Below are 113,184 nucleotides of genomic sequence, written 5' to 3'. Positions count from 1 at the left end.
GTTCGCCATCGCCGACGGCGTTGGCCCAGAGCAAAGCGTGATCACCCTAGGCTACGCCGGTTGGGAAGCCGGGCAACTGGAGGCCGAACTGGCCAGCAATGCCTGGCTGACCTGCCCGTTCGACGCCGATATCCTGTTCAACACTGCCAGCGAACTGCGCCTGGAAGCGGCCGCCGCCAAGCTGCGGGTCAACCTCAACCTGTTGACCAGCCAGGCGGGACACGCCTGATGGCCTTGCGTCTGATCCTAGGTTTTGACTACGGCACCAAGCAGATCGGCGTAGCGGTCGGCCAGGTCATCACCGGCCAGGCTCGTGAACTGTGCACCCTCAAGGCCCAGAACGGCGTGCCGGACTGGAACCAGGTTGAAGCCCTTATTAAAGAGTGGAAGCCAGATGCGGTAGTGGTCGGCCTGCCCTTGAACATGGACGGCACCCCCAGCGACATGTGCCTGCGCGCCGAGAAGTTCGCCCGCCGCCTCAATGGCCGCTACAACCTGCCCTTCTATACCCACGACGAGCGCCTGACCACCTTTGAAGCCAAGGGTGAGCGTCGCGACCGTGGCGGCCAGAAGGGCAGCTACCGCGACAACCCCGTGGACGCCATCGCCGCCGCTTTGCTGTTGCAGGGGTGGCTGGATGAAAACACTGCTTTATTTGCATCCTGACCCGCCGCGATCCTGTGGGAGCGGGCTTGCCCGCGAAGAACGTTAACGATACCGCGTGAAGGCTGGATGAACGCGGTGCCCATGAGTTTTTCGCGAGCAAGCTCGCCCCTACACACTTAATAAGGAGCCCCCATGAGCCTGCCCAATCCCGCCGAACTGATCAGCCAGATGGCAATACGCCTCAAGGCGCACCTGAAACAACGCGCCATCAGCGAACCGCGCTTTATCGGTATCCGCACCGGTGGTGTGTGGGTGGCCCAGGCGTTGCTGGAAGAGCTGCGCAGCGACTCGCCCCTGGGCACCCTGGATGTGTCCTTCTACCGTGATGACTTCAGCCAGAATGGCCTGCACCCGCAAGTGCGTCCTTCGGCCCTGCCGTTCGAGATCGAAGGCCAGCACCTGGTATTGATCGACGACGTGCTGATGAGCGGTCGCACCATCCGCGCCGCCCTGAACGAGCTATTCGACTACGGCCGCCCGGCCAGCGTGACCCTGGTGTGCCTGCTGGACCTGGACGCCGGCGAGTTGCCGATCAGCCCGGACGTGGTCGGCGCGACCCTGTCACTTTCCGCCCAGCAACGGGTAAAATTGTCCGGTCCCACGCCGCTCGAACTCGAACTGCAAGACCTTGCCCTTTAAACCGCCTTGTACAGAGTCCCCGCGATGACGCCTCTAGATGCCAAGCGCCCGCTGCAGCTCAATGCTCAGGGCCAGTTGCAACATTTCTTGTCCCTCGACGGTTTGCCCCGCGAACTGCTCACCGAAATCCTCGATACCGCTGACTCGTTCCTCGAGGTCGGTGGCCGGGCGGTGAAGAAGGTACCGCTGCTGCGCGGCAAAACCATCTGCAACGTGTTCTTCGAGAACTCCACCCGTACCCGCACCACCTTTGAGCTGGCAGCCCAGCGGCTGTCGGCCGACGTGATCACGCTGAACGTGTCGACCTCGTCGGCGAGCAAGGGTGAGACCCTGCTCGACACCTTGCGCAACCTGGAAGCCATGGCCGCCGACATGTTCGTGGTACGCCATGGTGACTCCGGCGCCGCGCATTTCATTGCCGAGCACGTGTGCCCGAACGTCGCGATCATCAACGGCGGCGACGGCCGTCACGCCCACCCGACCCAGGGCATGCTCGACATGCTCACCATCCGTCGGCACAAGGGCAGCTTTGAAAACCTCTCGGTGGCCATCGTCGGCGACATCCTGCATTCGCGGGTGGCGCGCTCGAACATGCTGGCCCTGAAGGCCCTGGGTTGCCCGGATATCCGCGTGATCGCACCCAAGACCCTGTTGCCCATCGGTATCGAGCAATACGGCGTGACGGTCTACTCCGACATGACCACAGGCCTCAAGGATGTGGATGTGGTGATCATGCTGCGCCTGCAACGCGAGCGCATGGCCGGTGGCCTGTTGCCGAGCGAAGGCGAGTTCTACCGTCTGTTCGGCCTGACCACTGCACGCCTGGCGGGCGCCAAGCCGGACGCCATCGTGATGCACCCGGGGCCGATCAACCGCGGTGTGGAAATCGAGTCGGCGGTGGCCGACGGCCCGCAGTCGGTGATCTTGAACCAAGTGACCTACGGTATCGCCGTGCGCATGGCCGTGCTGTCCATGGCCATGAGCGGGCAAACCGCGCAACGTCAATTCGAGCAGGAGCAGGCCCAGTGAAGCTCAGCATTCTCGGTGCCCGAGTCATCGATCCAGCCAGCGGCCTGGATCAAGTTACCGATCTACATCTGGATGCCGGCAAGATCATCGCCATCGGCGCCGCGCCCGCTGGCTTCGGCGCCGTCGAGAGCATCGACGCCAAGGGCCTGGTAGCCGCACCAGGGCTGGTGGACCTGAACGTCGCCCTGCGCGAGCCGGGCTACAGCCGCAAAGGCAATATCAACAGCGAAACCCAGGCCGCCGCAGCCGGTGGCGTGACCAGCCTGTGCTGCCCGCCCAATACCAAGCCGGTGCTGGATACTTCGGCGGTGACCGAACTGATCCTCGACCGCGCCCGCGAAGCCGGCAATTGCAAGGTGTTCCCTATCGGCGCCCTGAGCAAAGGCCTGGATGGTGAACAACTGGCTGAACTGATCGCCCTGCGCGACGCCGGTTGCGTGGCTTTCAGCAATGGCCTGGACAATTTCCGCAGCACGCGCACCCTGTGCCGCGCCCTGGAATACGCGGCCACTTTCGACTTGACGGTGATCTTCCACTCCCAGGACCGCGACCTGGCCGAGGGCGGCCTGGCCCATGAAGGCGCAGTCGCCAGCTTCCTCGGCCTGCCGGGCATTCCGGAGACCGCCGAAACCGTGGCCCTGGCCCGTGACCTGCTGCTGGTGGAGCAAAGCGGCGTGCGTGCGCATTTCAGCCAACTGACCAGCGCCCGGGGCGCGGCCCTGATTGCCCAGGCCCAGGCCCGAGGTTTGCCGGTGACGGCAGATGTCGCCTTGTACCAGCTGATCCTGACGGATGAAGCGCTGATCGACTTTTCCAGCCTGTATCACGTGCAGCCGCCCTTGCGCACCAAGGCCGACCGTGATGGTTTGCGGGCGGCGGTGAAGTCGGGCGTGATATCGGCGATCTCCAGCCATCACCAGCCCCATGAGCGCGACGCCAAGCTGGCACCTTTTGGTGCGACCGAGCCGGGCATCAGCAGCGTGGAGTTATTGCTGCCGCTGGCGATGACGTTGGTGGAGGACGGCTTGCTCGACCTGCCAACGCTGCTGGCACGCTTGAGCGCTGGCCCGGCTCTGGCCCTGCGCCTGCCGGCGGGCAAGCTTGAAGTCGGTTCGCCAGCGGACCTGGTGCTGTTTGACCTGGGCAGCTCGACGGTGGCCGGGGAGCACTGGTTGTCGAAGGGCGAAAACTGCCCGTTCATCGGCCACAGCCTGCCGGCGACGGTGCGGTACACCTTCATGGATGGGCGTATCAGCTACCAGGCTTAAAACAAATATCAAGTAAGCACAGTAAATGTGGGAGGGGGCTTGCTCCCGATAGCGGTGGGTCAGCTAAAGATAAGCTGGCTGACCCACCGCTATCGGGAGCAAGCCCCCTCCCACATTTTGTTCTCTATGGGCCGAGAGATCAGCGGCCGTTATTGCGCTCAGCATTACGAATCGAAATCTGCGTATTCAACGTCCAGAAGTCATATAGCACCCCCAGCAGGAACAAACCGCCGGTCAGCAGGTAGATCAGGCCGGTGATCCATTTGCCTTGGTACATACGGTGCACACCGAACACACCCAGGAATGCCAACAGAATCCACGCGACGTTGTATTCAATCGGCCCGGCGGTAAAACGCAGGTCGGCTTCACGGTCCATGGCCGGGATCAGAAACAAGTCGATCAGCCAGCCAATGCCCAGCAGGCCGAAGGTGAAAAACCAGATCGTACCGGTCACGGGTTTGCCGTAATAAAAGCGATGCGCCCCGGTAAAACCGAAAATCCACAGTAGGTAACCGATCACCTTGCTGTGGGTATCTTGCTGCTGACCAACCTGTTGATAGGTGTTCATGAAGGACCTCTTTTGCTTCGATAGATAAATTTTTTCATTTTCTTTGTGACTTTTTTACGAGCGCCCGACGTACGGCAAATGGTATCTTCCTGCCCTCAAAGCCTTATGCCACCTGACTTGTGTAGGACAATTGCGGCAATTCGTCGCGTTTTTCCTGAATTTGACCCCAAGGTTCAGTCGACAAACGGCCTGAGAACGACACAAAAAGCTGTTATAAAGTTGCGCGCAAACCCATAAGAGCCACGCCTAATGCGACCATTTTTCAAGACATGGCTGACCATCTGCCTATTAATGCCACTGGCCGCCCACGCCACCAATCGTGAGCAACGACTTCCGAACGTCAATGGTTTCACCCCTAAAGTCCACAGCACAACCAGTACGGCCAAATCGGCAAAGCTGACCGTCAACCGCCCAACTCAACTGAGCAAGGCCCACGGTAAAGCAACTCCCGGCCTGATGGCGGTGAACACCAAGCAAAGCAGCAACGTGCTCAGCCGCGCCGTCAACGTGCTCGGTACTCCTTATCGTTGGGGCGGCAGCAGCCCAAGTAAAGGGTTCGACTGCAGCGGCTTGGTGAAATATGCCTTTAACGATGTAAAAGCGGTGGATTTGCCACGCACTTCCAACGCCATGGCGGCCGGTCACGGCTTGAAGGTTGATCGCAAAGACCTGAAGCCGGGCGATCTGTTGTTCTTCAAGTTGAAGAGCCGCCAGGTCAACCACGTTGCCATCTACCTGGGCAACGACCGCTTTATCCACGCGCCACGCCGTGGCAAGTCGGTAAGCATCGACACGCTGAAAAAGCCGTTCTGGGACAAGAACTACGTGATTGCCAAGCGGGTGCTGCCGAAAGAGCAGAACAGCAACCTGCGGATCGTGCAGCGCTGATCTTCAGCTGAAATACAGTAAACAATGTGTGAGGGGGCAAGCCCCCTCCCCACATGTGGTTTCATTGTTTGAAAAATTTCATATGTCTGCAGGCACCCTCGCCTTCTCTCGCGCATCGTCTCGACTGATCACGCCTCGCGCAACCAACGCCTTCAAACTCATATCCAGCGTCTTCATTCCCAACGCCCCACCGGTCTGAATCGCCGAAACCAACTGCGCCACCTTGTCTTCGCGGATCAGGTTCCGGATCGCTGGCGTGCCCAGCATGATTTCATGGGCAGCCACGCGCCCGCCGCCGACCTTCTTCACCAGCACCTGGGACACCACCGCCTGCAACGACTCCGACAGCATTGAGCGGACCATGGCCTTTTCCCCGGCCGGGAAGACGTCTATCAGCCTGTCCACGGTCTTTGCTGCCGATGAAGTGTGCAGGGTGCCAAATACCAGGTGCCCGGTCTCAGCGGCCGTCAGCGCCAGGCGAATGGTTTCCAGGTCGCGTAGCTCACCCACCAGTATCACATCCGGGTCTTCCCGCAGGGCTGAGCGCAGGGCGACCGAAAAGCTGTGGGTATCGCGGTGCACTTGGCGCTGGGTGATCAGGGATTTTTTCGGCCTGTGGATAAATTCAATAGGATCTTCCAGGGTGAGGATATGCTGGCGTCGATGCTGGTTAAGGTGGTCGATCATCGCGGCCAAGGTGGTGGACTTACCCGAGCCGGTGGGCCCAGTGACCAGTACCAGACCGCGTGGAAGCTGGGCGATACGCTGGAAAACCTCGCCCAGCCCCAGGTCTTCCAGGCTCTGGACCTCGGTCGGGATAGTGCGAAATACCGCACCCACGCCGCGATCCTGGCGGAACACGTTTGCCCGGAAACGCGCCACGCCAGGCAACTCGAAGGCAAAATCCGTTTCAAGAGATGTTTCGAAATCCTTTTGTTGGTGTTTATTCAGTAAAGGGCACACCAGGTCGACCATTTGCGATGCCTCAAGCCTCGGCCAATCCATGGGCCAGACCTCGCCATCGATGCGCAGCATCGGCGCCAGGCCGGCCGACAGATGCAGGTCGGAGGCGCCTCGGCTTACGCTGGCCGCCAGCAATTGCGTGATATCCATAGGGCTTTCCATTTCCAGTAGAATGCCGCGGACTCCATATCCACGGGTGCAACTTGAATGTCGACGATAGCAGACAACATCGGCCTGGTTAGCCAGCGCATTCGCGCCGCAGCCGAGGCCGCGCAACGTGACGCAAGCAGCATCCACCTGCTGGCCGTGAGCAAGACCAAACCTGCTCAGGCGGTGCGCGAAGCCTATGCCGCCGGTATGCACGACTTTGGCGAGAATTACCTGCAGGAAGCCTTGGGCAAACAGGCCGAATTGACCGATCTACCCTTGAGTTGGCACTTCATCGGCCCCATTCAATCGAACAAGACTCGCGCCATCGCCGAGAACTTCGCCTGGGTGCATTCCGTGGACCGCCTGAAAATCGCACAACGCCTGTCCGAACAACGCCCGGCCGACCTGCCGCCGCTGAATATCTGCATCCAGGTCAATGTCAGCGGCGAAGCCAGCAAGTCCGGCTGCACGCCTGCCGACCTGCCGGCCCTGGCCAATGCCATCAGTGCGTTACCGCGCCTGAAGCTGCGTGGCCTGATGGCGATCCCCGAGCCAACTGAAGACAGGGCCGCACAGGATGCAGCGTTCGCCAGGGTGCGCGACCTGCAAGCCAGCCTGGACCTGGCGCTCGACACACTTTCCATGGGCATGAGCCATGACCTTGAGTCGGCCATCGCCCAAGGCGCCACCTGGGTGCGCATCGGTACCGCCCTGTTTGGCGCCCGCGACTACGGCCAGGCGTGAAATGGCTGACTTCCCTCGAAAATAAGGACCTGTCATGAGCAACACGCGTATTGCCTTTATCGGCGCCGGTAACATGGCGGCCAGCCTGATCGGCGGCCTGCGGGCCAAGGGCCTGGACGCCGAGCAGATCCGCGCCAGCGACCCGGGCGCCGAAACCCGCGAGCGCGTCAGCGCCGAGCACGGTATCGAAACGTTTGCCGACAACGCCGAGGCCATCCATGGCGTCGACGTGATCGTACTGGCGGTCAAGCCCCAGGCCATGAAGGCCGTGTGCGAGAGCCTGCGCCCGAGCCTGCAACCCCATCAGCTGGTAGTGTCCATTGCCGCCGGTATCACCTGCGCCAGCATGAACAGCTGGCTCGGTGCCCAGCCCATCGTGCGTTGCATGCCTAACACCCCGGCGCTGCTGCGCCAGGGCGTCAGCGGCTTGTATGCCACCCACGAAGTCACAGCGCAGCAACGCGACCAGGCCGAGGAGTTGCTGTCTGCCGTGGGCATCGCCGTGTGGCTGGAGCAGGAACAGCAGCTGGATGCGGTTACCGCTGTTTCCGGCAGCGGCCCGGCCTACTTCTTCCTGTTGATCGAGGCCATGACCGCAGCCGGCGTCAAGCTGGGCCTGCCTCATGATGTCGCCGAGCAACTGGCCGAACAAACAGCCCTGGGCGCCGCGAAAATGGCCGTCGGCAGCGATGTGGATGCCGCCGAGCTGCGCCGTCGTGTAACGTCCCCGGGCGGCACTACGCAAGCCGCCATCGAATCGTTTCAAGCCGGGGGCTTTGAGGCCCTGGTGGAAACAGCACTGGGTGCCGCGGCACATCGTTCAGCCGAGATGGCTGAGCAACTGGGCAAATAGTCGTCCCTTACCAAGGTAATCAAACATGCTCGGAATCAATGACGCTGCCATTTTTATCATCCAGACCCTGGGCAGCCTGTACCTGCTGATCGTGCTGATGCGCTTTATCCTGCAACTGGTGCGGGCCAACTTCTACAACCCCCTGTGCCAGTTCGTGGTCAAGGCCACGCAGCCACTGCTCAAGCCGCTGCGCCGGGTGATCCCGAGCCTGTTCGGCCTGGACATGTCTTCGCTGGTGCTTGCGTTGCTGCTGCAAATCCTGCTGTTCGTGGTGATCCTGATGCTCAACGGCTACCAGGCGTTCACCGTGCTGCTGTTGCCATGGGGCCTGATCGGTATTTTCTCGCTGTTCCTGAAGATCATCTTCTGGTCGATGATCATCAGCGTGATCCTTTCGTGGGTCGCACCGGGCAGCCGTAGCCCGGGTGCCGAATTGGTGGCCCAGATCACCGAACCGGTGCTGGCGCCGTTCCGTCGCCTGATCCCGAACCTGGGTGGCCTGGATATCTCGCCGATCTTTGCGTTTATCGTGATCCAGCTGCTGCAAAGCTGGGTGATTCCACGCCTGGCGTACTTTGCATACATGCCCAAAGAGCTGTTCGGCCTGATCTGAAATATGCAAAAAATTGTGGGAGGGGGTTTGCCCCCTCCCACATTTGTATCTTTGTATTGAATTGAATCCGTGCAGGCCTTTGCTTGCCGCTGGGGGCCCCGCTCTTTAGACTTACGCCTCATTTAAACGAGAGCAGGGTCGATGCCAGCTGCCTTCCCCCCCGATTCCGTTGGACTGGTCGTGCCCCAAGTGGCGCACTTCAGCGAACCGCTGGCCCTGGCCTGCGGCCGTTCGTTGCCCGCCTACGACCTGATCTATGAAACCTACGGCGAACTGAACGCCACGGCGAGCAACGCCGTGCTGATCTGCCACGCCTTGTCCGGCCATCATCACGCTGCCGGCTTCCACTCTGTGGACGAGCGCAAACCCGGCTGGTGGGACAGCTGCATCGGCCCCGGCAAACCCATCGACACTAACAAGTTCTTCGTGGTCAGCCTCAACAACCTCGGCGGTTGCAACGGTTCCACCGGCCCCAGCAGCCTCAACCCGGAAACCGGCAAGCCGTTCGGCGCGGACTTCCCGGTGCTGACCGTGGAAGACTGGGTGCACAGCCAGGCACGCCTGGCCGACCTGCTGGGCATCGGCCAGTGGGCCGCAGTAATTGGCGGCAGCCTGGGCGGCATGCAGGCGCTGCAATGGACCATCAGCTACCCGGACCGCGTCCGCCATTGCCTGGCCATCGCCTCAGCGCCCAAGCTGTCGGCGCAGAACATCGCCTTCAACGAAGTGGCGCGCCAGGCCATCCTCACCGACCCCGAGTTCCATGGCGGTTCGTTCCAGGAAGCCGGCGTGATCCCCAAGCGTGGCCTGATGCTGGCGCGGATGGTGGGGCATATCACCTACCTGTCCGACGATTCCATGGGCGAGAAATTCGGCCGTGGTCTCAAGAGCGAGAAGCTCAACTACGACTTCCACAGCGTCGAGTTCCAGGTGGAAAGCTACCTGCGTTATCAGGGCGAAGAATTCTCCGGGCGTTTCGACGCCAACACCTACCTGCTGATGACCAAGGCCTTGGACTATTTCGACCCGGCCGCCAACCACGGCGACGACCTGGCGAAAACCTTCGAGAACGTCACGGCCAAGTTCTGCGTCATGTCATTCACCACTGACTGGCGTTTCTCGCCGGCCCGCTCCCGTGAGCTGGTGGACGCCCTGATGGCCGCCAAGAAAGACGTTTGCTACCTGGAAATCGATGCTCCACAAGGCCACGATGCCTTCCTGATCCCGATCCCACGTTACCTGCAGGCGTTTCGCAACTACATGAACCGAATCACGCTTATATGAATTGCTTACGCTTTGGGAAAACGCCATGAGAGCCGACCTGGAAATCATCCAAGACTGGATCCCCGCCGGCAGCCGCGTGCTCGACTTGGGCTGCGGCGATGGCGAACTGCTGAGCTGGCTGCGCGACAACAAGCAAGTTACCGGCTACGGCCTGGAAAACGACCCGGACAACATCGCCCAGTGCGTGGCCAAGGGCATCAATGTGATCGAGCAGGACCTGGACAAGGGCCTGGGCAACTTTGCCAGCAACAGCTTCGACATCGTGGTGATGACCCAGGCCCTGCAAGCGGTGCACTACCCGGACCGCATTCTTGACGAAATGCTGCGCGTTGGCCGCCAATGCATCATCACCTTCCCCAATTTCGGTCACTGGCGCTGCCGCTGGTACCTGGCCACCAAGGGCCGCATGCCGGTCTCGGATTTCCTCCCATATACCTGGTACAACACGCCGAACATCCACTTCTGCACCTTCGAAGACTTCGAAGCCCTGTGTGGCGAGCGTGAAGCCAAGGTGATCAACCGCCTTGCCGTCGATCAACAGCACCGCCACGGCTGGGCGAGTAAGCTATGGCCCAATCTATTGGGCGAAATCGGTATTTACCGGGTCAGCAGCCCTGGCCTGACCGACCACAAAGTTGCCGTCTAATCATTTTCAAGAGGGACGTTCATGAGTCGTTTGGCTGTTTTTCTATTGACTGCATGCCTGGGCGCCAGCGCCATGGCCGCCGATACTATCGATGCTAATCGCAAGAAAGACTTTGGCGATATCACCGTCCACTACAACACCTTCACCTCCAGCTTCCTGCCACCCGAGACCGCCCAGAAAGTCGGCGTGGTGCGCAGCAAGGAGAAGGGTTTGATCAATGTGACTGTGATCAAGGGCGTGGCCCCGGTCGCGGCCCAGGTGACCGGCACCATCAAGGATCTGGGCGGCAAGAGCGAGATCCTGACGTTCAAACAAATCGAAGAGAAAGGCGGGATCAGCTATCTCGCGCCCTATTCGGTGACCCAGCGCGAATACAAGACGTTTACCATCAACGTTGAAACCGGCGGCAAAGCCCATAGCTTCCAATTCAACCAAGAACTGTTCCCGGCCGAATAATGAATCTTACCCAACTCGTACTGGCCAGCCATAACGCCGGCAAACTCAAGGAACTGCAGGCCATGCTCGGTGAGTCCGTGCAACTGCGCTCGATTGGCGAGTTCAGCCAGATCGAGCCAGAAGAGACCGGCCTGTCGTTCGTTGAAAACGCCATCCTCAAGGCACGCAATGCCGCGCGTATTTCCGGCCTGCCGGCGCTGGCGGATGACTCGGGCCTGGCGGTGGACTTTCTCGGCGGCGCCCCGGGTATCTATTCGGCCCGTTATGCCGATGGCAAGGGTGACGCAGCCAACAATGCCAAACTGCTCGACGCCCTCAAAGATGTGCCGGACGCCGAACGCGGCGCGCAGTTCGTCTGCGTACTGGCCCTGGTGCGGCATGCCGATGACCCGTTGCCGATCCTGTGCGAAGGCTTGTGGCAGGGGCGCATCCTGCACGCCGCCAGCGGCGAACATGGCTTTGGCTACGACCCATTGTTCTGGGTGCCGGACCGCAATGTTTCCAGCGCCGAACTGAGCCCGGCCGACAAGAACCAGATCAGCCACCGCGCCCGCGCCATGGCCTTGCTGCGTCAGCGCCTGGGCCTGAAATGACCCAGAACACCTCTGCGCAGCCGCTGATCCACGGTGGCGCGCAAACACCACGGGCGGCTCTGCCCCACCTGCCGCCCCTGGCGCTGTACATCCACATCCCCTGGTGCGTGCGCAAATGCCCGTATTGCGACTTCAACTCCCACACCGCCAGCAAGGTGCTGCCGGAGGAGGAGTATGTAGATGCATTGCTGGCGGATCTGGAGCAAGACCTGCACGCTGTTTATGGCCGGGAGCTGAGTTCGATTTTCTTCGGTGGCGGCACACCCAGCCTGTTCAGCGCCGCCGCGTTGGGCCGCTTGTTAAAGGGCGTGGAAGCCCGTATTCCGTTCGCCGCTGATATCGAGATCACCCTGGAAGCCAACCCCGGGACCTTCGAGCAAGAGAAGTTCGTGGCCTACCGCAAGCTGGGGATCAATCGTCTGTCCATCGGCATCCAGAGCTTCCAGCAGGAAAAACTTGAAGCCCTGGGTCGCATCCACAATGGCGATGAAGCCGTGCGCGCTGCCGGTATGGCCCGCCAGGCAGGGTTCGATAACTTCAACCTGGACTTGATGCACGGCCTGCCCAACCAGTCCCTGGACGACGCCCTCGGCGACCTGCGCCAGGCCATTGCGTTGAAGCCAACCCACCTGTCCTGGTACCAACTGACCCTGGAACCCAACACTGTCTTCTGGAACCAGCCGCCCGCGCTGCCGGAGGACGACACGTTGTGGGATATTCAGGAAGCCGGCCAGGCCCTGCTCGCCGAGCACGGTTACGCGCAATACGAGGTGTCGGCCTACGCCCAACCGGGGCGGCCGGCGCGACATAACCTGAATTACTGGAGCTTTGGCGACTTTATCGGCATTGGCGCTGGCGCCCACGGCAAGCTCAGCCACCCGGACGGGCGTATTGTGCGCACCTGGAAAACCCGTGCGCCCAAGGACTACCTCAACCCTGCCAAAAGCTTCCAGGCCGGGGCGAAAGAACTGACCAACGAGGAGTTGCCGTTCGAGTTCCTGATGAACGCTTTGCGCCTGACCGAGGGCGTCGATGCCAGGCTCTACGCCGAACGCACCGGGCTCGAGCTGGCCAGCCTCGACGAAGGCCGCCGCGAGGCAGAACAAAGTGGCTTGATGCAGGTCGAACCGTCACGCCTGGCGGCAACCGACCGCGGGCAACTCTTTCTCAATGACCTGTTGCAGAAGTTTTTGAGCTGATAGCTCTTTTAAGGAAATCGAATGGATCTGGTACTCGACCTGCTCGCCACCGTATCCCGCTGGAGCCGTAGCAACCTGTCGGAAATCTCCCTGGCCCTCGTGGGCTGCTTGCTGGTGCTGTTCGGCGCCGATATCAAGGGCTGGGTCGAAGCGCGCCTGGGCAGCATCGCTGGCGCCTTGCGCGTGCCCTTGATGGCCCTGCTGTGCATGATCGGCAGCGGTGCAGCGTTGATCTACGCTACGCCGTGGATTGTGCGGGGGTTGAGCCAGTTCAATAATTACAGCCTGGCGCCGGTGCTGGTGGTGGTGCTGGTGTTGATTGGGGTGGTGGCAGACCGCCGCTAACCTAAAGCCAACACAGATACAAATGTGGGAGGGGGCTTGCTCCCGATAGCAGTGGGTCAGCTACAGATTAGCTGACTGATCCACCGCTATCGGGAGCAAGCCCCCTCCCACATTTGGTTGCATTTCAAGTCAGGGGGCGAGTTATGCCAACTTCTCAAACTTCAAATCCCACACCCCATGCCCCAACCGTTCACCACGGCGTTCGAACTTGGTGATCGGCCGCTCGGCCGGGCGCGGCACGCACTTGCCGTCTTCCGCCAGGTTGCGGTAGCCAGGGGCGACGTTCATCACCTCCAGCATGTATTCCGCGTACGGTTCCCAGTCGGTGGCCATGTGCAGGATACCGCCCACTTTCAGCTTGCTGCGCACCAACTCCGCAAAGGACGCCTGGACGATACGACGCTTGTGGTGACGGGCTTTGTGCCACGGGTCGGGGAAGAACAGCATCAGGCGGTCGAGGCTGTTGTCGGCGATGCAGCGGTTGAGCACTTCAATCGCGTCGCAGTCGTAGACTCGCAGGTTGGTCAGGCCCTGGGTGAGCACGCCGTTAAGTAACGCGCCAACGCCTGGACGGTGCACTTCCACACCGATGAAATCCTGCTCCGGTGAGGCCGCGGCCATTTCCAGCAGGGAGTGGCCCATGCCGAAGCCGATTTCCAGGGAACGTGGGGCCGAACGGCCAAAGACCTGGTCGTAATCAACCGGCGCATCGGCCAAAGGCAACACGAAGAGCGGCGCACCTTGTTCCAGGCCCTTTTGCTGGCCTTCGGTCATGCGGCCGGCGCGCATCACAAAACTCTTGATGCGGCGGTGCTTGTACTCGTCGCCTGCGTCCACGGTGTTCGGCGTTTCGTTTGATTCAGTCATCAATAGCTCTTACTTGATCAGACCATCCAGCGGCGAAGAGGCGCTGGCATAGAGTTTTTTCGGCATGCGCCCGGCGAGGTAGGCCAGGCGGCCCGCGACGATCGCGTGTTTCATGGCTTCGGCCATCATGATCGGTTGCTGGGCGTGGGCGATGGCCGAGTTCATCAGCACCGCGTCGCAGCCCAGTTCCATGGCGATGGTTGCATCGGAGGCTGTGCCCACGCCCGCATCCACCAGCACCGGGATCTTCGCTTCTTCAAGGATGATCTGCAGGTTGTACGGGTTGCAGATGCCCAGGCCGGAACCGATCAAACCAGCCAGCGGCATCACGGCGATACAGCCGATTTCTGCCAACTGACGGGCGATGATCGGGTCATCGCTGGTGTAGACCATCACGTCGAAGCCTTCCTTGACCAGGGTTTCAGCGGCCTTGAGGGTTTCGATCACGTTAGGGAACAGGGTTTTCTGATCAGCCAGCACTTCCAGCTTCACCAGGTTGTGGCCGTCGAGCAGCTCACGGGCCAGGCGGCAGGTGCGCACGGCTTCGATGGCGTCGTAGCAACCGGCTGTATTTGGCAAGAAGGTGTAGCGATCCGGCGACAGCACTTCGAGCAGGTTCGGCTCGCCTTCGATCTGGCCGAGGTTGGTGCGGCGCACGGCGAAGGTGACGATCTCGGCACCCGAGGCTTCGATGGCCAGGCGGGTTTCTTCCATGTCGCGGTACTTGCCGGTGCCGACCAGCAGGCGGGACTGGTAGGTACGACCGGCCAGGACGAAAGGCTTGTCGCTACGAACGATGCTCATGGGAAATCCTCTGTTTGGATGAGGTTCTGCAGAATGCGGGTTGGCGCACTTGGGCGCCGGTCGGCTAGCCGCCGCCGATGGCGTGGACCACTTCGACCTGGTCACCTTCGACGAGCGCGGTCTCGGCGTGCTGGCTACGCGGAACGATATCCAGGTTGAGCTCCACTGCGACGCGTCGCCCGGTCAGGTCCAGGCGGGTCAGCAGGGCCGCGACGGTTTCGCCATCGGGCAGTTCAAAGGATTCGCCGTTCAACTGAATGCGCATGCCACGGGCCGCCATCGTTTTTAGGGGCCAGTATTCTAGCTCGATTGGGACCTAAAGGTCAGCTCCAAGCGTCAAGCGGTCAGCTGCAAGCGCCAGGCCGCGAGGCCGAGGAAGAACCAGCCGAGCAGGAATGCCAGCCCGCCGAAGGGCGTGATGATCCCCAGTTTGCTGATGCCGGTCAGGGTCAGCACATACAGGCTGCCCGAGAACAGCAGAATACCGACAGTAAACGAGATGCCCGCCCAGCTGACCAACCGCCCGGGAATATGTGCCGCCAGCAAGGCCACCCCGAACAGCGCCAGGGCGTGCACCAGCTGGTAAGTCACACCGGTGTGAAAGATCGCCAGGTACTCGGCGCTCAGGCGGTTTTTCAGGCCGTGGGCGGCAAACGCCCCCAGGGCGACACCGGTAAAGCCGAAAAAGGCAGCCAGCATCAGAAAGCTACGCAGCATTGGGAACTCCAGTCAGACTCATCGGGCAGGGTCTGTATAATGGCCCGCTCAACGGGTTCGGCCAAGCCATCTCTATGCTGCGTGTCCTCTTCAAACGCTTTCTCAACGTCGTGAAATGGTTTGCCATCGGCAGTGTGTTGCTGGTGCTGCTGTTCAGGGTCGTCCCGCCACCGTTCACTGCATTGATGGTGGAGCGCAAGGTCGAATCCTGGATTGACGGTGAGCCCATTGACCTGCAACGCACCTGGGTGCCGTGGGATGAGATTTCCGACGACCTGAAAGTGGCGGTGATGGCCGGTGAAGACCAGCGCTTCCCGCAACATTGGGGTTTTGATTTTGGTGCGATCCAGGCGGCGATCCTGCACAACGAGCGTGGTGGTTCGATTCGCGGCGCCAGCACGCTGAGCCAGCAGGTGTCGAAGAACCTGTTCCTGTGGGCCGGCCGCAGTTATCTGCGCAAGGGCCTGGAGGCATGGTTTACCGGGTTGATCGAGGTGCTGTGGCCCAAGGAGCGGATTCTTGAGGTGTACCTCAACAGCGTGGAGTGGGATGAAGGTGTGTTTGGTGCCGAAGCGGCGGCGCGGCATCATTTTGGCGTGAGTGCCAAAGGCCTTTCACGGCAACAGGCCAGTTATCTGGCGGCGGTGTTGCCTAATCCGCGGGTGTGGAGTGCCGGCCATCCTACAGCCTATGTGGCGCGGCGGGCGGCGTGGATTCGTCAGCAGATGAGTCAGCTGGGTGGGGACGGCTATCTGGCTGAGCTGAACAACTCCCGAAAAGCCCCCTGGTCCAACTGACACAATACAAAACAACTGTGGGAGGGGGCTTGCTCCCGATAGCGGTGGATCAGTCACTCATATGTCGACTGACACTCTGCTATCGGGAGCAAGCCCCCTCCCACATTTTCAAACCAGCATTGCCAGCTGGATTAGGCGGCGATCGACAACTTCAGCTTGTTCATCGCGCTTTTCTCAAGCTGACGAATCCGCTCGGCCGACACGTTGTACTTCTGCGCCAGGTCGTGCAGCGTAGCTTTCTCTTCCGCCAGCCAGCGCTGGTAGAGGATGTCACGGCTGCGGTCGTCCAGCACTTCCAGCGCTTCATGCAGGTTGTGGTTGGAGTTGTCGCTCCAGTCGGCGTCTTCCAGTTGACGCGCCGGGTCGTACCGGTGGTCTTCCAGGTAATTGGCCGGCGATTGGAAAGCACTGTCGTCATCCGCTTCGGCGGCTGGGTCGAAGGCCATGTCATGGCCGGTCAGGCGGCTTTCCATCTCGCGCACTTCACGGGGCTCCACGCCGAGGCTTTCGGCCACGCGGTGGACTTCCTCGTTGTTCAGCCACGCCAGGCGTTTTTTCTGGCTGCGCAGGTTGAAGAACAGCTTGCGCTGGGCCTTGGTGGTCGCCACTTTCACGATGCGCCAGTTGCGCAGGATGAACTCGTGGATTTCCGCCTTGATCCAGTGCACGGCAAACGACACCAGGCGCACGCCCATTTCAGGGTTGAAGCGTTTTACAGCCTTCATCAGGCCGACGTTGCCTTCCTGGATCAGGTCAGCCTGGGCCAGGCCGTAGCCGCTATAGCTACGGGCGATATGTACGACAAAACGCAGGTGGGCGAGCACCATCTGCCGAGCCGCCCCCAAATCCTGCTCATAGTAGAGACTCTCGGCCAGTTCACGCTCCTGCTCGGGCGTCAGCAAAGGAATGCTGTTGACCGTGTGCACATAGGCCTCCAGGTTCGCACCCGGGACCAAGGCATAAGCAGGTTGCAAAGAAGTGGTCATACGAAAAAACCTCCGACTCACATAACTCGTGCAGTTCAGCACTGCGAAAATTGACCGGGAACCGTAGGACAAGTTCCCTATACCACTGATACGGTCAATACAAACGAAACTACATTACCCTGGCATTAACTACTTCGGCGCCAGCTCACGTAAATGCCGTGCTACCGCAATCCAGGCACCGATATACCCCAACAGGACCGCGCCAAGCAAGAGACTCAGACCATCGGCAACCGGCACCCCAGCCAGGGCAAAATCACTGCCATACAAACCGGCCAGCCCAACCACCGCGTCGTTCAGCCAATCAAGGCCAAACGCCAGTACGCCCCAGGACAAAACTCCTGCACCCAAGCCATACAGCGCGCCCATGTACAGAAAAGGACGACGCACATAGCTGTCCGTGCCTCCGACCAGTTTAATCACTTCTATCTCGGTGCGACGGTTTTCAATATGAAGACGAATGGTATTACCTATCACCAAAAGTAATGCAGACACCAACAACACCGTCAAACCGAACACAAAGCGGTCGCCCAGCTTGAGGATCGCGGCCAGACGCTCTACCCAGACTAGATCAAGTTGCGCCTGTTGCACCTTCGGCATCTCTGCGAGTTTTTGTCGCAGGGCCTCCAAGGCCGGCTTATCGACTTCGTTCGGCGTCACCAGCACCACGCCAGGCAATGGGTTCTGCGGCAGCTCCTTGAGCGCCTCGCCCAGGCCGGATTGCTGTTGGAACTCTTCAAGGGCCTGGTCGCGGCTGATGTACTCGGCCTCGGCAACGCCCGGGATGTTCTTGATCTCGTCGCGCAGCGCTTCGCCGTCCTTGCTGCTGGCGTCCAGGTTCAGGTACAGCGAAATCTGCGCCGCACGCTGCCACGAACCGCCCAGGCGCTCGACATTATTAAGCAGCAGCGACAAGCCCATCGGCAGGCTCAGCGCCACGGCCATCACCAGGCAGGTGAAAAAGCTGCCGATCGGCTGCTTGCCCAGGCGGCGCAGGCTGTCGACCAGGCTGGCCCGATGGCTTTCGATCCAGGCATGCAGCAAGGTGCCGAAGTCAGGACCGTCGTCTTCGTCGCGCTTTTTCTTCGGTGGCTGCGGGTCGGCCGGTTTCGGCGCCACGCGTTCGGACACTTTAGGGCTGCGAGTGGCACTCATACGCCGGCCTCCCCGTCACCAATCAGGCGACCGCGTTGCAGGGTCAGCATGCGATGGCGCATGCGGGCAATCAGGGCCAGGTCGTGGCTGGCGATCAGTACGCTGGTGCCCAGGCGGTTGATGTCTTCGAACACGCCCATGATCTCGGCCGCCAGGCGCGGGTCGAGGTTACCGGTAGGTTCGTCCGCCAGCAACAAGGCCGGACGGTGGACGATGGCGCGAGCAATACCGACGCGTTGTTGCTGGCCGGTGGACAAGTCGCCAGGGAAGAGATCGGTCTTGTCCGACAAGGCTACGCGCTCCAGGGCCGAGTCCACACGCTTGACGATCTCGGCCTTGGACAGCCCGAGTATCTGCAACGGCAAGGCCACATTGTTGAAGACCGTGCGGTCGAACAGCAACTGGTGGTTCTGGAACACCACGCCGATCTGGCGGCGCAGGAACGGAATCTGTGCATTGCTGATGGTCGCCAGGTCCTGGCCTGCCAGCAGCAACTTGCCGGTGGTCGGGCGCTCCATGGCCAGCAACAGCCGCAACAGCGTACTTTTGCCAGCGCCGGAATGGCCGGTGACAAACAGGAATTCGCCGCGACGCACGCGAAAGCTCAGCTCATGCAAGCCCACATGCCCGTTGGCATAGCGTTTACCGACCTGTTCGAATCGAATCATGAACGCTCCCGCTCGGCAAACAGTGCCTGTACAAAGGGTTCGGCTTCAAAAGTGCGCAGGTCATCGATGCCTTCACCGACACCGATATAACGAATCGGCAACCCGAACTGTTTAGCCAGGGCGAAAATCACACCGCCCTTGGCCGTGCCGTCGAGCTTAGTCAATGCCAGGCCGGTCAGTTGCACCGTCTGGTTGAATTGCTTGGCCTGGCTGATGGCGTTCTGGCCAGTGCCGGCGTCGAGCACCAGCAAGACTTCATGCGGCGCGTCGGCATCGAGCTTGCTGATGACACGGCGGACTTTTTTCAGCTCTTCCATCAGATTGTCTTTGGTGTGCAGGCGACCTGCGGTATCGGCGATCAGCACGTCGATATTACGGGCCTTGGCCGCTTGCACGGCATCGAAGATCACCGAGGCGGAATCGGCGCCGGTGTGCTGGGCGATCACCGGAATCTTGTTGCGCTCGCCCCATACTTGCAGCTGCTCGACGGCGGCGGCACGGAAGGTGTCACCGGCGGCGAGCATGACTTTCTTGCCCTCGCCCTGCAGCTTCTTGGCCAGCTTGCCGATGGTAGTGGTCTTGCCGGCGCCATTGACGCCGACCACCAGGATCACGAACGGCTTGTTCGGCGTAATCACCAGCGGCGCTTCCACCGGCTTGAGCATCGCCGCCAGTTCGGCCTGCAAGGATTTGTACAGGGCATCGGCGTCGGTCAACTGCTTGCGTGCGACCTTCTGGGTCAGGCTCTGGATGATCACGGCGGTGGCTTCGACGCCCACGTCGGCGGTGAGCAGGCGGGTCTCGATGTCTTCCAGAAGCTCATCATCAATGACCTTCTTGCCCAGGAACAGGCTGGCCATGCCCTCGCCGATGCTGGCGCTGGTCTTGCTCAAGCCCTGCTTGAGGCGGGCGAAGAACCCGGTCTTGCTGGTTTCAGCAGGGACGGTTGGCTCTTCGATCACAGCGGGAGCGGCAATCTGCACGGGCGCAGGCTCGACCGGTGCTTCGACAATCACCGGCTGCGGCTCGATAACCACCGGGATCGGCGGAGCCACATGTTCGGCCTGCACATCTTCAACCAGTGCCACAGGTTCTTCGGCCACCGGCAATTGCGGCCACGGTTTGTGCTCGGGTTCAGACTCGGGCTGTGCCTCGACCACCGGCTGCAATACCGGCTCGGCCATCGGCAACACCACCGGCGCCGGGGTATCGGCAACCGGTTCGGCTTGTACTAAAGGCTCAGGAACGGGCTCGGGTTGAACCTGCGGCTGTTCGACGACGGTTTCCTGCGGCTTTTTGCGCAGCCATCCGAACAGGCCTTTTTTCTCGCCAGCCGCAGCTGGGCTCTTCTTGTCGTCGTTGGAACCAAACATGGAGGACGGCTATCTCAAAGTAGCGATGCGCCAGGGCGCCTCGGTAAATAAATTCGATGCAGAACAGACTGCTTTAACGCCCGCTTGTTCATGCGCAACATTTTGTAAGGCGTAAATAAAGGCCTTGGCAAATCGTTTCAATATAGGACTGAAGCGATAACATCGGCGAAAAGCTGATGATCGTCGGGGAAAAACACCCTCTATTCCAACATTCCTACGACTGGATCCAGGACTAGATGACGACCGCAGTGGCCGTCCCTAAATCGGATCAGTATCCTAGCACCTCCTCGCCCGCCGACGCTAAGACCAAGCGGGCAGCCCAACAGGTTAAAAAACGAATGAATGCTCTAGCCCGCCGCGCCGCAGGCCTGCTGCTCAGCACAGTTTGTCTGCCCCTTTCAGCCTTGGCTGCCGACCCACAACCCACCCATGAATTCACCCTGGATAACGGCCTGAAAGTGGTCGTGCGCGAAGACCATCGCGCACCAGTGGTGGTTTCCCAGGTCTGGTACAAGGTTGGTTCAAGCTATGAAACCCCGGGCCAGACCGGTTTGTCCCACGCCCTGGAACACATGATGTTCAAGGGCAGCGCCAAGGTTGGCCCCGGCGAAGCCTCGCTGATCCTGCGTGACCTGGGCGCCGAAGAAAACGCGTTCACCAGCGATGACTACACCGCCTATTACCAGGTGCTGGCCCGCGACCGCCTGGGCGTGGCCTTCGAACTGGAAGCCGACCGCATGGCCAGCCTGCGCCTGCCTGCCGACGAGTTCAGCCGCGAAATCGAGGTCATCAAGGAAGAACGCCGCCTGCGCACCGACGACAACCCGATGTCCAAGGCCTACGAGCGCTTCAAGGCCATGGCCTTCCCCGCCAGCGGCTACCACACGCCGACCATCGGCTGGATGGCTGACCTGGACCGCATGAAGGTCGAGGAGCTGCGCCACTGGTACCAATCCTGGTATGTACCGAACAACGCCACCCTGGTGGTGGTCGGCGACGTGACCCCGGACGAAGTGAAAAACCTGGCCCAGCGTTACTTCGGCCCGATCCCCAAGCGTGACGTGCCACCGGCGAAGATCCCAATGGAGCTGCCCGAGCCTGGCGAGCGCCTGCTGACCCTGCACGTGCAGACCCAACTGCCGAGTGTATTCCTGGGTTTCAACGTACCTGGCCTTGCCACTGCCGAAGACAAACGCTCGGTGCAAGCCCTGCGCCTGATCTCGGCCCTGCTGGACGGCGGCTACAGCGCGCGCATCTCCGAACAACTGGAGCGTGGCGAGGAGCTGGTGTCTGCCGCTTCCACCAACTACGACGCCTATACCCGTGGCGATACGCTGTTCATGCTGTCGGCCACACCCAACCAGCAGAAGAAAAAGACCGTAGCCCAAGCCGAAGCCGGCCTGTGGCGCCTGCTTGATGAGTTGAAAGCCAAGCCGCCGACTGCCGAAGAACTGGAACGGATCCGTGCCCAGGTGATTGCCGGCCTGGTATACCAGCGCGACTCCATTACCAGCCAGGCCACGGCCATCGGCTCCCTGGAAACCGTCGGCCTGTCCTGGAAGCTGATGGACAGCGAGTTGGCCGATCTGCAAAGCGTCACGCCGGAAGATATCCAGAAAGCTGCCCGCACCTATTTCACCCGCGAACGTCTGAGCGTCGCCCATGTTTTGCCTGAGGAGACCGCTCATGAGTAATCGTAAAAGCAGCCGCCTGATCCTGCCCGGCCTGATCGCTGTCACCCTGGTCGCGGCCAGTGCCGTGTATTTCCTGCGCCCGAGCGAGTCGGTCGCCAGCCAGGCCCTGGACAAGGCCAAATCGGCCAGCACCCTGCAATCCCTGGCAGAACTGGACGGCAAGGCACCGACCAACCGCAAGCTCGATGTGCAGACCTGGACCACTGCCGAAGGCGCCAAGGTGCTGTTCGTCGAAGCCCATGAACTGCCGATGTTCGACATGCGCATCCTGTTCGCTGCCGGCAGCAGCCAGGATGGTGATACTCCGGGCCTGGCATTGATGACCAATGCCATGCTCAACGAAGGCGTGCCGGGCAAGAATGTCAGCCAGATCGCCAGTGGTTTTGAGGGCCTGGGTGCCGACTTCGGCAATGGCGCCTACCGCGACATGGCGCTGGTTTCTCTGCGCAGCCTGAGCGACAGCGATAAGCGCGAAGCAGCCCTGACACTGTTTGACCAAGTGATCGGCCAGCCGACGTTCCCGGCGGACTCCCTGGCACGGATCAAGAACCAGATCCTGGCCGGTTTCGAGTACCAGAAGCAGAACCCCGGCAAACTGGCGAGCATTGAGCTGTTCAAGCGCCTGTACGGCGACCACCCTTATGCGCACCCAAGCGAAGGCACCTCCGAGAGCGTGCCGAAGATTACCTTGGCGCAGTTGCAGGCGTTTCACGCCAAAGCCTATGCGGCCGGCAATGCGGTGATTGCGGTGGTGGGCGATCTGACCCGCCCTGAAGCCGAGGCCATGACGGCCAAGGTTTCTGCGTCGCTACCCAAAGGCCCGGCCATGGCGAAGATTGCCCAGCCGACCGAGCCAAAACCCGGCCTGAGCCGCATCGAGTTCCCATCCAAGCAGACCCACTTGCTGTTCGCACAACTGGGTATCGACCGCGCCGACCCGGACTACGCTGCTTTATCCCTGGGCAACCAGATCCTCGGTGGCGGCGGCTTCGGCACCCGCTTGATGAGTGAAGTGCGTGAGAAGCGTGGCCTGACCTACGGTGTGTACTCCGGTTTCTCACCGATGCAGGTGCGCGGCCCGTTCATGATCAACCTGCAGACCCGCGCCGAAATGAGCGGTGGCACCCTGCGCCTGGTTGAAGACGTGCTGGCTGACTATCTCAAGACCGGCCCGACGCAAAAAGAACTGGATGACGCCAAGCGCGAACTGGCTGGCAGCTTCCCGCTGTCCACCGCGAGCAATGCCGATATCGTCGGGCAGTTGGGCGCCATGGGTTTCTACAACCTGCCGCTGAACTATCTGGAAGATTTCATGAAACAATCCCAGGCCCTGACCGTAGAGCAGGTCAAGGCAGCCATGAACAAACACTTGAGCGCCGATAAGATGGTCATCGTGACCGCCGGCCCGACGATTGCGCAAAAGCCACTACCGCCCCCCACTGATAAACCTGCCGAGCAGCCGCTCGGGGTTCCGGAGCATTAATGGCCAGTTCATCTCGCCCGAAAAAACCTGTCCACAACGTACATAACGGTGTGGGCCAACTGCGCATCATTGGCGGTGAATGGGGCAGCCGCAAGCTGAGCTTCCCCGACGTCGTCGGCCTGCGCCCGACGCCGGACCGCGTGCGTGAAACCCTGTTCAACTGGCTCGCGCCATATATCGGCGGGGCCAAGGTGCTCGATCCGTTCGCCGGCAGTGGCGCGTTGTTCCTGGAGGCGCTGTCCCGTGGTGCCGCCCAGGGCCAGGCGCTTGATGCCAGTAATGTGGCAGTGTCCAGCCTCAAGGAGCACCTGGGCACGCTGCGCTGCACTACCGGCCAGGTGCAGACGGCTGACGCGCTGCGCTATCTGGAAACCCAGGCAGCCACGGAATATGACGTGGTGTTTCTCGACCCGCCGTTCAACCAGAACCTGCTGCCGACCGTGTGCGCATTGCTGGAAGAACGTCAGTGGTTGGCGCCGGATGCCTGGGTCTACACTGAAAGCGAGACCGCGCCGTCCACTCTCGGCCTGCCGGGCAGCTGGCGCCTGCACCGGGAGCAGAAATCCGGGCGGGTGTATTACGCACTGTGGCACCGGTTGATCGAAAACGCCGCTTAACCTGTGGTTAGGGAGCTTGCCACGGCAAGCTCACTGGCTACCGAGAGTTTCATGACACCCTCTTCCGACTTGTTCAAACCCGCCTTCGGCCTCGGCAATCCTCACCTGCAAACATTGTGGGGGCCGCTGTGGCGCCCGACGACCCACATCGAGCGCCAGCGCGAACGCCTGTGGCTGGAAGACGGCGACTTCCTCGACCTCGACTGGCACGGCCCCCACGATGCACAGGTACCGTTGGTGCTGGTGTTGCATGGCCTCACCGGTTCGTCCAACTCACCCTACGTGGCCGGCCTGCAAAAAGCCCTTGCCGCCCAAGGCTGGGCCAGCGTCGCATTGAACTGGCGGGGCTGCTCCGGCGAGCCGAACCTGCTTGCCCGCAGCTATCACTCCGGTGCCAGCGAAGACCTGGCGGCGGCGATTGCCCATCTGCGCGCCAAGCGGCCGCTGGCACCCTTGTATGCCGTGGGATATTCACTGGGCGCAAATGTGCTGCTCAAGCACCTGGGGGAAACCGGCATGGCTTCGCAGCTGCAAGGCGCGGCGGCGGTGTCGGTGCCATTTCGCCTCGATCAGTGCGCTGACCGCATCGGGCTGGGGTTTTCGCGGATCTATCAGAAACACTTCATGCGCGAGATGCTGGCGTATATCCGCGTCAAGCAGCGCCAGTTTTTGCAGGATGGCCGTGAGGAAGGGCTCGAAACCCTGAAGGCATTGGGCTCCCTGGAAAAAATGCGCACGTTCTGGGACTTCGACGGGCGGGTGACGGCGCCGTTGCATGGTTTTCTGAGTGCTGAGGATTACTATCGCCGCGCCTCCAGTCGCTACTACCTGGGCGATATCCGCACACCAACGCTGATCATCCAGGCGGCCGATGATCCGTTTGTGTTTGCTCATAGCCTCCCCGAGGCGAGTGAACTCTCGGAGTGCACCGAGTTTGAATTGCTGGCAAAGGGTGGGCACGTGGGGTTCGTGGAGGGCTCGCTGAAACGCCCAGGCTATTACCTGGAACGCCGCATCCCACAATGGCTACTGGCACAACATGGATAAAAATGTGGGAGGGGGCTTGCTGCCGATTGCAGTGGGTCAGCTAAAGATAAGCTGACTGTTACACCGCTATCGGGAGCAAGCCCCCTCCCACATTTTGATTGGGTTTACAGGGGCGATTGCTCAGTCGCCTGTTGCAATTTCCCGCGCCGGATCCGTAATCCACTCACTCCACGACCCCGCATATAACTTGCCCAACGGATACCCCGCCAACGCCAGGGCAAACAGGTTATGGCATGCCGTCACCCCCGAACCGCAGTACGCCACCAACTCCTCCGGCGGGCGCCCCTGCAACTGCGCAGCAAAGCGTTGCTTGAGCTGCTCGGCCGGCAGGAAGCGCCCGTCACTGCCCAGGTTTTCAGTGAATGCCGCGCACTGCGCGCCAGGGATGTGCCCGGCAATCGGATCGATGGGTTCAACCTCTCCACGAAAGCGCGGCTGGGCGCGGGCGTCGATCAGAGTCAAGCCAGGTCGACCCAGGCGCTTGTGCAAGTGCTCGGCATCCAGCACCAACCGGTGATCCGGCGTTCCGGCAAAGGTGCCTGGCTCAATCACCGGTGCATCCAGGCTCAAGGGGAAACCAGCGACATGCCAGGCCTTGAGGCCACCGTCGAGAATAAACACGCCCTCCCGCTTGCCCAGCCAGGCCAACAGCCACCAGGCACGGGCCGCATAGGCGCCTGGGCCATCGTCATATAGCACCACATCGGTGTCGGCACTGATGCCCCAGGCCCGTAGCTGCTTGGCGAACGTGTCTGCTGCTGGCAAAGGATGACGACCCGTCACGCCCTTGGTTACCGGGCCGCTGAGGTGGCGCTCCAGGTCGGCGTATTGAGCCCCCTCGATATGCCCTTCGGCGTAACTGCACAGCCCGTAGTCCGGGTCCTCCAGGGCAAAGCGGCAATCCAGGATCACCAGCCCGGCCGACTTCTGGCGCTCGGCCAATTGCTGGGGGCTGATCAGTTGGGCAAGCGGCATGACGGACTCCTGTGAATACAAAGGGGGAAAGGTCCTACTTCACTTCTTCCAGTGCCTGGTTCAACGGCACGTAAAACTCTTTGAACAAGGCGTCCACCGCCTCTTTGGCCTGGGGCGTGACAAACCCCGCCTCCAGCACCAGCACCTGGTACACCCCGCGCTTGATCGCTTCGGCGCTCAGGTGGGTGGATTTCTCATTGGTGGTGCACAGGAATCGCACCCACGAGGTCAGGATGATCCAGGCGTTCAGGGTCAGGGCCTCGGTTTGCACCGGGTCCATATTGAGAATGCCTGCGTCGACAAACCCCTGGTAGATAGCACCACCCTGGATCAGGCAACGCTGGGAAAACCGCCGGTAGCCAGTGGCCAGTTCCGGGTCGCTTTCGAGTAAATGTTCAAGATCGCGGTGCAGGAAACGATAACGCCACATGCCCGCCAGCACGGCCTGCAGATAAAAGCGCTTGTCTTCCACCACCATCGTGCGCCCCTGGGGCGGGCGCAGGAAACTGTCCACCAACGCTTCATATTCGCGAAACAGCACGGCGATGATCGCCTGCTTGTTGGGGAAGTGGTAGTACAGGTTACCCGGGGAAATTTCCATGTGGGCGGCAATGTGGTTGGTGCTGACACTGCGCTCGCCCTGCTGGTTAAAAAGCTCCAGGCTGGTTTGCACAATGCGCTCGCTGGTCTTTACTCGTGGTGCCATGGGGGATCAGCTTCTATACACGGGATGGGCCATCTTACGGCCTATGCCGGCCAGGATAAATCCGGATGTTACTGCAATGTTATTTGACAATTTAGAGCAATGACTCTAAAAATCCAGGCAGACAATAACAACCGGGACCGCGCCATGCCTGCCAACGTTGCCTACCTGCAAGACTCCCAGGCGCTGGATCACCTCCAAGACCTGTTCGACGCCCAACGTCGCGCCTACGCCGCCAACCCGATGCCACCGGCGGCGCAACGCCAGCAATGGCTCAAGGCCTTGCGGGACATGCTCAGCGATGAACGCCAGGCGCTGATCACGGCGATCAGCCAGGACTTCAGCCATCGCAGCGCGGACGAAACCCTGTTCGCCGAACTGATGCCCAGCCTGCACGGCATTCACTATGCCAGCAAACACCTCAAGGGCTGGATGAAACCCTCCCGCCGCGCTGTAGGCATTGCCTTCCAGCCCGCCTCGGCCAAGGTCATTTACCAACCCTTGGGCGTGGTCGGCGTCATCGTGCCGTGGAACTACCCGTTGTACCTGGCCATCGGTCCGCTGGTCGGGGCGTTGGCAGCCGGCAACCGGGTGATGCTCAAGCTCAGCGAATCCACGCCGGCCACCGGCGAACTGCTCAAGACGCTGCTCGCCAGGATCTTCCCCGAGGACCTGGTTTGCGTGGTACTGGGCGAAGCCGAAGTGGGCATGGCGTTTTCCAAATTGCGCTTCGATCACCTGCTGTTCACTGGCGCCACCAGCATTGGCAAGCACGTGATGCGCGCAGCCGCCGAACACCTCACGCCGGTCACCCTTGAGTTGGGCGGTAAGTCGCCAGCCATTGTCTCGGCCGATGTCCCCCTCAAGGACGCCGCCGAGCGTATTGCCTTCGGTAAAACCCTGAACGCCGGGCAAACCTGCGTGGCGCCGGACTACGTGTTGGTTCCGGAAGACCGCGTGGAGGGGTTTGTCGAGGCTTACTCCAAGGCCATTCGCGGGTTCTATCCGACCCTGGCTGACAACCCGGACTACACCGCCATCATCAACGAGCGACAACTGGCCCGGCTCCATGCGTACGCCAAGGACGCCACCGACAAGGGCGCCACCCTGATCCCGCTGTACGAGCAAGACCAGGCGCGGCGGATGGCCCACAGCCTGCTATTGAATGTCACCGACGACATGACCGTGATGCAGGACGAAATCTTCGGCCCGCTTTTGCCCATCGTGCCTTATCGCGGCCTTGACCAAGCCTTTGCCTACATAAACCAACGTCCGCGCCCACTGGCCCTATATTACTTCGGCTACAACAAGGGCGAGCAGGAGCGGGTGCTCCACGAAACCCACTCCGGTGGCGTGTGCCTGAACGACACCTTGCTGCACGTCGCCCAGGATGACATGCCGTTCGGTGGCATCGGCCCGTCGGGCATGGGCCATTACCACGGCCATGAGGGTTTCCTGACGTTCAGCAAGGCCAAGGGCGTGCTGGTCAAACAACGCCTCAACGCAGCGAAGCTGATCTACCCGCCCTATGGCAAATCGATCCAGAAACTGATCCAGAAGCTGTTTATCCGCTGATAACCGCCACCTTCGGGACGATAAAAATAATGAATCCCAGCCTGACTGACTCACCCGCGCTGTCGCGGCGCGGCGTCTTGAAAATCGGCCTGTGCGCCAGCGCGTTTCTCGCCACTGCCGGGCTTGGCGCCAGCCTCAGCGGCTGCTCCAGCAGTACACCGGCCAGTGGCTTTGCCATGCTGCGCGCCAGTGACTTGCCGTTTTTGCGTGCGGTGATCCCGGTGCTGCTGGAAGGCGCGGCCAGCGCCGAGGCGGTGGTCGCTGGCATTGACGACACTCTGAAAAAGCTCGACTACAGCCTGCAGCACTTGTCGCCAGAAATGTTCAAGCTCACCCAGCAGTTATTTGACGTGCTGAGCATGGGTATCACCCGCGGCCCGTTGACCGGTATCTGGGGCAGTTGGGAGAACGCCAGCAGCGAGCAAATCCGCAACTTCCTGCACCGTTGGGAGAACAGCTACCTGAACCTGCTGCGCATGGGCCAGGGCTCGTTGCTCAAGCTGGTAATCATGGCCTGGTACTTCCGGCCCGCGTCCTGGGCCCATTGCGGCTACCCCGGCCCGCCGAAGATCTGATTCGCATCCCTCACAATAAAAACCAGAGACGAACCTGATGCCCGTACCCGATCTGTTCCGCGACGGCCTGGCCCGAGGCTGGAAAACCCACAACGGCGCCGCCCTCGACAACGACCTGACCCTGGAAGCCGATGTAGCCATTATCGGCAGCGGTGCCGGAGGCGGCACCACCGCCGAAATCCTCAGCGCCGCCGGCTACAAAGTGTTGTTGATCGAAGAAGGCCCGCTCAAGACCAGCAGCGACTTCAAGCTGCTGGAGGACGAAGCCTATGCCAGCCTTTACCAGGAGGGCATCGGGCGTATGAGCAAGGACGGCGCCATCACTATCCTGCAAGGCCGGGCGGTGGGCGGCACCACCTTGATCAACTGGACCTCCAGTTTTCGCACACCCGACGCCACCCTCGCTCACTGGGCCAGCGAATACGCAGTGAAAGGTCATAGCAGCGCAGAGATGGCGCCCTGGTTCGAAAAAATGGAACAGCGCCTGGGCATCGCGCCGTGGGCGCTGCCGCCGAATGCCAACAACGATGTGATCCGCAAAGGCTGCGAAAAACTCGGCTACAGCTGGCACGTGATCCCACGCAATGTGCGCGGCTGCTTCAACCTGGGTTATTGCGGCATGGGCTGCCCGGTCAATGCCAAGCAGTCGATGCTGGTGACGACTATCCCCTCCACCCTGGAAAACGGCGGCGAGCTGCTGTATCTGGCCCGCGCCGAGCAGCTCAAATACAGTGGCGACACTATCAGCAGCCTGGAGTGCGTGGCCATGGACGAACGCTGCGTGGCACCCACCGGACGCAAGATCAGCGTGAAGGCCAGGCACTACGTGCTGTCGGGCGGCGGCATCAACAGCCCGGCCCTGCTGATGCGCTCGGACGCACCCGACCCGCATTCGCGGCTGGGCAAACGCACCTTTCTACATCTGGTCAACTTTTCCGCCGGGTTGTTCGACGAAGTGATCAACCCGTTCTACGGTGCGCCGCAGTCGATCTATTCCGACCATTTCCAATGGCAGGACGGCACCACCGGTAAAATGTCCTACAAGCTTGAAGCACCGCCTTTGCACCCAGGGTTGGCCAGCACCCTGTTCGGCGGCTACGGCGCGCAAAACGCACTGGACATGAATCGACTGCCCCACACCCACGCCATGCTCGCACTGCTGCGCGACGGTTTTCACCCCGACAGCCTGGGCGGCACTGTGGATCTGCGTGGTGACGGCACGCCGGTGCTCGACTATCAGGTCTCACCCTACGCCTGGGATGGCCTGCGCCGAGCCTTCCACAGCATGGCCGAGATCCAGTTCGCCGCAGGAGCCAAATCGGTCAAGCCCCTGCATCACGATGCAAGGTTCGTGAACACCTTGGCCGAAGCACGCAGCGTAATTGACGGCTTGAGCCTGGAACTGCACCGCACAACCCTGGGCAGCGCCCATGTGATGGGCGGTTGTGCCATGGGCGAAGATCCGAAAAACGCCGTGGCTGACAGCCTTGGCCGACATCATCAGTTGCGCAACCTGTCGATTCACGATGGCTCGTTGTTCCCCACCAGCATTGGCGCCAACCCGCAATTGTCGGTGTACGGATTGACCGCGCAACTGGCGACAGCGTTGGCCGAACGTCTGAAAACGGCATGAAAAAGCGTGGGATTAACGACCTCTATCTACATAAGTCGACTTGGCCGACCGGGATGGCTGCGATACCATCCGGTTCCCCAACGGACTCCGCCAGGACGACGCGATGAACCGAGTGTTGTACCCAGGTACCTTCGACCCGATTACCAAAGGCCATGGCGATCTGGTCGAACGCGCCTCTCGCCTGTTCGACCATGTGATCATCGCGGTCGCGGCCAGCCCCAAGAAAAACCCGCTGTTTCCCCTGGAACAGCGCGTGGAGCTGGCGCGTGAGGTCACCAAGCACCTGCCTAACGTGGAAGTAGTGGGCTTTTCGACGCTGCTGGCGCATTTCGCCAAGGAGCAGAACGCCAATGTGTTCCTGCGTGGCCTGCGCGCGGTGTCGGACTTCGAATACGAATTCCAGCTGGCCAACATGAACCGCCAACTGGCGCCGGATGTGGAAAGCCTGTTCCTCACGCCGTCGGAACGTTATTCGTTCATTTCCTCGACGTTAGTCCGTGAAATCGCGGCTTTGGGCGGAGATATCACCAAGTTCGTCCATCCTGCGGTGGCAGATGCACTGACCCTGCGCTTCAAGAAGTAAGACCGCTCAAGCGGCGCCTGCTCGCACTGCGGGCGCCAATGCGGCACAATTGCGCGCATTAGTTTTCAGATGCCTTGGCCGCGCGCCCTGGCAGGAGTTTCCATGTCCCTGATCATCACCGACGATTGCATCAACTGCGACGTCTGCGAACCCGAGTGCCCGAACGCTGCGATCTCCCAAGGCGAAGAGATCTATGTGATCGACCCTAACCTGTGCACCCAGTGCGTTGGCCATTACGACGAACCGCAGTGCCAGCAGGTTTGCCCGGTGGATTGCATTCCGCTGGATGAGGCACATCCTGAGACTGAAGAGCAGTTGATGGAGAAGTATCGGAAGATTACCGGTAAGGCTTAAGTTTTTTAGTGCCTGTGAGGGCCTCATCGGGGGCAAGCCCCCTCCCACATTTTGAATGTGTTCACAAATCAAAGTGTGGGAGGGGGCTTGCCCCCGATGGCGATATCAGCCATCACACAGCACTCAGCTCTGGCACTTGGGGCAAAACACACTCGCCCGCTGCCCCAGCACCACATTGCGCAACTCGGTCCCACAGACCTTGCACGCCTCGCCGCCACGGCCATACACGTACAGTTCCTGCTGGAAATACCCCGCCTGCCCATCGCCGCCGATAAAGTCCCGCAGCGTAGTACCGCCCCGCTCGATAGCAGCGGCCAGCACCCGTTTGATCTCAATCGCCAGCTTCAAATAGCGCCCGCGTGAAATGCCACCCGCCGCACGCCGCGGGTCAATACCCGCCGCAAACAGTGCTTCCGTCGCATAGATATTGCCCACCCCCACCACTACCGCGTTGTCCATGATGAACGGCTTCACCGCCATCGATTTGCCGCGCGACAGCTGGAACAAACGTTCGCCGTCAAACAGCTCGGTCAACGGTTCCGGCCCCAGGCGAATCAGCAGTTCGTGGTTGTGCGGGTCCTGGCTCCAGAGCATTGCACCGAAACGTCGAGGGTCGGTGTAGCGCAAGGCCAGGCCGGATTCGAGTTCGATGTCGACATGTTCATGCTTGAGCGCAGGCATGCCCACCTCCACCAGGCGCAGGTTGCCCGACATGCCCAAGTGACTGATCAAGGTGCCCACCTCGGCATTGATCAACAGGTACTTGGCCCGCCGTTCCACCAGCACGATACGCTGCCCCGACAGGCGCACATCCAGGTCTTCCGGGATCGGCCAGCGCAGGCGCCGGTCACGCACCACCACGCGGCTGACGCGCTGGCCTTCCAAATGCGGGGCAATCCCGCGCCGGGTGGTTTCGACTTCTGGTAACTCGGGCATGTGTACCTCTTGAATAACGGGTCAGTGCGCGCCCAGTTCGCGGATCGACAACTTCAGGCTCTCGAAGTCGTAGTCCGACAGGCCCACGTAATCCAGCACCAGATGGCCAATCGCGTTCCACTCATGGTCCACGGCCTGGTTGCCCAGCACGCGACAGGACGAACAGATATGCTCGGCCATCTTCAAAATCGCCAGTAGGTTCTTGAGCTGCGGATTGCGCGACGTCTCATCGCTGAAAATCGCCAGGGCATTGTGGTGATTGGCGATGGCATCGGTCACATGTTCCGGCAGGCGCCAGGACTTGGCGGTGTAGTAGCCGACCACCGCATGGTTGGTGTTGAACGCGTTGTTCTCGGTGTCGACCACGCGGCGCTCGGGGCCGGCGCTGGCATAAGCCTGCTCCAGCACCGCCATGTAGTTGGGGAAACGCTTGAGCATCAGCGGCACGCCACAATCATGGAACAAGCCCAAGGCATAGGCCTCGTCCACCGCCTGGGTGCCGGTGCGCTTGGCCAGGGTGAGGCAGGTCATGGCCACATCCTGGGCGGTGTCCCAGAAGCGGTTGAGGGTGACGATGGTGTCGTCGCTCATCTCGCCCTTGATCGACAAGGCATTGATCAGGTTGATGACCGACCGACTGCCCAACAGGTTAACCGCACGCTGGATGGAGGCGATCTTGTTGCTCAAGCCGTAATACGACGAGTTGACGATCTTGAGCAACGCGCCAGACAAGCCCGGGTCTTGGGCGATCAACCGTGCGATCACTTCCAGGTCCGGGTCGGGCATGTACTGCTCCATCTGCAAATCCACCATGATCTGCGGTTGGGGCGGCACGCTGATGCCTTGCAGGACCTGTTGGATCTGCTCGGCGGAAAGCTCTTGGGACATAAGTACACACTCTGGGCTAGACGCGAATTCTAACCCTTATGCGGACATGGCCGACACCCACAACCCAAACTGAAACCCGATCAAATGTGGGAGGGGGCTTGCTCCCGATTGCGGTGAATCAGTCACTTGGATATCAGCTTATACACTGCTATCGGGAGCAAGCCCCCTCCCACATGTCCGGTGCCGCCGCCAAATAATGCGCAACACGCTATACTCCCGCTCTTTTTTCCGGAGCGACGTCATGTCCCTGCCAAGCCTGCGTCTCAAAGCCAACGCCGATCGTCGTTTGCGCAACGGCCACCTGTGGGTCTACAGCAACGAAATCGACGTGGCCGCCACACCACTCCATGGCTTCCAGGCAGGCGACCAGGCGATCCTGGAAGCGGCCGGCGGCAAGATCCTGGGCATCGTGGCCATGAGCCCGAACAACCTGATCTGCGCTCGCCTGCTGTCGCGCGACATCAAGTTGCCGTTGGACAAGTCGCTGCTGGTGCACCGCCTGAACGTCGCCCTGTCCCTGCGTGACCGCCTGTTCGACAAGCCGTTCTATCGCCTGGTCTATGGTGATTCCGACCTGCTGCCTGGCTTGGTGGTCGACCGTTTCGGCGACATCCTGGTGGTACAGATCGCCTCGGCGACCATGGAAGCCCATAAAGAAGACGTGATCGCCGCGCTGACCCAAGTGCTCAAGCCGAGCGGCATCCTGTTCAAGAACGACTCCGCCGCACGTGACGCCGAAGGGCTCAACCGCTATGTCGAAACCGTGTTCGGCCTGGTGCCGGAGTGGGTGGCGCTGGAAGAAAACGGCGTGAAATTCGAAGCCCCGGTGATCCAGGGCCAGAAAACCGGCTGGTTCTACGACCACCGCATGAATCGCGCCCGCCTGGCCCCGTATGCCAAGGGCAAGCGTGTGCTCGACCTGTACAGCTACATCGGCGGCTGGGGCGTGCAAGCCGCCGCCTTTGGCGCCAGTGAAGTGTTCTGCGTCGATGCGTCGGCCTTCGCCCTCGACGGCGTCGAGCGCAACGCCGCGCTGAACGGTGTTGCCGAGAAGATGACCTGCATCGAAGGCGACGTATTCGAAGCCCTCAAGGAACTGAAAGCCAGCGAAGAGCGCTTCGACGTGATCGTCGCCGACCCACCGGCCTTCATCAAGCGCAAGAAAGACATGAAGAACGGCGAAGGCGCCTACCGCCGCCTCAACGAGCAAGCCATGCGCCTGCTCAGCAAGGACGGCATCCTCGTCAGCGCCTCGTGCTCCATGCACCTGCCAGAAGACGATCTGCAGAACATCCTGTTGACCAGCGCCCGCCACCTGGACCGCAATATCCAGATGCTCGAGCGTGGCGGTCAGGGTCCGGATCACCCGGTACACCCAGCGATTGTCGAAACACGCTATATCAAGAGCATTACGTGCCGGTTGTTGCCTAATAGCTAATAGGCTATAGGCCCCGCAGGAGCACTCAACGGGTGTTCCTACGGGATTTTCGGAATTGTCCTGCCGCAGCATCCGTTGACTTTGCTTGCAGCCAGATCGACCCTCGTTTCCCCCTCACGGATCGAGCGAACAGGCTGATGCTGCATCGTGCGCCCTCATCAAAAAAGTCATCCATCATCCTTCTGCTGATGACAATGACGTTGCTGGCCGTCTTCCCGCTCGACGTGGTCCTGCCCTCATTCCCCGCCCTCTCCGGCCACTTTCTCACTACGCCTTCCGAGATCGCTCAATCCGTCAGTGTCTTCGCCATTGGCCTGGCGGTCTCGTTGCTGCTGATCGGGCCGTTGTCTGACCTGTTTGGCCGCAAGAAGCTGCTGCTGGCCGGTATTGCACTATCGGCGATTGGCGCAGCGGGATGCTTATTGGCTGAGAACTTTCGATGGTTCATTGGCTTTCGCGTAGTCCAGGCGGTGGGGTGCGGGGCATTTGCTTTGTCACAGGCGCTGATCCAGGACCTGTTCGCCGGTCGGGAACTGGAGCGGATTCGAATCTGGATGACCACCGCCGGAGGGATTTTCATCTCCAGTTCGCCGCTGATGGGGACTTGGCTGCAGCTCCTGGGCGGCTGGCAGGCCAGCTTTTACGTGTTTATCGCGCTGGCAACCGTGGTGTGGCTGTGGTCCGCACGTCTATTGCACGATGCCCGCAGCAGCCACCGCCCGTCCAAGCGACAGTTTTTCAGTGGGTATTGGCTGCTGTTCTCCGACATACGATTTATCGGTTACTGGCTGATTTCTGCCCTGGCCTTTGCCTGTCATTTCTCGTTCATTGTGATGTCGCCACTGATCTTCATGGAGCGCTTGAACCTGTCGGCGTATCAATTTGCCTGGGCACTGCTGCTATATGGCGCGGCCTACGTATTCGGCGGAGTGATTGCCAGCGTCCTGCATCGCAAGATGGACGCAGTCCGTCAAATCAATACCGGCCTGCTTTTGATCGCCCTTTCAGGCCTGGTCATGCTTTGGCTGGCCTGGCAGTTCGGCCTGTCTGCCGCCACGGTGCTGATCCCGATGTTGATCTGCACTGCCGGCACTACCATCTGCCGTCCCATCGCCAACTCCAAGGCCATGAGCCTCTATCCACAACTGGCCGGCACAGCGACCTCCGCCGGTAGCCTGCTGATTTTCATGTGCGGTGGCCTGATCAGCCTGGTGATCAACCTGGCCACCGACAACCTGACCATCGCCCTCGCCCTGTGCTTTCTAATCCTGAGCGCCGCAGGGCTCGCCCTGAATGCACTGATCAAGCCACGCCCACACGTCCCATAGCCGTTATCTTCACGGTTTCGGCCATTCCCTCCAGCCGCCAGCGGTGTAGAATCGGCCCTATTCATCGCCAGTCATCCCCCGGCGGGTTTATGAGCTCGAGGCCCAAGCACGCGGCGATCCCGCGACGCGAGTGGCAACTTCCGGACACACGGCCATTTTTCGGGTGTTCCAGTCGTCAATTAGAAGCTCACTCCCCTTTAGTACTTGATTAGCCGCCCGGAGTGCTCCAATGCCTGATTACCGCTCGAAAACATCCACCCACGGCCGCAACATGGCCGGCGCCCGCGCACTGTGGCGTGCCACGGGGATGAAAGATGACGACTTCAAGAAGCCGATCATCGCGATTGCCAACTCCTTCACCCAGTTCGTACCCGGTCACGTCCACCTCAAGGACCTGGGTCAACTGGTCGCCCGTGAAATCGAACGCGCCGGCGGTGTAGCGAAAGAATTCAACACCATCGCCGTGGATGACGGCATCGCCATGGGTCATGACGGCATGCTGTACTCGCTGCCGAGCCGCGAGATCATCGCCGACTCCGTGGAGTACATGGTCAACGCCCACTGCGCCGACGCCATCGTGTGCATCTCCAACTGCGACAAGATCACTCCTGGCATGTTGATGGCTGCCTTGCGCCTGAACATCCCGGTGATCTTCGTCTCCGGCGGGCCGATGGAAGCCGGCAAGACCAAGCTCGCTTCCCACGGCCTCGACCTGGTCGACGCCATGGTGATCGCCGCCGATTCCAGCGCCTCTGACGAGAAGGTCGCGGAATACGAGCGTAGCGCCTGTCCGACTTGTGGTTCGTGCTCCGGCATGTTCACCGCCAACTCGATGAACTGCCTGGTCGAAGCCCTGGGCCTGGCCTTGCCGGGCAACGGTTCCACGCTGGCCACCCACAGCGACCGCGAGCAGCTGTTCCTGCAGGCCGGCCGCACCATCGTCGAGCTGTGCAAGCGTTACTACGGCGAGAACGATGAGTCGGTGTTGCCGCGCAATATCGCCAACTTCAAGGCGTTCGAAAACGCCATGACCCTGGACATCGCCATGGGCGGTTCCACCAACACCATCCTGCATTTGCTGGCCGCGGCCCAGGAAGCCGAGATCGATTTCGACCTGCGCGACATCGACCGCCTGTCCCGCCACGTGCCGCAACTGTGCAAGGTCGCGCCAAACATCCAGAAGTACCACATGGAAGACGTGCACCGCGCAGGCGGGATCTTCTCGATCCTCGGCTCCCTGGCCCGCGGCGGCCTGCTGCACACCGACCTGCCGACCGTGCACAGCAAGTCCATCGCCGAAGGCATCGCCAAATGGGACATCACCCAGACCGACGACGAAGCCGTACACACCTTCTTCAAGGCCGGCCCGGCGGGCATCCCGACCCAGACCGCCTTCAGCCAGTCGACCCGTTGGGACAGCCTGGACACCGACCGTGAAAACGGCTGCATCCGCAGTGTCGAGCACGCCTACTCCCAGGAAGGCGGCCTGGCCGTGCTGTACGGCAACATCGCCCTCGACGGCTGCGTGGTGAAAACCGCGGGTGTGGATGAGTCCATCCATGTCTTCGAAGGCCGCGCCAAGATCTACGAAAGCCAGGACAGCTCGGTACGCGGCATCCTCGCCGACGAGGTCAAGGAAGGCGACATCGTGATCATCCGCTACGAAGGCCCGAAAGGCGGGCCGGGTATGCAGGAGATGCTCTACCCCACCTCGTACCTTAAATCCAAGGGCCTGGGCAAAGCCTGCGCGCTGCTGACCGACGGGCGCTTCTCCGGCGGCACCTCGGGCCTCTCCATCGGCCACGCTTCGCCGGAAGCGGCTGCCGGTGGCGCCATCGGCCTGGTGCAGGATGGCGACAAGGTGCTGATCGACATTCCGAACCGCTCGATCAACCTGTTGATCAGCGACGAAGAACTGGCTGCACGTCGGGTCGAGCAGGACAAGAAGGGTTGGAAGCCGGTGGAAAAACGTCCGCGTAAAGTCACTACTGCGTTGAAGGCCTACGCGTTGTTGGCCACCAGCGCCGACAAGGGTGCCGTACGCAACAAAGCCATGCTCGACGGCCTGTAAGCCCCGCGCATGAAAATGCCCCGCCAGGTGCGGGGCATTTTTTTTGCCTGGAGATAACCCCAAGCACAATGATGATCAAAATGTGGGAGGGGGCTTGCTCCCGATAGCGGTGGGTCAGCCAACATCAATGTTGGCTGGGCCGACGTCTTAGCGGGCAAGCCCCCTCCCACAGAAGTGATGCGTCAGGTTTTAGAACTGTGGGGTGTAGGTCATGGTGAACATCACATTGCGTGGGTCGCCGTAGTAGTTGCTGCCCCAGTTCGCGTTGTAGGCCGGGATGTAATACTTCTTGTCGAACATATTGTTCAGGTTCGCCGCGACGCTGAATTCCTGGTTGATTCTGTAAGCCACACGCGAATCCCACAGCGCATTGCCGGGCACGCTGAAGTTGCGGTCATAGGCTTCGGTGCTGCTTTGCGCAGTCACGCCGGCGCCCACGCTGAACTTCTGCCAGTCGCCCGGCAACTGGTAATCACCCCAGACCTTAAGTTGATGCTTGGGTGTCCAGGTGCTGAATATCTTGCCCTCGTAGGTGTCGTCCTTGAGGAATTTGGTGGTGTTGTAGGTATAGCTGGAAACCAGTTGCAACCCCGGCAACACCTCGCCGCTCAAGGTGGCTTCGAAGCCTTGGCTACGCACCTTCCCCGAGGCAACCGAGCAGTACCAGCCATTGCAGTTCATCGGCCCTTGAAGGTCCTGGACGCCACGGTTTTGCTGGTCGTAGCGAAAGATCGCAAACGAGGTGTTGAGCCGACCGTCCGCCAATTCACCCTTGATACCCAACTCGTAGTTCTTGCCCTCGATGGGCTTAAGCAAAGAGCCCGAGGTAGTCAGGTTGGTTTGCGGCTCAAAGGCATCAGCGTAGCTCGCGTAGGCCGACCATTGTTCATTCAGGGCGTAGACCAGGCCGGCATACGGAGTGACCTTGCCGGAGGTTTGCGTGGTGCTTTCCTCTGGCGCGCCATACGTACCGCGGGAACCGCTCTGGCCTATGTAGGAATACTCATACCAACTGGTGCGTGCGCCTAGGATAAGGGTCAAGGGGTCCAGCACTTTCACCCGCCAGGTGCCGTAGATGCCTTTCTGGCGTATGTCATACCAGCTATTCGACGCGTTGCCCTGGGCGAACAGCTGGTATTTGTCGCGCTGCGGGCGGTTGTGGTCAATGTTGAAGATATCCGCGCCCGCCGTTGCAGCGCGTGCCCATTGGTCATCGGTGGTCAGTTTGGAATAGTTCGCCCCCAGCACCATCTCCTGCTGGAAGCCCAGGCCCTCGAAGGTGCCGTTTACATACACGTCCGCACCGCGGCTCTTGGTATTGAAGTCGGTGACCCAGTCCACATACCGCACGTTGCCGGCGGTGCCCGGGTTGGGGATAGCGTCCCAGGTTGCCTGGTAGGTCGCGTCGTTATGTTCATCCATGGCTACCAGCGCGGCTTTGATCTTCCAGTCATCGTTGAAGTGATGCTCCACCTCGGCGAACACCTGGGTCTGGTTATTGACCGCACGGTTCCAGCTGGCGCCGACAAAGGTAGAGCGCGGCAGACCGATATCGTTGCCGTTGGCATAACGCGGCAGCGACATGAAGTTGGGGCGCGAATGCCCCTTCTGGTTGCTGATGCCCACACCGATAGTAGTGTCGGGAGTGAAGTCATAGTCGACGGCGGCGTACACCGTCTGGTTCCAGCCACCGGCGTAGTCGACGAATGAGTGGGTGGTGTCGTAGTCCGCTACAAAGCGGCCACGCAAAGTCCCTTCGGCGTTGAGCGGGCCGCCCGCGTCGACCTGGGTGCCGTAGTGGTCCCAGGAGCCGGCCTTGGCGGTGAGGGTGACGGTCGGGTCCTGCTGGCCACGCTTGCGCACCAGGTTCATGGTGCCGCCGGGGCTGTTGGCGCCTTGCAGCAAGGCGGCCGGGCCGCGCAGGGTTTCCACACGGTCATAGATCGCCATGTTTTCGGTGAGGTAACTGCCCAGCGCGTAGGTATTACGTGGGATTGGTACGCCGTCGTATTGCAGGGTGCCGATTTCGAAACCACGGGAGAAGATGAACATACCCGGCCCGGGGGATTTGGTCGCCGTCAGGCCCGGGGTACGCTTGACCACCTCGGAAAGCTTAGTGGTGTTCTGGTCATCCATTTGTTTACGGGTCATGACGCTGACCGATTGCGGGATGTCCTTGAGCTTCTGCTCGCCCCTGCCCAGCGTCACCGCACCGGTGGTATAGGAGCCACTGCCTTCGGTGGTAGCGCCCAGATGTGCGGCGCTGATGGTGGTGGCGCCGACTTCGATAGCGGCGCCGGTGGCTACGCGCTTCTCCAGGGTCACGGTGTCGGTGTTGATAAAGGCCGCACTCAGGCCCGTACCACCAAGCAATTGCGCCAAGGCTTCGCGCTGGCCGAGATGGCCACTCACCCCGGGCGACACCACCCCTTGGGTCAACTCACCGGACACCAGCACCTGCACGCGCGTCACCGCTGAAAATGCCGCCAGCGCGCCGTCGAGGCTTTGCCCGGGGATATCGAAACGGTAAGCCTGGGCCTGGGTGGCCTCGGCAGCTTGCAGGGATAGCGACGCAGTGCAGGTCAAGCAAATGACCAGCGCGAGCAAGGGCGATGCGGCGAATCGGTGTGCCATGGATGGAACTCCCCGGTGCAAAAAGTCTGTAATCGGCGCGGCACTACTTGAGAGTGCTTACTATTTGCGCCTCAGTGATCAAGGACGAATGCTCACCGGAAAACCCTGAAAGTATTTTCAAAAAAAGTTGCGACTACGACGCCTTGCCCTCGCGCAGCACCAGCAAATACGGGGTGTAATGCTCGGCACGCAGGTTGAGGGTGTGTTCCAGCGCCTTGATCACCGCGTCGGGTTTATCGATTTCAAACACGCCGGAGACCACGCGATTGCGCAATGCGTCGCCGAGTATCAGGGTCTTGCCCGGCCAATAACGGTTCAGCTCGCTGACCACGTCCGACAGCGGTTGCTGGCGAAACACCAGTTGCCGCTGGCGCCAGGCAAACCCGCTGGCCGCGTCGAAACCGTGGACTTCAGCCAGGCGTTTGTCCTGGTACTCCACCGCCCGTCCCGGCTCCAGATACACCGGTATGCCACTGCCGGAACTAACCTGCACCTTGCCCTGAGCCACTTGCACGTGGGTTTGCGCATCGCGTCGCGCCACACTGAACCGGGTGCCGACCACCTTCACCCAGCCGTCGCCGGATTGCACCACGAACGGTCGCGCCGGGTCCTTGGCCACCTCGAAGAAACCTTCGCCGCGCAACAAGCGCACCTGGCGCTCGCCTGCACTCATGCGCACCTGTATGGCACTGTCGGTATTGAGCTGCAGGTGGGAGCCATCGGCCAGTTCGATGCTGCGTGACTCGCCGGTGCCGGTGGCATAGTCCGCACGCATACGGTCAAGCCAAGGTGTGTTTTGCACAGTCAGGCCTACCGCCAGCAGCACGGCCGCGGCGCAGGCCCAGCGCCGTGCGGGCTGGCGCCAGGCAGCCTGTTCGGCGCGGCGAACTACCCGCGCCGGTTCGTGCAAGCCGTCGAGCATCGCCTGCACTTCCTGCCAGGCGGCATGCTGGGCATCGCCCCGCTCCAGCCAGATGGCGAAAGCCTGCAGTTCGCTAGGTGTGACATCCTCGGCCTGCAGGCGGAAATACCAGGCGGATGCTTCGTCGAACAGTTCGTCGGCTGTGGGGGTAGCGTTCATGACCGACGTCCTTGTTCATCACAGGCAAGCCGCTTCTTGATAAAGCCACGGCATTCAATCAAGGCGCGACGCAATTGGTATTCAACACTGCGCGGGCTGATCGACAGGCGTTCGCCGATCTCGCGATAGGAAAGTTCGTCGACATGATAAAGCAGGAAGATCTGCCGAGTCGCTTCGGGCAACGCCAGGATGGCAGCCTGAATTAACTGTTCCTGCTGGTAGGCCGCCAATTGTTCATCGGCGCCTGGGTTGCTGCACGGCAGTTCATCGCTGGGCTCCCCGGCATCCAGGCGCTCGCGGCGGATGGCCTGGCGCTGATGATCGCGCACCAGGTTGCTGGCGATGGTGAAAAGGAAGGCAGGAAGGTTATCGATTTTGTCGCCGGAATCCAGCCGCGCCAGGCGCAGGAAAGATTCCTGGGTCAGGTCGGCGGCCACTTGGGCACTGCCGGTGCGGCGAGTGACGAAGGCTTCGAGGGCTTTCTTCTGCTCCGCGAACAGGCGCGCGATCTGCGAATTCCAGGAGAGCACGGCACTACCTTGAGAAGAACATGGGGTTCAGGAGGTGTGCACGCTAGCAGAGGATGAGATTGGTTCGCAATTGATATCTATTTATTGCTCTGGGTTTTGTGGTGTTCTTCAGATAGCCATCGGGGGCAAGCCCCCTCCCACATTTTGATTTGTGAACACATTTCAAATGTGGGAGCTGGCTTGCCTGCGATAAGGACGACTCGGTTTTACTGAATCTCCTCCGGCTTGACGATCACCCAGTTCTTGTCCGCCGTCACTGGCAGTCCTTCCTTGGCTTGCGCCGCCGCGTGCTTGGCGATCATGCCGTTAAGCTGGGTCATGTATTTGTCCTTGCGGTTGATCCATAAATGGATGCCTCCCTTGGCCACGTCCACATCGTGGAACAGCATGTAGCCGTCGCTGGTGGGTGTATCACCGCCGACAATCACCGGTTTTTTCCATTCGTCGATGTAGGTGAGGATCGCCGCGTGCTTGCCGGCCATCCAGGTTGCCGGGGTCCACAGGTAAGGGGTCAGCTCCAGGCCGAGGTTGGCGTTCTGGTCATACTTGCCGGCGGCGATCTGCTTGCGGGCGGTGGTCAGCTCGCCGGTCTTGCGATCCTTGAGCAGGGTGCTCACGCCGATGACGTTTTCGGGTTTGACGTTGTAGCCGTACTTCGGATCGGCAGCGACCATGCGCACCAGTTCCTCGGAAGCGGCGGTCATCACGTACACCTCGATGCCGTTTTCCATCAGTTTGTTGTATAGCTCGGCCTGGCCAGTGAAGACTTTCGGCGGCTGCACTTCAGACTGCTTCACCGCATCGCCTTCGAAGTAACTGACCGGCACCGGCTTGCCGGACGCCATCAGCTCGTCCACCTGGACTTTGAGTTCCTTGAGGGTGAAGCCGGAGAACACCTGGGCGACCCACGGATAGCAGACCATGTCGTCGACTTCACAAAGACGATAGTAGTAACTGAACAGGCTTTCCTTATGTTCGGCGGTGTCCTTGAACGGCATCAGCTTGAGCGAAGGATCGAGGCTGTCGCGGGTGATCAGGCCTTTGTTTTCCATGTACGGCAGCAGGGACTCTTCGAGGTCGTAGCGGTAGCTGGTGTTGTCCATGTCGAACACCGCGTAGTTACCCTTGTTGGCGTTGGCGGCGATCATTGCGCTCAACTGCTTGGCAGCCGGCGCCGGCCAGTGTTTCAACTCGGTGGCGGCGAACGCCTGGCTGGCGAGTCCGAGGAGGAAAGCGGCGGATACCAGTAGTTTCGGCGCAAGCTTCATAGACGTTGTCTCCCTGAGTGAAAGACATCGACGCTAACAAATCCGTATGACAGTTATCGCCCGGGCGCGACTGCTGACGTCTTGATCACGCCAAGGGCATAGGTATGAGCGCCATTGGCTTATTCCAAAAACGACAGTCGCCATTCCATATCGGTATTAAATCATTATATTTCAAGCTGTTAGGCTTCCCGGTTCGCAATCGCAGGCTCACGCGATTGGCTGCCTTCTCAACGGAGCTTCAATGAATCTGCCCCTGATTCTCAATTTATTGGTGTTCGTGGCCCTCTTGCTGGGCCTGGCACAAACCCGTCGTACGAACTGGAGCCTGGCCAAGAAGGTGCTCTTCGCCTTGGTTCTGGGCGTACTGTTCGGTGCGGCCTTGCACACGATATACGGCGACGGCAACCCGGTGCTCAAAGCTTCCATCGGCTGGTTTGACCTGGTCGGCAATGGCTATGTGCAACTGCTGCAGATGATCGTGATCCCACTGGTGTTCGCCTCGATCCTCAGTGCCGTGGCACGCCTGCATAACGCTTCTTCCCTGGGCAAGATCAGCTTCCTGACCATCGGCACGCTGCTGTTCACTACCGCCATCGCGGCGTTGATCGGTATCGGCCTGACCAACCTGTTCGGCCTCACTGCCGAAGGCTTGGTGGCCGGCACCCAGGAAATGGCGCGCCTGCAAGTGATCCAGAGTGATTACGCCGGCAAGGTTGCCGACCTGAATATTCCGCAATTGCTGCTGTCGTTCGTGCCAGCCAACCCGTTCGCCGACCTGGCGCGGGCCAAGCCGACATCGATCATCAGCGTAGTGATTTTCGCCGCCTTCCTGGGGGTCGCCGCGCTGCAACTGCTCAAGGATGACGTGGAGAAAGGCCAGAAGGTTGTCAACGCCATCGACACCCTGCAAGCCTGGGTGATGCGCCTGGTGCGCCTGGTGATGAAGCTGACGCCGTACGGAGTATTGGCGCTGATGACCAAGGTGGTCGCCGGTTCCAACCTGCAAGACATCATCAAGCTCGGCAGTTTCGTGGTGGTGTCGTACCTGGCCCTGGGCCTGATGTTCGTGGTGCACGGCCTGCTGCTGTCCCTGGCCGGGATCAACCCGCTGCGCTTCTTCCGCAAGGTCTGGCCGGTGCTGACCTTTGCCTTTACCAGCCGCTCCAGCGCAGCGAGCATCCCGCTGAGCATCGAGGCACAGACCCGTCGCCTGGGTATCCCGCAATCCATCGCCGGCTTCGCCGCCTCGTTTGGCGCGACCATCGGCCAGAACGGTTGCGCCGGTCTTTACCCGGCGATGTTGGCGGTGATGGTCGCGCCGACCGTGGGCATCAACCCCCTGGACCCGCTGTGGATCGCGACCCTGGTAGCGATTGTGACCTTGAGTTCGGCGGGCGTTGCCGGCGTGGGCGGTGGTGCGACCTTTGCCGCGCTGATCGTACTGCCGGCCATGGGCTTGCCGGTGTCACTGGTGGCGCTGCTGATTTCCGTGGAGCCGCTGATCGACATGGGCCGCACGGCGTTGAACGTCAATGGTTCGATGACGGCGGGTGCTATTACCAGCCAGATCATGGGGCAGACGGATAAAGCGCTGTTGAATGCCGATGAGCATGCCGAGTTAGCGCAGGCCTGATAGACCCCTATCGGGAGCAAGCCCCCTCCCACACACTTGAATGTATTCACAAATCAAAATGTGGGAGGGGGCTTGCCCCCGATGCTTTTAGGCTTTTTCCCAGACTTCGAAGTTGTAGGCCGGCTTATCGCCTTCAGCTGGATTCTCCAGATTCGACACCAGCTTCCACTGGTTCGTATCAAACTCTGGAAACCACGCATCCCCTTCCGGGCTCAACGCCACCCGCGTCAGATATAGGCGATCGGCCTGCTCCAGCCCCTGCGCATACAACTGCGCGCCGCCGATCAGCATCAGCTCGTCCACGCCTTGGGCCTTGGCCCATTCCTCAGCCCGTTCTATCGCCGCTTCCAGTGACGGAAAAACTTGCGCACCTTCGAGCGCCAGATCGGTCTGACGGCTGACCACCAGGTTCAAGCGCCCCGGCAGCGGTCGGCCCAGGGAGTCCCAGGTCTTGCGCCCCATGATGATCGGCTTGCCGAGCGTGGTGGCCTTGAAATATTTGAAATCCCCCGGCAAATGCCAGGGCATGCTGTTGTCGACGCCGATCACGCGGTTTTCACCGAGGGCTGCGATCAGGCTTAAAGGGAGAGATTTTTTCATGGCGACGAGAATACCAGAGGCGCGAGCCAGCGGTTATGCTCCAACCTCACTGAAACAACAGGATGGCGCGTGACTGCACTGAACCCCCTGCACACACTCTGGCTGACCGAAACCGTGCGCCTGCGTGAAGAACACGCCGGCCCCCTGGAAGACCTGGAAGCCAACCGCCTGGCCCGTGCGGCTGGTGGCGACCTGTCGACGCGGATCCAGCAACGGGCCTTGCACCTGGCCGAACGCGATGGCCTGACCGGCGCCCTCACGCGCTGGCTGCAAGGCGCACGCCTGGCGCTGATGTTGCTGGCAGTAGTCGCAATCATCAGTGGCGCTGGCTTGGCTTTTGCCGCATTAGGCAACGGCTTGACGCCGGTGAATGTGTTCTGGGCCTTGGGCAGCCTGCTCGGTTTGAACCTTATTTTGCTGATCAGTTGGGCCCTGGGCCTGCTGTTTGCCGGCGAGCACGGCGCCAGCCTCGGGCGACTGTGGTTGTGGCTCAGCGAAAAACTCGCCCGCGACGCCAAGGCCGCGCAATTGGCACCGGCGCTGTTGCTGTTGCTGCAACGGCAAAAACTCAATCGCTGGGCGCTGGGTGTGCTGGTCAACAGCCTGTGGCTGCTGGCACTACTCAGTGCCCTGGTGATTTTGCTGACCCTGTTGGCCACACGGCGCTACGGCTTTGTGTGGGAAACCACCATTCTCGGTGCCGACACCTTTGTCGCCGTAACCCAAGCCCTCGGCACCCTGCCCGCGCTGCTGGGCTTCAACGTGCCGAGCGTCGACATGATCCGCGCCAGCGGCGATTCCGCGCTGAATATCGAAAGCGCCCGCCAAGCTTGGGCCGCCTGGCTGGTGGGCGTGTTGCTGGTCTACGGCCTGCTGCCCCGGCTGATCATCGCCCTGTTCTGCCTGTGGCGCTGGAACGTCGGGCGTGCCGCATTGCGCCTGGACCTCAACCTGCCCGGCTACAGCCAGTTGCGCGAACGCCTGATGCCCAGCAGCGAACGCCTGGGGGTCAACGATGTGGCGCCCGAGCAACTGCACCACGTCAGCGGTGGTGTCAGCGATCTGGACAGCGACGGCGCCTTGCTGGTCGCCATCGAGCTGGACGATCAACACCCTTGGCCGCCCAAGCTGCCGGCCAGCGTAAAGAACGCTGGCATTCTCGACAGCCGCGAATCGCGTAACAAACTGCTGGAGCAACTCAGCCGTTTCCCGCCCGCACGCCTGGCCATCGCCTGCGACCCGCGCCGCTCGCCGGACCGTGGCAGCCTGGCGCTGATTGCCGAACTGGCACGCAGCGCCACCGCCACCCGTGTATGGCTGCTGCAAGCCCCGCCGGGCCAGGCCTTGGACGCCGAGCGCCTGAGTGATTGGCACACCGCGCTGCAACAGCTTGATCTAATGTTTGCCGACTGTGCGCCGCTGAACTGGCTGGAGACCGGTCATGACTAAACCGCTGAAACTCGCCGTGGTCGGCCACACCAACGTCGGCAAGACCTCCCTGCTGCGCACCCTCACCCGTGACGTGGGCTTCGGTGAAGTCTCCCATCGCCCCAGCACCACACGGCATGTCGAAGGTGCACGCCTGTCGGTGGATGGTGAAGCCTTGCTGGAACTGTACGACACGCCCGGACTGGAAGACGCCATCGCCCTGCTCGACTACCTCGAACGCCTGGATCGCCCCGGTGAACGCCTGGACGGCCCGTCCCGCCTTGCGCGCTTCCTGGACGGCAGCGAAGCCCGTCAGCGTTTCGAACAGGAAGCCAAGGTATTGCGCCAACTACTGGCCTCGGACGCCGGCCTGTATGTGATCGACGCCCGCGAACCGGTGCTGGCCAAGTACCGCGATGAGCTGCAGGTGCTGGCCAGTTGCGGCAAGCCATTGCTGCCGGTACTCAACTTCGTCAGCAGCAGCGAGCATCGCGAGCCGGACTGGCGCGAAGCCCTGGCCCGCCTCGGACTGCATGCGCTGGTGCGTTTCGACAGCGTGGCGCCGCCGGAAGACGGCGAGCGCCGGCTGTATGAAAGCCTGGCCCTGCTGTTGGAAACCTCACGGCCGCAGTTGCAGCGCTTGATCCTTGACCAAGAGGCCCAGCGCCAGGCCCGCCAGCAAAGCGCTGCGCGATTGATCGCCGAGCTGCTGATCGACTGCGCCGCCTGCCGTCGCAGCGTGGTCACCGAGGATGAACAGCAAGCCATCGGCGATCTGCGTAAAGCCGTGCGCCAGCGCGAACAGAAGTGCGTCGAAGCCTTGCTCAAGTTGTTCGGCTTCCGCCCGCAGGATGCCGCCGCCAGTGACCTGCCATTGCTCGACGGGCGCTGGGGCGATGACCTGTTCAACCCGGAAACCCTCAAGCAGCTTGGCGTGCGGGTCGGTGGTGGGATTGCCGCCGGCGCTGCGGCCGGCGCGGGCGTGGATCTCTTGGTCGGCGGCCTGACCCTCGGCGCTGCAGCCCTGGCCGGTGCTATCGCCGGTGGCGCCCTGCAAACCGCACGCAGCTACGGCAGCCGCCTGCTCGGCAAGCTCAAGGGCCACCGCGAGCTGACCGTTGACGACAGCGTGCTGCGCCTGCTCGCCCTGCGTCAGCGCCAACTGCTCAAGGCCCTCAACCTGCGCGGCCATGCAGCGATGCACAGCATAAAGGTCGATACGCCCCAGGACAAAACCTGGCGCGAGGGCAAGCTGCCCGACGCCTTGGGCAAGGCCCGCGCCCACCCGCAATGGTCGAGCCTCAACCCCCACGCCAAGCTGAGCCAGGCTGAGCGCCAGGAGCAGATCCTGGCCCTGGCCCTGGAACTAAGTGTTGACTGACGATCAGTGCCAGTTGAATCGCAGGTACAACTTGCTCAAGGCATGGATAGTTTGTTGGTCCACGGTATCGAACAGTTCGAATTGATCGTCAGGCGCGAGAGGGTCCAAACCACCATCGCAATCCTGGTCGCCAGCCGTGCTGCTATACACCAGCTTGTCCTTGCCACCCGAACTGCTGCGCTGGAAAAAGTCCGAGCGCACTTCCCGCGGCGTGCCAAGCTCGTCATAGCGGCTCACGTAAAAGTTCAAAGAGCGCCCGGCACCCTCGCCCCTATTGAACCAGCTGAGTTTCAATGCCTCATTGGCAAAAGTCTTCAGTAACCGCCGATCCCTGAGCGTCGATGCTCCATTGAAATCGATATCCCCAGTCGACTGAAAATCCACCGCCCCGTCAGCCGTGGCGTCAAAAGCCACGGCTTGATGCATAAGCTCATCGGGTAAATCCGGATCCCTTTGAAAAAAGTACAGCTTAACGGTGTCTGCCCGGTCATTTTCAGTACGGTCTTGCACGATCACTTTCACATAACGCATCGGTATTGCCTCATTAGAAATATCAGGGACCAACATAGTGATGCCCCGCGTTTCTTTATAGGTGATACCGACGCCACACCCCGTAAGAAACCACGACATAACAACCTTCGCGACTTACTGCACCGGGCAAGACTCCTCATACCATTTGAAGGCAAGAAAAACATTGCACAGATGACGAACCAACTCCTGGCCACTTCGGTCGACTACGCCATTTCGATCGATATAGGAAAAACTGCGATCCTGGGCGGTAACTTTTAAATAGCGCATGGAATGTCTCACATAAAGAACAGGGCCATACGCTAGTTCAAGCTTCCTCTAACCGCTAGAGCGTGGCATCCGCCATGACGGTAGGAAACAGCGACTTGACTGCGCGTCAATCATTGCGCCGGAACATCGATAACCTTGACGTCGAAGGCTTCGGGCGTGTGCCAATTGAATTTCAAGTAGAGTTCGGCCAACTGCTGGACCAGGTGCTTGTCCACATCATCGATAACACCATCCCGGTTGATGTCGGAATGAATGTCCCACTCAAGTTCGCCATTGTTATCAAAATCATAGGCAGCGCTCCAAGAGACCTGAGTGTCCGAACTGAGCAGCCCAGGCCCTTTATGCAAATGCAGGCGCACGGTGTCGGGAGTGCCGTCTTTATAGAAGTCTTCGGAAAAAATCTTCATATAGCGCTTTGTACCAGTCCCGCGATTAACCCAATTGATTTTCAGATAGGCATTGGCAAACCTGTCCAACAGCACCCTGTCCAGGCTGTTTTCCTGACCGTTATTTGTAACGTCTCCCCGGCTATAGTCCACTTTCCCGTCTGAGGTGAAATCATAGGCCACCACCTCATTGAGCAAGCTGTCCTGATTGCATTGCGTACGTTGGTAGAACTGAAGCCGCACCGTATTGGCGCGGCCATCCCCGGTCTGGTCCTGTGCAATAACCTTTAAATAACGCACTTTTTTATTCCTTGTGTGCATAGCACTTGAACGCAATAAAGAGCTTGCACAACACTCTGATTAATACGTTATCCAGTTGAGAAATGTGCATCAACATGCCGCTGACACCGGGTCTGTGTACCATTTAAAGGCAAGGAAACTGCTGCACAGGGAACGGATCAGTTCTTTATCGACCTCATCCACCACACCGTTCTTGTCCACGTCGGTATTGGTAAACCATTCCAATACACCATTACCGTAACCGTCATAAGCGGCGGCCTGAAAAGCCAGGGTAGGTTTGCGCACCGTGCTGCGCCGTTCCAGAAAATTGAGTTTCACGCCATTGGGCGGGCGTTTTTCGTATTCATGGACGGCGACAACCACCAATGTGCGCTTCCAGCTTTCGCCACCGTTAAACCAGTTCAACTTAAGAAAGGCGTTGGCGAATAACGTAAGCAAGTGGCTGTCGATGACCATGCTTTGGCCTTCAACGTCGATGTCTACAACAGTTTGAAGATCCACGTTTTTATCACCGTTCATATCAACAGCGAATGCCTCATGAACCAACTCATCGAACCCGCCGGCACCGCGTTCGTAAAAATGCAGAAAGACGGTATCGGCCTTTCCATTACCGCTTCGGTCCTGGGCAGTGGCTTTTAAGTAGCGCATCGAATGCTCTCATTCGTGGTTGATAGAGGCGTGAGCGTATCGACGTGCGCCATCGCATCTCTAGCCGCCCCTTCCGCGTTGGACGTATGAATTCACGCTGTGGGCCCAGGGTTCATCGCGCCCCTCCCCACAGTGAGCTGATATTTCGCTCGGCCAGCGCCGGCCCTACACTCATACCCACGCCGGTGTGCATCCACGCGGCGCTGACACCGGGTGCCGCCTGCACAAACGAAAACGGACCCGGTCCGCGAGCTCCGTAGACGCCTTGCCAGCGCTCGACCACCTGGATCTTGCACCCCAGGGTGTGCTCGGCCAACTCGATCATCCAGTCATCCACCTGCTCAGCGTTGAAGGGTGACGGATCGCTGCCGTAATGGTGAGAGTCACCGATGATCAGTTCGCCGCGGGGCGTCGGGCTGATCAGCAGGTGGATACCGTGCTCATGCAGGTGCGGCGTTTCGCGCAGGATCTGCGCCTGCACCGCGCAGGCTTCCGGCAGGTCGGCGAAGGCGCCGTAGTGCACGCAGCTCAGGCCGGTGAGCAGGGCGTGTTGCAGCTCCAGGTTAAACATCGGTCGGGCGCGCAGCATTTGCAGGCGACAGGTTTGCAGGTTGAGCTGGGCGATGGATTCGGCCAACAGGGTCTGATAGTCATGGCCGGAGCAGACAATGATCTGCTCGCCGCGAAAGCTGCCTGCGGTGCTGTGCAACTGGCCGGGCTCAACGTCGCGCACCAGGGTAGAGAAGTGAAACTCCACGTTCAGCGCCTGGCTGAGGTAGTGGACCAGCGCCGGGATCGCCTCGCGAGAATACAGTTGCTGGTCGTCCTTGCCGTGCAGCGCAGCGCGGTGATGGCGGAACTGGCCGGCGTAGAGTTCCTTCATCGCATTGCCTTGCAGCAGCTCGACGTTGTAGCCGTGTTCTTGCGCACGATCGCTGCAGAAGGCTTCCAACAGATGCTCTTCGGCTTCGGTGCGGGCGAACAGATATGAACCGTTGCGCTTGAGCTGCAGGCCGGCCACCTGCGCCCACTGTGCCCAGATATCGCGGCTTTCCCGAGCCAGGTCGAGCATCTGGCCCGGCGGCTGGCCGGTGACCAGCGCTTGGCCGAAGTTGCGTACCGAGGCGCCCAGAGGCGTGGCGCTGCGCTCGAACACCTTGACCTTGAGGCCGCGCTTGGCGGCGGCATAAGCGTGGGACAGGCCGAGGATGCCGGCGCCGATGATCAGCAGGTCGCTGTGGTGTGTCATGGAGTGATGTCCTGAATTCGAAGCCGCTATCGCAGGCAAGCCAGCTCCCACATTTTGATGTGTGAATACCTTCAAATGTGAGAGCTGGCTTGCCTGCGAAGGGGCCATAAGCCCTAACGAAAACCTTACTGACCCGCCACCTTCTCCGACTTACCGTCATAGCGCTTGCGCCATTCAGTCAGGATGCTGTCTCGGTTCTTCGACGCCCAGGCAAAGTCGTTCTTGATCAGGCGCTGCTCGTAATCGGCCGGCAACTCGGTCTGCGGCTTGGCGATACCTGGTTGGGCAAGGATGGCGAAGTTGGCCTTATACAGCTCCATCGCCGCTGGGCTGGCGGAGAAGTCAGCGAGTTTTTTCGCGGCGTCGCCGTGGGCGCTGCCTTTGATCACAGCGGTGGCTTCAATCTCCCAGCCCAGGCCCTCTTTCGGCAGGATGATGTCCAACGGGGCACCCTGGCGTTTGAGTTGAATCGCCGGGTACTCGAAGGAAATCCCAATCGGGAACTCACCGGACGCCGCCAGCTTGCATGGCTTGGAGCCGGAGTGAACGTACTGGCCGATGTTCTGGTGCAGATCGTCCATGTATTGCCAGCCTTGCTTCTCGCCGAAGGTCTGCAACCAGGCGCTGACATCCAGGAAGCCGGTGCCGGAGGACGCCGGGTTGGGCATCACGATCTTGCCCTTGTACTCAGGCTTGGTCAGGTCCTGCCAGCTCACCGGCTTGGCCAGGCCCTGCTTTTGGGCTTCGATGGTGTTGAAGCAGATGGTCGCGGCCCATACGTCCATGCCGACCCAGGCCGGCGGGTTGGCGGCGTCGCGGTAGTGTTCGCCGATCTTGTCCAGGTCTTTGGGCGCGTAGTTGTCGAGCATGCCTTGCTGGTCGAGGATCGCCAGGCTGGAGGCGGCCAAACCCCACACCACGTCAGCCTGCGGGCGGTCTTTCTCGGCCAGCAGCTTGGCGGTGATGATGCCGGTGGAGTCGCGTACCCACTTGATTTCGACGTCGGGGTTGGCCTGCTCGAAGGCTTTTTTGTAGGTCTTCAATTGCTCGGCTTCGAGGGCCGTGTACACGGTCAGCTCGGTCTTGGCGAAGGCATTCAGGCTGAATGCCGTGAGTACCGCAGCGACCAGCGCCAGGGGTTTGAACATGGAGCACCTCCTTCAGGTTTGTTTATTGGCCGGGCGCGGTCTGGCGCCAGGCTTGGGAGCGACGCAGCGCGCCACGTGAGGCCCACGCCAACAGCAGCGAGACGCCGCCTGAGGTGAACAGGATCAGGGTCGACATGGCCGCGGCGCCGCCCACATTGCCAGCGTCGTCCATGTTCAGGACGGCGACGGCGGCGAGGATGGTGTCGGGGCTGTAGAGAAAGATCGCGGCGGACACGGTGGTCATCGCCGACACAAACAGGTAGCGCAGGATATCCAGCAGCGCCGGTAGGCAAATCGGTACCGTGACACGCAGATAGTGGCGATACAGCGGTGCCTTGAGGGACAGCGCAGCGGCTTCGAACTCGGCGTCCAATTGGCGCAGGGCGGTGGTGGCGGTCATCTGCGCAGTAGTGAGGTAGTGCGCAATGGTGCACACCACCAGCAATGCCATGCTGCCGTAGAACACATGCAGCGGGTTGCCGTTGAGGTTGAAAAAGAACACGTAGCCCAGGCCCAGCACCAAACCAGGCACGGCCATCGGTACGAAGCTGAGCATGCGCAGCGCCAGGTTCAGGCCCTTCTGGCCCTTGGTCTTTTCCATCAGGTAGGCGCCAGTGAAGATCAGTACGCTGCCGATCAACGCCGTGCACAGCGCCATGGTCAGGCTGTTGCGATAGGCCAGCCAGCCGCCGCCGGCGGTGTCTTCAAACTCGTAGTGATGGAGCGACAGCGACAGGTTGTACGGCCAGAACTTCACCAGCGACGAATACACCGCCATCCCGAACACCAGCAGCAACACCGCGCAAATCAGCAACACGATGGCCAGGTAGCAACCGTCGCGCAGCCGCGATGGCGCGGGCAGAAACACCTGGGCGCGACCGCTCATCGAGTCGCCATGCCGACGGCGCAACCAGGCATCCACGCCGAAGCTGAACAGTGCCGGCAGCAGCAACACCATGCCGATCAACGCGCCGCGCCCGAACTGTTGCTGACCGACCACCGCCTTGTAGGCTTCCAGCGCCAACACCTGGTAATCACCGCCCACCACCACCGGCACACCGAAGTCGGTGATGGTCAGGGTAAACACCAGGCAGAACGCGGCGAACACCGCCTGGCGCGTGGCCGGCCAGGTGATGCTGCGAAACGCCCGGGCCGGGCTGGCGCCCATGCTCGACGCGGCATCGAACAAGCGTGCATCCGCCAGGGACAGCGCCGAGAGCAAGATCATCAAGGCATGGGGAAAGGTGTAGATCACTTCACCGAGCACAATGCCCCAGAAGCCGTAGATATTGTCCGAGAGCAAGCCGCGCAACATGCCCTGGTTGCCGAACAGATAGACCAGGGCAATGCCCGGCAGCATCGATGGCGCCATCAACGGCAGCAACGACAAGCCACGCCAGACAGATTTGCCGGGAATCAACGTGCGTTGCAGGGCGTAGGCAAACAGATAGGCCAGCGGTACGACGATGGCTGCCACGCTGAGGGACACTTTCAGGCTATTGCCCAGCAACCAGTGGAAGTTGGCGCTGGTCAGAAGTTCGCCCGCGGCCACCAGACCACCGCCCTGCCCGGATTCGCTGCTGAAGCCGCGCCAGAAGATAGCCAATAGTGGCAGCAACACCGCCACCACCAAAAGGCCCAGCCAGAGCCATTTGCCGCCGACCACGAAGATACGGTCGCCCCACTCGGCGCGGGACACCTGACGCGGTACCGGCAGTGTCATGACAGCGGCCATCTCAGGCAAACACCTGCAGGCTGCGCGGCGGCAAGGCCACCCAGATATCCTGGGCGCCCAGGCGCGGCATGGCTTCGGGCGCAAGTTCGGCCAACAATGGATGGCCTGGCAACTGTTCCAGTTCAAAGCTCATGCGGCAACGGTTGCCGAGGAAAGTGATCTCGCGGACCTTGGCCGGGAACAGGTTTTCCTCATGCACTGGCGGGTTAACGCTGATGGCTTCCGGCCGGCAAAACAGGCGGCCGGAATTGGCCACGCCCGCATCGTCGGCCAGGCGCATGTTCAGGCCGCCGACTTGGGCATGGCTGGCGCTGTTGCGGCTGAACGGCAGCCAATTGCCCTGGCCAACAAACTCGGCCACGAACGGCGTGGCCGGACGGTCGTAGATTTCCTGCGGCGTGGCGTACTGCTCGACCTTGCCGTTGTTCATCACGGCAATGCGGTCGGCCATCAACATGGCTTCATCCTGGTTGTGGGTCACCATCAAGGTGGTGATGCCCAGGCGCCGTTGCAGTTGGCGCAGCTCAGTGCACAGATGCTCGCGCACACGGGCATCGAGGGCTGACATCGGTTCATCCAGCAGCAATAGCGACGGGGCCGGCGCCAATGCACGGGCCAGGGCGACGCGCTGTTGTTGGCCGCCGGAGAGTTGACCGGGGTATTTCTTTTCGCTGCCGAGCAGGCCGACCAGCTCGAGCATCTGCCCGACGCGCTTGCGTACTTCATCACGGCCGCTGCCGGTGAGGCCATAGCCGATGTTCGCTTCCACGCTGAGATTGGGGAACAGCGCATAGGACTGAAACAGGATGCCGTAGTCCCGCGCCTGGGGCGGCAGTAGGGAAACGTCACGCTCGCCCAGATAAAGCTCGCCGCTGTCCTGGCGCTCCAGGCCGGCGATGCAGCGCAGCAGGGTGGTTTTGCCACAGCCGGAGGGGCCGAGCAGGCACACCAGCTCGCCGGCGGCGACGTCCAAAGACACGTTGTCCAGCGCGGTGAAGGCACCAAAGCGTTTCTGGATCCCGCGCACCTTCATGGGCGCGCCGGGTTGGGTCAGGGCTGTGTTCATGCAAGGCACCTCATCAAACGGATGAAGGCCATGCTAGGCAGGCAATGCGTAGCTGATGTGGCAGAAAGGCAAAATGGGGTGATAGTGGTATTGGTGGATTTGTGTAGGACTCACAGAGATGAGTTGCCTGGACTACCGCTATCGGGAGCAAGCCCCCTCCCACAGTTGACCGGGTTCCAACATGAGAATGCGGTCAAAATGTGGGAGGGGGCTTGCTCCCGATTGGCCCTCAAGCCAGCCACAGAACTTAAATTGGCGACATTTCCTGAGCCAGGCCAAGGAATGCCGCCGGCAGCCGTGCACCTTTACGCTCTTTGAGGCAATACAGATACTCCGGAATCTGCGGCGCATTCTCGATGGTCAGCACCCGCAACTGCGGGTCATGGGGCACTTCCTGGCGGGCAATGATGCTGATGCCGATATTGCGCAGCACCGCCTCACGGATCGACTCACGGCTGCCAATCTCCAGCAAAGGCCCATAACCCACGCCGGAGCCCTGCAACATCTCTTCGGTCAGCCGACGGGTGGTGGAGCCCGCCTCACGCATCAGCAGCGTATGCCCGGCCAGTGCGCTCAACGGCACATGATCGAGCTTGGCCAACGGATGATTGCGATGCACCGCCAGCACGAGCGGGTCGGTGCCCAGCACGCGGCGGATCAGGCGCGGGTCTTCCAGCAATTGCGAAGACGCGGCGACATCGACGCGGTAATCATCCAACGCTTCGAGCACCTGCTGGGAGTTGCCGATTTCCACCGATACCTCCACTTGCGGCAGGCGCTCGCGAAAGGCTTTGACCAGATCGAGAATGTAATACGGTGCCGTCGCGGCAATACGCAGTGCGCCCTGGACCTGGCCGTTGTTGCGCAGGAAAAACTCGATATCCGCTTCCTGCTGCAACAGCGTCTTGACCATCGGCAGCAGCCGCGCACCTTCGTCACTGACGGTGAGGCGACGGCCGCCGCGATAGAACAGCTCAACGCCGTACTGGCTTTCCAGGTTACGAATCTGGGTAGTCACTGTGGGCTGGCTCAGGCCGAGTTTTTTCGCCGCCTGGGTGATGCTGCCCAGGCGGGCGACCATGAAAAACGCCTTTAACTCAGCACTCAGCACACCACCCTCTCATCCTCTATTTGCGCAACAGGCGCAGGCCGTTGAATACCACCAGCAGGCTTACGCCCATATCGGCGAAGACCGCCATCCACATGGTCGCCATGCCCATGAATGTCACCGCCAGGAAGATCGCCTTGATCACCAGCGCCAGGGCGATGTTCTGCTTGAGGATACTCGACGTTTGCCGCGACAACCGAATGAAAGCCGGAATCTTGCGCAAATCGTCGTCCATCAGCGCTACGTCAGCGGTCTCGATGGCCGTGTCAGTGCCCGCCGCGGCCATGGCAAAGCCGATCTCGGCCCGCGCCAGGGCCGGGGCGTCGTTGATACCGTCGCCGACCATGCCCACCCGATGGCCTTGACCGTAAAGGGTTTCGATAGCTTGCAGCTTGTCGGTGGGCAGCAAGTCGCCCTGGGCCTGGTCGATGCCGACCTGACTGGCAATCGCCTGGGCGGTGTGAGTGTTGTCACCGGTGAGCATCAGGGTCTTGATGCCCAAGTCATGCAGTTGCTGGATAGCTTCGCGACTGCTGTCCTTGACGGTGTCGGCCACGGCAAACAGCGCCAGCGGGCCGGATTTGTCCAGCAGCAGCACCACGGACTTGCCTTGTTTTTCCAGGGCGAAGAGTTTTTCTTCCAGGGCCGGGGAGCACAGGCCGAGGTCTTCCACCAGACGGTGGTTACCCAGGTGATAGGTCTGGCCGTTGATATCTCCGCGCACGCCGCGCCCGGCCAGGGCCTCGAAGTTAGCCACAGCATGAATCGTCAGGTTTTTATCCACCGCCGCATTGGCTATCGCCAGGGACACCGGGTGGTCGGAACGCCCGGCCAAACTGGCGGCCAGCGCCGGAGCGCTGTCTTCGAGGTTGGGGAACAGCGGCAGGTAATCGGTTTGCACCGGCTTGCCATGGGTAATGGTGCCGGTCTTGTCGAGGGCCAGGTAGTCGAGTTTGTAGCCCCCTTCCAGGTACACGCCGCCCTTGATCAGGATGCCTTTGCGCGCCGCCGCGGCCAGGCCGCTGACGATGGTTACCGGCGTGGAGATCACCAATGCGCAGGGGCATGCCACCACCAGCAGCACCAGGGCGCGGTAGATCCAGTCAAACCACACGCCAGCCATGAACAACGGCGGAATCACCGCCACGCCCAGGGCAAACAGGAAAACTGCCGGGGTGTAGACCTTCGAGAAACTATCAACAAACCGCTGGGTCGGCGCCCGTGCGCCTTGGGCCTGCTCTACCGCGTGGATGATCCGCGCCAGGGTCGAGTTGTTGGCCGCCGCAGTGACTTGGTACTCCAGGGAACCGGCCTGGTTGATGGTGCCGGCGAAGACTTTATCGCCGATGGTCTTTTCAATCGGCAGGCTTTCCCCGGTGATCGGTGCCTGATCGATGGTGGATTGACCGGCAGTGACCTCGCCGTCCAGGCCGATACGCTCGCCGGGCTTTACCCGAACGATCGCACCAAGCTCAATACTTTTAACCTCTTGTTCCATCCATGAGCCGTCGGCCTGTTTTACCGTGGCCTGTTCCGGCGTCATCTGCATCAGGCCGCTGATGGCATTGCGCGCCCGGTCCAGGGACTTGGCCTCGATCAACTCGGCCACGGTGAACAGGAACATCACCATCGCCGCTTCCGGCCACTGGCCAATCAGGATGGCGCCGGTCACCGCGATGCTCATCAGCGCGTTGATGTTCAGGTTGAGGTTTTTCAGGGCAATCCAGCCCTTTTTGTAGGTGGTGAGGCCGCCGCTGAGGATCGACACCAGCGCCACCAGCGCGATCACCCAGGTCGGGGCTACACCGGTGAAATGCAGCACTTCGGCGCCCAAGGCACCCACACCAGATACCGCCAATGGCCACCAATGTTTCTTGGCGGGCGGTGCGGCGGCAGGGCTGCCTTCTTCGATAGGGTCGGCCTGCATGCCGATGGACTTGATCGCATCAATGATCGGCGCTGTGCTCGGCAGGTCATGGGTGACGCCGAGGATGCGGTTGATCAGATTGAATTCCAGCTGCTGCACACCGGCGAGCTTGCCCAGTTTGTTCTGGATCAGCGTCTGCTCGGTGGGGCAGTCCATGGCTTCGATGCGGAAGGTGCTCAGCCGCGAGCCGGCGGTGGGCGCTTCGCTCAGGGTCACCACGGCAGGCCCGGCAGCGCCGGAGCAGCATGAGCCCGCGTGGCCGTGGTTATCCACAGGCGTCAGCTTTGCGGGGCCATGATCATGGTTGTGATCGTGACCGTGGTCGTGCTTATGGTCATGAGCATGGTCGTGATCGTGATCGTGCTTGTGCGGGGTGTGAATGGAGTGGCTCATCAGGTTGCGTCCGTAAAGGTGCCTGTTGCCAAGTAAAGACCCTGTAGCCACTATAGGGTCAAGCACCCATGTGGAGATTGCTGCGATGAAGATCGGCGAACTGGCCAAACTCACCGACTGCCCGGTGGAAACCATCCGTTATTACGAGAAGGAAAACCTGCTGCCGCCGCCGGCGCGCACCGAGGGCAACTACCGGGTCTATACCCAGGCACACACCGAGCGGCTCACCTTTATCCGCAATTGCCGCAGCCTCGACATGACCCTCGAAGAAATTCGCAGCCTGCTGGGGCTGCGCGACAGTCCCCAGGACCAGTGCGAAAGCGTGAATGCGTTGATCGACGAGCATATCCACCACGTGAAAGCGCGGATCGATGGGTTGCTGGCCTTGCAGGAGCAATTGCTGGACCTGCGCCAACGTTGCGGCGGTGGGGAACAGTGCGGGATTCTGCAGCAGCTGGAAGTCAGCGGAGGGATTGCGGCCAGCGAGGCCGAGCCTTCGCATGTGGGCAGAAGCCACGGCCATTGAACCTAAGTGAACACGATTAAAATGTGGGAGGGGGCTTGCTCCCGATAGCAGTGGCTGATACACCGCCATCGGGAGCAAGCCCCCTCCCACAGTTCTGACCGAGGCAGGCTTTAAATAGCCACGTCTGCCTTGATGCTTGGATCCGCGTCATAGCCCACGATCTCGAAGTCTTCGAATTTGTAGTCGTAGATCGAGGCAGGTTTACGCTTGATCACCAGTTCCGGCAGTTTTTTCGGCGTGCGCGCCAACTGGGTCCGGATCTGTTCCATGTGGTTACTGTAGGCGTGGGTGTCGCCGGTGGTGACGATGATCTCGTGGGGGATCAGGTCGCACTGCTGGGCCAGCATGTGGGTCAGCAACGCCAGCGCGGCGGTGTTGTATGGCAGGCCCAGGAACACGTCGGAGCTGCGGATATACAGCTGCATCGACAGATGACCGTCATGCACGAACGCCTGGTACAGCAGGTGACACGGCGGCAGGGCTTGCTTGCCGTTGCGCGCGTTTTCCTGGGGGCTCTTGGTTTCGTCCGGCAGGTATTCGACGTTCCAGCCGTGGAACAGGATGCGGCGGCTGTTGGGGTTGGTCTTGAGCGTGTGCACCATGTAGTCGATCTGGTTGATCGTGCCGCCGTCCTTGGTCGGCCAGGCGGTCCACTGCTCGCCATACACAGGGCCCAGGTCACCGTCCTCGGTGGCCCATTCGTCCCAGATACGCACGCCGTTTTCGTTCAGCCATTTGATGTTGGTGTTGCCGCTCAACATCCAGATCAGCTCGTTGGCAATGCTTTTGAAGTGAAGCTTCTTGGTGGTCAGCAGCGGGAAGCCGTCAGCCAGGTTATGCCGATACTGACGGGCGAACACGGCCTTGGTGCCGGTGCCGGTGCGGTCGCCCTTGGTCAGGCCATTGGTCACGACGTCGTGCAGCAGTTCGAGATATTGCTTCATGTGGTTACCCGTATCGTTGAAGCCGCGGCCCTTCAAGCAAGGGCCGCGGCATTCGAATTAAAGCGCGGCGTTCTTCAGCGACTGCGGGCGATTGTACGCCCACCAGAGCATGCCCAGGCCCGCGAGGATCATCGGCAGGCTGAGGACCTGACCCATGGTCAGCCAGCCCCACGCCAGGTAACCCAACTGCGCATCCGGTACCCGTACGAATTCGACGATAAAGCGGAAGATCCCGTAGAACAGCGCGAACATGCCCGACACAGCCATGGTCGGGCGTGGCTTGCGCGAGAAAATGTAAAGGATAAGGAACAGTGCCACACCTTCCAACGCGAACTGGTAGAGCTGCGACGGGTGGCGCGGCAGTTGCGCCGGGTCGCTGAACGGCGGGAATACCATGGCCCACGGCACATCGGTCGGCTTGCCCCACAACTCGGCGTTGATGAAGTTACCGATGCGCCCGGCGCCCAGGCCGATCGGCACAAACGGTGCGACGAAGTCCATCAGCTGGAAGAACGACTTGCCATTACGGCGACCGAACCACCAGGCGGCGATCATCACGCCGATAAACCCGCCATGGAAGGCCATGCCACCTTTCCACACTTCGAAGATCAGCGTCGGATTGGCGATATAGGCCGACAAATCGTAGAACAGCACATACCCCAGGCGTCCGCCGACGATCACCCCCATCGACATCCAGAACACCATGTCGGAGAGCTTCTCCTTGGTCCAGGTCGGGTCGAACCGGTTCAGGCGCCGGGAAGCCAGCAGCCAGGCACCGCCGATGCCGATCAGGTACATCAGCCCGTACCAGTGGATTTTCAGCGGACCGATGGCCAGGGCCACCGGGTCGATCTGCGGGTAAGGCAGCATTGCGACTCCTCGTTAAAACATTTAGTCATGACGCACCGGACCATGCCGAGGTGCGATTAAGCCTGCGTTACAGCGCCGATATCAAATTAAGAAGTTCACATACACACCAAACAGCCCGGCATGTTAACGGATGGAAGGTGCGCGGCCCAACTTCGTTGCGATGGAACGCTCGCGGTTCTGTGGGTAGAGTTGAGAAAAACACACAAGGGATCTCCCAATGTGCCTGATTGTTTTCGCCTGGCGACCGGGCCATGCCCAACCGCTGATCGTCGCGGCCAACCGCGATGAGTTCTACGCCCGCCCCAGCCTGCCGCTGGCCCAATGGCCGGATGCGCCACAGATCTATGCCGGCCGCGATCAGGAAGCCGGTGGCACCTGGCTTGGAGTCAACGCTGATGGGCGCTTTGCTGCGTTGACCAATATTCGCGACCCGCACCAGCCACCGGCGCGCAAGTCCCGTGGTGAATTGGTTGCGCGTTTTCTCAGCGGTTCGCTGCCCATTGACGATTATTTAGCCGACGTTAACGGACGCTCGATTGAATATGCCGGGTTTAACCTGTTGGTTGGCACGCGGGATGAGCTGTGGCATTACAACGCCAATGACACCCAGCCCACATTGCTGGCGCCGGGGATCTATGGGCTATCCAATGCCGGGCTGGATACGCCGTGGCCGAAGCTGGTCAAGGCCAAGGCGGCGTTGAGCGCAGTGCTGGAGAATCCGCAGCCGGAGGCGTTACTGGAGATTCTGAGCGATCCGCAGACGGCGCCATTTGCTGACCTCCCCGATACCGGTGTGGGGTTGGCTACTGAGAGTCTGCTGTCGAGTGTGTTTATCGCCAGCCCCAGTTATGGGACACGGGCGAGTACGGCGCTGATTGTGAATGCCGATGGAAGGCGAAAGATGGTGGAGCGTAGTTTTGGGCCGCACGGCGGACGGCTCGGCGAAGTCGAACTCAATTTCTAACTACACTACAAACCAATGTGGGAGGGGGCTTGCTCCCGATAGCGGTGGGTCAGTACCAGATATTCTGGCTGACACCCTGCAATCGGGAGCGAGCCCCCTCCCACATTTTGTTCAGTGCCAGCCTTTAGAGAGTTTTCGCCGAAGCCGGGTTGATCATCCGGGTCAGCCCCAGGTTCTTCAGCGCCAATTGCAGCGAGCTGTGGATAACTTGCGGATTGTCGATGGTCATCAACTCGGCGAGTAAATCCTTGGCCATGCCCAATTCAACCTGGCGCAGCATCCACTTCACTTTCGGCAAGTTGGTGGCGTTCATCGACAGGCTGTCAAAGCCCATTGCCATCAACAGCACCGCCGCCGCCGGATCGCCGGCCATCTCGCCGCAGATGCTCACCGGCTTGCCCTCGGCATGGGCGTCGCGCACCACGTGTTGCAGAGCTTGCAGCACCGCCGGGTGCAGGTAGTCGTAGAGGTCGGCCACCCGTGGGTTGTTACGGTCCACGGCCAGCAGGTACTGGGTCAGGTCGTTGGAGCCCACCGAGAGGAAGTCCACCTGCCGCGCCAGCTCCTTGGCCTGGTACACCGCCGCGGGGATCTCGATCATCACGCCAATCGGCGGCATCGGCACGTCGGCGCCTTCATCACGCACTTCGCCCCAGGCCCGGTGGATCAGGTGCAGGGCCTCTTCCAGCTCATGGGTGCCGGAGATCATCGGCAGCAGGATACGCAGGTTGTTCAAACCCTCGCTGGCCTTGAGCATGGCGCGGGTCTGGACGAGGAAGATTTCAGGATGGTCGAGGGTGACGCGGATGCCACGCCAGCCAAGGAAGGGGTTGTCTTCCTTGATCGGGAAATACGACAGTGACTTGTCGCCGCCAATGTCCAGGCTGCGCATCGTCACCGGCAGCGGGTGGAAGGCCTGAAGTTGCTCGCGATAAATCGCCAGCTGCTCCTTCTCACTCGGAAAACGCTGGTTGATCATGAACGGCACTTCGGTGCGATACAGCCCTACTCCTTCGGCGCCACGTTGCTGGGCACGTGCTACATCCGCCAGCAGGCCGGTGTTGACCAGCAGCGGTACACGGTGGCCGTCGAGGGTGACGCACGGCAGCTCGCGCAACGAGTCGAGGCCCTGTGCCAGTTGCTTCTCTTCTTCCACCACTTCGGCGTATTGCTTGCGCAGCACATCGCTGGGGTTGGTAAACACCTCACCGCGATGCCCGTCGACGATCATGTCGATGCCGTCGACCTTGGAATACGGCAGGTCCACCAGGCCCATCACCGTCGGAATGCCCATGGCCCGGGCCAGGATCGCGACGTGGGAGTTACCCGAGCCCAGTACCGAGACCAGGCCCACCAGCTTGCCCTCAGGCACTTCACCGAGCTGGGTGGCCGTCAATTCTTCACTGACCAGGATGGTGTTGTCGGGGAAGACCATGTTGGTGCTGCGGTCTTCCTGCAGGTATGCCAACAAACGGCGGCCGAGGTCGCGCACATCCGAAGCCCGCTCGCGCAGGTAGGCGTCGTCCATCATTTCGAAGCGGTTGACGTGGTCGGTGACCACCTGGCGCAACGCGCCCTGGGCCCACTGGCCGGTCTTGATCACGGTCTTGACTTCGTTACCCAGGGACGCGTCGTCGAGCATCATCTGGTACACGTCGAACAGCGCACGCTCTTCGGGGCGCAGCTGGGTGGCCAGCTTGTTCGACAGGTTGCGCATGTCGGCGCGCACGCCTTCGAGGGCAGTTTTGAACAGTTTGATTTCAGCGTCGATGTCATCGACGCTCTTGTCCGGCACCACGTCGAGGTCGGCCGGCGGCAGCATGACCACCGCCTTGCCCACCGCAGCCCCAGGCGAGCCCGGTACGCCGACGAACTTGGCTTCCTGGATGCCCTTGCCCTGGCGCCCCAGGCCGCGAATCGAACCGGTGGCCTCGGCGTGGGCGATAACCCCGGCGAGTTGCGCGCTCATGGTCACGAGGAAGGCTTCTTCACCTTCGTCGAACTGGCGGCGTTCTTTTTGCTGGATGACCAACACGCCGACTACGCGGCGGTGGTGGATGATCGGCGCGCCGAGGAACGAGGCGTAGCGCTCTTCGCCGGTTTCGGCAAAGTAGCGATAACGCGGGTGGTCGGCCGCATGTTCGAGGTTCAGGGGTTCTTCACGCGTCCCCACCAGGCCCACCAGACCTTCATTGGGCGCCATGCTGACCTTGCCGATGGAGCGCTTGTTCAAGCCCTCCGTGGCCATCAGCACAAAACGGTTGGTCTCTGGGTCCAGCAGGTAAACCGAGCAGACCTGGCTGCCCATGGCTTCCTTGACGCGCAACACAATAATCCCCAACGCCGCCTTGAGATCCTTGGCGGAGTTAACTTCCTGGACGATCTTGCGCAGCGTATTGAGCATGGCTCGGGGTCGAACTCCGTCGTCAGTCGCGCGCTAAAAGGCGCGGGGCAAGCTCTTTGAGAGCGCGACGATAAACCTCGCGCTTGAATGTCACCACCTGGCCCAACGGGTACCAATAGCTGACCCAGCGCCAGCCATCGAACTCCGGTTTACCGGTCAAATCCATCCGCACCCGCTGCTCATTGGAGATCAGGCGCAGAAGAAACCATTTTTGCTTCTGGCCGATGCACAGCGGTTGGCTGTGGGTACGCACCAGGCGTTGCGGCAAACGATAACGCAACCAGCCACGGGTACAGGCCAGAATCTGTACATCTTCACGCTCAAGGCCGACTTCTTCGTTCAACTCACGGTACAAGGCGTCTTCAGGGGTTTCGTCGGGGTTGATTCCACCTTGAGGAAACTGCCAGGCATCTTGGTTGATTCGGCGAGCCCATAGCACCTGTCCGGCATCATTCGTAAGAATAATCCCGACATTAGGACGGAAACCATCGGGGTCGATCACGGCAACAACCTCGCAAACGCATGTCGCCGCATTGTTCCACAAAGGTTGTTCCAGCGGCAACGAGGCTTCTTACCTTATGTGCACTCTTGTGAAAAGACCGTATTCTGGACGCCTTTTTACAGACTTTTCAGCGAGTAATTGCAATGCGCCTGGCTTTATTCGACTTGGACAACACGCTCCTGGGTGGTGACAGCGATCACGCCTGGGGTGATTACCTGTGTGAGCGCGGGTTTCTCGACCCGATCGCCTACAAGGCCCGCAACGATGCGTTCTACCAGGACTACCTGGCCGGCACGCTGGATAATGCCGCCTACCTGAACTTTTGCCTGGAAATCCTCGGCCGCACCGAAATGGCCCAGTTGGACGAATGGCACAACGACTATATGCGCGACTGCATCGAGCCGATCATGCTGCCCAAGGCGGTGGAACTGCTGGCCAAACACCGCGCCGCGGGCGACAAGCTGGTAATCATCACCGCCACCAACCGTTTCGTCACTGCGCCAATTGCCGCACGGCTGGGCGTCGAGTCCCTGATCGCCACCGAATGCGAAATGCTGGACGGCCGCTATACCGGGCGCAGTACCGATGTGCCGTGCTTTCGCGAAGGCAAGGTAACGCGCCTGAACCGTTGGCTGGAGGAGACCGGGTACAGCCTGGAAGACAGCTATTTCTATAGCGATTCGATGAATGACTTGCCGTTGCTGGAGCAGGTGACGCATCCGGTGGCGGTGGATCCGGATCCGAATTTGCGCGCTGAAGCCCAGAAGCGCGGTTGGCCGGTGATTACGCTGCGTAGCTGATGACCCTATCGGGGGCAAGCTCCCGCCCACACTTGACCGAGTTCCAACATGAGAATGTGGTCAAAAATGTGGGAGGGGGCTTGCCCCCGATGCAGTCGACGCGGTCTAAAGCCCTAAACCGGCTTGGCGCCCATGAGCCCCGCAATCGCCACAAACCCCACCAGACTGACCACCGCCAGCACCAGGGTGAAATTCAGGCTACCGCCCTCGCCTTTGCGCAGGCGATTAAGCCGCGCCACCAGCCAGAACCAGGCCAGCGCCGCTACGGTGTAGAGGATGCTGGAACCCAGGATCCAGGTTTGCCCCAACGGCCAGCCGAGCAGGTGCACCAGCCACCAGCCGGTGAACGGCATGCTGATCAGGCAAATGCCCATCAACAGCCAGACGAACGCCCACGGGCGTTGCACAGTAACAGCAGGGCCCGCGCCGCGCTTACGCCAGGCCAATACGGCCAGGCCGAGGCCACTGAGCAGCAGCAACACGGTGGCGGTGATGTGGATAACCTTGAGGGTGGTCAGCGTTTCCATGGTCTCGATTCCTTTAAAGGCCGCTCAGTCAGCGTAGTCGCTCAACCGAGGAACAACTGGTAGGCCGGGTTTTCGCTTTCATCCCAGTACGGATAACCGATTTCAGCCAGGGCCGCCGGCACCAGGTGACGCTCATCCGCCGGCACTTGCAGCCCGGCAACTACTCGGCCGTCGGCCGCGCCGTGGTTGCGGTAATGGAACATCGAGATGTTCCAGCGCCCGCCCAACTTGTTAAGAAAGTTGAACAATGCCCCCGGCCGCTCCGGGAATTCGAAGCGAAACACCAACTCGTCGCTGACTTTGGCCGCGTGCCCGCCGACCATATGGCGAATGTGCAACTTGGCCAGTTCGTTTTCGGTCAGGTCCAGCACCGGGAAACCCTGGCTGGTCAGGCTGGCGATCAGCGCGCTGCGTGGATCGTTTTCGGGGTGGGTCTGTACGCCGACGAAGATGTGCGCCTCGCTGCCGGTGTGGTAACGGTAGTTGAATTCGGTGATCTGGCGTTTGCCCACGGCCTCGCAGAACGCCTTGAAGCTGCCCGGCTGCTCGGGGATGGTCACGGCGATAATCGCTTCGCGGCCTTCGCCCAGCTCCGCACGCTCGGCCACGTGGCGCAGGCGGTCGAAGTTGACGTTGGCGCCAGAGTCGATGGCAACGAAGGTCTGGCCGCTGACGCCACGGGTCTCGACGTACTTTTTGATCCCGGCCACGCCCAACGCGCCTGCCGGCTCAGTGATAGAGCGAGTGTCGTCGTAGATATCCTTGATCGCCGCGCAGATTTCATCGGTGCTGACGGTGATCACTTCATCGACATAGTCCTTGCAGATGTCGAAGGTGTGCTGGCCGATCTGCGCCACCGCCACGCCATCGGCGAAGATCCCGACGGTGGGCAACACCACGCGCTCGCCCGCGGCCATGGCGGCTTGCAGGCAGTTGGAGTCGTCCGGCTCGACGCCAATGATCTTGATCTCCGGGCGCAGGTATTTCACGTACGCGGCGATGCCGGCGATCAGCCCGCCGCCGCCCACCGGTACGAAAATCGCGTCCAGGGGCCCCGGGTGCTGGCGCAGGATTTCCATCGCCACGGTGCCCTGCCCGGCAATGGTGTGCGGATCATCGTAGGGGTGAATGTAGACGTAGCCCTTTTCATCGACCAGCTTGAGCGAGTAGGCCAGCGCTTCCGGGAAAGAATCGCCGTGCAACACCACTTTGCCGCCACGGGAGCGCACGCCTTCGACCTTGATCTCCGGGGTAGTCTTGGGCATCACGATAGTGGCCTTGACCCCCAACACCTTGGCCGCCAGGGCCAGGCCCTGGGCATGGTTGCCCGCCGAAGCCGTGACCACGCCGCGGGCACGTTCTTCGCTGCTTAATTGGGTCAGCTTGTTATAAGCGCCGCGAATCTTGAACGAGAACACCGGCTGCAAGTCTTCGCGCTTGAGCCAAATCTTGTTGCCCAGCCGCTCGGAGAGCTGGCGGGCAGTCTGCAAGGGAGTTTCCACGGCAACGTCATAAACGCGCGAGGTGAGGATCTTTTTGACGTAGTGTTCAAGCATCGGCAGGCATCTACTTCACGGGTTGGGCAGGGCCAGGGAGTCTAACCCGGCTTTTGGCCGGGCGACCACACGAATCCCGAGGTTTTGTTGGGTTATACTCGCCGCCCTCGATAATTCCCCGCCCGTTCCGGAGCCCGCATGACCCAGGATCAACTCAAACAGGCAGTGGCCCAGGCCGCTGTCGATTTAATCCTTCCTAAGCTCGACGACAAGAGCATCGTCGGTGTCGGCACCGGTTCCACCGCCAACTGCTTTATCGACGCACTGGCCCAACACAAGGGCGCGTTCGACGGCGCAGTCGCCAGCTCCGAAGCCACCGCTGCACGTCTTAAAGGCCATGGCATTCCGGTGTACGAGCTCAACACCGTGAGCGACCTGGAGTTCTACGTCGACGGCGCCGATGAAAGCGACGAACACCTGAACCTGATCAAGGGCGGCGGCGCAGCCCTGACCCGCGAAAAGATCGTCGCAGCCGTAGCCAAGACCTTCATCTGCATCGCCGATGCCAGCAAACTGGTGCCGGTGCTCGGCGCATTCCCGTTGCCGGTGGAAGTCATCCCCATGGCCCGCAGCCATGTGGCCCGCGAGCTGGTGAAGTTGGGCGGCGACCCGGTGTACCGCGAAGGGGTGTTGACCGACAACGGCAACATCATCATCGATGTGTTCAATATGCAGATCACCAACCCCGTTGAGCTGGAGACGCAGATCAACGCAATCGTGGGCGTGGTCACCAACGGCCTGTTCGCGGCGCGCCCGGCCGATGTGTTGCTGCTGGGCACCCCGGAAGGCGTGAAAACCCTCAAGGCTTAACAACTGTGGGAGGGGGCTTGCTCCCGATGGCAGTGTGTCAGGCAGCTAATCTGTAGCTGACACTCCGCTATCGGGAGCAAGCCCCCTCCCACATTTGAGAGCCCTCGCTGTAACAAAAACGCTACCTTTCGCAGCACTCCTCGCCAAAACCGTGCGCTCTGTCACGGCATCCCCTGCCCCGCCTGGTATCCAATCCGTTACAAATTACAGCCACGCGACCCACGCGTTTAACAATGCGCCAATTTGCAGCCGCCCACGGAATGAGGCGCGCATTGTGCAAAGGGTCTGGGCTTTGAACATTCCCATCACCTCAAGGAAGACCTTGTGATAAAGCCCCTAGCCCTCGCCATCAGCGTTGCCGGTGCCCTGCTGTCCGCGCAAGCCCAAGCCTACGATTACGGCCAGCACGCCAACACCACCCTGGAAAAACTGATCAATGACTACCCCGGTCGTTATCGCGGTACGGCCAATTTTGCCGGCGCTGCGGATTGGATGCAGAGCCAGATGGGCACGGCCTATTCCATCAGCCGCCAGGACTTCACTTGGAACAACGGCAGCCGCGCTTCGCAAAACGTGGTTGCCTACGCCGCCGGCACCAAGCCGCAGTACGTGGTGATTGGCGCACATTTCGACACCTATTTTGGTCGCCCGACCCTGCAAGGCCTGGACGACAATGGCTCCGGTGCCAGCGTGTTGACCGAGGTAGCCAAAAACCTCGGCGGCCTGCAACTGGAAAATGGCCTGCAAATAGTCGGCTTCGGCGCCGAAGAAGAGGGCTTACGCGGCTCCCGCGCCTTTGTCGACTCGCTCAGCACCAGCCAGCGCGCCAATATGCTGGCGATGATCAACCTCGACAGCTTGATCACCGGCGACATGATGTACGCCCACGCCGGTCAGAACAGCACCGCCAACCCGGCCTTGGCGTCATTGCGCGAGCACACCTTCCAGATCGCCAAGGAGTTGAACATCCCGCTGTTCACCAACCCCGGCCTGGACCCGCAATACCCTCAGGGTACCGGCTGTTGCAGCGATGGCGAGGCGTTTGAACCGCTGAACATCCCGATCCTTTATGTCGAAGCCACTAACTGGGAACTGGGCGACCTGGACGGCTACACCCAGACCGATAACCCGAAAATCCCCGGTGGCTCGACCTGGCACGACCCGAACGAAGACAACAAGGCCGTGCTCACCGATGCCTTCGGCCAAGCGCGCATCGAGCAGCGCCTGCGTGACTATTCACGCCTGCTCAGCCGCCTGGTGCTGGAGTTGACCAACGCCGACCTGATGGCCTCAACGGCGTCCGGCGGCGCGGTCGCACGCAATATGCAAGACAACCTGCAGCGCCAGCATCAGGCCATGGTGCGCTTGCATGATCGCCGCTGGCTGACCCTGCAGGCTGCCAGCCGGGAGGTGGGCAGCTTTGATGGCGAAATCGGCGTGGATGGCGAATACAACCCGGACAGTGGCTTCGACAGCGCCCCCAACCCCGAAGCCCGGCGCCTGGGCCTGCATGCCCTCGGCGACTACCAACTGACCTCGAGCCTGAATATCGGCGCCAGCCTGAGCTACCTCAATGGCCGCGACAAACTCGAGCATCGCGGCAAACTGGACAGTGACACCTGGCAGGCAGCCGTCTATGCGCTGCTCAACGATGGCGGACCAAGCTGGCTGGCCGGTGACCTGAGCGTCGGCCGCACGCGCTTCGAATCCAAGCGCAACCTGGTGATCCAGGCCAGTGGCGGGCCGATCCTGCTCGATCAGCAACTGAGCGGCGAGACCGACGCTCTGGCATTGGGCGCACGGGTCCTTGGCGGCTATGACTTTGATTTCGGTGCCTTAAAGAGCGGGCCGTTCGCCGGCCTGGACTACAGCCATTACCGCATCGACAAATTCCACGAAAAACAGAACCTGCGCACGGCCCTGGAGTACGAAGAACAGTCTTTCGACTCCCTGGAAGCCAGCCTCGGCTGGCGCGTGCGTGGCGCGGTCGCCCTGCCCTACGGCCTGAGCCTGCTACCTTATGGCGACATCGCCTGGGTCAAGGAATTGGCCGACGGTCGCCTCGACGACCTGCAACTGAGCGCACGTGCCGATGGCCAAGCGCGCACCGCCAGGCTCGGTTCAGTGGACAAGAGCTTCGGCCGGGCGCAGATCGGCAGCCAATTGTCGATCACCCCAGAATTGGGCGTGTATGCCGAGGTCAATAGCCGCCTGGGGCATGCCGAAGGCAGCCAGACCGGCTATTCACTGGGCGTGCAATGGATGTTCTGATCAGGGTTTCTTGAACACGTAGAACAGGTTCGGCTCGCTGACCATGTACAAGGTGCCGTCGTCGTCCATGGCGATCCCTTCGGCCTGGGGCACGCGCTTGCTCAGGCCATGGCGCCCTTTAAGCAGCGACAGACTGCTTAAAGGGCGACCGTCGATATCCAGCTCCAACACCAGGAATGATTCATCCGATAGCGCCAGCAGATGGCCGCTGCGCTCGTCGTATTGCAGGCTCGACAGGTCGCGCACAAACAACCCGGCATCGCGCTTGGGGTTGTTGATCACGTGCACCGAGTAGGTTTTTTCCGGTTTGAAATGGGGAAAGCCGTGCACCTCGTAGATCAGCATCGGGTCACGCTCCTTGGCCACGAACAGACGCTTGCCCACCGAGTCGTAGGCCAATCCTTCAAAACCCTTGTTGCCGCCAATATGTACGCCGAGGGTCATTTGCTCGGCGTCGGCAGCGTCGAGAAATTGCGTGTCATCATCCACGTGCACCTTGATCAGCCGCTGCTGGCGCTCATCGCTGATGACATAGATGTTGTCGCTGATAAATTCCACTGCCTCGGCATCGCCAAAGCCCACCAGGGGAATGCGCCGCAGGATCTTGCCGTCCAGGGACAGCTCCACCAGCTCGGCGTTTTTATTGGTGACGGTAAACAGGCTTTTGCGCACCGGGTCGTAGGTCAGGGCTGAGACGTCGTCGTCGAGCCCTTCGATCACCTGGCCTTCGACGATGACGCGATAGTCCGCCAGGCCAATCGCGCGCTCATCGGCGGGCTGGCGCCACACCTGCCAGTTGAACCAGGCACGCTCGAACAGGCGGAACTGCTGCGCAACCACCCCGGCGGCAACCAGGGCAAGCAACAGCAGAATGAAGAAAGCAGGTTTGGGACGGGCAAGTCGACGCATTGGGGCGGGCTCAGAGAAAAAACTGGCGAATAGATATCAAGGTCGCCTGAATTTAAACTTAAACGCACCGGACTGTCTGGCGAATGCCGTTTATAAAGAAAAGTCTGACGTAATTCGTCAGTTATTTCCGCTTTTCAAAACGATAGAACAGGTTTGGCTCACTGACCATGTACAGGTTGCCGCTCTCGTCCATGGTCACCCCTTCGGCGCGGGGGATGGTGTCTTTCAGGCCATTGAAGCCACCGAGCAAGGTCATGAAGCTGACTTGCTCGCCTTTCTCGTCCAGTTCCAGCAACAAATGGGAGTCGGCTGACAGTGCCAATAAGTGCCCGGTACGGGAATCGATTTCCAGCGCCGAGAGGTTGCGCATGTCCAGTTCGCTACTGGCCAGCTTGGCCTTGCTGCCAGCCAGCCGCTGGCTGCCATCGCTTTTCCAGGTGAACAGCGCCGGCGGGCGCTCTTCGCCCAGTATGAGTTGCTGGTTGCGCCTGTCCCAGGTAATGGCCTCAAAGGCCTTGTTCTGGTCTGCGGATGGGCCAAGGTCATAACTGGGGAAGTCAGCCTTGTTCAACGCGGTGGTAGCGGCGTCGACCCTGACAATGGTCAGGCTGTGCTGACGCTCATCGACCACCGCCATCAGGCCGTTTTCCATCACCGTCAGGCCTTCCGGGTTGTTCCAGCCATTGAGCGGCATCTTGCGCAACACATCGCCTTGCAGGCTCAGTTCGACCAGGAACGGGTTCTTGCCCATGACGGAAAACAAGGTTTTGGTCTGGGGGTTGTAGGACAGGTCCGAAGCCTCATCCTTCTCCATACCGGGCAGCAACTTGGCATCGATGACCGCGTGATAATCCGGGAGCCATACGCTCTCCTGGCGTTCGGCCGGGCTCTCAAAGCGCTCCAGCACCCACAACACACCGCGATCGTCCCAATGCATGGCCCAGGCAACCCCATACAGAATCGCACCGGCCAAAAACACCCAGGAATACCAACGCATGGACAAGCGGGAGCGAAGCGAGGGTTTTGAAGTGGGCAGAGGCACGGCCATTGAGCGCTTTTCCGGAAAGTCAGCTGTAGGGGATAGCACAGGATTCAAAGGCCCGCGCGCAAGTGGCTGGAATTATCCGGATGGTGTGTGAAAAAAATGCAAAAGCCCATACTTGGGATATACACAAAACCAATGTGGGAGGGGCGGTGCGACGATTCGACTTGCTCCCGATAGCAGTGTGTCAGTCAGAATATCTGCTACTGATACACCGCAATCGGGAGCAAGTCGAATCGTCGCACCGCCCCTCCCACATTTTTCACCGCATTTCTTCAGGCAGTCAGCGAACGACGCTTTCGAAACGGTTCACACCCGCCAGCTCCAATACCAGTTCATCGCCGACGTTCAACGGGCCAACGCCAGCCGGGGTGCCGGTCAGGATCACGTCACCCGCCTGCAGGGAGAAGCACCCAGCCATATGCTGGATCATCGGCACAATCGGGTTGAGCATCTGCGCGCTGTTGCCGTCCTGGCGTACTTCACCGTTGATGCTCAGGCGAATGCCGATATCGGTCATATCCTCAAAGGTACTGCTGACCACGAAAGGTGCAATCACCGCCGCGCCATCGAAGGACTTGGCGATTTCCCACGGCAGGCCCTTGGCTTTGAGCTCAGCCTGCTTGTCGCGCAAGGTCAGGTCCAGGGCCGGGGCGAAACCGGAGATGGCGTCCAGTACTTCTTCACGGCTCGGCTTGGTCGACAATGGTTTACCGATCAACACGGCGATTTCCGCTTCGTAATGCACCGAACCGCGCTCGGTTGGAATGCTGAAACCGCCTTCCAGCGGTACCACGCAACTGCCCGGCTTGATGAACAGCAGGGGTTCGGTCGGCACCGGGTTGTCCAGTTCCTTGGCGTGTTCGGCGTAATTGCGCCCAATGCAGACCACTTTACCCACAGGGAAGTGGATATTGGTGCCGTCGACATACTTGTGCTGGTAGCTCATGGAACGACTCCTCAAGGTGCGGTTAAACAGCGAAGATCTTGCCGGGGTTCATGATCCCGTTCGGGTCGAACACGGCTTTCACCGCCTTCATGTATTCGATTTCAACCGGCGAGCGGCTGTAGGTCAGGTAATCGCGCTTGGTCATGCCCACCCCGTGTTCGGCGGAGATCGAGCCGTTGTACTTCTCGACGGTTTCGAACACCCACTTGTTCACAGTGGCGCACTTGGCGAAGAACTCATCCTTGCTCAGGTTTTCCGGCTTGAGGATGTTCAAGTGCAGGTTACCGTCGCCGATATGGCCAAACCAGACGATTTCGAAGTCCGGGTAGTGTTCACCGACTATCGCGTCAATTTCACTCAGGAACGCCGGCACTTTGGAGACGGTGACCGAGATGTCGTTCTTGTACGGCGTCCAGTGGGAAATGGTCTCGGAGATGTACTCGCGCAGTTTCCACAGGTTGTGCAGTTGGGTTTCGCTCTGGCTCATCACGCCGTCCAGTACCCAGCCCTGCTCGACGCAGTGCTCAAAGGTTTCCAGGGCGTGGTTGGCGACTTCTTCGGTGGTGGCTTCAAATTCCAGCAGCGCGTAGAACGGGCACTCGGTTTCGAACGGCGCCGGCACATCGCCGCGACCGAGGACTTTAGCCAGGGCCTTGTCGGAGAAGAACTCGAAGGCCGTCAGGTCCAGCTTGCTCTGGAACGCATGCAGCACCGGCATGATCGAGTCGAAGTCAGTGGTGCCGAGTACCATGGCGGTGAGGTTCTTCGGTGCACGATCCAGGCGCATGGTGGCTTCGACCACAAAGCCCAGGGTGCCTTCGGCGCCGATGAACAGCTGGCGCATGTCGTAGCCCGTGGCGTTCTTGATCAGGTCGCGGTTCAGTTCCAGCACATCGCCCTTGCCGGTGACCACCTTCATGCCGGCCACCCAATTGCGGGTCATGCCGTAGCGAATCACCTTGATCCCGCCGGCATTGGTGCCGATATTGCCGCCAATCTGGCTGGAACCGGACGATGCAAAATCCACCGGGTAGTACAGGCCGTTTTCTTCGGCGACGTTCTGCAGTTGCTTGGTGACCACCCCCGGCTGGCACACGGCGGTGCGGTCGGTGAGGTTCACGTCGAGAATCTGGTTCATATAGTCGAACGACACCACCACTTCGCCATTGGCCGCCACCGCCGCTGCCGACAGACCGGTACGCCCGCCGGACGGCACCAGCGCTACCTTGTGGGTATTGGCCCAGCGCACGATGGCCTGCACCTGTTCGGTGGTCTTCGGGAACACGATAGCGCTGGGCGCGGGTGCGAAGTGCTTGGTCCAATCCTTGCCGTAAGCCTCCAGGGAGTCTGCATCGGTCAGCACTTTGCCGGGCTCAACCAGGGTCTTTAGCTCATCAATCAGGGCAGGATGGGTCATCGACAGAACTCTCGAACAATTCATGGTCATCCTGAGAACGCTTCACGTCGCAGGAATAGGTGTTTAGCGGGGTGCGTATGCTAGCATACCGCCCCCGCAGGACAGACCCAAAGGGCGTTTCTGCGGTGACGGCTTTCCTGCCGTCCGGGTCAGCTTGCGCTGCTCGACTCCCTGCCAATTTTCTCCGGGATACAGGTTTACGCAGATGAGCAAGACTTCTCTCGATAAGAGCAAGATCAAGTTCCTTCTTCTGGAAGGCGTCCACCCATCGGCTGTCGACGTTCTGAAAGCCGCCGGGTACACCAGCATTGAGTACATCACCAGTTCTCTGCCGGAAGCCCAGCTCAAGGAAAAGATCGCCGACGCGCACTTTATCGGCATTCGCTCCCGCACTCAGCTGACCGAAGAGATCTTCGACCACGCCAAGAAACTCGTGGCTGTCGGCTGTTTCTGCATCGGCACCAACCAGGTCGACCTCAACGCAGCGCGCGAGCGCGGCATCGCGGTGTTCAACGCGCCGTACTCCAACACCCGTTCCGTGGCGGAGCTGGTGTTGGCCGAGGCTATCCTGCTGCTGCGCGGTATCCCCGAGAAGAACGCTTCCTGCCACCGTGGCGGCTGGATCAAGAGCGCGGCCAACTCCTTCGAGATCCGCGGCAAAAAGCTGGGTATCGTCGGTTACGGCTCGATCGGCACGCAACTGTCGGTCCTGGCCGAAGGCTTGGGGATGCAGGTATTCTTCTACGACACCCTGACCAAGCTGCCATTGGGCAATGCCACCCAGGTGTCGAGCCTGACCGAGCTGTTGGGCATGTCCGACATCGTCACCCTGCACGTTCCGGAAACCGCTGAAACCCAGTGGATGATCGGCGAGAAGGAAATCCGCGCCATCAAGAAAGGCGGCATCCTGATCAACGCTGCACGTGGCACCGTGGTCGAGCTGGACGCCCTGGCCGAGGCGATCAAGGACAAGCACCTGATCGGCGCCGCCATCGACGTGTTCCCGGTGGAGCCGCGCTCCAACGACGACATCTTCGAAAGCCCGTTGCGTGGCCTGGACAACGTGATCCTGACCCCGCACATCGGTGGTTCCACCGCTGAAGCCCAGGCCAACATTGGCCTGGAAGTCTCGGAAAAGCTGGTCAAGTACAGCGACAACGGTACTTCGGTATCGTCGGTCAACTTCCCCGAAGTGGCCCTGCCGGCTCACCCGGGCAAGCACCGCCTGCTGCACATCCACCAGAACATTCCGGGCGTGATGATGGAGATCAACAAGGTCTTCGCGGAAAACGGCATCAACATCTCCGGTCAGTTCCTGCAGACCAACGAGAAGGTTGGCTACGTGGTCATCGACGTCGACGCCGAGTACTCGGACCTGGCGCAAGAGAAGCTGCAGCACATCAACGGCACTATCCGTAGCCGCGTGTTGTTCTAAGGTTTCAACTGCACCACGAAAAAGGGAGCCCCATGGGGCTCCCTTTTTTGCATCTGAACAAATCTTACTTGACGTTAACCGTGATCACTTTAGAGGCTACAGTCGGGTTGAACTGCATGTGCAGTTTGTCGCCGGCCACCAGCTGCAAGGTGTGCTTGCCTGGAGTAAGAGTCACTTCAGTCTCGGTCTGGGCCTTGCCGTAATGGATCACGGTGTCGGTGGCCGGGATCGGCAGTTTCGCATCCGGCAGTTCTTTCTGATCGATCAGCAGATGGTGGTGGCCGGTGCCTGGCGCCTGGTCGGTCGCCGGGGCCAGTTTCAGGCCTTCCATGCCGAATTTCACGGTGAAGGTTTTATCGACGGTGGCGCCATCTTTCGGCGAGACGATAAACACCTTGGCACCTTCCGGTGGAGCGCTGCGCGGGATACCGTCGGCGGCTGTGGCCAACATCGAAGCACCCAGCAACAGGCTGGCCAGGGTGGCGCGGGATAAAAGGGCTTTCATTCGCTTCTCCAGTTTTTCGGTGAAATCTGTGGGGTTATGACAACTTCGCGACAAATTGCTGTCCAAGGCACTCGACACCATAGCAAAGCGATGCTGAACGGCGTCTCGCCCGTACGAATTCTTTAGGAGTGACCATGCGCTTTTCGCCTGGCCTGTTACTTTTGCTTCCCCTGCTGAGCCCCTTGGCCCACGCCGAACTGATCGACGACGTCAATGATCGCGGTGAACTGCGCATCGCCCTGGAAGCCAACACCGCGCCCTACAACTTCAAGGACGGCGACAAACTCACCGGCTTTGAAGTGGAGCTGGGTGAGCAGCTGGCCAAGGAAATGGACGTACGCCCGTCTTTTATCACCACCGACGACAGCGACCTGTTGCCAGGTGTGGAAACCGGCAAGTACGACGTGGCTATGAACCATATCGCTATGACTGCCGAACTCAAGGATCGGTTCGATTTCAGCAAGGCTTATCGCGAGAAGCCGGACCTTGTGATCCCATTCCAGAAAGGTAACCCGGCGTTCAAGAGCAGCCTGGACATGGCCCTGGAGCGGGTGAAGGCGGATGGCAGATTGAAGGCGCTGGCGCAGAAGTGGTTTGAAAGCAGTGCACCGATAGTCAAGACACAGTAGGTCAAATGTGGGAGGGGGCTTGCCCCCTCCCACATTTTGTTCAAGGCAAGACTTTGGAATCCTTTGCCGGCTTAAAACGGCTCGTTGCCCCGTCGGCGAAACCAACCAGTCAAGGACAGCCGCTCTCGGGTGGCAGGCAGTACCTCGTGGGGCACCTCGCCCGACAAAAACACCACCAGGCAACCACCGGTCGGCACCACGTCGTATTCAACGCCGCCCTTGAGGTACATGCGTAACTGGCCGCCGTGCTCGGGCAGCCAGGCGTCATTTAAGTAGATCACCGCCGAGACCATGCGCCGGTCATCATCGCGAAAACGGTCCACATGCTTAAGGTAAAAGGCCCCGGGCGGGTACATCGCGAAGTGGCTTTCGAAATCTTCCAGGCCAAGGAAAAGGCTGCGGTTCATCGCCAGGCGCAGACCATCCATCACCGCCATATAGGTGTCGCAGACCGCCGCGTCACCTTCCTCCAGCCACTGGATATGGTCACCGCGAATGCCCTCGCGAATCTCCTGGGCCGGCCCGCGCCCCACCGCTGCCGGTGCCAGTTCACCTTCAGCCGCACGTTTATGGCACTCAGCAGCGAGTTCCAGGGTCAGAGCCTGGGGCAGGAAGCCATTCTGCTGCGACCAGCCTTTTTCGGCCAGGTCGTCAACGATGCGTTGCAGCAGCGGGTGATCGAGGGGTATTTGCATGGCGCGCATAGTATCCATACGCCTGGGAATCCGACAGAGCCGCTGAGCGTCTGAATACACTTTAGTCAGGTGACTGATAGGACTTCTCGACAAATCCTACGCCCGACACGGACAATAGTGGCCGACTGACAGGAGTCCATATGCGTCGTTTGTTATTTTCCGTGTTGATGCTCTGCGTTTTGCCCGCCTGGGCAGACGGCTATGACCAGTTATACAAGGTCGCCGGCTGGGCCGAACAACGTGCGCATTTCAATGACGCCCTCAGTGCCGCCCAGCAACGCTATCGCAATAGTCTGCCGCCAGCTGTGTATCAGGCGCTGGTGGACAACAGCAATAAACGCTTTGCCGCCCAGGCCATGGACCAGCGTGCCGAGGCGCAACTGCGCAAGCACCTGCCAGACCCGAAACCGGCCCTGGCATTTTTCCAATCGCCCCTGGGGCGCAAGATTGTCGCCGCCGAATTGCTGGCTACCCGCCGCGACCAGTTGGCGAAGAACGCCCAGGGCCTGCCGAAAATCCAGGCCGAAGCCACCCGCAACCTGATCATCGGCCACCTGGCCCAGGCACTGCCTGCTCGTGAAGCCGGGGCGGAAGTCAGCCTGGCGATTGCCGGCGTGGCGGCCGACAGCTTGAGCCAGATGATCCCCGGCCTGCTTGGCGGCGGTCAGGCCCAAGGCATGTTGAATGGACAGCGTGAACGGCTGATGCAGCAGATTGATAAGGATCTGAACAATACGCTGCTGTATGTCTACCGGGATTTGTCCGACCCGGAGCTGGAAGAATTCGCCACGTTTGCCGAATCGGCGGAGGGGAAGGCGTATTACCAGGCCGCACTTGCAGCCATTCGCGCAGGACTGGCAGTAGGCCAGAGCACCTCAAGCCTGGCGCAGTAGAAAATGTGGGAGGGGGCTGGCTCCCGATAGCAGTGTGTCAAGCAAACATTTTTTGCTGACCCACCGCCATCGGGAGCAAGCCCCCTCCCACATTTGGATCGCATCAGGTCAGATGGTCCGTCAAGTATCGGAAGTATTCCTCGCGGATCTCTGGAATCTCATTGGCCAGGTGATGCCGGCCGCGCTTGAGCATCAACACCTCGGGCCGGTCGAACTTGCCCCGCAGCACTTGCAAGTTGTGCTGCCAATCCACCGTCATATCTTCCTCACCCTGCACGATCACCGGCCGCCTGGCGCTGCGTGGCGCGGCTTCGATGCGCTTGATCCAGCGCGCCAGCGCCCCCACCCAGGCGGTGGGCAATTGGCGGGGCTGGAGCGGGTCGGCTTCAAGGAACGGCTTGAAGTCAGGATCGTTGGAGTTATCGCTGAAACGCCGGGCGATGCCTTTGACGAACGGGCGCAGCAGGTAATAGCTGACCTGGGACCAACCCCAGGCCCGCGGCCGTACCAGTGGCGATAACAAAAAGGTCTTGCCCTGGGCCGGGCTGTCGGCACCGTGATTGAGCAGGTGATCCACCACAATGGCGCCCCCGGTGCTCTGCCCGAACAGGTGCCAGGGTTGGGGCAATTGCAAGGCCTTGGCCTCGGCGAATAGCCCCTGCACCACCCGCTGGTATACCGCAAACTCATCGATGCTGGCGCGGGGGCCGCTGGACAAACCGTGGCCCGGCAGGTCGCAGGCAATCACCACGAAGCCCTGGTCCAATGCCCAGTCCACCACGTGGCGGTACAGTCCCATGTGATCGTAGAAGCCGTGGAACATGAACACCGTCGCCACCGGCGCAGGCGGCCACCACACCTGGGCCACCACTTCGAACCCGTCCACCTCGAAACGCCCCAGGCGACTCACGGCCGGCACCTTGCGGGCGGCCAGGTCGAGCCCATAGAAACGTTGGTAGACCCGCGCTTCGGCGCTCAGCGGTTGCGCGTCCACCAACGGCCGCAAGCTTTCGCGCAGATGATCAGGGTCAAAGGTGACGGGCATAAAGGCTTCCAGACTGGCGGTGAAGATGAATATCGAGCTGCGATATTCATCTGTCAGGACAAGCATGGCAAGCTACGCGACCTGCGAGGATACCTCTGAATGCGACCGCCCTACCGTAATGCCCTGTTCGCCAGTCTGATCCTGGTTATCTGCGCCGGCGTGCTGTGGGCCGCGTATGACTGGTTCCAGGGCCGCTACCTGCGCGCCTTCAGCGAGCACACGGCGGTGTTCTCCGGCGATGCGCTGCAACTGCCTGCCGCCCTCAGTGGCCCTGGCCCGATTCGCCTGGTGCACTTCTGGGACCCGGCCTGCCCGTGCAATGTTGGTAACCAGCAACACCTGGGCGAGCTGATCGAGCAGTACGGGCCCCAAGGAGTGGAGTTCTATGCCTTGCAAAAACCCGGCAGCCACGGCCAGCTGCCCGACAACCTGCGCCACATGAAAGTCATCGACGCCCTGCCCGGCGCCGACCGGATACCCGCCAGCCCAGCAGTGGGCATTTGGGACCGCACAGGCAAGCTGGCCTATTTCGGCCCCTACAGCGAGGGGCTGACCTGCAACGCCAGCAACAGTTTTATCGAGCCGATTCTCAAGGCCCTTGGAACCGGACGCGAAGTGAATGCCACTCACACCCTCGCGGTAGGCTGCTATTGTTCGTGGCCTAAGGATCTGTAGCCCGTCCACTTTGGTAAGGAATATTCATGAAGCGCGTCTTGCAGGTTTTCGCGGTGCTGATTGTGCTGGTCGCCCTGGGCGCCGGTTGGTACCTCTACAGCAAGCAACCCACGCGCCAGGGCACGGTAACCCTGGCCCACCTGCAAGGCTCGGTCACGGTGCGCTACGACGACCGTGGCGTGCCGCATATCCGCGCCGAGAACGAGGCCGACCTGTACCGCGCCCTGGGCTATGTGCATGCCCAGGACCGATTGTTCCAGATGGAGATCATGCGGCGCCTGGCCCGGGGCGAGCTGGCCGAAGTGCTGGGGCCGAAGCTGCTCGAGACCGATAAGCTGTTCCGCAGCCTGCGTATTCGCGAGCGCGCCTCGAGCTACGCCGAGCACATGGACCCTGACTCAGCCTCCTCGAAAGCGCTGCAGGCCTATCTGGACGGAATCAACCAATATCAGGCCAGCCACGCCAGCCCCATGGAGTTCGATGTGCTGGGTATCCCCAAGCGCCCATTCACCGCCGAAGACAGCATCAGCGTCGCCGGGTACATGGCCTACAGCTTTGCCGCGGCCTTTCGTACCGAGCCGGTGCTGACCTACGTGCGCGACCGGTTGGGCAGCGATTACTTGAAAGTCTTCGACCTCGACTGGCAACCCAAAGGCGCCCTCAACCTGGCGAACGACGACTGGAACACCCTCGGCGCTATCGCCGCCCTGAGCGAACAGGCCCTGGCCGACAACGGCCTGCCGCAGTTCGAGGGCAGCAATGCCTGGGCCGTCAGCGGCAACCACACCCGTAGCGGCAAACCACTGCTGGCGGGTGACCCCCATATCCGTTTCTCGGTGCCGTCGGTGTGGTACGAGGCGCAACTGTCGGAACCCGGTTTTGAGTTGTATGGCTATCACAACGCGCTGGTGCCGGTGGCGTTCCTGGGGCACAACATGGATTTTGGCTGGAGCCTGACCATGTTCCAGAACGACGACCTCGACCTGGTCGCCGAGAAGGTCAACCCGGACAACCCCAATCAGGTCTGGTATCACGACCAATGGGTCGACATGACCAGCAGCGAGCAGCAGATCCAGGTCAAGGGCCAGACGCCGGTGACCCTCATCCTGCGCCGCTCGCCCCACGGTCCGATCATCAATGACGTGCTCGGCGAAAACGCCGGCAGCACGCCGATTGCCATGTGGTGGGCGTTCCTCGACAGCGAAAACCCGATCCTCGAAGGCTTCTACCAGCTCAACCGCGCCGATACCCTGGCCAAGGCGCGGGCCGCTGCGGCCAAGGTCTCGGCACCGGGCCTCAACATCATATGGGCCAATGCCAAGGGCGATATCGGCTGGTGGGCGGCGGCGCAGTTGCCGATGCGCCCGGCCGGAGTCAACCCGGCGTTCATCCTCGATGGCAGTACCGCCCAGGCCGACAAGCTGGGCTTCTACCCCTTCAGTGCCAACCCCCAGGAAGAAAACCCGTCGCGTGGCTATGTGGTGTCGGCCAACGCGCAGCCGGCCTCCCCTACAGGCATGGAAATTCCCGGCTATTACAACCTGGCCGACCGTGGCCAGCAGTTGAACGCGCAGTTGAGCGATAAGAGCGTGAAGTGGGATGTGACCAACAGCCAGGCGCTGCAACTGGGCACCACTACCGCCTATGGCCCGCGGCTGCTGGCGCCACTGTTGCCGGTGCTGCGCGAAGTGGTCAAGGACCCGGCGCAGTTAAAGCTGGTGGAACAACTGGCCAACTGGAAAGGCGACTACCCGCTGGACTCCACCAGCGCTACGCTGTTCAACCAATTGCTGTTCAACCTCGCCGAAGTGACCTTCCACCCGAAACTGGGCGACGCGCTGTTCAAGACCCTGATCAGCACCCGTGTGATCGACGCCGCATTGCCACGCCTGGCCGCCTCGGCGGATTCACCCTGGTGGAACGGCAAGCGTACCGACACCGTCAAACTCGCCTGGGACAATAGCCTCGCGCACCTCAAGAGCACCTTCGGCGATGACCCGGCGCAGTGGCAATGGGGCAAGGCGCACACCCTGACCCACGGCCACCCGCTGGGCATGCAAAAGCCATTGGATAAGCTCTTCAACGTCGGCCCGTTCCCGGCACCCGGCAGCCACGAAGTGCCAAACAACCAGACCGCCCCGATCGGCCCGGCGCCTTGGCCGGTGACCTATGGGCCTTCGACGCGGCGCCTGATCGACTTCGCCGACCCGACCCATGCCCTGACCATCAACCCCGTGGGGCAAAGCGGCGTGCCGTTTGATACGCACTATGGCGATCAGGCGCAAAGCTATATCGAGGGCGGGTATGAGCAGGCGCATTTCAGTGAAGAGGAAGTCACGGCCAATACCCGCGGAACCCTCAAGCTGCTGCCTGCCAGATAGACATGATCGCTACACCGGTGCCGCAAAGTTAAGCCTGAACTGTTGCGGCGTAACGCCCAGCCGGCGGTTGAACACACTGCGCATGTGCTGGGCGTCGCGAAACCCGCATTGATAGGCCACGGTCTTGAGCGGCGCGTGGCTGCTTTCAAGCATCACCCGCGCCGCATCCACCCGCGCACGCTCGACAAATTCGGCTGGCGTGATCCGCGCTTCTCGGGCGAACACCCGGGAGAAATTGCGCGCACTCATATTGGCGGCCCTGGCCAAGTCGGCGATGGTCAAATCGCCGGTCAGGTTGGCCAGCACGTACAACTGCACCAGCGCCACCGCCGAGGTAGTTTCGGCATGGGGCGTGAGGAACGGACTGAACTGCGATTGCCCGCCCGAGCGCTGGGTGAACACCACCAGGCGCTTGGCCACGCTCAACGCGACTTCCGGGCCGTGGTCCTGGGCCAGCAGGTACAGTGACAAGTCGATACCCGCCGTGACCCCGGCCGAGGTGTAGAGGTTGCCGTCCTGCACGTAGAGGCGGTCGGCTTCGACCCGGGCCGAGGGGCACACACGCGCCAGGTCCGCGGCATCGCCCCAATGGGTGGTGACGGTTTTACCCTCCAGCAGGCCGGCGCGGGCCAGCATGAAGGCACCGTTGCAGATCGAGCCGAAGCGTTGTGCCCTTGCGGTGGCAGCACGCAGCCAGTCATCAAACTGGGGACCGAAGTTTTCGAAGGGCAGTTGCGGGCCGCCGGCGACCAGCAGCAGGTCGTAGGATTGCAGAGCTTCGCTGTAGTGTTTGTGGGCCTGCAAGGACAGGCCGTTGGAGGCGGCCATAGAACCGTGACCGAAGCCGATGACCTCCAGTTGGTAGTGATCTTCGGGAGCCAGGAAGCGGTTGGCCTCGCAGAACACGTCCATCGGCCCGGTCACATCCAGTGACTGGACGCCGGGGAAAATCAGGATGGCGACGGTTTTGCTCATGAAGTCACACCTTTTCTAACTTGAAAAACACTAATCCCCTGTGGGAGGGGGCTTGCTCCCGATAGCGGTGGGTCAGTCACTGCATCTATTGACTGACCCACCGCTATCGGGAGCAAGCCCCCTCCCACATTTGGATCTTCGCAGGCAACACCCTAGCTGATTTGAGCTTGGCACGATGTATAGACAAATTGGCCGGGATCACTCCCTCGCCGTAATAGCCCTTGCGCGGGTGCACGACCAGACTGGAGTCCTTTCCAGAGGAGAACCACCATGAGCACCACCATCGCCGGCATCCAGATCCCCGACAGCGCCTTGGCCAAGGCCACCACCGAATATATCCGCGACGTCGAGTCCGACCTGCTCTACCACCACTCGCGCCGGGTATTTCTGTTCGGCGCCTTGAGCGGCGAGCGCAGGCAACTGGCCTACAACCCGGAGTTGCTGTACGTGGGCGCGATGTTCCACGACCTCGGCCTGGTGGAAGGCCATCGCAGTGACAACGAGCGTTTCGAAGTGGACGGTGCCAATGCCGCCGCCGCGTTCCTCAAGCCCTATGGGCTGAGCGATGACGACATCGAACAAGTGTGGTTGTCGATCGCCCTGCACACCACGCCTGGCGTGCCTAAGCACTTGCGCCCCACCGTGGCGCTGGTGACCGCCGGTGTCGAGATGGACGTGCTGGGCATGGACTACGCCGCGTTCAGCAGCGTGGAGCGCGAAGCGGTGGTGCATGCGCATCCACGGGGTGAAGGATTCAAGGAGTGCATCATCTGCGCGTTTGCCGACGGCTTGCGCCACCGCCCGCAGACCACGTTTGGCAACGTGAAGACCGATGTGCTGGTGGATCAGGAGCCGGGGTTCAAGCCGATGAATTTTGTTGAGGTGATTCGTAAGTCGCCATGGGCAGCATAACCAAATTGGAATGCCATCAATGTGGGAGGGGGCTTGCTCCCGATTGCTGAGTGTCAGTCACTGCATCTGTTACTGACCCACTGCTATCGGGGGCAAGCCCCCTCCCACATTTTGAGCCCAGTTCCGGCAGTCAGACCGGCGCTGGCGCCCGGCGCTTGTCCGGCTGCTGCCAGCCATCCGCCGCGGCTTCTTCGATGGCTTGCTGGATGGCTTTCTTGCGATGCTCTTCGGCCCGGCGGCTGAAGAACCACACCAGGAAGGTCACCAGCGATACCGCCAACAGAATCAGGCTCGCCACGGCGTTGATCTCAGGCTTGACCCCCAGGCGCACCGCCGAGAACACTTCCATCGGCAAGGTGGTCGAGCCCGGGCCCGACACGAAGCTGGCCAGTACCAGGTCATCCAGGGACAGCGCAAAGGACATCATGCCGCCCGCCGCCAGCGACGGCGCGATCATCGGGATGGTGATCAGGAAGAACACCTTCCACGGCCGTGCGCCCAGGTCCATAGCCGCCTCTTCGATCGACAGGTCCAGCTCACGCAGGCGCGCCGACACCACCACCGCCACATACGCCGCACAGAACGTCGTGTGCGCGATCCAGATGGTGACGATGCCACGCTCCTGGGGCCAGCCGATCATCTGTGCCATGGCCACGAACAGCAGCAACAGCGACAGGCCGGTGATCACTTCCGGCATCACCAGCGGTGCCGTCACCAGACCGCCGAACAGCGTGCGGCCCTTGAACTGGCTGATGCGCGTCAGCACAAAGGCCGCCAAGGTGCCCAGCGCCACCGCGGCCACCGCCGTGTAGCAGGCGATTTCCAGGGAGCGTGCCACCGAGCCCATCAACTGGGTATTGTCCAGCAGGCCCACGTACCACTTGATCGACCAACCGCCCCACACCGTCACCAGCTTGGATTCGTTGAACGAATAGATCACCAGGATCAACATCGGCAGGTAGATAAACAACAAGCCTGCGACCAGCATGAAGCTGGAGAAACGAAAGCGCTTCATATCTTGCCCTCCAGCTCTTTGGCCTGGCTGCGGTTGAACAGGATGATCGGCACGATCAGGATCGCCAGCATCACCACGGCCAAGGCAGAAGCCACCGGCCAGTCACGGTTGTTGAAGAACTCTTGCCACAGCACTTTACCGATCATCAGAGTTTCCGGGCCGCCGAGCAGTTCAGGAATCACGAACTCGCCCACCACCGGGATAAACACCAGCATGCAGCCGGCGATGATGCCGTTCTTGGACAGTGGCACAGTGATTTTCCAGAAGCTGTTGAAGGTGCTCGAACCGAGGTCGGAGGCGGCTTCCAGCAGGCTTTGGTCGTGTTTGACCAGGTTGGCGTACAGCGGCAGGATCATGAACGGCAGGTACGAGTAGACCACGCCGATATACACCGCGATGTTGGTGTTGAGGATCTGCAACGGTTCGCTGATCAGCCCCATGGACATCAGGAAGCCATTGAGCAAGCCGTTGTTGCTGAGGATGCCCATCCACGCATACACGCGGATCAGGATCGCGGTCCAGGTCGGCATCATGATCAGCAGCACCAGCACGGTTTGCATCTCTTTGCGTGCGGTAGCGATGGCGTAGGCCATCGGGTAGCCAATCAGCAGGCACAGCAGCGTGCTGAAAAACGCCATCTTCAGCGAGCCCAAGTACGCGGCGATGTAGAGCTCGTCGCCCGCCAAGAGGCTGTAGTTGGCCAGGTTCAGCACCACTTGCAGCTTTTGCTCAACGTAGGTGTAGATCTCGGTGTAGGGCGGGATCGCCACGTCGGCTTCGGCAAAGCTGATTTTCAATACGATGAAAAACGGCAGTGCGAAAAACAGAAACAGCCACAGGAAGGGAATCCCGATGACCACCTGCTTGCCATTGGGGATTATGCGATCCAAGCGCCGCTTGAATTTCTTCATGTTCATGAGCGAAGTACCACGCCGCTGTCGTCTTCCCACCACACGTAAACCTGATCACCCCAGGTTGGGCGCTGGCCACGGCGTTCGGCGTTGGCGACGAAGGACTGCACCAGCTTGCCGCTCGGCAGCTCCACGTAGAACACCGAGTGCCCGCCCAGGTAGGCGATGTCGTGCACCTTACCGCTGGACCAGTTGTGCTCGCAGGTCGGCATTTGGGTAGTGACCAGCAGTTTTTCCGGGCGGATGGCGTAGGTCACCGATTTGTCTTCCACCGCGGTGGCGATGCCGTAGCCCACGTAGATATCGCGGTCCAGATCAGCGCACTTGAGCACTGCGTGGCCTTCGGCGTCGTCCACCACCTGGGTGTCGAAGATGTTGACGTTGCCGATGAACTCGCACACCAGGCGGCTGGTGGGGGTTTCGTAGATATCGATGGGGCTGCCGATCTGGGCGATCCAGCCCAGGTGCATGATCGCGATACGCTCGGCCATGGTCATGGCCTCTTCCTGGTCGTGGGTCACCATCACGCAGGTCACGCCGACGCGCTCGATGATTTCCACCAGCTCCAGTTGCATCTGCGAACGCAGCTTCTTGTCCAATGCGCCCATGGGCTCATCGAGCAGCAGCAGTTTCGGGCGCTTGGCCAGGGAGCGGGCCAGGGCCACACGCTGGCGCTGGCCACCGGACAACTGGTGGGGCTTGCGCTTGGCGTACTGGCTCATCTGCACCAGTTTGAGCATCTCGGCCACGCGGGCGTCGACTTCGGCCTTGGGGATCTTGTCCTGCTGCAGGCCGAACGCGATGTTCTGCGCCACGGTCATGTGCGGGAACAAGGCGTAGGACTGAAACATCATATTGATCGGCCGCTCGTAGGGCGGCATGTCGGTGATGTCCACCCCGTCGAGGTAGATGCGGCCTTCGGTGGGGCGCTCGAAACCTGCGAGCATGCGCAGCAAGGTGGATTTGCCCGAACCCGAACCGCCGAGCAAGGCGAAGATCTCGCCTTTCTTGATTTCCAGGGACACATCGTCCACGGCAATCGTCTCGTCGAACTTCTTCGTGACCCGGTCGATTTTGACCAGCACCTTTTTCGGTGTCTGGTCGCCCTCGAGGGCTTTCTTATAGGCGCCGGAGGCAACTGCCATTTACGAAACTCCCAAAAAAAACGGTGCGGTTCGCCTTAGGCGGGCGAACCCAGGATAGTTTGAGCCTTACTTGCCCGTCTTGACCTTGGTCCAGCTACGGGTCATTAAACGCTGCACTTTCGGGGGTAGCTCGAAGTTGACGAAAGTCCGCTCGAGAACCGCCTGCGGTGGGTAAACCGCTGCGTCAGTGCGTATCGATTGCTCCATCAGCTTGTCCGCCCCTGGGTTAGGGTTGGCATAACCGACCTGATCACTGACCTGAGCGATCACCTCAGGCTGCAGCAAATAGTTGATGAAAGCGTGGGCCTCCTTGACGTTGCTGGCATCCTTGGGGATCGCCAGCACGTCAAACCACAGGTTGCCGCCTTCTTTCGGGATCGCGTAGGCGATATTCACGCCTTTGCCTGCCTCAGCCGCACGGGCCTTGGCCTGGAACACATCGCCGGAGAAGCCGGCCGCCACGCAGATATTGCCGTTGGCCAAGTCCGAGATGTATTTGGAGGAGTGGAAGTAGGTTACGTAGGGCCGCACTTTCAGCAGTTTTTCCTCGGCTTTCTTGTAGTCGGCCGGGTTGGTGCTGTTAGGGTCCAGGCCCATGTAGTTGAGCACCGCAGGCAGCATTTCGTCTGCCGAATCCATGAAGGACACGCCGCAGGTGGCGAGCTTCTTCATGTTTTCCGGCTCGAACAACACGGCCCAGGAGTCGATATGGTCGACGCCCAGCACTTCCTTCACTTTATCGACGTTGTAACCGATGCCATTGGTACCCCACAGGTACGGCACTGCGTACTGGTTACCCGGGTCGTTCTTTTCCAGACGCTTGAGCAGTACCGGGTCGAGGTTGGCGTAGTTCGTCAGCAGTGACTTGTCGAGCTTCTGGAACGCCCCGGCCTTGATCTGCTTGCCGAGAAAATGGTTGGACGGCACCACCACATCGTAGCCGGTACGCCCGGCGAGCAACTTGCCTTCCAGGGTTTCGTTGGAGTCAAACACGTCATACACGGGCTTGATGCCGCTGGCCTTTTCGAAGTTGGCCAGGGTGTCGGGGCCGATGTAGTCCGACCAGTTATAAATATGCACCGTCGGTGCGGCCTGCACGCTGGCAGCCAGCGTGATACCTGCACCCACCAGCATGGCTTTGCGAAATAAAGAAATTGGCAAGTGGAGGTCCTCTTAAATAGTTGGGCCTTAGAGTTGTTGCCCGGCAACAAAACCGGCGCGCAACTTACCCTCGATAAACCGATCCGGCAAAACTTTCTTTGATCTAATTTGTGGGAGGGGGGGAAATTGCCCCCTCCCACAACTAACAGGACTTACTTGCCCGACTTGATCTTGGTCCAGCTGCGTGTCATTTCCCGCTGGGTTGCAGCCGGCAGGTCAGCAATCGCGTAGAGCTTGGCCTGCACGTCCGCCGACGGGTAGATGCCCGGGTCGCTGGTGATGTCTTTGTCCACCAATGCGGTGGCCTTCTCGTTACCGTTCGGGAAGCGCACGCTGTTGGTGATCGACGCCATGACTTCGGGCTTGAGCAGGTAGTTCATGAAGGTGTAGGCCGCTTCGACGTTTTCGGCATCCTTGGGGATGGCGACCATGTCGAAGAAGCTGCCAGCGCCTTCTTTCGGAATGTCGTAAGCCACTTTCACTTTGCCACCGGCTTCAGCCGCACGGGACTTGGCCTGCTGAATGTCACCCGAGTAACCCACGGCTACGCAGATATTGCCGTTGGCAAGGTCGGAGATGTACTTGGACGAGTGGAAATAGCCGATCGAAGGACGGATCTTCAAGAACAGGTCTTCGGCCTGCTTGAGATCGGCTTTCTTCTGGCTGTCGGTCGGCAGGCCCAGGTAATGCAGCGCAATCGGCAGCATTTCGGTTGGCGAGTCGAGGAAGCTCACGCCGCAGCTTTTCAGCTTGGCGATATTTTCCGGCTTCATCAGCACATCCCATGAATCGATCTTGTCTACGCCCAGCGCAGCCTTGACCTTCTCCGGGTTGTAGCCGATGCCGATCGAGCCCCACATGTATGGGAACGCGTGCTTGTTGTCCGGGTCGCTGACCGACACGGCCTTAAGCAGGGATTTGTTCAGGTTGCTGTAGTTAGGCAGCTTGGACGTGTCCAGTTCCTGGTACACACCGGCCTTGATCTGCTTGGCCAGGAAGTTGTTGGACGGCACGACAATGTCGTAGCCGGACTTGCCTGCCAGCAACTTGGCCTCCAGGGTCTCGTTGCTGTCGAAAACGTCGTACACCACCTTGATGCCCGACTCTTTTTCAAAGTTGGCAATGGTGTCCGGTGCAATATAGTCGGACCAGTTATAGACGTGCAGCACTTTACTGTCTGCCTGGGCCGCGCCCGCCATTGCGCCCATCAGCGACAAGGCGAGGAGGGTCTTGCCAGCGTTTTTCAAACCTAATGCCTTCATTGGGTGATGCTCCGATTTTTTCTTTTTTGGGCCACAAGCTTTATATGTTTTACGGCCCAGCCAAAGGGCAACAAAACAGGGCGACAGTCTGGCAAGTTCCGAGGCCGGCTTTCAACCAAAGCCTCACATATAACTGCCCGGTGCGCAGCGCCCGAACGCCGCTGCGCACTGAGCCTAGCACTTAGCCCTGCAATGCCGCCAAGGTCAGGTCCAGGCACTGGCGAGCCTTGCTGACCAGCTCGTCAATTTCAGCCTTGCTGATCACCAATGGCGGCGAAATGATCATGGTGTCGCCCACGGCACGCATGATCAGGCCATTCTCGAAGCAGAAGGTTCGGCAGATCATGCCGACGCCCTTGCCTTCATAACGCTTGCGCGTGGCCTTGTCCTGGACCAGCTCAATCGCACCGAGCATGCCCACGCCGCGCACTTCGCCCACCAGTGGGTGATCTGCCAGTTCCCGCAGACGTTTCTGCAAATACGGTGCCGTTTCATCCTGAACACGCTTAACGATTTTTTCGTCGCGCATGATGCGGATGTTTTCCAGGGCCACCGCCGCCGCTACCGGGTGACCGGAATAGGTGAATCCGTGGTTGAAATCGCCGCCTTCATTCAGCACCTCGACCACTTCATCACGCACGATCAGGCCACCCATGGGGATGTAGCCCGAGGTCAGGCCCTTGGCGATGGTCATCATGTGCGGCTTGAGGTCGTAGAAATCGCTACCAAACCACTCACCGGTACGGCCAAAACCGCAGATCACTTCGTCGGCAACAAACAGGATGTCGTACTTGGCGAGGATTTCCTTGATGCGCGGCCAGTAGGTGGCTGGCGGCACGATCACGCCACCGGCGCCCTGGATCGGCTCGGCAATAAAGGCACCGACGTTGTCCACGCCCAGTTCCAGGATCTTTTCTTCCAATTGGTTGGCCGCCCACACACCGAACTCATCGGGGCTCATGTCGCCGCCTTCGCCAAACCAATATGGCTGGGCGATATGGGTGATGCCCGGGATCGGCAAGTCGCCCTGTTCATGCATATAGGTCATGCCGCCAAGGCTGGCGCCGGCCACGGTGGAACCGTGGTAGCCATTCTTGCGGGCAATGATGGTTTTCTTGTTCGGCTGGCCCTTGATCGCCCAATAGTGGCGGACCATGCGCAGCATGGTGTCGTTGCCTTCGGAGCCGGAGCCGGTGAAGAACACATGGTTCATGCCGGCCGGTGCGATGTCGGAAATCGCCTTGGCCAGTTCCAGCACCGGCGGGTGCGCGGTCTGGAAGAACAGGTTGTAGTAAGGCAGCTCTTTCATCTGCTTGGCGGCGGCATCGGCCAGTTCATCGCGACCGTAACCGATCGCCACGCACCACAGGCCGGCCATGCCGTCGAGGATCTTGTTGCCTTCGCTGTCCCACAGGTAAACGCCGTGGGCTTTGGTGATGATCCGTGGGCCTTTCTCTTTCAATTGCTTGAAGTCGCTGAACGGCGCCAGGTGGTGATCATTGCTCAAGGCTTGCCATTCACGGGTTTGCGGGTTGTTGCTGGACATACCAATCTCCTAGACTTTTCAGGTGAAGGCGCGTCTTTCCTACGACGCGCCCGGCGCATCAGACGGCGAAGAGCAGGAATTCCCGCTCCCACGAACTGATCACGCGCTTGAAGTTTTCATGCTCGGCCCGCTTGACCGCGACGTAGCCTGTGATGAATTTCTGCCCCAGGTATTTCTCGATGGTCTTGCTGTTTTCCATACGCTCCAGGGCGTCTTCGATGGTCAACGGCAAGCGCAGATTGCGGCGCTCATAACCACGGCCGACTACTGGCGCGCTCGGGTTGTGGCCTTCGACCATGCCGATGTAGCCGCACAGCAGGCTGGCGGCAATCGCCAGGTAGGGGTTGGCATCGGCGCCCGGCAGGCGGTTCTCCACGCGGCGGTTCTGCGGGCCGGCATCCGGTACGCGCAGGCCGACGGTGCGGTTTTCTTCGCCCCACTCCACGTTTACCGGCGCCGAGGTATCGGGCAGGAAGCGGCGGAACGAGTTCACGTTGGGGGCAAACAGCGGCAGCAATTCGGGGATGAATTTCTGCAGGCCGCCAATGTGGTTGAGGAACAGCTGGCTCATGGTCCCGTCTTCATTGGAGAAGACATTCTTGCCGGTGGCGATGTCGATGATGCTCTGGTGCAGGTGCATCGCGCTGCCGGGCTCGCCGGTCATCGGCTTGGCCATGAAGGTGGCGGCCACATCATGCTTGAGCGCGGCTTCACGCATGGTGCGCTTGAACACCAGGATCTGGTCGGCCAGGGACAGGGCATCGCCATGACGGAAGTTGATTTCCATCTGCGCCGTGCCGTCCTCGTGGATCAGGGTGTCGAGGTCCAGCTCCTGCAGTTCGCACCAGTCGTAGACGTCTTCGAACAATGGGTCGAATTCGTTGGCGGCTTCTATAGAGAAGGACTGGCGACCGGTTTCCGGGCGGCCGGAACGGCCAATCGGCGGCTGCAGCGGGAAGTCCGGGTCTTCGCAGCGCTTGGTCAGGTAGAACTCCATCTCCGGCGCCACGATGGGCTGCCAGCCACGGTCGGAGTAGAGCTTGAGGACTTTCTTGAGTACGTTACGCGGCGACAGCTCGATCGGGTTGCCTTGCTTGTCGTAGGTGTCGTGGATCACCTGGGCGGTCGGCTCGATAGCCCACGGCACCAGGAACACCGCGTTCTGGTCGGGGCGGCAGATCATGTCGATATCGGCCGGGTCGAGCAATTCGTAATAGATGTCGTCTTCGACATAGTCGCCGGTCACGGTCTGCAACAGAACGCTCTCGGGCAGGCGCATGCCTTTTTCGGCGATGAACTTGTTGGTCGGCGAGATCTTGCCCCGGGTGATGCCGGTGAGGTCGCCAATCATGCATTCGACTTCTGTGATCTTGTGGTCTTTCAACCAATCGGTGAGCTGGTCGAGGTTGTTACTCATAAATGCCTCTGGGCTGGGTTTCCTGGCATCCATTAAAAGGCCAGGCGTTGGTTGACGCAGCATCCGCGTCGTTTTTACATTCAGGGTAGGAGCTTACCTGCCATTTGCTGCAGCGTTGCATTCCTCACGCCAAACTTGTGCAGAATCATGAGCAACCCCGCAGGCGCAAGCCATTGAGAGGCAAATTCGAGGGCAGTGAAGAAGCAAAGAAGAGGTCGGCCCGGGCGTCAAGAATATTGATCGCGGCGCAGGGGTTCACGCAGGACACATGAACGGGTGAAAAAGCCCGACTGGAGCAGGCCAAGACGCCAAGTGGCGGCAGGAGAAACATGAAGCACCCCGGTATTATTGCTGTTATGGGTTTGAATCGAGCTTAGCCTTGTTCATTTTTTTACACAACACCCCCGTAAAAAATCCTAGACGGCCCGCTCAAACCTGCGAGTCCCAAGCACATCAAACCCGGAAAACCGCCCCAAAATCCCGCAAAAAAGCCCTCAAGGCGCTTTTTTAGGGCAAAAAAGCCCTCGCTTGACTTCGGCATGCCGTTCGGGTTGACTGAAACCAGAAAAGATCAATGATTGATATTTTTAACAACAAAGGTGTTGCATCATGTCGGTACCCCCGCGTGCCGTTCAGCTTAACGAAGCGAACGCGTTCCTTAAGGATCATCCTGAGGTTCTGTACGTAGACCTTCTAATTGCGGATATGAATGGTGTGGTGCGCGGTAAGCGCATCGAACGCACCAGCCTCCACAAGGTTTACGAGAAGGGCATTAACCTGCCTGCCTCTTTATTTGCCCTGGATATCAACGGCTCGACGGTGGAAAGCACCGGCCTGGGCCTGGACATCGGCGATGCTGACCGAATCTGTTATCCAATCCCCGATACCCTGTGCAATGAACCCTGGCAAAAGCGCCCTACCGCGCAGCTGCTGATGACCATGCACGAACTTGAAGGTGAACCTTTCTTCGCCGATCCGCGCGAAGTGCTCCGCCAAGTTGTAAGCAAGTTTGACGACCTCGGCCTGACCATCTGCGCCGCCTTCGAGCTTGAGTTCTACCTGATCGACCAGGAGAACGTGAACGGCCGCCCACAACCGCCCCGCTCGCCTATTTCCGGCAAACGCCCGCATTCGACACAGGTCTACCTGATCGACGACCTCGACGAATACGTCGACTGCCTCCAGGACATCCTGGAAGGTGCGAAGGAGCAAGGCATTCCGGCCGACGCCATCGTCAAGGAAAGCGCCCCGGCGCAGTTCGAAGTGAACCTGCACCACGTCGCCGACCCGATCAAGGCCTGCGATTACGCGGTACTGCTCAAGCGCCTGATCAAGAACATCGCCTACGACCATGAGATGGACACCACCTTCATGGCCAAGCCTTACCCAGGCCAGGCAGGCAACGGTCTACACGTGCATATCTCCATTCTGGACAAGGACGGCAAGAACATCTTTGCCAGCGAGGATCCCGAGCAGAACGCCGCATTGCGTCACGCAATCGGCGGTGTGCTGGAGACCCTACCCGCCCAAATGGCGTTCCTGTGCCCCAACGTCAACTCCTACCGTCGTTTCGGCGCACAGTTCTACGTGCCCAATTCGCCGTGCTGGGGCCTGGATAACCGCACCGTGGCGATTCGCGTACCCACCGGCTCGTCCGACGCCGTACGTATCGAACACCGTGTGGCTGGCGCCGACGCCAACCCTTACCTGCTGATGGCTTCGGTGCTGGCGGGCGTGCACCACGGCCTGACCAACAAGATCGAGCCAGGCGCACCGGTGGAAGGCAACAGCTACGAGCAGAACGAGCAAAGCCTGCCGAACAACCTGCGCGACGCCCTGCGTGAGTTGGACGACAGCGAGGTAATGGCCAAGTACATCGATCCCAAGTACATCGATATCTTCGTCGCCTGTAAGGAAAGTGAGCTGGAGGAGTTTGAACACTCCATCTCCGACCTTGAGTACAACTGGTACCTGCATACCGTGTAAGTGGTTGCGGCATTGAAGAAGCGCCACAGGCTCAGGGTCTGTGGCGCTTTTTTATGGGCTTATTCCGGGAGACCGAATTGGCCTCATCGGGAGCAAGTCGAATCGTCGCTCCGCCCCTCCCACATTTTGAATGTATTCACAGATCTAAATGTGGGAGGGGGCTTGCTCCCGATGGCGGCCTGGAAGACAACACACCTCCCTGCTCATACAATGCCCGCTGCCTTGTAGGAGACTTCCATGCCCACCCGTCCCGCCACGCCTCGCAAACCCCGCGCCCGCAGCCGGGCCCGGATCGACGCGATCCTCGATGCCGCCCGCACCTTGCTGGCCACCGAAGGCGTGGCGAGTTTGTCGATCTACAGCGTGGCCGACCGGGCGCAGATTCCACCGTCGTCGGTGTATCACTTCTTCGCCAGTGTGCCGGCGTTGCTGGAGGCGTTGACTTCTGACGTACACGCCGCTTTCCGCGCCGCCATCCAGGCGCCTATCGAGCATGAGTCACTCAGGCACTGGCGCGACCTGTCCTGCATCGTTGAACAACGCATGCTCACCGTTTATGACCAGGACGCCGCTGCACGCCAGTTGATCCTGGCCCAGCACGGGCTGACCGAAGTCACCCAAGCCGATCGTCAGCATGACCTGGAGCTGGGGGACTTGATGCTGGAGGTGTTCAACCGCCACTTCGAAGTGCCGAGCTTGCCCAAGGACGTGGATGTATTTGCCCTGGCGCTGGAGCTGAGCGACCGCGTGTATGCGCGCTCGGTGCATCAGCATGGGCTGATCACGCCGCGTATGGCGGAAGAAGGGATGCGGGTGTTTGATGCTTATGTGGGGCTTTATTTGCCGGCATATCTACCCAAGCGGTGAGCCTTGTGTTGGCTGGGCCGGCCCTATCGGGGGCAAGCCCCCTCCCACATTTTGACCTTATTGTTCCTGAATAAACGCGGTCCAGTGTGGGAGGGGGCTTGCCCCCGATAGCGGTCTCAAGCAATCACAACTTGGCAATCGACACCTCAGTGGATTTCACAAAGGCAATCACTTCACTGCCAATCACCAGCTCCAGCTCTTTCACCGAACGCGTAGTGATCACCGAAGTAACAATGCCGGACGCAGTCTGCACATCGATTTCCGACAGCACGTCGCCGACCACGATTTCCTTGATAGTGCCTTTGAACTGGTTACGCACGTTGATGGCTTTAATAGTCATGATGTTTTTCCTGTGTGGGTTATTGAGCCCAACGCAATTGCGTCGGCAGCGGTGAAACAGGTTCGGGTTCCGGCGGTGAGCCGGGCAGCGACAGCACGCGGTTGAGCACCTCGGCCTCCAACGCGGCCAGGCGGTGTGAACCACGGGCCCGTGGGCGCGGCAGGTCGACGTTCAGGTCGAGGCCGATTTCGCCGTCTTCAATCAGAATCACACGGTCGGCAATCGCCACGGCTTCGCTGACATCGTGGGTCACCAGCAACACAGTGAAACCGTGCTTGCGCCAGAGGTTCTCGATCAGTTGCTGCATCTCGATGCGGGTCAGGGCGTCCAGCGCCCCCAGCGGCTCGTCAAGCAGCAGCAGGCGCGGCTGGTGGATCAACGCACGGGCCAATGCCACGCGCTGCTTCTGGCCACCGGACAAGGCAGCCGGCCATTCATTGGCGCGCTCGGCCAGGCCCACCGCTTCGAGGGCCTCCAGCGCCCTGGGGCGCCAGTTGCCCGTAAGGCCAAGGCCGACGTTGTCGATGATCTTTTTCCACGGCAGCAAACGCGCTTCCTGGAACATCAATCGTGTGTCTTCAATCGCCTCGTGCAGCGGCGCGGAGCCGGCCAGCAGCTCGCCGCCACTGGCCTTGTCCAGCCCCGCCAGCAGGCGCAACAAGGTACTCTTGCCGCAGCCGCTGCGACCGACCACGGCCACGAATTGACCGGCCGGAATATGCAGGTCGATGTCCTTGAGCACTTCGCGAGTGCCGAAGGATTTGCGTAATTTGCGCACCGCCAGGGGGATGCCCTTGAGCAGGCGCGGGGGTTGTTGAGCTGTCATGCCGCACCTCCTTTGACTTGATACGCCGGGTGCCAGCGCAGCCATACCCGTTCCAGGCCACGCGCCGCCAGGTCGGCGAGTTTGCCGAGGATCGCGTACATCACGATGGCCAGCACCACCACATCGGTTTGCAGGAACTCACGGGCATTCATCGCCAAGTAGCCGATACCGGAGCTGGCCGAAATGGTTTCCGCCACGATCAGCGTCAGCCACATAAAGCCCAGGGCAAACCGCACGCCAACCAGGATCGACGGCAGCGCGCCCGGCAGGATGACTTGCCAGAACAGGCTGAACCCCGACAGGCCATAGCTGCGCGACATTTCCACCAGCGCCGGGTCGACGTTGCGGATACCGTGATAGGTGTTCAGGTAGATCGGGAACAACGTGCCCAGGGCCACCAGGAAAATCTTCGCGGTCTCGTCAATGCCGAACCACAGGATCACCAGCGGGATCAGCGCCAGGTGCGGCACGTTACGAATCATCTGCACAGAGCTGTCCAGCAAGCGCTCGCCCCACTTCGACAACCCGGTGATAAAGCCCAGGGCCAAACCGATGCTGCCGCCGATCACAAAGCCCAGGCCGGCACGCCAGCCACTGATGGCCAGGTGTGTCCAGATTTCGCCGCTGACCACCAGGTTGACCCCGGCCTCGATCACCGCACTCGGTGCTGGCAGGATGCGCGTCGACAGCCAACCCGCCGAGACTGACAACTGCCACACCGCCAACAACAAGATCGGCAGCACCCAGGGCGCCACGCGATGGCTGAATTTTTCAAAGTCCATGGCGGCGCCTCAACTCTGTGACGCAGCTTTGGGAAGGATATCGTTGGCGACCATCTCGCCGAACGGGCTGACGTAGCCAGCGCTTTTCGGCAACTCGGGACGTTCGATATCCAAATGCGGGAACAACAGCTCGGCGACCCGATAAGACTCTTCCAGGTGCGGATAACCGGAGAAGATAAAGGTATCGATGCCCAGGTCCGCGTATTCCTTGACCCGCGCCGCAACCGTTGGGCCATCGCCGACCAGCGCAGTCCCGGCACCGCCCCGCACCAGGCCGACGCCGGCCCACAGGTTGGGGCTGACTTCCAGGTTGTCACGGCTGCCGCCATGCAAGGCCGCCATGCGTTGCTGGCCGACCGAGTCGAAGCGCGCCAGGGATGCCTGGGCGCGGGCGATGGTGTCGTCGTCCAGATGGGAGATGAGTTTGTCGGCGGCTTTCCAGGCCTCTTCGTTGGTTTCGCGCACAATCACATGCAGGCGAATGCCGAAGCGCAGGGTACGTCCGAGTTTTTCGGCCTTGGCGCGAACCTGGGCGATTTTTTCCGCGACCGCAGCCGGAGGCTCGCCCCAGGTCAGCACCATTTCCACCTGTTCGGCTGCCAGGTCCTGGGCGGCTTCGGAGGAACCACCAAAGTACAGCGGCGGGCGTGGCTGCTGGATTGGCGGGTAAAGCAACTTGGCGCCTTTGACGCTGATGTGCTCGCCGTCGTAGTCCACGGTTTCGCCCTCCAGCACCCGGCGCCAGATGCGGGTGAACTCCACCGAGGCCTGGTAGCGCTCTTCGTGGCTGAGGAACAAGCCGTCGCCGGCCAGCTCTTCGGGGTCACCACCGGTGACCAGGTTGAACAACGCACGGCCTCCGGACAGACGGTCGAGAGTCGCGGCCTGACGTGCAGCCACCGTCGGGGAAATGATCCCGGGGCGCAGCGCGACGAGGAATTTCAAGCGCTGGGTCACTGGAATCAGCGAGGCCGCCACCAGCCACGAGTCTTCGCAGGAGCGACCGGTGGGGATCAACACCCCACCGAAACCCAAGCGGTCAGCGGCCTGGGCCACTTGCTGCAGGTAACCGTGGTCGACGGCGCGAGCGCCTTCGGCGGTGCCAAGGTAATGGCCGTCGCCATGGGTAGGCAGGAACCAGAAAATATTGAGGCTCATGGAGTTGTCTCCTGAAGAAGTCGAATTACGGCGCTTTGGCAACCGCGGCGGGTGGCGTCCAGATCACGTCCTTGATACTCAAGGGCTTGGGGATCAATTTGAGTTGGTAGAAGGTGTCGGCGATTTTTTGCTGTGCGGCGACTACTTCGGGCGTCAGGAACAGCGCGCCGTAACCCTGGCGTTTCACCGAGGTCAGGGTGATGTCCGCCGGCAGGCCCAGCAGTGGCGCGACTTGTTCGGTGACCTGCTCAGGGTTGGCCTTGGACCACTCGCCCACTGCGCGCACTTCTTCCACCAATGCCTTGATCACTTCAGGGTGTTGCTCGGCATAGGGCTTGGTGGCCAGGTAGAACTGATGGTTGTCGGCGATGCCAGTGCCGTCACGCAGGGTGCGGGCCTGCAGTTGATTCTCGGCGGCAGCCTGGTAGGGGTCCCAGATCACCCAGGCATCTACGCTGCCGCGCTCGAATGCGGCGCGGGCATCGGCGGGCGGCAGGAATACCGTCTTCACGTCGGTGTAGTTGAGGCCGGCATCTGCCAGGGCACGCACCAGCAGGTAGTGCACATTGGAGCCTTTGTTAAGCACAACCTTTTTACCCTTCAACTCGGCCACCGATTTGATCGGCGAGTCCTTGGGCACCAGGATCGCTTCGCTGGTGGGCGCTGGCGGTTCGTAGGCGACATAGAGCAGATCAGCGCCGGCAGCCTGGGCAAAGACCGGCGGGGTTTCGCCGGTGACGCCGAAATCGATGGCGCCGACGTTCAGGCCTTCCAGCAACTGCGGGCCACCTGGAAACTCGGTCCACTGCACCTGCACGCCTTGGGCGGCGAGGCGTTTTTCCAGGGAGCCCTTGGCCTTGAGCAGCACCAGGGTGCCGTACTTCTGATAACCGATCCGCAGGGTCTCGGCAGCTTGGGCTTGAACAATGGCGCCGAAGGACACAGCCGCAGCAAACAGTGCGACCAGACCACGACGCAAGATGACAGTGCGCATGGCGCTCTCTCCACAGTTGCGATTAAGGTTTTGGCTGCACCTGCTTGGCCGTTGGCGGCTGAGTAAGGTGAGTGTTTCTCGATATTGGGTAAGGCTCAGATGCTCCAGCGAGCGCTCAACAAACGTTCATTCAATACATCTGGGTCCAGTGGTTTCGGGCGCCGGGCCATGGCGCTGTAGAGCTGTTCCAGGGCCTCGTGCAGACGCTGCTCGAGCACTGGCACCAGTTGCGCCTGGGCGCTGCCTTCGCCATAGGCGATCTGGCTGTCCTCGGCAAAAATACCGTGGAGAAGCTCCTGGGCTTTGAGGGCCGACAACACCGGCTTCAAGGCGTAGTCCACCGCCAGCATGTGGGCGATGCTGCCCCCGGTGGCTATCGGCAACACCACCTTATGCGCCAGGGCGCGTTCAGGCAGCAGGTCCAACACGGTTTTCAGCGCGCCGGAGAACGACGCCTTGTACACCGGCGTGGCGATCACCAGGCCGTCGGCATTGGCCACCTGTTGCAGCAGGTCGATGACTTTGGGGCTGTCGAAGCGCGCATGCAGCAAGTCCTCTGCGGAGAAGTCCCGTATCTGGTAACTCACCACCTCCACGCCCTGGCGCTGCAGCCATTGACGGGTTTTATCAAGCAGCACCCCGGAGCGGGAACGCTGGCTGGGACTGCCTCCAAGTGTTACGACCAGCATGTAGGGAATTCCTTAAGCAAGTGTCAGCGGTTCGCGGTGTGGCGATGGCGCCAAGATGGAACAGACCTTAGCAGCAGATTTATATATCTATAAATCTTATTTATTCATTTGTTTATTCCATAAAAACATATGCGTTTTATTATTCGCCAGGCGAAAAAAAAGGCCGTTAAAACGGCCTGAAAACCCCTGCATGTGTGCTTTAAATGTGGGAGGGGGCCTGCTCCCACATGGGATCTATGTCATCGGTTGGGTTGCGGAGTGAGGCGCAGGTACGGCTTCACGGCGCGGTAGCCCTTCGGAAAGCGTTTCTTGATCTCTTCCTCATCCTTGAGCGACGGCACGATCACCACCTCATCCCCATCCTGCCAGTTGGCCGGCGTGGCGACCTTGTGGTTGTCGGTCAGTTGCAGTGAGTCGATCACCCGCAGGATTTCATGGAAGTTGCGCCCGGTGCTGGCCGGGTAGGTGATGGTCAGGCGGATCTTCTTGTTCGGGTCGATCACGAACAAGGAGCGCACGGTGAGCGTGTCACTGGCGTTCGGATGGATCAGGTCGTAGAGGTCCGAGACCTTGCGATCAGCATCGGCCAGGATCGGGAAGTTGACGATGGTGTTCTGGGTTTCGTTGATGTCTTCGATCCACTTGTGGTGCGAGTCCACCGGGTCTACCGACAGGGCGATGGCCTTGACGCCACGTTTGGCGAATTCGTCCTTGAGCTTGGCTGTGAAGCCCAACTCGGTCGTGCACACCGGGGTGAAGTCCGCCGGATGGGAAAACAGCACACCCCAGCTGTCTCCCAGCCATTCGTGGAAACGAATCTTGCCGGCGCTGGAATCCTGTTCGAAGTCGGGGGCGATGTCGCCCAGTCTTAGGCTCATGGTGTGGCTCCTGATGGGTGCTTATGGAGCCCACTGTGCATGGATTTGGGATTATTTAAAAAGAATAAATATCGATTTATCTAGACGATAAAGGAATATTAAAAATGTGTTCATTGGACTTGGGTACAGGCGAGGATCAACATTGTTTTCAAGGTTCGAGAAGGCCTTGAGACGCTGTAAAAGAGAGTTCAGGAAGGGCTTGCGGGGGTTGAGCCCGACTTGAACAAGCAAGACACCTTGCCCGGCATTGCGCCGGGCAAGGCTTTACAGACTTACAACAGCGGGATCGAGTAGCTGACGATCAGGCGGTTTTCGTCCTGGTTACGTGCGTTGGCGATATCGCTGCGCCACATAGCGTTTTTCCACGCCACGCCGACGTTTTTCAGCGGACCTTCCGGTACGACGTAGGCAACAGTGATGTCACGTTCCCACTCGGACTGGCCGGTGAACTCGGCACGGTTGCTGGCAACGGTGTCGATATGGTCGCCCTTGAGGTACACGACGCCGGCGGTCAAGCCAGGTACGCCGACCTTGGCGAAGTCGTAGGAGTAGCGAGCTTGCCAGGTGCGCTCGCCAGCACGGGCGAACTTCTGGATCTGCATGTCGGTAGTGATGTAGGCCGACGAGCCGTCACCCTGGTTCAACCAAGGGAAGTCGCTGCTGCCGTTGCTGACCTGGTAACCGCCACCGAAGGTGTGACCGGCAACGGAGTACAGGAACAGACCGCTGTACAGGTTGTTATCCACCTTGCCACGACCGTTGTTGACGCCACCGTAGTTACCTGTGGAGAAGTAGGCAGACTGGTTGCCATTGTTACCGTCGTCGGAGCTGTTGAAGTAACGCAGGTCGGACTTCAGCACGCCAGGGCCGATAGCCCAGTTGTGGGTCAGGCCCAGGAAGTGTTGCTTGTAGAAATCTTCCAGGTTGCCGTAGTAGTACTGGGCGGTCAGGTCCTTGGTGATCTTGTAGTCACCACCGGCGTAGTAGAACTTGTTGCTCGAACGCCAGTTCGCACCACGGCTGTTGGCGCCGGAGATGGACAGGCTTTCATTGTTGCTGGAGTTACGGCCCTTGGCTTTTTCGATCTGGCCGGCGACCAGGGTCAGGTCCTTGATGTCGCTGGAGGTGATCTGGCCACCCTGGAAGGTCTGCGGCAGCATACGACCATCGTTGGTGACGATGACCGGCAGCTTAGGCTGCAAGGTACCCAGCTTCAGTTCGGTCTGGGAGATCTTGGCTTTGGCAGTCAGACCCAGGCTCGAGTAGTTATCAACGGCTTCGCCATTGGACTTGCTCGGGAAGATAGTGCCGCCGTAGGAGCTGGCAGTTGCGCCGTTGGTACCGCCGCCGGAATCCAGGCGAACACCCAGCAGACCGATAGCGTCAAGACCGAAGCCAACGGTGCCTTGGGTATAACCGGAGATAAAGCGCAGATCGAAGCCTTGGCCCCATTCTTCGTTCTTGCTCGGGTTGGCGGTGCCTTCACGGTTATCGGTGTTGATGTAGAAGTTACGCAGGCCCAGTGTGGCCTTGCTGTCTTCGATAAAGCCGGCAGCGCCTGCTTGCTGGGCAACTGCGCCCAGGGCTACAGCCAGTGCCAAGGTGGACTTATTCATGTACCGCTCCTCTCATTTCTAATTTTTGTATTTCTTTGGTCCTGGGTCTGACGCCCTGGATCCACAGATGCGCGATTAGCGCCAGATAGTGACTGCCAAGTCAATCGTAACCTTGTATGTCTACTACCTTGGTCTAATCGCAGTTGATTTGGTCCCTGCAGGGTAATGAGTTTTTCATACACCCAAAAAGAATTGTTTCATTCTTTTTTATACGATTCAGGAATAAGGCTTTCCATGCAGCAGACGGGTCAGGATAGACGTTCCGCTCCATAAGCTAATTCCTAAAGGGTATTTACCAGTGCTTTTTTAGATCGATTAGTGTGACTGCACGGTTGCATACGTCACTCACGATCAAAAAGGCGACGCCATCATGGCCAAACGCACATCCTCCCGTCAATTTGTTACAGTTTTTGTATCGCTAATACTTTCTTTTAGTGTCAGTGCCGCCGATTTAACCGTCGGTTATCAAACCGGCATCGACCCCAGCAAAGTCCCCCAGGCCGACGGCCTCTATGAAAAAACCATTGGCGAGAAAATCGCCTGGCGCCGGTTCAACAGCGGGCCGGAGGTGGTCACGGCCATTGCCTCGGGTGATGTACAAATCGGCAACCTCGGCTCCAGCCCCCTCGCCGCAGCCGCTTCGCGCAATCTACCCATCGTCGCGTTTATCGTATCGGCACAGATCAACACTTCTGAAGCCTTGGTAGTGCGTAATGGCAGTGGCATCGACAAACCCGCAGACCTGATCGGCAAAACCATCGCCACGCCCTTCGTCTCAACCTCCCATTACAGCCTGCTCGGCGCGCTGAAGCACTGGGGGCTGGACACTAAACAAGTCAAAGTGGTGAACCTGCAACCGGCCGAGATCGCCGCCGCGTGGAAACGCGGTGACATTGATGGGGCCTTCGTGTGGTCACCGGCCCTGGGCGAAATCCGCAAGACCGGCAAGACCCTGACAGACGCGGCGCAGGTGGGTCAATGGGGCGCACCGACGTTTGAAGTGTGGGTAGCGCGCAAGGATTTCGCCGAAAAACATCCTGAGGTAGTGGCCAGGTTTGCCAAGGTCACCCTTGATTCATTCGCCGACTATGCCGCCCATAAAGACAGCTGGACGGTGGATTCGGAGCCGGTGCAGAAGATCGCTGGGTTGACCGGCGCCAATGCGATCGACATTCCTGAGCTGCTGGCCGGCACAACGTTCCCGGATGCACAGGCGCAGCAAACCGATGCGCTGCTCGAGGGCGGCACGGCGAAGGCGATTGGGGAGACAGCGAAGTTCTTGAAGGAGCAAGGCAAGGTGGAGACAGTGTTGCCGGATTATTCGGCCTATGTGACCGACAAGTTCATCACAGAATAAACGCGGTCCAATGTGGGAGGGGGCTTGCTCCCGATTGCGGTCTGTCAGTTACTTATCTGTTAACTGACCCACAGCTATCGGGAGCAAGTCGAATCGTCGCACCGCCCCTCCCACATTTACAACGCTTTCTCGAAAATTTTCGAGTTGCGCTGATAGTTGTAAAGAGACGCCCGCGCCGACGGCAGGCGGTCCACGCTGCTCGGCACGAACCCGCGCTCTCGGAACCAGTGGGCCGTACGAGTAGTGAGCACGAACAACGTCTTCAACCCCTGGGCCCGGGCCCGGGTCTCAATGCGCTCCAGCAATTCATCGCCGCGCCCACCGTGGCGATATTCAGGGTTAACTGCCAGGCAAGCCAACTCCCCCGCATCTGAATCCGCAATCTGGTAGAGCGCCGCGCAGGCGATGATCATGCCTTCGCGCTCGACCACGCTGAACTGTTCGATCTCACGCTCCAGCACTTCCCGCGAGCGGCGCACCAGGATGCCCTGCTCCTCCAACGGGCTGATCAGGTCGAGCAAGCCGCCGACGTCTTCAATCGCCGCTTCGCGTACCAGCTCGAATTGTTCCTGGGCCACCAGCGTACCGCCGCCGTCCCGGGTGAACAGCTCAGTGAGCAAGGCGCCGTCTTCGGCATAGCTGACGATGTGGCTGCGCCCCACTCCACCCCGACAGGCTTGCGCAGCGGCATCAAGCAGCTCGGCTTGATAGTTGCTGCCCAGGCGTTGCAGGTGCGCTGGCACTTGCTGTGGGCGCAGCTCACGCACCAGGCGACCGTTTTCATCGATCAGGCCCAGGTCGGCACCAAACAACAGCAGCTTGTCGGCGCCCAAATCGATGGCGGCGCGGGTGGCGACGTCTTCGCAGGCCAGGTTGAAGATCTCGCCGGTGGGCGAATAACCCAATGGCGACAGCAGCACAATGGAGCGTTCGTCCAACAGGCGGTTAATGCCCTTGCGGTCGACCCGGCGCACTTCGCCAGTGTGATGGTAGTCGACGCCCTCAAGCACACCAATCGGCCGCGCGGTCACCAGGTTGCCGCTGGCCACCCGCAGGCGCGAGCCCTGCATCGGCGAGGAGGCCATATCCATGGACAAGCGCGCTTCAATGGCGATACGCAAATGGCCTACTGCATCGATCACGCACTCCAGCGTCGAAGCATCGGTGATGCGCAAGCCTTCGTGGTATGCCGGGGTCAGGCCGCGGGCCTGCAGGCGGGTTTCAATCTGTGGGCGCGAACCGTGCACCAACACCAGCCGCACACCCAGGCTGTGGAGCAGCACCAGGTCGTGGACGATATTGCCGAAGTTGGGGTGGTCCACACCATCGCCGGGCAGCATGACCACAAAGGTACAGTCGCGATGGGCGTTGATGTAGGGCGAAGCGTGGCGAAGCCAATTGACGTATTCGGGCATGGAACCTGGGCCTGTAATAAAAAGCAGCCGAAAAATGGATGAGTCGCAAAAACGCACAGCGGGCTGATGGTTATCGTCGGAACAGGCTTGGCGACACGCTCGCTCTCCTTATGTACGAATGGGCAAAGGTTAATTTATGCAGGTTTCAGGCAGTAATGTTCGACCAGTTCCCGCAATAGACGCACTGTAGGCGTCAAGCGTGACATTTCGAGGTACTCGCCCGGCTGGTGGGCACAGGCGATGTCGCCGGGGCCAAGCACCAGGGTTTCACAACCAAGGCGCTGAAGATAAGGCGCTTCGGTGCCGAACGCTACTGCTTCGGCACGATGACCGGTCAAACGTTCCGCCACCCGCACCAACTCGGCGTCCTCAGGCTGCTCGAAAGGCGGCACTTCGGGAAACAACGGCGCGTAATCGATCTTGACCTTGTGGCGCTCGGCCAGGGGTTCGAGCTTCTGCCGGATCGCCGCACGCAGCACCTCGGGGTCCATCCCCGGCAAAGGGCGCAGGTCGAATTCCAGGGAACACTGGCCGCAAATGCGGTTGGGATTGTCGCCGCCGTGGATGCAGCCGAAGTTCATGGTCGGTTGCGGCACGCGAAATTGCGCATTGCGATACTCGCGCTGCCAGGCCAGGCGCAGGCCGCGCAATTCGCCAACGGCATCGTGCATGGCTTCGAGGGCACTGTGGCCCAGGCTTGGGTCCGACGAGTGGCCGCTGCGGCCGAGGATATCGATGCGTTCCATCATCACGCCCTTGTGCAGGCGGATCGGTTTGAGGCCCGTCGGCTCGCCAATCACCGCCGCCCGCCCCAGAGGCCGCCCCGCCTCGGCCAGGGCGCGTGCACCGGACATGGAGCTTTCCTCGTCACAGGTGGCGAGGATCAGCAGCGGCTGCTTGAACGGCTGGTCCAGCAACGGCAACACCGCTTCAATGGCCAGGGCAAAAAAACCCTTCATGTCGCAACTGCCCAGCCCTACCCAACGGCCATCGACTTCCGTCAGCTTGAGCGGATCGGTCTTCCACAGCGCCTCATCATAAGGAACCGTATCGCTATGGCCCGCCAGCACTAAGCCACCGGGGCCGCTGCCGAAACTGGCGAGCAGGTTGAATTTGCCAGGGCTGACTTGCTGGATGTCGATAGCAAAGCCCAAGTCGCCCAGCCACGCGGCGAGCAGATCGATCACCGGGCGGTTGGTCTGGTCGAGCGACGCTTGGGTGCAGCTCACCGACGGTGCGGCGATCAAGGCGGCGAACTGCTCTTTCATGGACGGTAACGGCATGCGCGGTCTCCCAACTTCCCGGATGAAGCTCACTATAGAGGCATCTGCACGACACAATAAACCGTTGCGCCACGTTGCCGGGCTCAGTCCTGTACACTGCACGACCTTGGCAGCCACATTTTTCCCCGGCTGCGCTCCCGATCCTGGATTTTCCGGCCATGCAGAAAGAAACCGAAATCAAGCTCCGCGTCAGCCGCGAAACCCTCGCCGCGCTGCGTGAGCACCCGCTACTGAAAAAACGCAACAAAAGTGGCTGGGAACGCCGTGAGTTGATGAACCAGTACTTCGACACCCCCGAGCGCGACCTGGCCCAGGCCAAGGTTGCCCTGCGCCTGCGCAAGGACGGTGACGACATCATCCAGACCCTCAAGACCCGTGGCCAAAGCGTCGCCGGCTTGTCGGAACGCAACGAGTACAACTGGGACCTGCCCAAAGCCAAGCTCGACGTGAAGAAACTCGACGGCGAATGCTGGCCCGAGCAACTGGCTGAGCTGGACAAAAAGACCCTCAAGCCGATCTTCACCACCGACTTCGTCCGCGAACGCGCCGAAATCGCCTGGGGTCGCGGCAAGGCCAAGGTGGTGATCGAAGCCGCCCTGGACCTGGGCCATGTGGTGGTCGGCAAGCAGAAGGAAGAAATCTGCGAGCTGGAACTGGAACTGCGCGAAGGCGAACCCGCTGCCCTGCTGGAACTGGCCGCCGAACTGGCCGCAACCCTGGCGCTGATGCCCTGTGACATCAGCAAGGCCGAGCGTGGCTATCGCCTGTACGACGCCAGCAGCTACTCCCTGAGCCTGCCTGCGCCGCAGATCCACGCCGAAACGCCGCTGGACGATGCTTTCGCCGCAATCATGTGGCACCTGCTGGGCAGCAGCCAGCGCCTGGCCGAGCAATACCGTTTCAACGGCCACTGGCGCCTGCTGCAGGACTGGGTCGAAAACCTCGGCGAACTGCGCGCCCTGATCGGCAGCCTCGGCCAGGCCGCCCCGCGTCAGTCCACCAGCGAGCTGCGCAGCGCCCTGGATGCACTGCTGGAAGACTGGCGCCCGCTGGTCCAGGCCGGTGATGACGATGAAGACATTCGCAAAGCCGCGCCGGAGCAGTTCGTCGAAGAATTGACCGACGTGCGCTGGGGCCTGTTCTCACTGAACACCTCGCGCTGGCTGCTCGCCCGCACCTGGACAGCCGAGCGTAACGTGCGCGGTAACCGCCAGGGCGCTGCGCAAATCACCAACTGGCTGCCACGCCTGCTGGCCGATGACGCCGTCGCCCTGCAACTGCCACGCTACCAGCAACAGCCGGAAGACCTGGCCGAGCAACTGCCGCGCATCGAACGCATCCAGGCCTGGCTGCACCATGCGCGTCATGTGGTGGACATTCCAGAACTGGACCGCTTGTACGGCGAGCTGAACAAGCTGGCGCACCTGGCTAACCAGCCGATTACCGATGAGTCGCTGGATGCGCGTATGCATCAGGCGATTGCGGTGTATCAGAATCGGGCCTGGAAGACGCTTCTGCGCCTGTAATATTGCCATCGGGAGCAAGCCCCCTCCCACGGGGAATACATTCCAACGTGGGAGGGGCTTGCCCCCGATGGGGCCCTCCCTGTCAGCGCAATACTGGCAGGCTGGTAGTGGACTTGATCTCCGACAACGCCACAATCGAATTGACCTCCTGGATCCCCGGCACCATCGACAACTTGTCAAAGAAAAACCGTTCGTACGCCTCGATGTCCGATGCGACGATACGCAGCAGAAAATCCACCGCTCCCATCAGCACATAACACTCCAGCACCTCCGGAAACCCACGGATCGCCTCGGTGAACTCGGTGAAGTTGGAGCGGCCGTGGGCATTGAGTTTGACCTCGGCGAAAATCTGCGTATTGAGCCCGATTTTCTTGCGGTCCAGCAAGGTGACCTGACCGCGGATTACCCCCTCTTCCTTGAGCCGCTGAATGCGCCGCCAACAGGGAGACTGCGACAGGCCGACCTGCTCGGCGATCTGTGCGCTGGAGAGCGAGGCATCCTCTTGCAGCAGGGCCAGGATGCGGCGGTCATAGACGTCCAACTCGCTGTGCATAGAAATACCTGCAGATAAGCTTATTTTGAATTGCTCGATTTGATTAATCGCAAAAGAAGCTCATCTTAGATAAGAATTCTCCCGAGGCGAATGTAAAAATTTCTCCAGTCGAATCTGGAGAGTCAGCATGCATGCCGTTGAAACCAACCCCCCTGCCACCCGTGTCGATGCCTGGGCCGTCAACAGCGCCCATTGCCAGGCGCACTATCACATCGTCGCAGAAGCGGAACCGGACGTGCTGTGCCGGGTGCTGAACTATTTCGCGCTGCAGTTCCTGACCCCTGCCCAGGTCAGTGTGAGCCGGGCAGCCGACTTGCTGAACATCGATATCGTGATGGACGGGCTGAGCTGGCACCGTGCCCAAGTGATCGGTGAAAAGATTCGAAACCTGATCAGCGTATGCGACCTCAAGCTTTGGCCGGCTGATGCCGAGCGGCCTAAAGCGCTGGCGGCAAGTGCTGGGTAATAGCCTGCAAAACAACCAGGGAGGAGGAATTCCAGAGGCTGGCTAGCCTTGGATTTACATCCCAAGCCTCCCAGGAAAAACCTGCATGTCCGTTGCCTCTCGCGATTACCCCCTGGAACTGCATCAATTGTTGCCGGCATTAATCGAGCAAGGGCTGATCACGGCGCAGGCGGCGCAAAACGTTTCGGCAGCGCCCTGCGGCCTGCATCCCCTGGAATGCATCGCGGCCGAAGGCCCTTGCCTGGAGAGCCTGACCCAATGGCTGGCTGGGCATGTGGGCCAGCCTTACCTGCGCATCGACCCGTTGCAGATCGACGTAGCAACGGTGGTGCCCCTGATGTCCCATGCCTTCGCCCAACGCCACGGCATTCTTGCAGTGGCCGTGGATGCTCAGAGCGTCACGGTCGCCAGCGCCCAGCCCCATGTCAGCGCCTGGGAAGCCGGGCTCGCCCAGGTGCTCAAGCGTTCCATCAAGCGCGTGGTTGCCAACCCCCGGGATATCCAGCGCTGCATCAACGAGTTTTACCGCCTGGCCAAGTCAGTCAGTGGCGCCGATCAAAAGATGGCGACGCCCGGCAACGGCGAACTGCTCAGTCTCGGCGCCAGCGACAAGGAGCCGGAGGCCAATGACGCCCATATCGTCAACATAGTCGACTGGCTGTTGCAGTACGCCTTTGCCCAACGTGCCAGCGATATCCACATTGAGCCCTGCCGCGAGCAGGGCCGGGTGCGCTTTCGCATCGATGGGCTGTTGCACGACGTCTATCAATTTCCACCCCAGGTCACCACGGCGGTGGTCAGCCGTTTGAAAAGCCTCGGGCGAATGAATGTGGCCGAGAAGCGCAAGCCCCAGGATGGCCGCGTCAAGACCAGAAACCCGGCGGGCGTCGAGGTGGAACTGCGTCTGTCGACCCTGCCGACCGCGTTTGGCGAAAAGCTGGTGATGCGGATTTTTGACCCCCAGGTATTGCTCAAGGACTTCGACCAGTTGGGCTTGTCGAACGCGGACCAGCAGCGCTGGCACGCCATGACCCGGCAAGCCAATGGCATCATCCTGGTCACGGGCCCGACCGGCTCGGGCAAGACCAGCACCCTCTACACCACCCTCAAGCAACTGGCGACCCGGGAGGTCAACCTGTGCACCGTGGAGGACCCGATCGAAATGGTCGAGCCGGCGTTCAACCAGATGCAGGTGCAGCACAACATCGACCTGACCTTCGCCAGCGGCATCCGCGCCCTGCTGCGCCAGGACCCCGACATCATCATGATCGGCGAAATCCGCGATCAGGAAACCGCAGAGATGGCGATCCAGGCCGCGTTGACCGGGCACTTGGTGCTCTCGACCCTGCATACCAACGATGCGCCCAGCGCCATCAGTCGCCTACAAGAGCTGGGGATTGCTCATTATTTGATCAAGGCTACGCTGATAGGCGTTATGGCCCAGCGCCTGGTTCGCGTGTTGTGCACCCACTGCAAGCGCCCGGCAAAACTGGAAGACGTTGGCGGCTATGAGGCCGTCGGCTGTGTGGAGTGCCGTGACAGTGGTTATCGGGGCCGAGCCGGGCTCTACGAAATCATGCCCATGGACCCGGCGCTCAAGGGTTTGGTTACTCCCGGCGCGGACATACAGGCACTGCGCCGCCGGGCATTGGCACAGTGCATGAGCAGCCTGCGCATGGCCGGTATCGACAAAGTGAAGGCCGGCCTGACCACGATGACGGAGGTATTACGGGTCACGCCTGGGGATCCGGAAACAAATCCTTTGTTAGTTGGGCCGTGAAACCGTCTTTATTCGTGACCAGACCGTTACAATCGGCCTAATGTCGTTCACTGACACCTCCAGATAGGGAATCGTTATGCAGATCGGAACCGTA

109 protein-coding genes (2 of these 109 cut by a window edge) are annotated in these 113,184 nt (G+C 60.6%); 49 read left to right on the top strand and 60 right to left on the bottom strand.

Annotated features, from left to right (window positions below; all coding sequences use genetic code 11):
- The 5 genes from NMB39_RS01855 to NMB39_RS01835 all read left to right on the top strand — a co-directional run.
- Nucleotides 1–229: the 3' portion of a YqgE/AlgH family protein gene (locus NMB39_RS01855; RefSeq protein WP_057022840.1), read on the top strand. Its footprint begins 341 nt before the window's first position; the window shows 229 of its 570 coding nt (coding positions 342–570); its start codon lies off the left edge, out of view; it ends in the stop codon at nt 227–229.
- Entirely contained in the window at nt 229–666 is a 438-nt protein-coding gene (gene ruvX / locus NMB39_RS01850) for a Holliday junction resolvase RuvX (protein WP_057022839.1), read from the top strand. Before NMB39_RS01855 ends, ruvX begins: the two co-directional genes overlap by 1 nt.
- A gap of 132 nt (nt 667–798) precedes the next feature.
- Nucleotides 799–1,305, top strand: a complete 507-nt coding sequence (pyrR, locus tag NMB39_RS01845) for a bifunctional pyr operon transcriptional regulator/uracil phosphoribosyltransferase PyrR (protein WP_367235671.1) — start codon at nt 799–801, stop codon at nt 1,303–1,305.
- 24 nt (nt 1,306–1,329) lie between these two features.
- Entirely contained in the window at nt 1,330–2,334 is a 1,005-nt protein-coding gene (locus tag NMB39_RS01840) for an aspartate carbamoyltransferase catalytic subunit (RefSeq protein WP_046069930.1), read from the top strand.
- Nucleotides 2,331–3,602 carry a dihydroorotase gene (locus NMB39_RS01835; protein WP_367235669.1) on the top strand — a complete coding sequence of 424 codons (1,272 nt, stop codon included), beginning with the start codon at nt 2,331–2,333 and terminating at the stop codon, nt 3,600–3,602. The genes NMB39_RS01840 and NMB39_RS01835 overlap by 4 nt, the downstream gene beginning before the upstream one ends.
- Nucleotides 3,603–3,741: 139 nt before the next feature.
- On the opposite strand, the gene NMB39_RS01830 is transcribed toward NMB39_RS01835, so the two are convergent.
- Complete coding sequence (locus NMB39_RS01830) at nt 3,742–4,170, bottom strand: TM2 domain-containing protein (protein WP_046069932.1); 429 nt, start codon at nt 4,168–4,170, stop codon at nt 3,742–3,744.
- A gap of 249 nt (nt 4,171–4,419) precedes the next feature.
- Between NMB39_RS01830 and NMB39_RS01825 the strand changes: the two genes are divergently transcribed.
- Nucleotides 4,420–5,058: a C40 family peptidase gene (locus NMB39_RS01825; protein ID WP_046069933.1), complete on the top strand. Its 639-nt coding sequence runs from the start codon at nt 4,420–4,422 to the stop codon at nt 5,056–5,058.
- A gap of 78 nt (nt 5,059–5,136) precedes the next feature.
- On the opposite strand, the gene NMB39_RS01820 is transcribed toward NMB39_RS01825, so the two are convergent.
- The gene (locus NMB39_RS01820; protein WP_367235668.1) at nt 5,137–6,171 is read right to left on the bottom strand and encodes a type IV pilus twitching motility protein PilT; all 1,035 of its coding nucleotides are present in this window, start codon (nt 6,169–6,171) and stop codon (nt 5,137–5,139) included.
- A gap of 57 nt (nt 6,172–6,228) precedes the next feature.
- Between NMB39_RS01820 and NMB39_RS01815 the strand changes: the two genes are divergently transcribed.
- The 9 genes from NMB39_RS01815 to NMB39_RS01775 all read left to right on the top strand — a co-directional run bounded on the left by NMB39_RS01815 (nt 6,229) and on the right by NMB39_RS01775 (nt 12,904).
- Complete coding sequence (locus NMB39_RS01815) at nt 6,229–6,915, top strand: YggS family pyridoxal phosphate-dependent enzyme (protein WP_043046293.1); 687 nt, start codon at nt 6,229–6,231, stop codon at nt 6,913–6,915.
- Between the two features lie 34 nt (nt 6,916–6,949).
- A complete protein-coding gene (gene proC, locus NMB39_RS01810) occupies nt 6,950–7,768 on the top strand; it encodes a pyrroline-5-carboxylate reductase (RefSeq protein WP_057022834.1) in 819 nt (272 codons plus the stop codon).
- Between the two features lie 25 nt (nt 7,769–7,793).
- Nucleotides 7,794–8,381, top strand: a complete 588-nt coding sequence (locus tag NMB39_RS01805; RefSeq protein WP_003195087.1) for a YggT family protein — start codon at nt 7,794–7,796, stop codon at nt 8,379–8,381.
- A 141-nt stretch (nt 8,382–8,522) separates the two neighbouring features.
- Entirely contained in the window at nt 8,523–9,665 is a 1,143-nt protein-coding gene (gene metX / locus NMB39_RS01800) for a homoserine O-succinyltransferase MetX (RefSeq protein ID WP_046069938.1), read from the top strand.
- Between the two features lie 25 nt (nt 9,666–9,690).
- Nucleotides 9,691–10,311: a methionine biosynthesis protein MetW gene (metW, locus tag NMB39_RS01795; RefSeq protein ID WP_005792273.1), complete on the top strand. Its 621-nt coding sequence runs from the start codon at nt 9,691–9,693 to the stop codon at nt 10,309–10,311.
- A gap of 21 nt (nt 10,312–10,332) precedes the next feature.
- The gene (locus NMB39_RS01790) at nt 10,333–10,767 is read left to right on the top strand and encodes a DUF4426 domain-containing protein (protein ID WP_057022833.1); all 435 of its coding nucleotides are present in this window, start codon (nt 10,333–10,335) and stop codon (nt 10,765–10,767) included.
- Nucleotides 10,764–11,360, top strand: a complete 597-nt coding sequence (gene rdgB, locus NMB39_RS01785; RefSeq protein WP_164484862.1) for an RdgB/HAM1 family non-canonical purine NTP pyrophosphatase — start codon at nt 10,764–10,766, stop codon at nt 11,358–11,360. The genes NMB39_RS01790 and rdgB overlap by 4 nt, the downstream gene beginning before the upstream one ends.
- Entirely contained in the window at nt 11,357–12,559 is a 1,203-nt protein-coding gene (gene hemW, locus NMB39_RS01780) for a radical SAM family heme chaperone HemW (protein WP_057022831.1), read from the top strand. Before rdgB ends, hemW begins: the two co-directional genes overlap by 4 nt.
- Nucleotides 12,560–12,580: 21 nt before the next feature.
- Nucleotides 12,581–12,904, top strand: a complete 324-nt coding sequence (locus NMB39_RS01775; protein WP_003176691.1) for a DUF3392 domain-containing protein — start codon at nt 12,581–12,583, stop codon at nt 12,902–12,904.
- Between the two features lie 141 nt (nt 12,905–13,045).
- Here the strand turns inward: NMB39_RS01775 and trmB are convergent, their stop codons facing one another.
- The 4 genes from trmB to NMB39_RS01755 all read right to left on the bottom strand — a co-directional run bounded on the left by trmB (nt 13,046) and on the right by NMB39_RS01755 (nt 15,292).
- Nucleotides 13,046–13,771, bottom strand: coding sequence for a tRNA (guanosine(46)-N7)-methyltransferase TrmB (gene trmB / locus NMB39_RS01770; RefSeq protein WP_367235664.1), 726 nt, complete (start codon nt 13,769–13,771; stop codon nt 13,046–13,048).
- 9 nt (nt 13,772–13,780) lie between these two features.
- On the bottom strand, nt 13,781–14,575 hold the full coding sequence (locus tag NMB39_RS01765; RefSeq protein ID WP_032884143.1) for a thiazole synthase: 795 nt from the start codon (nt 14,573–14,575) through the stop codon (nt 13,781–13,783).
- Between the two features lie 64 nt (nt 14,576–14,639).
- Nucleotides 14,640–14,840 carry a sulfur carrier protein ThiS gene (gene thiS, locus NMB39_RS01760; protein WP_046072595.1) on the bottom strand — a complete coding sequence of 67 codons (201 nt, stop codon included), beginning with the start codon at nt 14,838–14,840 and terminating at the stop codon, nt 14,640–14,642.
- Nucleotides 14,841–14,911: 71 nt separating this feature from the next.
- Complete coding sequence (locus tag NMB39_RS01755; protein WP_057022829.1) at nt 14,912–15,292, bottom strand: DUF423 domain-containing protein; 381 nt, start codon at nt 15,290–15,292, stop codon at nt 14,912–14,914.
- Nucleotides 15,293–15,366: 74 nt separating this feature from the next.
- Here NMB39_RS01755 and mtgA point away from each other — a divergent pair, with 74 nt between their 5' ends.
- Nucleotides 15,367–16,089 (top strand): monofunctional biosynthetic peptidoglycan transglycosylase, encoded by a 723-nt coding sequence (mtgA, locus tag NMB39_RS01750; protein WP_057022828.1) that lies wholly within the window; start codon nt 15,367–15,369, stop codon nt 16,087–16,089.
- Nucleotides 16,090–16,220: 131 nt separating this feature from the next.
- On the opposite strand, the gene rpoH is transcribed toward mtgA, so the two are convergent.
- The 4 genes from rpoH to ftsY all read right to left on the bottom strand — a co-directional run bounded on the left by rpoH (nt 16,221) and on the right by ftsY (nt 20,268).
- Entirely contained in the window at nt 16,221–17,075 is an 855-nt protein-coding gene (rpoH, locus tag NMB39_RS01745; protein WP_003176698.1) for an RNA polymerase sigma factor RpoH, read from the bottom strand.
- Between the two features lie 129 nt (nt 17,076–17,204).
- Nucleotides 17,205–18,227: a permease-like cell division protein FtsX gene (ftsX, locus tag NMB39_RS01740; RefSeq protein ID WP_043047037.1), complete on the bottom strand. Its 1,023-nt coding sequence runs from the start codon at nt 18,225–18,227 to the stop codon at nt 17,205–17,207.
- Nucleotides 18,224–18,895: a cell division ATP-binding protein FtsE gene (gene ftsE, locus NMB39_RS01735; RefSeq protein ID WP_003195112.1), complete on the bottom strand. Its 672-nt coding sequence runs from the start codon at nt 18,893–18,895 to the stop codon at nt 18,224–18,226. The genes ftsX and ftsE overlap by 4 nt, the downstream gene beginning before the upstream one ends.
- Nucleotides 18,892–20,268, bottom strand: coding sequence for a signal recognition particle-docking protein FtsY (gene ftsY / locus NMB39_RS01730; RefSeq protein ID WP_367235663.1), 1,377 nt, complete (start codon nt 20,266–20,268; stop codon nt 18,892–18,894). Before ftsY ends, ftsE begins: the two co-directional genes overlap by 4 nt.
- 338 nt (nt 20,269–20,606) lie before the next feature.
- Between ftsY and NMB39_RS01725 the strand changes: the two genes are divergently transcribed.
- The 4 genes from NMB39_RS01725 to NMB39_RS01710 are packed head-to-tail and all read left to right on the top strand — an operon-like array spanning nt 20,607 to nt 25,109.
- The gene (locus NMB39_RS01725; protein WP_124402221.1) at nt 20,607–21,962 is read left to right on the top strand and encodes a M16 family metallopeptidase; all 1,356 of its coding nucleotides are present in this window, start codon (nt 20,607–20,609) and stop codon (nt 21,960–21,962) included.
- On the top strand, nt 21,955–23,445 hold the full coding sequence (locus NMB39_RS01720) for a M16 family metallopeptidase (RefSeq protein WP_306956625.1): 1,491 nt from the start codon (nt 21,955–21,957) through the stop codon (nt 23,443–23,445). Before NMB39_RS01725 ends, NMB39_RS01720 begins: the two co-directional genes overlap by 8 nt.
- Nucleotides 23,445–24,062: a 16S rRNA (guanine(966)-N(2))-methyltransferase RsmD gene (rsmD, locus tag NMB39_RS01715; RefSeq protein WP_057022824.1), complete on the top strand. Its 618-nt coding sequence runs from the start codon at nt 23,445–23,447 to the stop codon at nt 24,060–24,062. Before NMB39_RS01720 ends, rsmD begins: the two co-directional genes overlap by 1 nt.
- A 51-nt stretch (nt 24,063–24,113) precedes the next feature.
- Nucleotides 24,114–25,109, top strand: coding sequence for a hydrolase (locus NMB39_RS01710; protein WP_057022823.1), 996 nt, complete (start codon nt 24,114–24,116; stop codon nt 25,107–25,109).
- A gap of 120 nt (nt 25,110–25,229) precedes the next feature.
- Here NMB39_RS01710 and NMB39_RS01705 read toward each other — a convergent pair whose 3' ends face one another.
- Both NMB39_RS01705 and NMB39_RS01700 read right to left on the bottom strand, forming a co-directional pair.
- The gene (locus NMB39_RS01705; RefSeq protein ID WP_494339665.1) at nt 25,230–26,084 is read right to left on the bottom strand and encodes a sulfurtransferase; all 855 of its coding nucleotides are present in this window, start codon (nt 26,082–26,084) and stop codon (nt 25,230–25,232) included.
- Nucleotides 26,085–26,118: 34 nt separating this feature from the next.
- On the bottom strand, nt 26,119–26,790 hold the full coding sequence (locus tag NMB39_RS01700; protein WP_005792294.1) for a TetR/AcrR family transcriptional regulator: 672 nt from the start codon (nt 26,788–26,790) through the stop codon (nt 26,119–26,121).
- A gap of 144 nt (nt 26,791–26,934) precedes the next feature.
- On the opposite strand from NMB39_RS01700, the gene NMB39_RS01695 reads away from it, so the two are divergent.
- From NMB39_RS01695 to NMB39_RS01675, 5 genes are all read left to right on the top strand, one after another.
- Complete coding sequence (locus NMB39_RS01695; protein WP_057022821.1) at nt 26,935–28,362, top strand: coniferyl aldehyde dehydrogenase; 1,428 nt, start codon at nt 26,935–26,937, stop codon at nt 28,360–28,362.
- Between the two features lie 29 nt (nt 28,363–28,391).
- Nucleotides 28,392–28,937, top strand: coding sequence for a hypothetical protein (locus tag NMB39_RS01690; protein ID WP_046069953.1), 546 nt, complete (start codon nt 28,392–28,394; stop codon nt 28,935–28,937).
- A 37-nt stretch (nt 28,938–28,974) separates the two neighbouring features.
- The gene (locus NMB39_RS01685) at nt 28,975–30,570 is read left to right on the top strand and encodes a GMC family oxidoreductase (RefSeq protein ID WP_057022820.1); all 1,596 of its coding nucleotides are present in this window, start codon (nt 28,975–28,977) and stop codon (nt 30,568–30,570) included.
- Nucleotides 30,571–30,673: 103 nt separating this feature from the next.
- Nucleotides 30,674–31,153, top strand: coding sequence for a pantetheine-phosphate adenylyltransferase (gene coaD, locus NMB39_RS01680; RefSeq protein WP_003176711.1), 480 nt, complete (start codon nt 30,674–30,676; stop codon nt 31,151–31,153).
- Nucleotides 31,154–31,255: 102 nt separating this feature from the next.
- On the top strand, nt 31,256–31,507 hold the full coding sequence (locus NMB39_RS01675) for a YfhL family 4Fe-4S dicluster ferredoxin (RefSeq protein WP_003195146.1): 252 nt from the start codon (nt 31,256–31,258) through the stop codon (nt 31,505–31,507).
- A 123-nt stretch (nt 31,508–31,630) separates the two neighbouring features.
- Here the strand turns inward: NMB39_RS01675 and mutM are convergent, their stop codons facing one another.
- Nucleotides 31,631–32,443 (bottom strand): bifunctional DNA-formamidopyrimidine glycosylase/DNA-(apurinic or apyrimidinic site) lyase, encoded by an 813-nt coding sequence (mutM, locus tag NMB39_RS01670; protein ID WP_494339666.1) that lies wholly within the window; start codon nt 32,441–32,443, stop codon nt 31,631–31,633.
- Between the two features lie 21 nt (nt 32,444–32,464).
- Nucleotides 32,465–33,277 carry an HDOD domain-containing protein gene (locus tag NMB39_RS01665; RefSeq protein ID WP_172833449.1) on the bottom strand — a complete coding sequence of 271 codons (813 nt, stop codon included), beginning with the start codon at nt 33,275–33,277 and terminating at the stop codon, nt 32,465–32,467.
- 295 nt (nt 33,278–33,572) lie between these two features.
- On the opposite strand from NMB39_RS01665, the gene NMB39_RS01660 reads away from it, so the two are divergent.
- The 3 genes from NMB39_RS01660 to ilvD all read left to right on the top strand — a co-directional run bounded on the left by NMB39_RS01660 (nt 33,573) and on the right by ilvD (nt 38,168).
- Entirely contained in the window at nt 33,573–34,769 is a 1,197-nt protein-coding gene (locus NMB39_RS01660; RefSeq protein WP_494339667.1) for a class I SAM-dependent rRNA methyltransferase, read from the top strand.
- 194 nt (nt 34,770–34,963) lie between these two features.
- Nucleotides 34,964–36,097 (top strand): MFS transporter, encoded by a 1,134-nt coding sequence (locus NMB39_RS01655; RefSeq protein ID WP_494339668.1) that lies wholly within the window; start codon nt 34,964–34,966, stop codon nt 36,095–36,097.
- Nucleotides 36,098–36,326: 229 nt separating this feature from the next.
- A complete protein-coding gene (gene ilvD / locus NMB39_RS01650; protein WP_046069958.1) occupies nt 36,327–38,168 on the top strand; it encodes a dihydroxy-acid dehydratase in 1,842 nt (613 codons plus the stop codon).
- Between the two features lie 189 nt (nt 38,169–38,357).
- Here the strand turns inward: ilvD and NMB39_RS01645 are convergent, their stop codons facing one another.
- The 4 genes from NMB39_RS01645 to NMB39_RS01630 all read right to left on the bottom strand — a co-directional run bounded on the left by NMB39_RS01645 (nt 38,358) and on the right by NMB39_RS01630 (nt 43,681).
- Nucleotides 38,358–40,802: a TonB-dependent siderophore receptor gene (locus tag NMB39_RS01645; RefSeq protein ID WP_494339669.1), complete on the bottom strand. Its 2,445-nt coding sequence runs from the start codon at nt 40,800–40,802 to the stop codon at nt 38,358–38,360.
- Between the two features lie 133 nt (nt 40,803–40,935).
- Nucleotides 40,936–41,883 (bottom strand): FecR family protein, encoded by a 948-nt coding sequence (locus tag NMB39_RS01640; protein WP_057022816.1) that lies wholly within the window; start codon nt 41,881–41,883, stop codon nt 40,936–40,938.
- Nucleotides 41,880–42,413, bottom strand: coding sequence for an RNA polymerase sigma factor (locus tag NMB39_RS01635; RefSeq protein WP_494339670.1), 534 nt, complete (start codon nt 42,411–42,413; stop codon nt 41,880–41,882). The genes NMB39_RS01640 and NMB39_RS01635 overlap by 4 nt, the downstream gene beginning before the upstream one ends.
- A gap of 206 nt (nt 42,414–42,619) precedes the next feature.
- On the bottom strand, nt 42,620–43,681 hold the full coding sequence (locus NMB39_RS01630; protein WP_057022814.1) for an HAD family hydrolase: 1,062 nt from the start codon (nt 43,679–43,681) through the stop codon (nt 42,620–42,622).
- A 241-nt stretch (nt 43,682–43,922) separates the two neighbouring features.
- Here NMB39_RS01630 and NMB39_RS01625 point away from each other — a divergent pair, with 241 nt between their 5' ends.
- The gene (locus NMB39_RS01625; RefSeq protein WP_057022813.1) at nt 43,923–45,314 is read left to right on the top strand and encodes an L-cystine transporter; all 1,392 of its coding nucleotides are present in this window, start codon (nt 43,923–43,925) and stop codon (nt 45,312–45,314) included.
- 87 nt (nt 45,315–45,401) lie between these two features.
- Here the strand turns inward: NMB39_RS01625 and NMB39_RS01620 are convergent, their stop codons facing one another.
- The gene (locus tag NMB39_RS01620; RefSeq protein WP_057022812.1) at nt 45,402–45,914 is read right to left on the bottom strand and encodes a dihydrofolate reductase; all 513 of its coding nucleotides are present in this window, start codon (nt 45,912–45,914) and stop codon (nt 45,402–45,404) included.
- 69 nt (nt 45,915–45,983) lie between these two features.
- Between NMB39_RS01620 and NMB39_RS01615 the strand changes: the two genes are divergently transcribed.
- Both NMB39_RS01615 and NMB39_RS01610 read left to right on the top strand, forming a co-directional pair.
- Nucleotides 45,984–47,363, top strand: coding sequence for a DUF2868 domain-containing protein (locus tag NMB39_RS01615; protein ID WP_367235643.1), 1,380 nt, complete (start codon nt 45,984–45,986; stop codon nt 47,361–47,363).
- Nucleotides 47,356–48,723, top strand: coding sequence for a DUF3482 domain-containing protein (locus NMB39_RS01610; RefSeq protein WP_494339671.1), 1,368 nt, complete (start codon nt 47,356–47,358; stop codon nt 48,721–48,723). Before NMB39_RS01615 ends, NMB39_RS01610 begins: the two co-directional genes overlap by 8 nt.
- 3 nt (nt 48,724–48,726) lie before the next feature.
- Here the strand turns inward: NMB39_RS01610 and NMB39_RS01605 are convergent, their stop codons facing one another.
- The 9 genes from NMB39_RS01605 to NMB39_RS01565 all read right to left on the bottom strand — a co-directional run bounded on the left by NMB39_RS01605 (nt 48,727) and on the right by NMB39_RS01565 (nt 59,481).
- The gene (locus tag NMB39_RS01605) at nt 48,727–49,254 is read right to left on the bottom strand and encodes a hypothetical protein (protein ID WP_057022966.1); all 528 of its coding nucleotides are present in this window, start codon (nt 49,252–49,254) and stop codon (nt 48,727–48,729) included.
- A gap of 377 nt (nt 49,255–49,631) precedes the next feature.
- A complete protein-coding gene (locus tag NMB39_RS01600) occupies nt 49,632–50,207 on the bottom strand; it encodes a hypothetical protein (RefSeq protein ID WP_494339672.1) in 576 nt (191 codons plus the stop codon).
- Nucleotides 50,208–50,297: 90 nt separating this feature from the next.
- Nucleotides 50,298–50,855 carry a hypothetical protein gene (locus tag NMB39_RS01595; protein WP_057022807.1) on the bottom strand — a complete coding sequence of 186 codons (558 nt, stop codon included), beginning with the start codon at nt 50,853–50,855 and terminating at the stop codon, nt 50,298–50,300.
- Nucleotides 50,856–50,967: 112 nt separating this feature from the next.
- On the bottom strand, nt 50,968–52,104 hold the full coding sequence (locus tag NMB39_RS01590; RefSeq protein ID WP_494339673.1) for a TIGR03364 family FAD-dependent oxidoreductase: 1,137 nt from the start codon (nt 52,102–52,104) through the stop codon (nt 50,968–50,970).
- Between the two features lie 125 nt (nt 52,105–52,229).
- The gene (locus NMB39_RS01585) at nt 52,230–53,252 is read right to left on the bottom strand and encodes a putative 2-aminoethylphosphonate ABC transporter substrate-binding protein (RefSeq protein WP_057022805.1); all 1,023 of its coding nucleotides are present in this window, start codon (nt 53,250–53,252) and stop codon (nt 52,230–52,232) included.
- A gap of 22 nt (nt 53,253–53,274) precedes the next feature.
- Nucleotides 53,275–54,987, bottom strand: a complete 1,713-nt coding sequence (locus tag NMB39_RS01580; protein ID WP_494339674.1) for a putative 2-aminoethylphosphonate ABC transporter permease subunit — start codon at nt 54,985–54,987, stop codon at nt 53,275–53,277.
- A gap of 1 nt (nt 54,988) precedes the next feature.
- Complete coding sequence (locus tag NMB39_RS01575; RefSeq protein ID WP_057022803.1) at nt 54,989–56,053, bottom strand: putative 2-aminoethylphosphonate ABC transporter ATP-binding protein; 1,065 nt, start codon at nt 56,051–56,053, stop codon at nt 54,989–54,991.
- A gap of 247 nt (nt 56,054–56,300) precedes the next feature.
- Nucleotides 56,301–57,164, bottom strand: coding sequence for a LysR family transcriptional regulator (locus NMB39_RS01570; protein WP_367235641.1), 864 nt, complete (start codon nt 57,162–57,164; stop codon nt 56,301–56,303).
- Nucleotides 57,165–57,180: 16 nt separating this feature from the next.
- The gene (locus tag NMB39_RS01565) at nt 57,181–59,481 is read right to left on the bottom strand and encodes a heavy metal translocating P-type ATPase (protein ID WP_057022801.1); all 2,301 of its coding nucleotides are present in this window, start codon (nt 59,479–59,481) and stop codon (nt 57,181–57,183) included.
- A gap of 85 nt (nt 59,482–59,566) precedes the next feature.
- Between NMB39_RS01565 and cadR the strand changes: the two genes are divergently transcribed.
- Entirely contained in the window at nt 59,567–60,007 is a 441-nt protein-coding gene (gene cadR / locus NMB39_RS01560; protein ID WP_057022800.1) for a Cd(II)/Pb(II)-responsive transcriptional regulator, read from the top strand.
- A gap of 110 nt (nt 60,008–60,117) precedes the next feature.
- Here the strand turns inward: cadR and NMB39_RS01555 are convergent, their stop codons facing one another.
- Nucleotides 60,118–60,951, bottom strand: coding sequence for a thymidylate synthase (locus NMB39_RS01555; RefSeq protein ID WP_057022799.1), 834 nt, complete (start codon nt 60,949–60,951; stop codon nt 60,118–60,120).
- 57 nt (nt 60,952–61,008) lie between these two features.
- Nucleotides 61,009–61,821 (bottom strand): prolipoprotein diacylglyceryl transferase, encoded by an 813-nt coding sequence (gene lgt / locus NMB39_RS01550; RefSeq protein WP_057022798.1) that lies wholly within the window; start codon nt 61,819–61,821, stop codon nt 61,009–61,011.
- Between the two features lie 217 nt (nt 61,822–62,038).
- On the opposite strand from lgt, the gene NMB39_RS01545 reads away from it, so the two are divergent.
- A complete protein-coding gene (locus NMB39_RS01545; RefSeq protein WP_494339675.1) occupies nt 62,039–62,785 on the top strand; it encodes an NRDE family protein in 747 nt (248 codons plus the stop codon).
- Nucleotides 62,786–62,909: 124 nt separating this feature from the next.
- On the opposite strand, the gene ptsP is transcribed toward NMB39_RS01545, so the two are convergent.
- Together ptsP and NMB39_RS01535 are read right to left on the bottom strand one after the other, a co-directional pair.
- Nucleotides 62,910–65,189, bottom strand: coding sequence for a phosphoenolpyruvate--protein phosphotransferase (gene ptsP / locus NMB39_RS01540; protein WP_046069979.1), 2,280 nt, complete (start codon nt 65,187–65,189; stop codon nt 62,910–62,912).
- Nucleotides 65,190–65,211: 22 nt separating this feature from the next.
- Complete coding sequence (locus tag NMB39_RS01535) at nt 65,212–65,691, bottom strand: RNA pyrophosphohydrolase (RefSeq protein WP_003176750.1); 480 nt, start codon at nt 65,689–65,691, stop codon at nt 65,212–65,214.
- Between the two features lie 143 nt (nt 65,692–65,834).
- On the opposite strand from NMB39_RS01535, the gene NMB39_RS01530 reads away from it, so the two are divergent.
- A complete protein-coding gene (locus NMB39_RS01530) occupies nt 65,835–66,491 on the top strand; it encodes a histidinol-phosphatase (RefSeq protein WP_306956638.1) in 657 nt (218 codons plus the stop codon).
- Nucleotides 66,492–66,604: 113 nt separating this feature from the next.
- On the opposite strand, the gene NMB39_RS01525 is transcribed toward NMB39_RS01530, so the two are convergent.
- Nucleotides 66,605–67,018 (bottom strand): DUF2269 family protein, encoded by a 414-nt coding sequence (locus NMB39_RS01525; protein WP_494339676.1) that lies wholly within the window; start codon nt 67,016–67,018, stop codon nt 66,605–66,607.
- Nucleotides 67,019–67,059: 41 nt separating this feature from the next.
- Nucleotides 67,060–68,574 (bottom strand): threonine ammonia-lyase, biosynthetic, encoded by a 1,515-nt coding sequence (gene ilvA, locus NMB39_RS01520; protein WP_046069981.1) that lies wholly within the window; start codon nt 68,572–68,574, stop codon nt 67,060–67,062.
- 138 nt (nt 68,575–68,712) lie between these two features.
- On the opposite strand from ilvA, the gene rpiA reads away from it, so the two are divergent.
- A complete protein-coding gene (rpiA, locus tag NMB39_RS01515) occupies nt 68,713–69,384 on the top strand; it encodes a ribose-5-phosphate isomerase RpiA (RefSeq protein WP_032878877.1) in 672 nt (223 codons plus the stop codon).
- 324 nt (nt 69,385–69,708) lie between these two features.
- Nucleotides 69,709–71,655 carry an autotransporter domain-containing protein gene (locus NMB39_RS01510; RefSeq protein WP_306956641.1) on the top strand — a complete coding sequence of 649 codons (1,947 nt, stop codon included), beginning with the start codon at nt 69,709–69,711 and terminating at the stop codon, nt 71,653–71,655.
- Here the strand turns inward: NMB39_RS01510 and NMB39_RS01505 are convergent, their stop codons facing one another.
- From NMB39_RS01505 to NMB39_RS01490, 4 genes are all read right to left on the bottom strand, one after another.
- Entirely contained in the window at nt 71,656–72,564 is a 909-nt protein-coding gene (locus NMB39_RS01505; RefSeq protein WP_043046998.1) for an SdiA-regulated domain-containing protein, read from the bottom strand.
- Nucleotides 72,565–72,685: 121 nt separating this feature from the next.
- On the bottom strand, nt 72,686–73,612 hold the full coding sequence (locus tag NMB39_RS01500; RefSeq protein WP_057022792.1) for an SdiA-regulated domain-containing protein: 927 nt from the start codon (nt 73,610–73,612) through the stop codon (nt 72,686–72,688).
- Between the two features lie 277 nt (nt 73,613–73,889).
- The gene (locus NMB39_RS01495) at nt 73,890–74,555 is read right to left on the bottom strand and encodes a fumarylacetoacetate hydrolase family protein (RefSeq protein ID WP_043046996.1); all 666 of its coding nucleotides are present in this window, start codon (nt 74,553–74,555) and stop codon (nt 73,890–73,892) included.
- 22 nt (nt 74,556–74,577) lie between these two features.
- Nucleotides 74,578–75,972, bottom strand: coding sequence for an FAD-binding oxidoreductase (locus NMB39_RS01490; RefSeq protein WP_198719984.1), 1,395 nt, complete (start codon nt 75,970–75,972; stop codon nt 74,578–74,580).
- 205 nt (nt 75,973–76,177) lie between these two features.
- Here NMB39_RS01490 and serA point away from each other — a divergent pair, with 205 nt between their 5' ends.
- The gene (serA, locus tag NMB39_RS01485; RefSeq protein WP_034116292.1) at nt 76,178–77,407 is read left to right on the top strand and encodes a phosphoglycerate dehydrogenase; all 1,230 of its coding nucleotides are present in this window, start codon (nt 76,178–76,180) and stop codon (nt 77,405–77,407) included.
- A gap of 64 nt (nt 77,408–77,471) precedes the next feature.
- Here the strand turns inward: serA and NMB39_RS01480 are convergent, their stop codons facing one another.
- Complete coding sequence (locus NMB39_RS01480; protein ID WP_046069985.1) at nt 77,472–77,912, bottom strand: DUF4399 domain-containing protein; 441 nt, start codon at nt 77,910–77,912, stop codon at nt 77,472–77,474.
- 134 nt (nt 77,913–78,046) lie between these two features.
- Here NMB39_RS01480 and NMB39_RS01475 point away from each other — a divergent pair, with 134 nt between their 5' ends.
- A complete protein-coding gene (locus NMB39_RS01475) occupies nt 78,047–78,541 on the top strand; it encodes a transporter substrate-binding domain-containing protein (RefSeq protein WP_494339677.1) in 495 nt (164 codons plus the stop codon).
- 71 nt (nt 78,542–78,612) lie between these two features.
- On the opposite strand, the gene NMB39_RS01470 is transcribed toward NMB39_RS01475, so the two are convergent.
- The gene (locus tag NMB39_RS01470; protein ID WP_057022789.1) at nt 78,613–79,245 is read right to left on the bottom strand and encodes a 2OG-Fe(II) oxygenase; all 633 of its coding nucleotides are present in this window, start codon (nt 79,243–79,245) and stop codon (nt 78,613–78,615) included.
- A gap of 131 nt (nt 79,246–79,376) precedes the next feature.
- On the opposite strand from NMB39_RS01470, the gene NMB39_RS01465 reads away from it, so the two are divergent.
- A complete protein-coding gene (locus tag NMB39_RS01465) occupies nt 79,377–80,129 on the top strand; it encodes a DUF2059 domain-containing protein (protein ID WP_306956645.1) in 753 nt (250 codons plus the stop codon).
- Nucleotides 80,130–80,232: 103 nt separating this feature from the next.
- On the opposite strand, the gene bipL is transcribed toward NMB39_RS01465, so the two are convergent.
- Nucleotides 80,233–81,174 (bottom strand): phospholipase BipL, encoded by a 942-nt coding sequence (gene bipL, locus NMB39_RS01460; protein WP_057022965.1) that lies wholly within the window; start codon nt 81,172–81,174, stop codon nt 80,233–80,235.
- 99 nt (nt 81,175–81,273) lie between these two features.
- On the opposite strand from bipL, the gene NMB39_RS01455 reads away from it, so the two are divergent.
- Complete coding sequence (locus tag NMB39_RS01455) at nt 81,274–81,849, top strand: DUF6436 domain-containing protein (protein WP_057022787.1); 576 nt, start codon at nt 81,274–81,276, stop codon at nt 81,847–81,849.
- 26 nt (nt 81,850–81,875) lie between these two features.
- Nucleotides 81,876–84,230, top strand: a complete 2,355-nt coding sequence (locus NMB39_RS01450; RefSeq protein WP_494339678.1) for a penicillin acylase family protein — start codon at nt 81,876–81,878, stop codon at nt 84,228–84,230.
- A 9-nt stretch (nt 84,231–84,239) separates the two neighbouring features.
- Here NMB39_RS01450 and NMB39_RS01445 read toward each other — a convergent pair whose 3' ends face one another.
- On the bottom strand, nt 84,240–85,205 hold the full coding sequence (locus NMB39_RS01445; RefSeq protein WP_057022785.1) for a GlxA family transcriptional regulator: 966 nt from the start codon (nt 85,203–85,205) through the stop codon (nt 84,240–84,242).
- 270 nt (nt 85,206–85,475) lie between these two features.
- On the opposite strand from NMB39_RS01445, the gene NMB39_RS01440 reads away from it, so the two are divergent.
- Nucleotides 85,476–86,117 carry an HD domain-containing protein gene (locus NMB39_RS01440; RefSeq protein ID WP_494339679.1) on the top strand — a complete coding sequence of 214 codons (642 nt, stop codon included), beginning with the start codon at nt 85,476–85,478 and terminating at the stop codon, nt 86,115–86,117.
- Between the two features lie 130 nt (nt 86,118–86,247).
- Here the strand turns inward: NMB39_RS01440 and NMB39_RS01435 are convergent, their stop codons facing one another.
- From NMB39_RS01435 to NMB39_RS01405, 7 genes are all read right to left on the bottom strand, one after another.
- Nucleotides 86,248–87,132, bottom strand: coding sequence for an ABC transporter permease subunit (locus tag NMB39_RS01435; protein ID WP_003195236.1), 885 nt, complete (start codon nt 87,130–87,132; stop codon nt 86,248–86,250).
- Nucleotides 87,129–88,049 (bottom strand): ABC transporter permease subunit, encoded by a 921-nt coding sequence (locus tag NMB39_RS01430; RefSeq protein ID WP_005792353.1) that lies wholly within the window; start codon nt 88,047–88,049, stop codon nt 87,129–87,131. The genes NMB39_RS01435 and NMB39_RS01430 overlap by 4 nt, the downstream gene beginning before the upstream one ends.
- Entirely contained in the window at nt 88,046–89,188 is a 1,143-nt protein-coding gene (locus NMB39_RS01425) for an ABC transporter ATP-binding protein (protein WP_046069993.1), read from the bottom strand. Before NMB39_RS01425 ends, NMB39_RS01430 begins: the two co-directional genes overlap by 4 nt.
- A 66-nt stretch (nt 89,189–89,254) precedes the next feature.
- Nucleotides 89,255–90,349 carry a polyamine ABC transporter substrate-binding protein gene (locus NMB39_RS01420; RefSeq protein WP_124402258.1) on the bottom strand — a complete coding sequence of 365 codons (1,095 nt, stop codon included), beginning with the start codon at nt 90,347–90,349 and terminating at the stop codon, nt 89,255–89,257.
- Between the two features lie 152 nt (nt 90,350–90,501).
- The gene (locus NMB39_RS01415) at nt 90,502–91,596 is read right to left on the bottom strand and encodes a polyamine ABC transporter substrate-binding protein (protein ID WP_043047043.1); all 1,095 of its coding nucleotides are present in this window, start codon (nt 91,594–91,596) and stop codon (nt 90,502–90,504) included.
- A gap of 196 nt (nt 91,597–91,792) precedes the next feature.
- Nucleotides 91,793–93,157 carry an aspartate aminotransferase family protein gene (locus tag NMB39_RS01410; protein WP_057022782.1) on the bottom strand — a complete coding sequence of 455 codons (1,365 nt, stop codon included), beginning with the start codon at nt 93,155–93,157 and terminating at the stop codon, nt 91,793–91,795.
- 58 nt (nt 93,158–93,215) lie between these two features.
- On the bottom strand, nt 93,216–94,574 hold the full coding sequence (locus tag NMB39_RS01405) for a glutamine synthetase family protein (protein ID WP_003195249.1): 1,359 nt from the start codon (nt 94,572–94,574) through the stop codon (nt 93,216–93,218).
- A gap of 609 nt (nt 94,575–95,183) precedes the next feature.
- On the opposite strand from NMB39_RS01405, the gene NMB39_RS01400 reads away from it, so the two are divergent.
- Nucleotides 95,184–96,560 carry a glutamine synthetase family protein gene (locus NMB39_RS01400; RefSeq protein ID WP_003213894.1) on the top strand — a complete coding sequence of 459 codons (1,377 nt, stop codon included), beginning with the start codon at nt 95,184–95,186 and terminating at the stop codon, nt 96,558–96,560.
- A gap of 237 nt (nt 96,561–96,797) precedes the next feature.
- The gene (locus NMB39_RS01395; protein WP_198720370.1) at nt 96,798–97,427 is read left to right on the top strand and encodes a TetR/AcrR family transcriptional regulator; all 630 of its coding nucleotides are present in this window, start codon (nt 96,798–96,800) and stop codon (nt 97,425–97,427) included.
- 124 nt (nt 97,428–97,551) lie between these two features.
- Here the strand turns inward: NMB39_RS01395 and NMB39_RS01390 are convergent, their stop codons facing one another.
- The 8 genes from NMB39_RS01390 to NMB39_RS01355 all read right to left on the bottom strand — a co-directional run bounded on the left by NMB39_RS01390 (nt 97,552) and on the right by NMB39_RS01355 (nt 104,710).
- Nucleotides 97,552–97,767: a TOBE domain-containing protein gene (locus NMB39_RS01390; RefSeq protein WP_003176783.1), complete on the bottom strand. Its 216-nt coding sequence runs from the start codon at nt 97,765–97,767 to the stop codon at nt 97,552–97,554.
- A gap of 19 nt (nt 97,768–97,786) precedes the next feature.
- Nucleotides 97,787–98,593: an aliphatic sulfonates ABC transporter ATP-binding protein gene (gene ssuB, locus NMB39_RS01385; RefSeq protein WP_046069997.1), complete on the bottom strand. Its 807-nt coding sequence runs from the start codon at nt 98,591–98,593 to the stop codon at nt 97,787–97,789.
- A complete protein-coding gene (ssuC, locus tag NMB39_RS01380; RefSeq protein WP_032878854.1) occupies nt 98,590–99,375 on the bottom strand; it encodes an aliphatic sulfonate ABC transporter permease SsuC in 786 nt (261 codons plus the stop codon). Before ssuC ends, ssuB begins: the two co-directional genes overlap by 4 nt.
- A 9-nt stretch (nt 99,376–99,384) precedes the next feature.
- Complete coding sequence (gene ssuD, locus NMB39_RS01375) at nt 99,385–100,533, bottom strand: FMNH2-dependent alkanesulfonate monooxygenase (RefSeq protein WP_043046978.1); 1,149 nt, start codon at nt 100,531–100,533, stop codon at nt 99,385–99,387.
- Nucleotides 100,534–100,558: 25 nt separating this feature from the next.
- Nucleotides 100,559–101,527, bottom strand: coding sequence for a sulfonate ABC transporter substrate-binding protein (locus NMB39_RS01370; RefSeq protein WP_059396677.1), 969 nt, complete (start codon nt 101,525–101,527; stop codon nt 100,559–100,561).
- A 95-nt stretch (nt 101,528–101,622) separates the two neighbouring features.
- Nucleotides 101,623–102,216 carry an NADPH-dependent FMN reductase gene (ssuE, locus tag NMB39_RS01365; protein ID WP_494339680.1) on the bottom strand — a complete coding sequence of 198 codons (594 nt, stop codon included), beginning with the start codon at nt 102,214–102,216 and terminating at the stop codon, nt 101,623–101,625.
- Between the two features lie 239 nt (nt 102,217–102,455).
- A complete protein-coding gene (locus NMB39_RS01360; RefSeq protein WP_003213910.1) occupies nt 102,456–103,094 on the bottom strand; it encodes a peroxiredoxin in 639 nt (212 codons plus the stop codon).
- A 272-nt stretch (nt 103,095–103,366) separates the two neighbouring features.
- Nucleotides 103,367–104,710, bottom strand: coding sequence for an OprD family porin (locus NMB39_RS01355; RefSeq protein WP_046070000.1), 1,344 nt, complete (start codon nt 104,708–104,710; stop codon nt 103,367–103,369).
- A 370-nt stretch (nt 104,711–105,080) separates the two neighbouring features.
- Between NMB39_RS01355 and tauA the strand changes: the two genes are divergently transcribed.
- Nucleotides 105,081–106,067 carry a taurine ABC transporter substrate-binding protein gene (gene tauA, locus NMB39_RS01350; protein ID WP_464006098.1) on the top strand — a complete coding sequence of 329 codons (987 nt, stop codon included), beginning with the start codon at nt 105,081–105,083 and terminating at the stop codon, nt 106,065–106,067.
- A 116-nt stretch (nt 106,068–106,183) separates the two neighbouring features.
- On the opposite strand, the gene argA is transcribed toward tauA, so the two are convergent.
- Complete coding sequence (gene argA, locus NMB39_RS01345; RefSeq protein WP_043046973.1) at nt 106,184–107,482, bottom strand: amino-acid N-acetyltransferase; 1,299 nt, start codon at nt 107,480–107,482, stop codon at nt 106,184–106,186.
- Between the two features lie 134 nt (nt 107,483–107,616).
- Nucleotides 107,617–108,765: an acetylornithine deacetylase gene (gene argE, locus NMB39_RS01340; RefSeq protein WP_057022775.1), complete on the bottom strand. Its 1,149-nt coding sequence runs from the start codon at nt 108,763–108,765 to the stop codon at nt 107,617–107,619.
- Nucleotides 108,766–108,923: 158 nt separating this feature from the next.
- On the opposite strand from argE, the gene NMB39_RS01335 reads away from it, so the two are divergent.
- Complete coding sequence (locus NMB39_RS01335; RefSeq protein ID WP_494339681.1) at nt 108,924–110,291, top strand: CYTH domain-containing protein; 1,368 nt, start codon at nt 108,924–108,926, stop codon at nt 110,289–110,291.
- Nucleotides 110,292–110,373: 82 nt separating this feature from the next.
- Here NMB39_RS01335 and NMB39_RS01330 read toward each other — a convergent pair whose 3' ends face one another.
- On the bottom strand, nt 110,374–110,844 hold the full coding sequence (locus tag NMB39_RS01330; protein WP_043046970.1) for an Lrp/AsnC family transcriptional regulator: 471 nt from the start codon (nt 110,842–110,844) through the stop codon (nt 110,374–110,376).
- Nucleotides 110,845–110,971: 127 nt separating this feature from the next.
- On the opposite strand from NMB39_RS01330, the gene NMB39_RS01325 reads away from it, so the two are divergent.
- The 3 genes from NMB39_RS01325 to NMB39_RS01315 form a co-directional block, all read left to right on the top strand.
- Nucleotides 110,972–111,310, top strand: a complete 339-nt coding sequence (locus tag NMB39_RS01325; protein WP_057022773.1) for an ACT-like domain-containing protein — start codon at nt 110,972–110,974, stop codon at nt 111,308–111,310.
- 85 nt (nt 111,311–111,395) lie between these two features.
- A complete protein-coding gene (locus tag NMB39_RS01320) occupies nt 111,396–113,090 on the top strand; it encodes a GspE/PulE family protein (protein ID WP_494339682.1) in 1,695 nt (564 codons plus the stop codon).
- A 76-nt stretch (nt 113,091–113,166) separates the two neighbouring features.
- On the top strand, nt 113,167–113,184 hold the 5' end (the start) of the coding sequence (locus NMB39_RS01315) for an SPFH domain-containing protein (RefSeq protein WP_057011345.1). Its footprint extends 903 nt past the window's final position; the window shows 18 of its 921 coding nt (coding positions 1–18); it begins with the start codon at nt 113,167–113,169; the stop codon falls past the right edge of the window.

The sequence above is a fragment of the Pseudomonas sp. FBCC-B545 genome (assembly GCF_059134095.1).
The sequence above is the reverse complement of the archived record's forward strand: the minus strand, read 5'-3'. Positions and strand labels throughout refer to the sequence as shown.

Bases quoted from the DNA above. Each gene is read 5' to 3' on its own strand.
- NMB39_RS01590 (WP_494339673.1), bottom strand. From the start codon at position 52,104: ATGACACACCACAGCGACCTGCTGATCATCGGCGCCGGCATCCTCGGC.
- NMB39_RS01690 (WP_046069953.1), top strand. From the start codon at position 28,392: ATGAATCCCAGCCTGACTGACTCACCCGCGCTGTCGCGGCGCGGCGTC.
- ilvD (WP_046069958.1), top strand. From the start codon at position 36,327: ATGCCTGATTACCGCTCGAAAACATCCACCCACGGCCGCAACATGGCC.
- NMB39_RS01645 (WP_494339669.1), bottom strand. From the start codon at position 40,802: ATGGCACACCGATTCGCCGCATCGCCCTTGCTCGCGCTGGTCATTTGC.
- NMB39_RS01355 (WP_046070000.1), bottom strand. From the start codon at position 104,710: ATGAATAAGTCCACCTTGGCACTGGCTGTAGCCCTGGGCGCAGTTGCC.
- NMB39_RS01450 (WP_494339678.1), top strand. From the start codon at position 81,876: ATGAAGCGCGTCTTGCAGGTTTTCGCGGTGCTGATTGTGCTGGTCGCC.
- NMB39_RS01440 (WP_494339679.1), top strand. From the start codon at position 85,476: ATGAGCACCACCATCGCCGGCATCCAGATCCCCGACAGCGCCTTGGCC.
- NMB39_RS01605 (WP_057022966.1), bottom strand. From the start codon at position 49,254: ATGCGTTATGTGAAAGTGATCGTGCAAGACCGTACTGAAAATGACCGG.
- rpoH (WP_003176698.1), bottom strand. From the start codon at position 17,075: ATGACCACTTCTTTGCAACCTGCTTATGCCTTGGTCCCGGGTGCGAAC.
- NMB39_RS01505 (WP_043046998.1), bottom strand. From the start codon at position 72,564: ATGCGTCGACTTGCCCGTCCCAAACCTGCTTTCTTCATTCTGCTGTTG.
- NMB39_RS01455 (WP_057022787.1), top strand. From the start codon at position 81,274: ATGCGACCGCCCTACCGTAATGCCCTGTTCGCCAGTCTGATCCTGGTT.
- NMB39_RS01435 (WP_003195236.1), bottom strand. From the start codon at position 87,132: ATGAAGCGCTTTCGTTTCTCCAGCTTCATGCTGGTCGCAGGCTTGTTG.
- NMB39_RS01370 (WP_059396677.1), bottom strand. From the start codon at position 101,527: ATGCGCACTGTCATCTTGCGTCGTGGTCTGGTCGCACTGTTTGCTGCG.
- trmB (WP_367235664.1), bottom strand. From the start codon at position 13,771: ATGACTGAATCAAACGAAACGCCGAACACCGTGGACGCAGGCGACGAG.
- NMB39_RS01545 (WP_494339675.1), top strand. From the start codon at position 62,039: ATGTGCCTGATTGTTTTCGCCTGGCGACCGGGCCATGCCCAACCGCTG.
- NMB39_RS01825 (WP_046069933.1), top strand. From the start codon at position 4,420: ATGCGACCATTTTTCAAGACATGGCTGACCATCTGCCTATTAATGCCA.
- NMB39_RS01335 (WP_494339681.1), top strand. From the start codon at position 108,924: ATGCAGAAAGAAACCGAAATCAAGCTCCGCGTCAGCCGCGAAACCCTC.
- ftsY (WP_367235663.1), bottom strand. From the start codon at position 20,268: ATGTTTGGTTCCAACGACGACAAGAAGAGCCCAGCTGCGGCTGGCGAG.
- NMB39_RS01400 (WP_003213894.1), top strand. From the start codon at position 95,184: ATGTCGGTACCCCCGCGTGCCGTTCAGCTTAACGAAGCGAACGCGTTC.
- NMB39_RS01820 (WP_367235668.1), bottom strand. From the start codon at position 6,171: ATGGATATCACGCAATTGCTGGCGGCCAGCGTAAGCCGAGGCGCCTCC.
- hemW (WP_057022831.1), top strand. From the start codon at position 11,357: ATGACCCAGAACACCTCTGCGCAGCCGCTGATCCACGGTGGCGCGCAA.
- NMB39_RS01580 (WP_494339674.1), bottom strand. From the start codon at position 54,987: ATGGCCGCTGTCATGACACTGCCGGTACCGCGTCAGGTGTCCCGCGCC.
- NMB39_RS01405 (WP_003195249.1), bottom strand. From the start codon at position 94,574: ATGAGTAACAACCTCGACCAGCTCACCGATTGGTTGAAAGACCACAAG.
- NMB39_RS01700 (WP_005792294.1), bottom strand. From the start codon at position 26,790: ATGGCACCACGAGTAAAGACCAGCGAGCGCATTGTGCAAACCAGCCTG.
- NMB39_RS01470 (WP_057022789.1), bottom strand. From the start codon at position 79,245: ATGCGCGCCATGCAAATACCCCTCGATCACCCGCTGCTGCAACGCATC.
- ftsE (WP_003195112.1), bottom strand. From the start codon at position 18,895: ATGATTCGATTCGAACAGGTCGGTAAACGCTATGCCAACGGGCATGTG.
- ruvX (WP_057022839.1), top strand. From the start codon at position 229: ATGGCCTTGCGTCTGATCCTAGGTTTTGACTACGGCACCAAGCAGATC.
- NMB39_RS01465 (WP_306956645.1), top strand. From the start codon at position 79,377: ATGCGTCGTTTGTTATTTTCCGTGTTGATGCTCTGCGTTTTGCCCGCC.
- NMB39_RS01320 (WP_494339682.1), top strand. From the start codon at position 111,396: ATGTCCGTTGCCTCTCGCGATTACCCCCTGGAACTGCATCAATTGTTG.
- NMB39_RS01765 (WP_032884143.1), bottom strand. From the start codon at position 14,575: ATGAGCATCGTTCGTAGCGACAAGCCTTTCGTCCTGGCCGGTCGTACC.
- mutM (WP_494339666.1), bottom strand. From the start codon at position 32,443: ATGCCCGAGTTACCAGAAGTCGAAACCACCCGGCGCGGGATTGCCCCG.
- ilvA (WP_046069981.1), bottom strand. From the start codon at position 68,574: ATGCTTGAACACTACGTCAAAAAGATCCTCACCTCGCGCGTTTATGAC.
- NMB39_RS01425 (WP_046069993.1), bottom strand. From the start codon at position 89,188: ATGGCAGTTGCCTCCGGCGCCTATAAGAAAGCCCTCGAGGGCGACCAG.
- NMB39_RS01705 (WP_494339665.1), bottom strand. From the start codon at position 26,084: ATGCCGCTTGCCCAACTGATCAGCCCCCAGCAATTGGCCGAGCGCCAG.
- NMB39_RS01490 (WP_198719984.1), bottom strand. From the start codon at position 75,972: ATGACCCATCCTGCCCTGATTGATGAGCTAAAGACCCTGGTTGAGCCC.
- argA (WP_043046973.1), bottom strand. From the start codon at position 107,482: ATGCCCGAATACGTCAATTGGCTTCGCCACGCTTCGCCCTACATCAAC.
- lgt (WP_057022798.1), bottom strand. From the start codon at position 61,821: ATGCTGCCTTACCCGCAGATCGACCCGGTGGCCCTGGCCATCGGTCCG.
- NMB39_RS01390 (WP_003176783.1), bottom strand. From the start codon at position 97,767: ATGACTATTAAAGCCATCAACGTGCGTAACCAGTTCAAAGGCACTATC.
- NMB39_RS01480 (WP_046069985.1), bottom strand. From the start codon at position 77,912: ATGAAAGCCCTTTTATCCCGCGCCACCCTGGCCAGCCTGTTGCTGGGT.
- NMB39_RS01610 (WP_494339671.1), top strand. From the start codon at position 47,356: ATGACTAAACCGCTGAAACTCGCCGTGGTCGGCCACACCAACGTCGGC.
- NMB39_RS01675 (WP_003195146.1), top strand. From the start codon at position 31,256: ATGTCCCTGATCATCACCGACGATTGCATCAACTGCGACGTCTGCGAA.
- ssuD (WP_043046978.1), bottom strand. From the start codon at position 100,533: ATGAGCCTCAATATTTTCTGGTTCCTGCCTACCCATGGCGACGGCCAT.
- rpiA (WP_032878877.1), top strand. From the start codon at position 68,713: ATGACCCAGGATCAACTCAAACAGGCAGTGGCCCAGGCCGCTGTCGAT.
- NMB39_RS01565 (WP_057022801.1), bottom strand. From the start codon at position 59,481: ATGAGCCACTCCATTCACACCCCGCACAAGCACGATCACGATCACGAC.
- NMB39_RS01495 (WP_043046996.1), bottom strand. From the start codon at position 74,555: ATGAGCTACCAGCACAAGTATGTCGACGGCACCAATATCCACTTCCCT.
- NMB39_RS01685 (WP_057022820.1), top strand. From the start codon at position 28,975: ATGCCCGTACCCGATCTGTTCCGCGACGGCCTGGCCCGAGGCTGGAAA.
- NMB39_RS01840 (WP_046069930.1), top strand. From the start codon at position 1,330: ATGACGCCTCTAGATGCCAAGCGCCCGCTGCAGCTCAATGCTCAGGGC.
- proC (WP_057022834.1), top strand. From the start codon at position 6,950: ATGAGCAACACGCGTATTGCCTTTATCGGCGCCGGTAACATGGCGGCC.
- mtgA (WP_057022828.1), top strand. From the start codon at position 15,367: ATGCTGCGTGTCCTCTTCAAACGCTTTCTCAACGTCGTGAAATGGTTT.
- ssuC (WP_032878854.1), bottom strand. From the start codon at position 99,375: ATGGACTTTGAAAAATTCAGCCATCGCGTGGCGCCCTGGGTGCTGCCG.
- argE (WP_057022775.1), bottom strand. From the start codon at position 108,765: ATGCCGTTACCGTCCATGAAAGAGCAGTTCGCCGCCTTGATCGCCGCA.
- bipL (WP_057022965.1), bottom strand. From the start codon at position 81,174: ATGCCCGTCACCTTTGACCCTGATCATCTGCGCGAAAGCTTGCGGCCG.
- NMB39_RS01525 (WP_494339676.1), bottom strand. From the start codon at position 67,018: ATGGAAACGCTGACCACCCTCAAGGTTATCCACATCACCGCCACCGTG.
- serA (WP_034116292.1), top strand. From the start codon at position 76,178: ATGAGCAAGACTTCTCTCGATAAGAGCAAGATCAAGTTCCTTCTTCTG.
- NMB39_RS01360 (WP_003213910.1), bottom strand. From the start codon at position 103,094: ATGAGCCTAAGACTGGGCGACATCGCCCCCGACTTCGAACAGGATTCC.
- NMB39_RS01625 (WP_057022813.1), top strand. From the start codon at position 43,923: ATGAATCTGCCCCTGATTCTCAATTTATTGGTGTTCGTGGCCCTCTTG.
- NMB39_RS01830 (WP_046069932.1), bottom strand. From the start codon at position 4,170: ATGAACACCTATCAACAGGTTGGTCAGCAGCAAGATACCCACAGCAAG.
- ssuE (WP_494339680.1), bottom strand. From the start codon at position 102,216: ATGCTGGTCGTAACACTTGGAGGCAGTCCCAGCCAGCGTTCCCGCTCC.
- NMB39_RS01630 (WP_057022814.1), bottom strand. From the start codon at position 43,681: ATGAAGCTTGCGCCGAAACTACTGGTATCCGCCGCTTTCCTCCTCGGA.
- NMB39_RS01655 (WP_494339668.1), top strand. From the start codon at position 34,964: ATGACGTTGCTGGCCGTCTTCCCGCTCGACGTGGTCCTGCCCTCATTC.
- NMB39_RS01330 (WP_043046970.1), bottom strand. From the start codon at position 110,844: ATGCACAGCGAGTTGGACGTCTATGACCGCCGCATCCTGGCCCTGCTG.
- NMB39_RS01620 (WP_057022812.1), bottom strand. From the start codon at position 45,914: ATGAAAAAATCTCTCCCTTTAAGCCTGATCGCAGCCCTCGGTGAAAAC.
- NMB39_RS01790 (WP_057022833.1), top strand. From the start codon at position 10,333: ATGAGTCGTTTGGCTGTTTTTCTATTGACTGCATGCCTGGGCGCCAGC.
- rsmD (WP_057022824.1), top strand. From the start codon at position 23,445: ATGGCCAGTTCATCTCGCCCGAAAAAACCTGTCCACAACGTACATAAC.
- coaD (WP_003176711.1), top strand. From the start codon at position 30,674: ATGAACCGAGTGTTGTACCCAGGTACCTTCGACCCGATTACCAAAGGC.
- thiS (WP_046072595.1), bottom strand. From the start codon at position 14,840: ATGCGCATTCAGTTGAACGGCGAATCCTTTGAACTGCCCGATGGCGAA.
- NMB39_RS01475 (WP_494339677.1), top strand. From the start codon at position 78,047: ATGCGCTTTTCGCCTGGCCTGTTACTTTTGCTTCCCCTGCTGAGCCCC.
- NMB39_RS01430 (WP_005792353.1), bottom strand. From the start codon at position 88,049: ATGAACATGAAGAAATTCAAGCGGCGCTTGGATCGCATAATCCCCAAT.
- NMB39_RS01500 (WP_057022792.1), bottom strand. From the start codon at position 73,612: ATGGCCGTGCCTCTGCCCACTTCAAAACCCTCGCTTCGCTCCCGCTTG.
- tauA (WP_464006098.1), top strand. From the start codon at position 105,081: ATGGCCAAACGCACATCCTCCCGTCAATTTGTTACAGTTTTTGTATCG.
- ptsP (WP_046069979.1), bottom strand. From the start codon at position 65,189: ATGCTCAATACGCTGCGCAAGATCGTCCAGGAAGTTAACTCCGCCAAG.
- NMB39_RS01755 (WP_057022829.1), bottom strand. From the start codon at position 15,292: ATGCTGCGTAGCTTTCTGATGCTGGCTGCCTTTTTCGGCTTTACCGGT.
- NMB39_RS01720 (WP_306956625.1), top strand. From the start codon at position 21,955: ATGAGTAATCGTAAAAGCAGCCGCCTGATCCTGCCCGGCCTGATCGCT.
- pyrR (WP_367235671.1), top strand. From the start codon at position 799: ATGAGCCTGCCCAATCCCGCCGAACTGATCAGCCAGATGGCAATACGC.
- cadR (WP_057022800.1), top strand. From the start codon at position 59,567: ATGAAGATCGGCGAACTGGCCAAACTCACCGACTGCCCGGTGGAAACC.
- NMB39_RS01815 (WP_043046293.1), top strand. From the start codon at position 6,229: ATGTCGACGATAGCAGACAACATCGGCCTGGTTAGCCAGCGCATTCGC.
- NMB39_RS01695 (WP_057022821.1), top strand. From the start codon at position 26,935: ATGCCTGCCAACGTTGCCTACCTGCAAGACTCCCAGGCGCTGGATCAC.
- NMB39_RS01575 (WP_057022803.1), bottom strand. From the start codon at position 56,053: ATGAACACAGCCCTGACCCAACCCGGCGCGCCCATGAAGGTGCGCGGG.
- NMB39_RS01725 (WP_124402221.1), top strand. From the start codon at position 20,607: ATGAATGCTCTAGCCCGCCGCGCCGCAGGCCTGCTGCTCAGCACAGTT.
- ssuB (WP_046069997.1), bottom strand. From the start codon at position 98,593: ATGACAGCTCAACAACCCCCGCGCCTGCTCAAGGGCATCCCCCTGGCG.
- NMB39_RS01710 (WP_057022823.1), top strand. From the start codon at position 24,114: ATGACACCCTCTTCCGACTTGTTCAAACCCGCCTTCGGCCTCGGCAAT.
- NMB39_RS01585 (WP_057022805.1), bottom strand. From the start codon at position 53,252: ATGTTCAAACCCCTGGCGCTGGTCGCTGCGGTACTCACGGCATTCAGC.
- NMB39_RS01660 (WP_494339667.1), top strand. From the start codon at position 33,573: ATGTCCCTGCCAAGCCTGCGTCTCAAAGCCAACGCCGATCGTCGTTTG.
- NMB39_RS01325 (WP_057022773.1), top strand. From the start codon at position 110,972: ATGCATGCCGTTGAAACCAACCCCCCTGCCACCCGTGTCGATGCCTGG.
- ftsX (WP_043047037.1), bottom strand. From the start codon at position 18,227: ATGAGTGCCACTCGCAGCCCTAAAGTGTCCGAACGCGTGGCGCCGAAA.
- NMB39_RS01805 (WP_003195087.1), top strand. From the start codon at position 7,794: ATGCTCGGAATCAATGACGCTGCCATTTTTATCATCCAGACCCTGGGC.
- NMB39_RS01395 (WP_198720370.1), top strand. From the start codon at position 96,798: ATGCCCACCCGTCCCGCCACGCCTCGCAAACCCCGCGCCCGCAGCCGG.
- NMB39_RS01595 (WP_057022807.1), bottom strand. From the start codon at position 50,855: ATGCGCTACTTAAAAGCCACTGCCCAGGACCGAAGCGGTAATGGAAAG.
- metX (WP_046069938.1), top strand. From the start codon at position 8,523: ATGCCAGCTGCCTTCCCCCCCGATTCCGTTGGACTGGTCGTGCCCCAA.
- NMB39_RS01555 (WP_057022799.1), bottom strand. From the start codon at position 60,951: ATGAAGCAATATCTCGAACTGCTGCACGACGTCGTGACCAATGGCCTG.
- NMB39_RS01775 (WP_003176691.1), top strand. From the start codon at position 12,581: ATGGATCTGGTACTCGACCTGCTCGCCACCGTATCCCGCTGGAGCCGT.
- NMB39_RS01410 (WP_057022782.1), bottom strand. From the start codon at position 93,157: ATGTCCAGCAACAACCCGCAAACCCGTGAATGGCAAGCCTTGAGCAAT.
- NMB39_RS01530 (WP_306956638.1), top strand. From the start codon at position 65,835: ATGCGCCTGGCTTTATTCGACTTGGACAACACGCTCCTGGGTGGTGAC.
- NMB39_RS01445 (WP_057022785.1), bottom strand. From the start codon at position 85,205: ATGAGCAAAACCGTCGCCATCCTGATTTTCCCCGGCGTCCAGTCACTG.
- metW (WP_005792273.1), top strand. From the start codon at position 9,691: ATGAGAGCCGACCTGGAAATCATCCAAGACTGGATCCCCGCCGGCAGC.
- NMB39_RS01640 (WP_057022816.1), bottom strand. From the start codon at position 41,883: ATGAACGCTACCCCCACAGCCGACGAACTGTTCGACGAAGCATCCGCC.